The organism is Catenulispora yoronensis (assembly GCF_039531695.1).
Classification (GTDB): Bacteria; Actinomycetota; Actinomycetes; order Streptomycetales; family Catenulisporaceae; genus Catenulispora; species Catenulispora yoronensis.
In genome coordinates this window covers 1-96470 of sequence record NZ_BAAAQN010000013.1, presented here as the reverse complement: position 1 = coordinate 96470, position 96470 = coordinate 1, and the positions used below count along the sequence as shown (strand labels likewise).

Genomic DNA, 96470 nt, shown 5'->3' with positions numbered 1-96470 from the left:
CAGAACGACATGGCTACGATCCGACTTGCCGCCGCCCTGGTCCCCGCACCCGCCACCCCCAGCGCCCCCACCACCGGCCCCACCCGCCCCGCCCCGGACCGCACAGCGGCCCGCGTCCTCCCGGACACCGACCTCACCCTCGGCATCGTCCACGCCCCCTACCGCCGCGTCCTGGACGCCATGTCCGCCGACGGCCTCCCCCTGATCATCGCCGGCCACACCCACGGCGGCCAGCTCCGCCTCCCCTTCTTCGGCGCCCTGGTGACCAACTGCGACCTCGACCGCCGCCGCGCCTCCGGCCTGTCCACCTACGGCGACTCCCACCTCCACGTCTCAGCCGGCTGCGGCACCAGCCGCTTCGCCCAAGTCCGCTTCTGCTGCCCCCCGGAGGCCTCCCTCCTGACCCTCACCCCCCGATCATGACCCTCTGACCTGCACGGATAACTCGTTTTCGTATCCGGGTCGGATTTGGGTAGACTGTGCGGGCAGCAAGCGGGGTGTGGCGCAGCTTGGTAGCGCGCTACGTTCGGGACGTAGAGGCCGCAGGTTCAAATCCTGTCACCCCGACGCTGGAAGTACAGGTCAGGGGCTCGGCTCTCGCGAGAGAGTCGGGCCCCTGACTCGTTGCCGGGGCCGCGTAAGCGGCCCGTCGGCAGTCTGAGGTGCAGGTTCAGCGGCGCAGGGTGGTCTGCTCGTCCAGGCGCGACAGCTTCTCGGGGTTGCGTACGAAGTACAGGCCGGTGATCAGGCCGTCCTCGGTGCGCACCGCCAGGACGCCCTCGACCTGCTCGCGGATCCGCATGATCAGTGCCGGGTGGCCGTTGACCTGCGCCGCCCGGACTGAGGCGGAGCCCGCGAGCCTGCCGAGCCCGGCCGTCAGCAGGGCGGCGACCGCCTTGGCGCCCACGATCGGTTCCAGTGCGGCCTGGACGACTCCGCCGCCGTCGCTCAGGAACACCACCTCTGGGGCGAGTTGGTCGAGCAGACTTTGCAGGTCGCCTGTTTCCACCGCGCGTTGGAAGGCCAGCAGTGCCGCGCGGTTCTGGGCCTGGGACACGGTCTCGCGCGGCCGGCGGGCTGCGACGTGGTTCCGGGCGCGGTGCGCGATCTGCCGAACTGTCACCGTGTTCTTGTCGACGGCTGCGGCGATCTCTTCGTAGTCCAGGCCGAACACCTCCCGCAGTACGAAGACCGCGCGCTCGGTCGGCGTCAGTGTCTCCATCACCAGGAGCATCGCCATCGACACGCCCTCGGCCAGCTCGATGTCCTCGGCCACGTCCGGCGCCGTCAGCAGCGGTTCGGGCAGCCAGGGGCCGACGTAGGCCTCTTTGCGGCGGCGCAGGGTGCGCAACCGCATCAGCGCCTGGCGGGTGGTGACCCGGACCAGATACGCGCGGCGGTCCTGCACGGTGTCGTGGTCGACCTTCACCCACTGCAGCCAGGTCTCCTGCAGCACGTCCTCGGCATCGGCGGCCGAGCCGAGCATCTCGTACGCGACGGTGAACAACAGGTTCCGGTGAGCGATGAACGACTCGGTGCCCGGGTCGGTGTGCCCACCTTCAGCCGGCGGCTCGGTCTCGGCGGTTCGGCTGCTGTGCTCGCTCATCCCGGCTCTGTCCTTTCTGGATCTTCCTATTGCCGCACATCAGGTGCCGGCCGGGCAGGCTGCGTGACAGCCGACGACAGTGGCATAGGTCACACGGCGGGGCTGTCACGCTGCTCGGTCGGTCGGCACCTCCTGGTCGATCCACAAAGCATCGACAACACGCAAGGAGCACACCCGATGACGGCTCGTTTGAACCTGTTCGGCAACCCGGACGGCACCGCGGCCAAGGCCGCCGGCCACTTCGGCACGGCGAGCAAGACGATCCTTCAGGAGTCGAGACTGCCCGCCGCGACGCAGAAGCTGGTGCTGCTACGGGCAAGCCAGATCAACGGCGACGCCTACGCCACCGATGTGTGGACCAAGAACGCCGCGGCCGCCGGGGAGCGGACCGACCGCATCAACCTGGTCTCCGCCTGGCGCGAGTCCACGGTCTTCACCGATGCCGAACGCGCCGCCCTGGACCTTGCCGAACAGGGCACCGACATCGCCTACGCCGCGGGCGGCGTCGGCGACGAGGCCTGGGCGGAGGCCGCTCGGCACTACGACCAGGACCAACTGGCCGATCTGGTGGTGCTCACGGCCCTGATCAACGCGACCAACCGGATGAGCGTCATCGTCCGGCTGCCCGGCGGCGACTACGTGCCGGCCCCCGACCTCGCCAACGACAAGTAAGGACATGATCATGGAATCCCGTTTCGACCTGCTGGACAACGCGCTCGGCGCCAAGATCGCCAAGCGGATCTACAACGTCGCCCTGGCGATCGTGGACTCGTCGTTGCCGGAGTCCACGCAGAACTTGGTGATGCTGCGTGCCAGCCAGATCAACGGCTGCGGCTTCTGCGTCGACTACCACACCAAGGACGCCACGGCGTCCGGCGAGACCGCGGTCCGCCTCAACCTGACCGCCGCCTGGCGCGAGTCCACGGTCTTCACGGATGCCGAGCGCGCGGCGCTGGCACTCACCGAAGAGGGCACCCGCATCGCCGATGCCAGCCCGGGCGTGTCCGACGCGACCTGGGCCGCGGTGCGCGAGCACTACGACGACGACCAGATCGCCGCGCTGGTGTCGCTGATCGCCATGATCAACGCCAACAACCGGCTCAACGTGATCGTGCGCAACCCCGGAGGGGCCTACCAGCCCGGGCAGTTCGCCGACATGGCCGGTTGAGGCCACGGACCGCCCATTGGCGGGGCCGGCCCGGGATCCCCTAACCGGGCCGGTCTGTCAGCACCACGAGGGCGCCGAACGGACCGGTCATGGTCTTGGTCTTGGTCTTGGTCATGGTCATGGTCTTGGTGACCGCTGTCTGCTGGATCGCGTTGTCCGCTATTCGCCCTTGCTCCCGCTGTCCTCCTGGCGAGCCTGCTTGATCTCGCGTGTCAGGGCCCACGGGTCCGCCAGGGGGCCCAGGTGGCTGAGCTTGTCGGGGTTGACCACCGAACGGATCATCTGGATCCGGCCGCCGAGCACGTCGAGGACCATGGTGCCGGCGACGTTGCCGTCCCGGTCGCGCAGGATCGCGCCGGGCTGGCCGTTCACAAGGTGCGGCTCCATGTGCGCAATGCGCGTGACCGTGGGGAAGACGGCGGCGAGCAGCCGGGCCACGTTCTCGGCGCCGATCACGCTGCGGGCGAGTGCGGGGGCCTTGCCGCCGGCGTCGCCGACCATCTGGACGTCCGCGGCCAGCAGTTCCCGCAGGCTTTCGACGTCGCCGTCGCGCAAGGCGTCGAAGAACCGCGCCGCCAGTTCCTCGCGCTCCTTCTGGTCTGCTTCGAAGCGGGGGCGGGCCAGGTCCATGTGCCGGCGGGCCCGCACCGCGAGCTGGCGGCAGGCCGCCTCCGAGCGTCCGACGGAGTTCGCGATCTCGGGGAAGCCGAACCCGAACACCTCCCGCAGGACGAACACAGCCCGCTCCAGCGGGGACAGCCGCTCCAGGAGGAGCAGGGCCGCCATGGACACCGAGTCGGCCAGCTCCGCCGAACGTTCTGGGTCCTGATACGGATCGGACAGCAGCGGCTCGGGGAACCAGGGCCCGATGTACTCCTCCCGCCGCACCCGGGCCGAACGCAGCACGTCGATCGAGGCCCGCGTGACCAGGGCGGACAGGAACGCCTTCGTCGAGGTGGGCACCGTTGCCGATGCCATATAGCGCAGCCAGGTGTCCTGGACCGTGTCCTCGGCCTCGGTCACGCTGCCCAGGATCCGGTAGGCGATGGAGAACAGCAGCGGTCGAAGCTCCTGGAACTCCTCGGCCCGCGCCGAGGTGGAGATGCTCACGCCAGCTCCTCCTGGAATCCCTGCCGCCACGACGGATACCGCAACCGCCAGCCCAGTTCCCGCTTCGCCTTCGCGTTGGAGAATCCGCGGCCCTCGACCATCATCCCCACCGCCATCTCCCCGGCCAACAGCCGGGCCAGCCACGCCGGCAGCCGCCGCGGCGGCTTGGCCCCCGCGCACTGCGCGAGGTACGGCAGCCATTCGCTCACGGGGGCCGGCTCGTCGTCGACGATGTTGAACACGCCGGTCGCGTGCTGCTCCACCGCCAGCACGGTCGCGGCGGCGGCGTCGTCCAGATGCACCCATGACGAGTAGCCGGTCCCGCCCCCGATGATCGGGAGCAGCCGCTTGCGGACCAGCGCGACCTGCTCGTCGTTGGCGCCCGGCCCGTAGAACCCGCCGTAGCGCAGGACGGCGCCGCCGGCCGCGACGACCACTGCCTCCATGTGGACCAACGCCTTCGTGCCCTCGGTGACGTCCAGCGGATCCTCCTCGGTCTTGACCCATCCACCCTGCCGGAGACCGTTGAAGCTGCCGTGGCTCTGCGCCACCACGTGACCCACGCCCACCGCCTCGGCCGCCGCCAGCAGATGATCCATCCCCTCGGTCCGCAGCCGATTGGTGGCCGCGAAGAACCGCTCGGCCTTGCGCGGATTGAGCTTGCCAGCGTGCGCCTGGGACAACCCGGTCATCTGGTTGACAATCACGTCCGGCCGCGCCGTGGCCACCGCCTCGCCCACGGACGCCGCGTCCAACCCGTCCATCACGACCCCTTCCACGCCCAGCCGCGTCAGCAACTCCAGCTTCGCCGCACTGGTCGTGGTCGCCGTCACCTGATGGCCACCGGCCACCAACAGCGGCAGCAGCCGCTGACCCAGCACCCCGGTACCGCCCGCCACGAACACTCGCATGATGTCACCCTCCTGGTCTGGACCCTCTCTCACCACCGGAGTCGAGACAGCTGGGCCACCAGTGACATTGGGGGCTGAGGACATGGAGCGATCTGGGTCACATGGGAGCTCGCCAGCAGACAACGATGGGGGCGTCGGCCTTGTGGCGTCCCTGGCTGTGTCGAGCCGAGATCGTGCCGTGGCGATACTAGGAACCGCTGGCCCGGGGTTGAAGTTCACTACCACCACCACCCGCGCGACCGTGACTATCGCGGTGTCGGAGTCGAGGTCCTTGAGGCGTCGCTCGGTGAGCTCACCCCAGCGCATCCCCGTTTCGATGTCAGTCTGCACGAGCAACTGCATGTGCTCGCCATGGTGGTCGTACTTCCTGATCTCGGCGTGGAAGTGGGTCGTATTGCTCGGAGGTGATGATCCGCTTGGTCTTCTTCGCCACAGTAGGCCGCTTCACGCTCTTGCCGGTGTGGAGCAGCGTGACCTGGTCGTTGAAGGCAGCGGTGAGGATCGCGTCCAGTACGACCTTGGACTGGCGGCGGGTCTGGGCCGGTACCCCGGCGTCACCCATCCGGGTCATCCTTCGTGGACGTGCTCGGGCAGTATGTCGATCATGCGGATGCCGCCGAACTCGGGCATGACGTGCTTGTTCAGCACGTAGGAGTAGTTCTGTCGGGTCGAGGCCTTGATCTCGTGGTTCGGGAATCACGTCTCCGCCGCGTAGGCACTGAACTTCTGCCGGCCGCGCTTGGGGTCGCCGAGACAGCTGGCGGCCATGTCGGACTCAGCCTTCAGCCACGTCTTCTCGGCCTTCGCCTCACTCGGGTACGTCCCGGCCGAGCGGCAACTGGATACAGTCTGAGGCTGGTGTTGCCTCAAAAAGCCTCTGACCTGCACGTCAGCAGTGGGAAACCGGCTCCGACAAGCCATGTACACGACCCTACGAAAGTGTTCGGGACGTAGCGGCCGCAGGTTCAAATCCTGTCACCCCGACGCCGAACGAGAGGCTCGCTCCCCGAAAGGGAAGCGAGCCTCTCTTCTCATTGGCGGGGCCGCGTGAGTAGCCCTTAGACATCAGATTCCGGCGCATGATCCACGTCTTGCTGTTAGCAAACCCCATGGTGCCTGTCTCCCCGATCCGACGTGTGGATCGGACTTAGTGCGCCGAACCCGCCTGGGGATGGTTGTTCATGGATCATTGGTTGATCCTCGGGTCCATCAAATCGAGTCGTCGTCGGGAACATCGTCCGGCGACGTATCCCCCATCTCGTTATCGTCGTCCAGTGCGAAGGTGAGGGGTGCGGTTCGCCTCTTCGCGATCCGCGCCCAGGCGACGAAGTCGTCTCGGAGGTCTTCGAGAACTGATCTCATATCCCTGGTGGCCTGCTCCGGCCAGCCGGTCTGTTCGATCAGCGGGCCGCCGTGTCCGTTCTCGATGGATTTGAGCTTATTGACCTCGCCTGACAAGAATGTGATGGCATCGGAGACGCTCTTCTTCAACATCGATACTCGGACCTCTGGGCGCTCCTTGTCGTAGGCCGCGCGGGGTACCCCGGTAGGCCGTGATGGGAATGCCGTATAACGAAGCCAATGATCCGTGATGGGAACCGGCCGAAGTGGAGATCCTGGTTGGCCATCGTCGGAGGCGGTCATGACAACGCCGTTCTCGTCGACGATTATCGGGGGACGGCCGCCTCCATCTGCTCGGCCATCGACAATCGCGCGATGAAGCAGTCGAAGGCCTTGAGGGTCGGCCAGCATGGCAGCCAAGATATCCTGGGGTCCGCGCTTATCCGCCTCGGCGTCGCCGTATGCCTCTCGCCGAAGAACACCGAATCGGGTCAGGTGGTACTGAGCCAATGCCGCCAACTCGAGTCGACTGGCGAACACCTCCTCGGTATCGCCCGCGGCCTCGTGATCAATCTCCGCCAGCGCCGCGGCGAGGAGTGTGTCGGGACCGCGGCCCGTCACTGTCCATGAACGCTTGTGGTAGTGGGGCAGGCGGCTGGTCCGAAGATAGGGTGCACGCATGGCGGTGAGCTGCTGGCGGCTTGTGACGTCGCCGGTGCCGACAGCGGTGCTGCGGGTTGCGCGAAGCGCGAGCTCGCCGGCGACATCACTCCTCCTGCCAGGAGTCACGCTCTTCGCCGTCGTGACATCCGTGATGCCTTGGTCGACGAGTTCTCGAATCTCCGATGATGGCGACAAGAAGGTCGCCAAAACGTACGCGGCCTGCTCGTCGTTGCGCACCGGGAGGCCATGCGTGGTCGCGACCTCGGGTGTGACCATTCCCCCGAGATAGTCGATCACGTGTATCGGCAATGCTTCGTTGGTCCGAAGGATTGACAGAACGCTTTCGGCCATCGCTTCCAGCTTGCCTGTGGGCTGCCAAGGCCGCGGTGGATCGACATGGAGCATACCCACGTAGGCACTGAGGGCCCTGGCGAAGTCGTAGCGGGGGCCGGCCGCCTGCGACGGCGTAAACCGCAGGAAGACCCGCGCTGGGGTGATCAGCGCGTTCTTCTTCTCCCTTAGACGCCGCACTTCCGAGCTCGGCAGCCCAGCGGTACGCACCCCGGCGATTCCGCCCAGGAATCGCCGGTACGAATCCCGGTTCGTGGGGAAGTCGTAGTGGACCACTCTGGACTCGGTCAGGCGCAGTGCCTCGTGAGCGCCGGTGATCCGGCTGGATCCGTCGGCGGTCGCGAGCAGTGGCATGGTTGGCTGGCCGTCCGCGTGATCCAACTCCAGGTACACGACCGTCACCGGCATCGCGATACCGCGCGCGGCGACCGAGTCCCTCATGGGGTTCTCGTTCAGTACGTAGTCCCGCGCGTCGTCTATCCGTGCCAGTGCGTGTTCGACACTTTTGGCGCGGACCTTGATTCCGTTCGCCGTACCGGCCGCGGAGACCGGCCCGAGGAGAGGCCCAGTCCCCGAAGTCTGGTCGCCGAACGGGTAGACACGGTTCAGGATGGTTCGTGTATTGGTCGGAAGAGGAACCAACCCCGGAACGTAGAGGTCGATGTCGATGGCCTCGATGGTGCCGCCGGCGACGCTGATCCTCGTCGGGGTGGCCAACGCCGCACGCAACCGTTCGGGCTCGACAGCGGCGTACGCGAGGGCGGACGCGAATCCCTCTGGCAGGTCCAGGTCGCTGTCGAGCGCGGCGCGGTACGCCCGGTTGACGGCGACCATCTTCGGCAGCGGGGGCAGCTCCTCGCCGGCATACCGCGACCAGACGACCAGCGAGTCGTCGTCGTCCCAGAGCGCGGCCTGCCCCTTGGCGCCCGCCGTCGGCGCCTCGTCCATCGATGCCTCCTCGCGACTGAATCAATAGGCTGATCTAGTATTGCCCGCGGTCCGCGTCCAGGCGCGTACGCACCAAGTAGATCACGGCGATCTCACGGAGTCGGGAAGAACGGACTTCCGAATTCGCTCGCCGTTTGTCCCGCCCCTGTGGGTGGAGTGTGTCAGAGTGGTGACAGGCTTCCTCGCGGGGGCCACTCCAGCGCGGATAAGGGCGTCCCATCGGGCGCGAGACACGCGGCGACAGCGGAACTCAGAGTTCCGCGTCGACCGATCCGGATGGTGCCGAGAAGACCCGCGGGACAGCGGCCTACGCGGCGAGGACGTGGCCTCCTCGTCCACGATGACGCACGTTGTCCGACGTGCGCCGTGGACGAGTCGAAAGGACTTCCCCTTGCCCATCGAGACCACTGGCGATCCCAGCGCCGAGGACGATCTGCATTGGCAGCGCGTTCTCACGGAGATCGTCGTCGCCCTGACCCCGCCACTGCGCGATCGCGCCTGTGAGGTCTTCGCGCCGGATCTTTTCCTCAGCCGTCGACGCCAACAGGCGGCGTTCGACGGCGAGGCCGAGATCCCTGCCGACTACTTGGCCGCGCGCCGGGTGTGTGTGCGTTGCCCGGCCTCGGCCGCGTGCGAGCAGTACGCACGGGTGAGCGGTGACCGGCAGACCTTCCTGGCCGGCATGACCGCGTCGCAGCGCCGTGGGACCTGGGGAAAGAGCTGGGAGATCACTGCCCGGCGAACCCTTGTCTCCGAGCTCGCGCGGCGCGGGGCGACCACCAGCACCATCGCGTGGTTGCTCGAGCGTGACGTCAGCCTCATCCGGCGCGATCTGCGCATGATGCGGGCCGGGAGCGTCGCCGAGGACCCGGCCGCCTGAGGATCGAGAAGCGCTCGTACCCGGCACCTTCGGTAGCCTGATGACCGTCGTGCACGATCAGGTCATCACCACGGTGGCGGCCGGACATCGATGTCCGGCCGCCACCGTGGACCACTGGATCAATCCGTCCCGTACTCGCCGTATCGGAGGCCGTTCGTGACCGACAAGATCGACATCACGCCTCACCCCCGGATCCTCGCGGTCCTGGGAGACATCGAGTTCGCACCCTGGCAGTGCCTCGGCGAACTCATCGACAACTCATTCGATGACTTCATCGCGGCCACGGCGTCCGGCGTCGCCGCCGCGAAGCCCACGGTCTCCGTGTCCCTGCCCGATGCTCGGAGCTCGCGCGAGTCGGCGGAGGTCACTGTCTCCGACAACGGCCGGGGCATGGACTTGGAGATGATGACGAGCGCCATCAAGGCGGGATGGTCCGGAAACACCCGCCATGGCAGCCTCGGCCTGTTCGGTATGGGCTACAACATCGCCACGGCCCGCTTGGGGCGGCGTACCACGATCCGGACCACCCGGGCAGGTGACGCCGACTGGATCGAGACATCGCTCGATCTCCAGGAACTCTCGCGGTCCACGGACTACGCGACGCCCTATAAGCGCATTCCCAAGGACGATCCGAGCGAGCACGGCACGATCGTGACGATCGGCAACCTCAAGGCCGATCAATTCGAGGCGATCCGGCGGCCGGCAACCCAGAGGCGTGTGGCCGAGCGTCTCGGCGAGGTCTATAGCCACCTACTGGGCGAACGCAGATTCGTGCTCTCGATCAATGGAGTCAAGGTCAAACCCAGGATCCCGTGCATTTGGAACGAGAGCCGGACGGTGACCAGATCGGGCGCCGACATCTCCGCCTACATCGAGATCAAGAAGAAGCTCACGGACAAGAAGGCTTGCCTGGACTGCGGGTTCTGGAACCACCTGGAAGCAGAGACGTGCGTGGAGTGCGGCGCGGATAACGACCGTCTACGAACGCGCGAGCGTTGGATCTGGGGGTGGCTCGGTATCCAACGCTATCTGCACCGGACGGACTACGGCATCGACTTCCTGCGAAACGGACGCAAGATCCTCGTGAAGGACAAGCGCGTCTTCTTCTGGCAGGACGAGGACGAGATGTCGGAACCTGAACGCGAGTACCCGATCGACGCCAAGACGGAGATGGGCAGGATCGTCGGGGAGATCCATTGTGACCACGTCGCCCCGAACTACACCAAGACCGCCTTCGAGTTCGACACTCCGGAGTGGAAACAGGTCATTCGTGTCGTGCGAGGCGACAGCCCACTGCGCCCCCTCATCGCCAAGCGCCTCGGCCTTGCCGAGAACCGGAGCCATCTTGCCCGCCTGTACTCCGGCTTTCGTCGACAGGATCCCGGCTTGAGCTATCTGGTTCATCCGCAGCACGAGAAGGCTCGTGAATGGGCTGAACTCTTCCGTGAGGGAGCGGCCGAGTACCAGTCCGACGAGCTCTGGTACCAGGCTGCTTACCAGTACGACAACCCGCCGGGGGAGCCGCCGTCCACCGACGCCGACGAGATTCTGCCGGGCATCGGAGTCGATCTCTTCAGCGACGCCCCCGTGCCGACGGACACGGGAGTGGCCACGGCCGCCCCGGTTCCGCCGTCGCCGGTCGAGGAGACCCTCGAACGTCGACTCCAGCGTTACCGCGATCACGCGGAGAAGGTCTCCGAGCTGGGCGGACGCTATGAGCATCCGGATCTCGGAATGCTCGACCTCACAGCCTGGGCTGTGAAGAACCAGGTCCTGGTCGACGGCAAGTCGCGCCCGGCTCCAGTCATCGTTCAGATGGTGAAGGCCCCGCGCGCCGAGGTCTTCGTCGACACCGGACACGCCCTCTTCCGCGAATTCGGTGCCGACATGCGGGACCTCGCCGTTGTGGAGGTCGCGGAGTTCATGCGCGTGCGCGCTGGTCGAACCGACATGCCATTGACCGAGATCGTCGCCGATCTCAAGGCACGTACAGGAGCGGCACGGCTGACCGCGAGGGACCTCGCGGACGAGGCGGAGCGTCTTCTGGAACTCCTGCGCGGGACAATGCACGCTCCGGTCGCGGATGATCCGGCGAGCCACTGGGAATCGGTCACCTCTTCAGAACGCGTCGCGGCCGAACGTAGGTTCGCGGTGGAGTCTGGAACTGGGAAATGGGTAAATGCTATCGAGTCCGGCGAATTCGTCCTGTTCGCTCCCGCATCGTCCATCGTCAGGATCATCGAACGTTCTCCCAGCACCTTTCTCGACGGCCGGGTGTTCAAGCAGTCGTACTCGCCGCTTTCCGATCAGGGTGCACGCGACCTCGTGGTCGACCGTCTTGTCGGCCTGATCGGCGATCTCGCGCTGTTGGAACACCATCGTCCCAAGCTCGGACTGGACGAACTCGCCAGGCTCCGAGTCAGCTGTCGCTTGGTTGCTCGTTACCTCGCGGATTCAGAATGACCGAAACAGCCCCTTTGGGCGGAGGCTTCCTCGCGCCGGCAGCGCTCAGGGACACTGGTCCACTCCAATTCCCCCGGCGAATCGAGCGTCTACTCCTGCACCTTGGGTTCTCGGACGTGGCGGTCGTGGACGGCCCCGGTGATCAAGGGGGTGATCTCGTCGGCCGATTCAAGGGCGAGGAATGGGTCCTGCAGTGCAAGTGGAAGCGGAGAGGCACGGTCGGTGCCGAAGCGGTGGACGAAGTGAACCGCGCCCGTGACGCATATGGTGCACACCATGCCGTTGTCGTGACCAACGGCCGATTCAGCGTGGAGGCGACGCGTCGCGTCGACGATCTCGCTCGCCTTGGACCCAAGATCCTCACATGGACTGGATCGGATCTGGTCGCCGCGCACGAACGCGTACCTGACCGTTTTGGCGCGATCACCGCGCGTTCCTACCAGGCGGAGGCCATCGCCGCCGTCAACAAGAGCCTGGACGAAACGGGCCGGGCCCTTCTGGTCCTGGCAACTGGTCTCGGGAAGACCGTCGCCGGCGGCGAGATCATCGCACGACACCTGCGCCAGTCGCCCAATGACAAGATCTTGGTCGTGGCGCACGCGAAGGATCTGGTTCTGCAGCTTGAACGAGCGCTTTGGCGTCATCTGTCGAAGAGTGTCACGACGCGGCTCCTCACTGGCGACACGCGACCCGATGATCTCAGCGGCGTCACATGCGCGACGGTGGGGTCTGCGCTGAACGCCGTCAAGGCGGGCTATCGGCCAGACCTGGTCATGGTCGACGAGGCACACCATCTCGGCGAGGACGGGCAATACGACGAGCTCTTGGCCGAGCTCCGCGACTCTCGTGTCCTCGGCGTCACCGCCACTCCATGGCGGGGAGACTCATACGACATCACGAGTCGTCTCGGCGAGCCCTCGTACTCACTCGGAATCGAGGAGGGTATGCGGCGGGGCTACCTGGCGCAGGTCGACTACCGACTCTTCGTCGACAACATCGATTGGGACACGGTCAGGGCCGTGAGCCGCAACGAATACGGGCTGGCCGAACTCAACGCGAAGCTCTTTCTGCCGCAGCGTGACGAGGCCATCCGTGACGAACTCGCCGCGGCTTGGGCGCAGACCTCCAGACCTCGTGCGATCGTCTTCTGCCGCACTATCGAGCACGCCGAACGTCTCGCTGATCTTCTCCGCCGCAACCCGCTCTGGTCCGACGCGCTAGCCATCCACGCCGGACTCGGGAAGCGAGATCGGCAGAATCGGCTGCTGGCGTTCAGGTCGGGCGCCACTCCGATCTTGACATCGGTCGATATCCTCAACGAAGGGGTCGACGTCCCCGATGTCAACATTCTGTGTTTCGCTCGAGTCACTCATTCGCGGCGGATCTTCGTACAACAGCTCGGACGGGGACTGCGTCTTCGCGATGGCAAAGCCCGAGTGATCGTCCTCGATTTCGTCAGCGACCTGCGCCGAGTGGCGGCGGCGCTCAACCTCAAACGAGCGTTGGAGGCCGATGGAGACATCGAGACACTCAATCGCGTCGCGCAGTCGCGGATCGACTTCAGCGATCAGCGTGTCGGCGCCCTCATGGATGAGTGGATCAAGGACGCCGCGAGCCTGGAGACGGCGTACGACGAGCACCGCCTCCAGTTCCCCGCCGCCTTAGCCGCACAGGAGTAGACACGTGGCACCCCGGATTCCTGACAACGTCCGAGACGAGATCATCACGTCTCTCTACCGTCAAGCGGCGGATATCGACTGGCATCTTCTGTCCCAGGGAGACAAGGCCAGGTGGTACACCACGTGGGTGGACGCCCCGGAGATCGGTGGTCGTCTGAAGCAGTTCCTTGACCCGGCGAAAGTCAGGGTTTGGATAAAAGATGTGCCGATGAAGGAGTTCGCACGTGCGGAGGAAGGCGTCGGCCCGTACGCGCGCTATGTGACTCAGCGGTTCGATGGAGCCGAGGAGATCGTCAAGCGGACCCTTGGTAAGAGCTGGACCGTGGTTCCGGGAACCGCGGGGATCAAGCCCCAACATTGTCTGGTCATCGACACTGAGGCCGGGGCCGAGGATACAACCCGCTACATGTGCTGGGGCAACCAGAAGTCGTTCAGCACGCTTGTCTGGGCGGCCCTGCAGCGCGCGATCGCTATGCGGAACAAGCCGCTGACCGTCGTGGTGACTCGCGACAGCGAGACGGTCTCCTCCGTCGACCAGTTGGACTTCGAGAAGATCGGCACCCGGTGTGGCATCGAGGTCAGGTACCTCCGTCGTGAGGTCAAGGAGGTCTGAGCGGTCAGGATCGCATCGGTTATTCCAGACGACGCGGGTACGAAACAAGATGGCCATAGCGGGAGTCCGCCGCGGGCAAGACGTCGCTTGAAATGTGACGTGGTGTCGACCCGCACGCTCAGGTCGACACCACGTTCACCCTCGGTTCTGGCGAGACGACCCGCACGAGGTCCGCGATCCTTTGGGCGGCCTCGCTCGGGTCCTCGTGCTCCCAGACCCTGACGACGCGCCACCCGGCTTCGGCCATGATCCGATCGGTGTCGGCGTCCCTCTGCTGGTTGGCGTGGATCTTCTGGGACCAGAACTCGCCGTTCTGCCGTGCTGGCCGGTAGTGGTCCGGGCATCCGTGCCAGTAACAGCCATCGATGAAGATGGCGACCCGTGCTTTGGTGAACACGACGTCGGCGGTCCGCCTGACCGTCGGAACCGGCCGCTTCCCGACGTTGTAGCGCAGCCCTAGCGCGTGCAGCTGTGATCGCAGCCGCTTCTCGGGTTTGGTGTCCTTGCTCCTATTGCCGCGCATCGTGGCTCGTGTGTCCACGGTGCTGGCCCATGAGCCCCGAGCGTCTTCTCGATCATCGGGGAGGGCCACACCTCGTTCTCGTGCGCGAGTCCATGCGAATCGCAGGTTCTCAAGGCGCGTTGCTTCTCCGACCTCGCCGAGGTACTTCTCCTTGGTGTCGCCTCGATCGGACCACCTCAGGTACGCCCGGATGCGTCGTGTCTTGGGGAAAACACGCAGCGCCACGGACCCTAGCGCGATCCGCCCGTCGTCGAGCGGGACAACGCGTCTATCATGTCCGCCGGCGGCTTCATCCTGCTCACGGGCCGGCGAGACTCCGCGCCCGCGGCGCCATGCCTCCGGCGGTGGGTTCGAATTGTTCCAGTTCCCAGTCACGCCGCCCGGCTCGATTCGTCCTCGGACCCGGCTGATTCCGCGACCGAGCGCAGAACATCGGAAACCGCTTCGGCGAATCGCTGACCGAGCAGGACGGGAACGGCGTTGCCGAGCTGTCTCATCTGCTCGCCGCGCGGATCGACCGGCTTCCAGTCGTCGGGGAACGTCATGACGCGCGCTGTCTCCCGGACGGTCATGTAGCGGTGCGTGCCGTCGTCGAGCATCATCACCGACTCGCCACCAGGCACGCCGTGAACGCCGGCCTTTACGGTCTTCGCCGGGCGGTCAAGAAGGTTGGGCGTGTGACCGGTGTAGACGCGCGCGCCGGGCCAGCCGATGTGATTCGTGGCCGGTGACTCAGGGTGCTCCTCATAGTCGATCAGTCCGGTTTGTGGCAGTGGAGGAAGGGCTGGGAACGCGTCCGGATTGCCCATGACGGCGTCCCTCAGCGTGCGCCAGGGCTTGAAGCGGAGCTCATCGTCGTCCGGACTGACGACCGGCGTGCGAGCGATGACTTGCTTGCGCACGGCCGCGGGAACTTTCTTGTGACGCCTCCAATAGGCGCTTCTCGGATCGCGCAGCTCGTTGTTCAGCGAGGCTTCCGAATGCGTCTTGCGGGGACGGAACTTCTCCCACACCTCAGTGTCGACGCCGAGGTCCAGACGGAACCCGACGATGATCACACGATTGCGGACTTGTGGAACTCCGAAGTCGGCCGCGTTGACGGGTGTCACGAACACGACGTACCGCTGCGCGGCTTCGTCGGTGCCGTCAGGCTCCACCGCCTTCGCCGCGATGATCTGCTCGTTGTGATCTTCCCAGGACGTGTCACCTCGCTCCACGAACGGCATACTCAGCTCGTTGACGATGTACTGGAAGTACGGCGCGAAGGAGGGGCGTAGCAGGCCACGAACATTCTCGCAGATGAACGCTCTCGGCCTCGTCTCCCGGACGGCCCTGAAGAACTGCGGGAACATGTTGCGCTCGTCCTCGTGGCCCTTGTGGTCACCGCCAAGGCTGAACGGCTGGCATGGCGGACCACCGGCCAGGACGTCGACCTTGCCGTTGAGGTAGGTGAAGTCGACATCTTGAACCGGGCCCTCGATCAACGGCCAAGGGTCGTCGAAACCCTGGGGAACGTGACCGGTTCCCAACCACTTGGTGGCTTGGTTGGCCCGCAAGGTCTCGCATGCGCGCTTGGCGAACTCGTTCAGCAACAGGTGGCGGAATCCAGCCTCGTGAAGCGCCATCGCCAGGCCACCGCCACCCGCGAACAGTTCGACGCTGGTACCGACCTCGCGATGGTCTTCACGCTGCTCAATCATGCCGAAAGCATACCGCGGAGTTGATGATCAAGGAATCGTTTTGGCCAAATCGTGACAACATGTCGGTACGGTTTAGCGTGTCGGAACGCGTTGTACGCCACGAACGCCAATCCTGGATGCCGGTACTGACAGGTTCCGCTAGGGTGACCAGCAGTCGAACCGAGCCGATGACACGGGTGAAGCCAATGCCGGGGAGCCGCGACTCCACCTATCACAGTGCCGAGTTCCGCCTGAACATCATCAAGGCGATGGCCGATCAGCTCTATGACCTGATCACTCAGCTGACTCCAGCTCCGTTGACGATGGCGAACATCAACGTGCTCGATGAGAAGCCCGGTATTTACCAGCTGTACCGCGGAGAAGAGATCGTGTACGTCGGCAAGGCCGACAAGTCACTCCCCGAGCGTCTTGGCAAACATGTAGTGAAGCTCTCCGGCCGTACTGTCGGGCCAGACCACGCCAAGCTCGTCGACGAGATGCACTTCACGTGCCTGTACGTTCTCGAGGATCTGTCCGCCGTGGCCCCGGAACGCCTCATGATCAAGCGGTTCCAGGCCAAGGGCGAGGCGGCGTGGAACGCGAACGGTTTCGGGAGGAATGATCCCGGCAAAGAGCGAGACACGAGTGCCGTCAAGGCAGGGCACTTCGATGCTCTGTTCCCGATCAACCTCGACGTCGGTGTGAAGGTGGCGCCGGGGAGGACGCTGAGCGAGGGCTTCTTGGCAGAGCTCAAGCTGAGGCTGCCGTACAACCTCCGTTATGACGGGTCGTTCAAGAGCAAGGCCGGCGTGGCGCTGACCGAGATCGTCGCTGGTGACGCCTCGACGACTGCGCGTGAGGCGTTCATGCGGGTGATTCAAAGCCTTCCGGTCGGCTGGCAACTCACCGCGCTTCCGGGCTATGCGATCCTGTACCCGTCCGGCAAGACCTACCCAAGCGCACTCGCGTGGTGGACGAAGGTCGAGGGAGTGGTCCACGAGACGGTGGGGACGCCGGAATTCGACACGAAGGGCTCGGTCGAGGACGAGGCGACGGGCGATGACGAGGGCTTGTCGGAGTTCTCGGCGGACTAGACGTGTCGGCTGTCGGCATGTGCGCCATTCGCGTCGACTCTCGTCCAGCGTGGCTCCGTATCCTGATACTGGTCCCCCGACGGCATCTCGATGACCGCGGCGGTGATACGCACTTCGTGTTGATCGGCGACGGCGAAGGACGCCCAGTGGGCTGGCGAGGTGCGCCTATCGGCCAAGCGTTCCAACTCTTCGTGCTGGACCCCTTCAGAAGAACCACGGAGGGACTTGAACAGCGCCGAGCCGGCCCGCTCGCGGTGGCTAGCGGTTTTGTCGCCACAAGGCCACTGACCACCTCGAGTCGGTGAGATTGCCCTGTCCGGCCAGAGCTCAGAGTTCTACGAGGATCTCACCCTGCCCACGGCCCACCGTTTGGACATGAAAGACGACCACTGTGCTGCGCCGTACAGATGGTCACTATCGACGTATCCCGTGAGCCACCGCCGCCTCGGCGTCCCCGCCGGAAGCGGATCGGAAGCGGATCGGAAGCGCCGGGGGGTGTTGGGGGAAGTGGTCGGGGTGCTCTCGTAGACGCGGGGGGACGGCCGTGGCGTTTGGCGTGCCGGGGGCGGTCCGCGACCTTGCTGAAGGTGCGGGGTCGTGGGCCGTCGGGGGCGGCTGGGCGGGCTGGGCGAGCTCCCTCCCTGTTCTCGTTGGCGACGGCATCGGAGTGTGAAGTGGACGAGCGACCATTGGTTGCGGAGTTGGCTCGGCAGGGGGCTTCTGGTCCGCCGGCGGCGGCGTCGGGGCTGCCGCCTGGAACGTATCGGCCTACGGGGTTATGGCTTCGGCCCGGGGCTGCGCAGGTGATCGCGTTTGTGATCGTTGTGCTGCCTTTGGTGGCGATCGTGTTGATCGCCGGGGCTGTTCAGTCCGGGGATTCGAGCCCGGACAGTTCGCGGGGGTTCTCGGAGGCGGTGCTGTGGCTATGAGCGTGCAGCCTTGGCCGCCTGCTTCGGCTCCGGCGCCGGCTCCGCCGCCGGTTGTGGGGTGTGGGCCGATGTCCGCGGCTACGCGGTTGATGAGTGCGGGGGCGCATCTTGATCGGGAGTATCGGAAGTCGGTGATCCGGGAGTTGGTGCAGGCCCGCTTTCGGATGGTGCCGCCGGCCTATGGGTACGACACGGTCGCGGTGCTGGCGCATGCGTTGGCTGCGCGGCGGCTGCGGCGGCAGCAGGTGTGGGGCAGTCTTATCGGCGCCGGGGTCGGTTATGTCTTGATCGCTGATGGGGTGTTCACCAGGCCTGTCGGCATTCTGCTGATCTCGTGGTGTGCGTGGTCGCTGGCCTATCTGCGGCGGATTGCCACGTTGCAGACGCTGATCATGGAGCTCAAGCCGCGTAATGGCGGGGGCCGGGCTGTGAATGGTGCCTATCCGCACACGCCTGGGCTGAAGGCCGAGCTGGTGGACAAGATCGCGCGGCAGCAGGTGTCGCATACGGGTCTGGTCCGGTACGGGGGGTTCGATCCGTTCGTCGGGGCGGGACTGCTGACCGACAGTTGGTCGACGGCCGAGTTGGTGAAGCCGGCGGGTCCGGACGCGTTGGTGGACGTGGTCGCGGGGCGGACCTCGGAGCAGAACGGTGCGGGGCCCGATCAGCGGGAGGTCCGCGCGGTCGTCCCGTTCGATGTGCGGGAGCTCACCGGGTTCGTCGAGCACCGGATGCGCAGTGTGCTGCGGGATCACGCGGCGTCGGACCAGAGGATCAATACCCTGATTGTGGAGCGGCGCCGGTATCAGCGGGCGATCACGGTGGGGCGGGTCCGGCGGCGCCGGTTCCGCAAGGCTGTGCGCGTCGCGGAGGAGCTTCCGGACACCGGCAGGGGGATGTTCGGCGACACGCATTGGGAGGAGGACGCCGACGCCGCCCGGGAGTACCTGTGCGTCCGGGTCGGCTCCTGGGACCAGGAACTGGTCACGACCTGCTTCACCGGCTTCGACCTGCGGGGCGACACGCTGCACATCGAGTTCCACAGCTACGTGCTGCCGCCCATCCGCAAGAGCTTCCACCTGGTCGAGTACCTGCCCGACACGCTCGGGCCGCGGGTGCTCGTCAAGGTGGCGTGGGACATGATCGTGTACGCGCCGAGCGACGTTGTGCGGTTCAGCTACCGGCAGCTCAAGCGCGCGGTGCGCGCCGTGTTCCGGGGCAAGCAGGCCGAGGCCGAGGCCGTCGCCGAGGCCGACCTCGACCGCGTTCCCGACACCAGCGAGCTGCGCCTGGGCCGCTATGCGCTGCTGAGCGTCGACCAGGGCGCTCGCACCAGCATCCGGGAGCTGGCGAAAGAGGATCGCTATCACCTCTTCTTCCAGTACTCGGACAAGGTCAAGTACACGCAGATCATCCAGCAGCAGCTGTTGGAGAGCATCGAGCTGTTCCTGATGGAGCACAACGTCGACCTGTCGGACCACCGGGCCGCCCGGAGCAACGTCCTGCAAGGCGACGTCTACAACAACCACGGCAACGCCGGGAACATGGGGCCGGGCGGCCAGATCCGGGAGTTCCACAGCGGTGGCGGCGGGCAGCCGGCCGACAACCGCAGTCCGCAGCCGCAGGGAGGATGACGGTGAGCGGGGACAACTACACCAGCTCCGGGGTCGTCGGGAACATGGGGCCGGGCGGCAAGATCGGGACGATGAACGTCGGCGCGCCCGGTGCCACGACCGACCCGGCCCCGAGCGCGCCCGACCCGGCCCCGAGCGCCGCCGACCAAGCCCCGAGCGTCACCGACCAGGCGCCGGGCCCCACCGACCAAGTGCCCTCCGACGCCGAGCGGGATCTGGCCCGGAGCGTGTTCGTGGTCCACGGCCGCGACGAGCAGGTCCGGTCGCTCATGTTCGACTTCCTGCGGCGCCTGGATCTGCGGCCGCTGGAATGGGAGGAGCTCGTGGCCGCCACGCGGCAGGTCTCGCCCTACCTCGGAAACGTGGTCGGGCTGGCGCCGAGCCAGGCGCGGGCCGCGGTCGTGCTGCTCACGCCCGACGACGTCGTGACGCTGCATCCGGACCTGCACGAGGTCGAGGAGCCGCCGTTCGAGACCGAGCTGATCGGCCAGGCCCGCCCCAACGTGCTGATCGAGCTCGGGCTGGCGCTGGCGGCGTACCCGGACCGGACGCTGATCATCGAGGTGGGGCGGCTGCGTCCGATCGCCGATATCGAGGGGCGCAACGTGGTCCGCTTCGACGGCTCGGCCGAGGCGCTCGGGAAGATCGTGGAACGGCTCACGACGGCCGGCTGCGCGGTGAACGACCGCGGTGGCGACTGGCGGAAGCCGTGGCCCCGGCTCGCCGCGCAGGATCGCAAGCCCTGAGCGGATGGTCGCGACTCCGGATGCCCGGGCGGCTTGCGCACTCAAGCCCTCGGGCATCCGGGCATCCAGGCATCCGGATCCAGGTCCGGGCGTCCAGGTCCGAGCACCCAGGCGCCCAGGCATCAGCCAGCCGTGAACCCAGCCCCTCACCGCCCCAAGCTGACCAGAAAAGCCTCCACCGCGCCCATGTCGATCCGCCGGAAGGCCTCGGGCCGCATCACGACGCACAGCTCGCGGCAGACCCGCCGCCGGCGCGAGTGCGCCACGAACGACAGCAGGACCAGCCGCAGCAGGCTCTCGTCGTCGAGTCCGAGCCGGGCCAGGCCCGCGCCGACCAGCGGCATGGCCACCCGCTCCTGCTGGGCGTGCCGGAACACCGCGTCCCACAGCCGCGCCAGGCTGTACCAGAGCTCGTCCACGCCGCCGGCGGCCACGTAGTCGAGCGCCAGCCGGCTGTACGCCACCGCGAAGACCAGGCGCGGCCGGCTGCCGAGCACGGCGACCGTGCCGATCGGGTAGCGGCTCAGCTTCCCGCGCGGCTTCACGGCCCGGTTCAGCCGGACGACCGGAGCGGTCCCGTGCAGTGCCGTGCCCAGCTCCGCGTCCAGGTGACGCCGGTCGCCGGCGTAGCGCCGGTCCAGCAGCTGGCCCTGCGTGCTGTCGGCGTTCACCAGCACCCCGTCCTCGACGTCGGTGTCGAAGGTGTCGCAGAACCCGATGACGATGTGGCCCGGCTCGGCGAACAGGTCGCCGCCCTTGACGACGACCGCCGTCGGCGGGTTCCCGAACTCGTGCCGCACCAGCCGCTGCGGGCGGGCCCGGAACGCGCCCCAGGCCGCGCAACAGCCGAGCGCCGCCGTCGTGACCGCGCCCCGGTCGGCGATGGCCTCCGGGTAGAGCTGGCCGACGAACTGCACGAGCGCGGACACGACGCCGAACGCCAGGAGCGCGTTGCCGATGAACGCCCGCGCGGTCGGCGAGGTCCGGGCCCGGCGCCGCGCCGGAAAACGCCAGTGCCGAACCATCTCAGTTCCCTCCCATACCGAACCCCGGTTGGTACCCTTCGTGCCGGGGAGCAGACGGGGAACAGCCGGATCGGGACGAACCGCTGGGGGAATCCGCGTGCCGCACATCCGCGTCAACGTGCTCAAACCGCTGGCCCTGGAGGTCGACGGCGAGGAGAAGGCGTTGACCCCGCTCACCATCAGACTGCTGATCCGGCTGGTCGCCGCGGGCGGCGAGCCGGTGCCGGTGGTGCGCCTGCGCCGCGATGTCTGGGACATCCCGCCGGGCTACCGCCACGACTCGGTCCGCGACCGCAACGAGGTCCAGAAACGGGTCTGCGAGCTGCGCAAGGTCATCGATCCGGGCCGGCAGGGGGAGGGCGAGCGGATCCTGCGGACCGAGCGCATCCCCACCGCCCGCGGCAACGAGTCCGCCTACCGGCTGGTGCTGACCCCCGAGCAGCTGGACAGCGCCGAGTTCGCGGGCCTGGTCAACGAGGCCCTGCGGGCCGCGCCGGTGGCCGCCGTCCGGCTCCTGGAGCGGGCGCTCGGGATGTACCAGGGCCAGCCGATGTCCGAGGCCGCCGGCGAGGAGTACGCCGCCGTCCCGATCCGCCGCCTCACCCGGCTGCGCGACACCGCCCGCCAGGAACTCGTCCGGATCCACCTGGAGCTCGGCGCCTACCGGCGGGCCCTGCCGCTGCTCGAAGACCTCGCCGCGGAGCAGCCCGAGGACGCCGCGATCGCGGAGCTGCTCGCGACCGTGCGCGCCCGGCTGCGCCGGGGCCTGAGCGGCGTGATCGTCCACCGCGGGCTGCCGAGCCTGCACACCGCGGTCAGCGTCGTCGTCGGCGACCTGTTCGAGCAGGACGGCGCGAACCTGGTGGTCGGCTTCTCCGACACCTTCGACGTCGCGACCGACCGGGACGTGGTGATCAGCCGCGAGAGCGTGCAGGGCCAGCTCGTGGCCCGGGTCTTCGGCGGCGATGCCCGGACCCTGGACCGGGAGCTGAAGCGCGCCCTGCGCACCGTGGAGCCGCTGTCGGTGGAGAGCGTGCACGACAAACGGGTGGGCAAGCGGGTCCGCTACCCGATCGGCACGGTGGCCGTGGTGCCGGCCGAGGGCCGGCGGGTCTTCGCGACGGCGTACTCCGAGCTGGGCAACGACCTGGTCGCCCGCGCGACCGAGGACGGCCTGCGGCTGAGCCTGGACCGTCTGTGGGCCGCCGCCGCCCGCCACGGCCTGGACAAGCCGCTGGCGATGCCGCTGGTCGGATCCGGGCTGGCCCGGATCGTCGAGGCCGAGCGCGAGGACTTGATCCTGCTGATCGCGCGCTCGTACGTGCGGGCCGGCCGGGCGCACCGGCCCCGGGTGGCGCCGGAACTGCGCATCGTCCTGCGCGCCGGTGATCTGGAGCGGACCGATCTCGCCGCGCTGGAGGCGTACCTGTCGCAGGTCGGGGAGTGAACACACAGGTTCATGGCATCCCGGCCGGCGCTTCCGGCGACAGCTTCGCGGCGCTTCCGGAGCGCTTCCGATGCCTCGATCGGATGACGGCGGCCCGGTATCGGTTCGGCCGGGCGGTCCAGCCATCAAATAATTGATGTGAGCACGGATCCGGGGTGCGGCGGGGGAGCCGAGGGGCTGTGGTGGGAGGTGCTTTTCCACCAGGCCTGGCTGCCGATGGCCCGGGTGGATCCGGCGGGGCGGATCGTGGAGGGGAACGCCGCCCTGGGCCGGCTGGCCGGACGGGGGATCGCGGAGCTGCGGGGCCTGCGGGTGCGGGAGCTGGTGGCCCCGGGCGGCAGTGCCGGCTTCGGGAAGCAGTGGCGGGACGTGGTCGACGGCCGCCGGAGTCGTGGGCGCGGGCGGGTCCTGGTGGTGCGGGGCGACGGACGGCTGCTGCTGGCGGAGGCGGTGGCGTGGCCGGTACGCGGCGCGGCGGGTCGCGTGATCGAGGTCGTGTGTTCGCTCAATCCGGTGAACGCCTTGGACGGGATGAGCGCGGGGGCGCGGGAAACCGGGGATCCGCTGACGCTGCCGGTGGGACTGCGGCTCTCGCAGCCGGAAGCCCGGATGCTGGAGGGACTTGCTGAGGGATTGGGCAATGCCGCGTTGGGTGCTCGGCTGTATCTGAGCAAGGCAGGGGTCGACTACTACCTGGATCGCTTGCGGAAGAAGTTCCGAGTCCGAGGCCGGTGTGCGCTGGTCGCGCGGGCGTATGCGCTGGGCGTGTTGATGGTCGCGGTGTGGCCGCCCCGGGTGGATTCCGCTTATGTCGAAAGGCCTTAGGGCGGCTCCTGACGAGGGTCGTCGTGGCCCAGGCGGCGCCGCAGCGAACCCAGATGCGGCTTCAGGCGGCGCATCAAGTCACGGCTGAGATGGTCGCCCGAGTCGTCGTCGATCAGCGTTCTGATTTCAGTCGCGAGACGCGGGGGCAGATCGCGATCGAGCCAGTCGTGGACCGCCCGCCGAGCAGCCAGGCGCTGGAAGACCACAGCGGGATCGTCGTCGGCCGGGGTCGCGGTCTCGGGGAGGGCGTCGGGCGCGGTGGGTGCCACGACCATGCCGAAGAGGACGGCCGGGGTCGGGCCGTGGGGGCTCAGGGCGTCGGCCAGCCCGCGGCGCTCGCCGGGTGTGGGCGTGCGCCCGAGGCGGTGGCACAGATCCTCCTCGGCGGCGAGCAGCGCACGGCGGGCGACCCGCTGGCCCCGGCTGAGCGGATCCTCGGCGCGGGCCGCGCTGGACCAGGCGTTGTGCAGCCGGCTTTGCAGGTATGCCGGCCAGCTGCGGTAACGGTCCCAGTCGACGCGGCGCGTGGCTTGGAAAACCTCCAGCAGGACTTCGCCCCGCAACGCGTCGCGGTCGGCACCGGGCGGCAGCCGGCACGCCAGCTGCTCGGCCGTGTGAAGGGCCCACGGCCACAGCTGCGTGAACAACTCCTCGCCCAGGCGCGCGGCGGGTTCACCGGTCCGCGCGCGGTCGGCCAGGGGGCGCAGCCCGGTCTCCGGCCAGTCCGGGGCGAAGGGGTTCACCTGTGCAGGATCACATCGCGCGAGGCGGTCCTGGAGGGGCGATTAGTGAGTATTCGCCTGGTTTGAAGCGGACATCCCGCGATCTCGCACGGCCGCCGCCTACTGGACGGATGTAAGCGGACGAACACCAGCTGAGTCGTCCGACGGCAGAGCGATAACGTTGTAAAGGATTTTCCATCATGCCCGGTATTTGGGACGACGACCAGATCACCAACATCATCGTCTACGACATCACCGACCGCTCCGACCTCGTGCAGCTCGCCAGCGGCCCGAGCGGCTTCACCGACGGCCACGTCGTGGCCTGCCGGCTGCCCAACGGCTACTCCAATGTCCAGGTCGGCGGCGGCCAGCGCGGCGGCTACCTGCTGATGTTCCAGGCGACCCTGAACGGCCAGCGGGTCACCGAGGCCTGGCTGGCGAACTGCACCTGGCAGGCGGACTACCAGGAGGGCACCTTCGAGTTCGTCCTGGACAGCCCGTTCGTCACCGGCTACCTGGGCTAGCTGGACGCCGAGCGGCGCCCCCTCGGACGGGTCGCGGCCCCGTGTCCCGGCCCGTCCGCGGGGAGCGTCCTCACACCAGATCCCGCGGCACCGACGTCGTCCAGCTCTTGGTGAACACCTCTTCCCCGTTCTCGTAAGCCACGAGCCGGTCGACGACCAGGAACTCGGTCTTGGTGCACGTCATCCGGGAGAAGGTGCGGACCTCCGTCTGCCAGTCGCCGCGGCTGATGGCGTCGGTGCGCTCGCACTCCACCGCGGCCGCCTCCGGATCGCCCTCGGTCAGGTGGAAGCGGTTGAGCTCGGTCTCGGTGCGGGTCAGGCCGTCGGTGCGGTCGACGGTGGTCCCGTCGGAGAACGTCATCGTCACGACCTGGGTGCGGGTCACGGGGTCCCAGGTGACGACCCGGGTCGCCGGGACGTCGGTCACGTCGAACGGGCTCGGCGGGTCCGCGCGCGGCGGGTCGGTCGGCGCGCCGTCGCGAGCCGGGTCTGCGGGCCGCACTGGGAGCCGGAGCAGGCCGCCCTCGGGGTGGAGGGTGACCGCGACCGGCTCGGGGGAGGGCCACAGCCAGGGCCAGTAGGAGGCCGAGACGGTCAGCCGGACGCGGTTGCCGGCGCCGAAGGCGTGGCCGGTGGCGAACAGCGGGACGGTCACGCGGTACGCGGTGCCGGGCGCCAGCGGCTCCGGGTGCTCGTGGCCGTCCCGGTGGGCCAGGTTCAGCGCGCCGGTGGTGACCAGGCGGGAGGCGCCGTCGGGGGTCACCTCGCACAGCCGCAGCGCCAGCTGGGCGCACGGCCGGTCGGCGGAGACCAGCAGCTCGGCCGCGGCCGGCCCGAGGATCTCCAGCCGCTCCGGCAGCGGCCCGGAGGTGAAGGTGTGCGACCGGCCGTCGTCCGCGCCCTGGTCCCCCGGGCGGCCGGCCAGGTCCCCGAACTGCAGGACGTTGCCCGCCGCCGAGCCGATCGCCAGCGGCGAGCGCAGGACCGCCTCGCTCCCGGTCGCGGTCAGCGCGCCGGTGGTCGGTTCGTGGAGGTGCAGATGCCGGCCGATCAACCGAAAATCGTGCCGCTCCGCGTTCTCCGGCGGCCAGGTCGGTTCGACGACCCAGCGCCCGGGTCGCTCCTCGGCGTCCGAGCCGAACGGCACCGGATCGGGCATCCAGGCCCGGAGCGCGGGCAGTTCTTCATCCTGGTCCGCGTTTTTCCGGAGAAATCGGTCAAACCATTTCAAACATTCGCCGATGAAATCCATCGCGGGCCCGGGGGCCGCCTGGTGCGGATATGTATGTGCCCAGGGGCCGATCAGCCCGTGCACCGGGGTGCCCAGCGGGGTCAGTTCGTCCAGCAGCCGGAACACCGCCCCGCGGTAGGGGTCGGCCCAGCCGCCGACCGCCAGCACCGCGGCCTTGATGCCCGACGGATCCTCGATCACCGAGCCGTGCCGCCAGTAGGCGTCCCGCCGCTGATGGGCCAGCCACGTGGCGATATAGGTCGGGGTGAGCTCCATCCGGCGGAACCATTCCTCGCGCCATTTCGGCCCGACCACGTCCGGGTCCGGCGGCCGCGCGTTGTAGCAGAGCATGGTCGAGGCCCAGGGCAGCGCCTCGGAGGCGACCAGCGAGCCGCCGAGGTAGTGCACGTCGTCGGCGTACCGGTCGTCGGTGGAGCAGACGGTGACAATGCATTTCAGCTGCGGCGGGGACAGCGCCGCGACCTGGAGGCCGTTGAAGCCGCCCCAGGATTTCCCGATCATCGCCACGCTCCCGTCGCACCAGGGCTGCGCGGCCAGCCACTGGAGGATCTGCAGCGCGTCGTCCTGCTCGGTCGGGTGGTACTCGTCGAGCATGATGCCCTCGGAGTCGCCGCTGCCCCGGTTGTCGACCCGGATCGCCGCGTAGCCGGCCGCCGCGAACGCCGCGTGCAGGGTCAGGTCGCGGGCGGCCGTGCCGTCGTTCTTCCGGTACGGGATGTACTCCATCACGACCGGTTGCGGCTCGGCGGCGTCGGCCGGCAGCCATACCCGCGCCGACAGCCGCACGCCGTCGCGCATCGGGATCCAGACATTGCGCAGGACACGGACCGGGTGGCTCATGCGTTCCAAAGTTCCACTCGGAAAGCCCACCGGCCTGCGTGCCTCACCCATTCAGGGTCCTCTTTCTGTGACATTCGGTGTATGACGGACACCAAGGAAGAGGCACAGAAACCGCAGGGGGGCGGTGGGGACGGCGCGGACGGCCAGGACGCCGGCGGCGGCGGACACAAGCGGCAGTTCCCGAGCGCGATGACCGTGCTGGCGATCGTCACCGTCCTGGTGTGGATCGCCGCGTTCTTCATCCCCAGCGGGGAGTACGAGAAGAACGCCGACGGCAACCCGGTGCAGGGGACCTACCACCGCACGCCGTCCCCGCTCACGTTCTGGGGCCGGCTGTCGAACCTGCTGATGTCCCCGGTCAACGGGCTCTACGGGATCCAGGACGCCAAGACCGGCGAGGTGTCCACGCACAACGACGGCTCGCTCTACGGCAGCGTCGGCGTGTTCTTCTTCGTGCTGGCCATCGGCGCCTTCATCACCGTGGTGTTCGCCACCGGGGCCCTGGACACCGGCATCGGCCGGCTGGCGCACAACCTGCGCGAGCGCGGGGCGCTGCTGATCATCGCGATCATGGCGGTGTTCTCGCTGCTCGGCTCGGTCGAGGGCTGGTCGGAGGAGACGCTGGGCTTCTACGGCCTGATCGTGCCGCTGGCCCTGGCCCTGGGCTTCGACCGGATGGTCGCGGTGGCGGCGATCCTGCTCAGCTCCGGCATCGGGGTGCTGTGCTCCACCGTGAACCCGTTCGCGATCGGGGTGGCCTCCTCGGCGGCCGGCATCTCGATCGGCGACGGCATCGTGCTGCGCGCGGTGATGTTGGTGGTGCTGACCGCTTTCACCATCTTCTACGTGCTGCGTTACGCCGGCCGGGTGCGCACCGACCCGGCCCGCTCGGTGGTCGGCTTCCTGCCCGGGGACCGGGAGGTGGCCAAGCAGTCCGCCGACCAGGAGCCGCCGCCGCTCACCGGTGTGCAGAAGGCGGCCCTGATCGTCACCGGCCTGACCTTCGCCCTGATGATCTTCTCGGTCATCCCCTGGGCCTCGGTGATCACCGGCGACGCCGACGCCGCCGCGTACGGCTGGCAGCTGGACTGGTCCTTCCCCGAGCTGGCCGCGCTGTTCCTGCTGGCCAGCGTGGTGATCGGGGTCGTCGACCGGATGAGCGAGGCCAAGCTCACCGGGACCATCATCTCCGGGGCCGGGGACTTCATCTCCCCGGCGCTGGTGGTGGCGCTGGCCCGCGGGATCACGGTGATCATGAACAATGCGAAGGTCACCGACACCGTGCTGCACGCCCTGGAGGGCGCGGTGAACGGCACCACCTCGGCGGTGTTCTCGATCATGGTGTTCCTGGTGAACCTGCCGCTGGCGTTCCTGATCCCGTCCACCTCCGGGCACGCCACCCTGGTGATGCCGATCATGGCGCCGCTGGCGGCGTTCGCGAACGTGCCCAAGTCGCTGGTGGTCACCGCCTGGTGCGTCTCCAACGGCTTCATGAACCTGTTCGTCCCGACCAGCGCCGTCATCATGGGCGGTCTGACCCTGGCCAAGGTCGGCTACGACAAGTACTTCAAGTTCATCCTGCCGTACCTGGCGGTGGTGTTCGTGGCGATCTGCGGCTTCCTCGCGCTCGGCGCGGCCTTCGGCTAGCGGATCCGGCGGTATATCCACTCTGTCCTTATATATAGGGCCTTCGTTCTGGCGGCGAAGGCCCTATGAATTTCCGGGCCGGGATTCGCCGGAACTGCGAGTCCTCCCGCGATCACCGTAAATGTCCTCACCCCAATGGGGGAACCGGCGTTGCTCGGGTAGCGTACGGTCCATGCTCGATCTCTGGCATGGCACTGACGGGGCGGACCGCTTCGATCTGGCCGCGCTGCCCTGGTGGCGTGTCTGCCGGGTGGACGCCGTCGCTCCCGGTGAGGGGCCGGTCCAGGCCTTCCTCGACGACCTGTGCAAAGCGTTCGCCGACCAGGGCCACGAAGTGGGCCGGCCGGCGTCGGTGACCGGCGTGGGCCGGCGCGTCGAGCTGGACGTGCTGCTGGTCCACATCCCGGTGCCGCCCGGCCCCGGCACGCTCCTGGACCGGGTCGAGGAGCAGTACCCGCCGCTCATGGTCAGCCTGCGCCGCACCGGCGACGTGCGCGGCGGCGTGCGCAACCTGGTCGGGGTGTTCGAGGTCGACGAGCCGCTGGCCGGGGCCAAGCACCTGGAGGTGGTGCAGCTGGCCCGGGTGCTGATGGCTCGCGTCGGCGCCCCCAAGACCCTGTTCCTGTACTCCGATCCGGAGACCGGCCGGATCGCCGAGGCCACGCTGTGCACCATGGAGGGCGGTCATCCCTCGATCAGCACCGACGTGGTCCGTGACATACGGGACCGGCTGGTCGCCGTGGCCTGCGCCACCGAGGTCAACGACCGCCTGGACCAGGTGCCGGCCGCGGTCGAGCCGGCCGCCTTCGACGCCGCGCGCTCGCCGCGGGTGCTGGCCGACGCCGGCCGCCGCATGGGCCGGCTCGGCCTGCTGCCGCCGCCGCACCGGGTCACCGACTACGTCTCGGTCGGCATGGCCGCCGCCTACCAGCGCTACCTCGGCATCAAGGGGTTCAGCGAGGGCATGATGTTCGTCTACGACCCCGACCTGCAGGCGCTGGTGGTCACCGCGTCCGGCAGCTTCGAGGTCGACAAGCGGGACCTCAAGCCCGAGGACGTGGTCGTGGTCGACCACCGGCTCGACGCCGGGCGGCTGCGCGTGCTGTCGGTGGGCGGGGCCGGGATGAAGGGCCCGTCGGTGGAGGCATGGGAGGTCTGCTCCCTGATGGCGGCCGCGCCGAGGATCCGGGTCAGCAAGGACGCCAAGGGAATATGGCGCCCCGACCCGAACGGCACCGTGGAGGTCCCGGCCGTGCGCGGCGGACTGCACGCGCACGTCGGCGTCGACGAGGCCGACGAGACCCTCATCGAGAGCATCGCGCCGGACCGCGCCGCCTTTCCCTACGGCTTCGGCTGCGGTACCGACCTGATGGTGGACGTGGCCGCCGCGACCGTGCGGCGCTCGCAGGCGATCAACGACGCCGAGGACGGCCGGTCCTATGTCCGGTGGCCGATGCTGTACCACGGCGAGATGGCGCTGGAGCTGTGGACGCCGGAGGTTCCCGATGAGCCGCTGACCGGCCTGCTCGACCTCTTCGACCCGGCCGGGCGCGCGGCGATCGCGTTCCGGACCGACAACGTGGACCAGCCGGTGTGATGACGAAGCAGACCTACAGCAGAGCCCTGGTGACCGGCGCCTCGTCCGGTTTCGGTGAAGAGTTCGCGCGGCAGCTCTCCGCGCGCGGCACGGCGCTGGTACTGGTGGCCCGGCGCGGGGACCGGCTGGAGAAGCTGGCCGCCGAACTGGGCACCGAGGTCGAGGTGCTGCCCGCCGACCTGACCGATCCGGCCGGGCTGGCCGTGGTCGAGGCCCGGCTGACCGACCCGGCCAAGCCGATCGACCTGCTGGTGAACAACGCGGGCGTCGGCACCTCCGGCTCGTTCCTGAAGCTGTCCGCGCAGAGCGAGGTCGACAAGGTCGCGCTGAACGTCACGGCCTTGATGCGGCTGACGCACGCCGTGCTGCCGCGCATGGTCCAGGCCGGGCACGGCGGGATCCTCAACGTCTCCTCGATCGCCGCGACGACCCCGGTGCCGTGGGCCTCCACCTACGGCGCCACCAAGGCGTTCGTCATGGCGTTCAGCGAGAACCTGAACCGCGAGGTGCGCCGCACCGGCGTGCACGTCACGGGCCTGCTGCCGGGGCCGTCGGCGACGCCGCTCACCGACGAGGGCTTCGACAACCGGCTGCCGCGGATCTTCTGGCAGTCGCCGGAGGCGATCGTGGCGCGCGGGCTGGCGGCGGTCGCGGCGGGCAAGCCGGTGTGCATCACCAGCCGGATGCTGGCGTTCGCGACCGTGACCGGCGGCCGGATGCCGCGCTCGTTCCAGTACCTGATCGGGGACCGGCTGATCGGCCGGGGCCAGTGAGCCGCTCGGCCCGGGCCGGGAGGCCCTGGAACTGAGGAACCGCCGCGGCCGCTGACCCGGTCGCGGCGGCGGGTCCGGGGCACCGCGCGCTACGGCTGCCAGGTCACTCCGAACAGCGCGTAGACCTGGTCGACCAGGGCGCGGCTCTGGCGGCCGTCGAAGTCCTGCGGGTGCTGCCCGGCGGCGAAGGGCGTGAGGTGGATCCGGCCGCAGCCGGCCGGGTTCACGTCGAGCTTGCCGTAGCCGACCAGCAGGATGGTGACCCGCGTTCCGGTGTCCATCGGGCAGCTGTGCAGGCCGGTGGTCGGCACCGGCAGGGCGTTGATCAGGCCGACGACCTTCCCGACCAGCGTCGGATCGGTGCTGCGCAGGGTTCGGGTCTCGGCCTCGGGCAGCGGCCGGGCCGACCGGGCGGGTTGCGCGGGCAGTTTGGATTGGTCGGGCAGCTTGGACTGGTTGGGCAGCTTGGCTTGATCGGGCTGGTCGGACTGGTCGGACTGGTCGGACTGGTCGGACTGGTCGGACTGGTCCGACCGGGCCAGGTCGACCGTGCCGACCTCGACCGCGGTCACGGCCTTGGCCGGCACCAGCGAGTCCGGGCTGCGGACAGGGGTCCAGTCCACCGCGGCGTCCAGGCGGATCACGGTGCGCCCCTGGGCGTCGGACGCCGTGGTGACGGTCAGCGAACCCGGCGACGGCGCCGGACAGGTGAAGATCAGGAAGTCGGGCCCGACCGACGCGCTCCCCCGCCCGGTCAGCTCGGCGCCGCTCGGCGGATGGGCGGCGACCCAGCTCAGGGCCTCGGCCGGGGTCGTGGCGGCGGAGTACCAGCCGACGGCGCGGGCCTGGGTCCCGTCCATCTCCTGGACCGGTGGCCCGGCCAGGTCGGCGGGGACCGGATCGGGGCGTTCGGCTGTCCGCCGGGAGCCCGGCGGCGCCTGGAACGTGGTGAGGATGCGGTCCGCCGCGGCCTGCGCCGCAGCCTGGTTCGAGCTGCTGGTGCTGCCGTCGGCGCCGGGCTTGGTGCCGGCATCGTTGTGCGCCGTGGCGGCGTGCGCGCCGAACCCCGCCGCCACCACCATCACCATCGCGGCCAGCGCGATGCCGATCCAGCCGCGCGCCGCCCGTCGTGCCGTCCTGAGCGAGCTCATGAAAAGTTCGACGGGGCCCGGAACCTTTCGGTTCCGGGCCCCGTCGAGATCCTTCAGCCGTCCGTGGCCGACGGAGTTATTGCTGGCCGCCGATCAGGCCGCCCAGGAAGCCGCCGGGGCCGCCGTCCTGGCCGCCGGGGCCGGTGTTGGGCGGCGGGTTGTTCTGGATCGGCGCCGGGATGTCGCCGGACAGCTCGGGCACGGAGAACTGCTGCGGCGTGGTGCCGGCCAGCGCGCCGTTGACCGCCTGGCCCCAGATCGGCGCGGCCAGGCAGCCGCCGCAGACCTTGTCGTAGGTGGTGCCGTGGATCTTGACGTTGACCAGGCCCTTGTCGTTCGGCTTGGGCGAGACGATGCCGACCCAGACCGCGGCGGCCAGGTTCGGGGTGTAGCCGTCGAACCAGGTCATCAGGCGGCTGTCGTTGGTTCCGGTCTTGCCGGCCGCCGGGCCCTTGAAGTAGGTCCCCACCTTCGTCGCGGTGCCGTGCGTGACCACGCCCTGGAGCATCCCGGTGAGCTGGTCGGTGAGCGAGGGGTCGATGGTCTGGTGGCAGTCGGGGGTGGCCACCGGGTACTGCTTGCCGGAGGTGTCGGTGATCGCGCTGATCGCGGTCGGCTTGCAGTACATGCCGTGCGCGGCGATGGTGGCGTAGGCGTTGGCCATCGCGATCGGCGTCACCTGGTTGGTGCCCAGGGTGAACGAGCCGATCTGCTGCAGCCGCTTGCCGGCGCCGTTGTCGCTGTCGATGGTCAGGCCGGCCGCGGCGGCCAGCCGGGCCGGCTCGCACAGCCCGGTCTGCTCCTGGAGCTTGATGAAGTAGTTGTTCACCGAGTTCCACAGGGCGCTGGTCATGGTCTGCGGACCGGCCTCCTGCGAGGTCTCGTCGGTGGGCTGCCACTTCGGGTCCTGGGTGACGCCCGACGGGTCGTCGCAGACCGTGAACTTGGTCTGCCGCTCGTCGATCTTGTAGTCCAGGTTCTGCACGTACTCCGGGGTCAGGCCCTTCTCCAGGCCGGCCATCGCCACGAACGACTTGAAGGTGGACCCGGCCTGGTAGCCGTTGCCGCCGCCGTGGGTGGGGTCGGCGGCCAGGTTCAGGTAGGTCTGGCCCTCGCCGGTGCCCATGTCCCGGCTCTGCGCCATAGCCTTGATCCGGCCGGTGCCCGGCTCGATCATCGCGATCGCGGCGCCCGGGATGTCGGTGGCCCCCACGTTGTTCTTGATCGCGGTCTCGGCCGCCTTCTCCGTCTTCGGGTCCATGGTGGTCCGGATGGTCAGGCCGCCGCGGTTGAAGAAGGTGGCGCGGTCGGCCTTGGTCTTGCCGTAGATCGGGTTGTTCAGGATCTCCTGCTCGATGTACTCGCAGAAGAAGGCCGAGCTGCCGGGCGCGTAGATGCAGCCGGAGTGCTGCGCCTGGAGGTTCAGCGCCAGCGGCGTCTTCTTGAGCTCCTCGGCCTGCTGCGGGGTGATGTAGTGCACGGCCGGGTCGGCCATCCGGTCCAGCACCGTGTTGCGCCGGTCGGTGGCGGCCTGCGGGTGCTTGGCCGGGTCGTAGGCGACCGGGTTCTTCAGCATCCCGATCAGGGTCGCGGCCTGCGGCACGGTGAGCTGCGCGGCGTGCACGCCGAACCAGCGGTCGGCGGCGGCCTCGATGCCCGAGACGTTCTCGGCGAACGGCACCAGGTTCAGGTAGCGCTCCAGGATCTCGTCCTTGGAGAACTTCTTCTCCACCGCGATCGCGTACTTCAGCTCTCGGATCTTGCGGGCCAGCGAGTTGCCGGTGGCGTCGGCGTACTTGGCCTTGTCGGCCCCGGCCTGGAGCACCAGAACGTTCTTCACATACTGCTGGGAGATCGAGGAACCGCCCTGGTTGGCGCCGGACAGGTCGGCGAAGAAGGCGCGGAAGGTGCCCTTGAGGTCGATGCCGCCGTGCTCGAAGAACCGGGAGTCCTCGGTGGCCACCAGCGCCTGCCAGACGTTGGGGCTGATGGCGTTGAAGGGCACGATCACCCGGTTGCCGAAGTCGCCCCAGACGGTGGCCATCACCGAGCCGTCGGCGGCCAGGATCTGCGAGCGCTGGGGCAGGTCCGGGGTCTTCAGGTCGTCGGGGATGTCCTCGAAGTGGTCCGAGGCGCTCTTGGCGGCCAGGCCCGCGGTGCCCACGAAGGGCAGGGCCATCCCGGCCACCAGCACGCCGGCCAGGGCACTGATCATCAGCAGGCCGAACAGCGCGCGCAGGGGACCGCTGCCGCGGAAGGGCCGGGGCGGGTGCGAAGCCATGGGGGACAGACTACGACCTGTCGCTGTGGACGGGCGGTCGGGTGGCGAACCGGGGCGCGGCCGGGTGCGCCGCGGCGCGGTTCGCCGGGCGGTCGGGGCCTGGTTCGGCCTGGTTCGGCAGTGATTCGGCGGCGATTCGGCCGTGATCGGGGCGTGGCCGGAGTGCGGTCCGGGCGCGGTCCGGGACCAGTACGGGACCGGACTCGGGACAGGGGTCCGGGAGGGGGTCCTGGAGAGGGCTCGGGCGGGCGCCGGGCAGGGGCTCGTACTAGCGCCGCATGTCTGGGCGATCTAGTCACAAAGGACCATAGGAATTGAGTACATCGGGGACTGTTGCGTCCTCGGGATCTTCCGTATTGTGCTGATTGGCTGCCGAGATCGTTCCTTCCACCAGGGCAGACGTCCTCACGGGCGTCGCTCGCGAGACTCGCGAAAGCAGTGCACCGGGCGGTCCGGGTCCGCGGACAGACCGGTGGGGGAGGAAGGGCCGCTGTCGGCTCCGCCGTTGGGGGAGCTCGATCTTTGCGAGAGGACGGCACCGGCGATGAGCTGGGTTGAGGACTGGACCGTTGTGGCGGCGTGCCGCGGCATGGATCCGGATGAGCTGTTCGTGCAGGGAGCGGCTCAGAACCGGGCCAAGACCGTGTGCTCCGGATGCCCGGTGCGCACAGAGTGCCTCGCCGACGCCCTGGACAACCGCGTGGAGTACGGCGTGTGGGGCGGGATGACCGAGCGCGAGCGCCGGGCGCTGCTCCGCCGGCGTCCGGAAGTGCGCTCCTGGCGTCAGTTCCTGGAGTCCGCCAAGGAGAAGTACGAGCGCGGTGGCGAGGTGGTCTGCGAACCTCGGTTCGCCGCCGCCGCGGCGCCGGGCCAGGCCGCCATCCCGCGGCAGCGGGACGAGGCCGGCTCGTTCGGGCGGGCCTGATCCGCCGGGGCCGGTAGCCACCCGGGTCCGCAGGGGCCCGTACCGTCCCGGCCGGCGGTTCTGTCGGCCAGTTCGGTCGGCCAGCTCTGTCGGCCCGACCCGCGCATCGCCCTGGGCCTGATCCGCCCGGGGCCACGTCCCCATCGCCCCGCCCGTACGGCACCCTTAGGCCGGATCCCCGAACAGGCGTTGACGTGCCCGTTCTCCCGAGCGCGCACCGACCCGCACCAGCCCGCACCGACCCGCGCCGGCCCGGCTCAGGGCTGGGCCTGGAGATACTCCAGCTGGGCCCGCACCGACATCTCCGCGGCGAACCGCACCGCGGGGTCCACCTCCGCGTACACCCGGTCCACCACCTCGGCGGCCGTCCGGTCCCCGGCCGCCAGCGCCGCCCGGACCTGCGCCAGCCGCTGGTCGCGGTGCGCGAGGTAGAACTTGACGACGGCGTCCGCGTCGGCCGGCACCGGGCCGTGTCCGGGGAGCACGGTCACCACCTCGGCCGAGGCGGTCAGGGCCCGCAGCCGGTGCAGCGAGTCCAGGTAGTCGGCCAGCCGGCCGTCCGGGTGCGCCACCACGGTGGTCCCCCGGCCCAGCACGGTGTCGCCGGTGAGCACCGCGCGGTCGGCCGGCAGCACGAAGCACAGCGAGTCCCCGCTGTGGCCCGGTGTGGCGACGACGTCCAGCCGCAGGCCGTCCACCTCCAGCACGTCCCCGCCGGTCAGCCCCTCGGAGCCGAGCCGGAAGCGCGGGTCCAGGGCCCGCACCGGCGCGCCGGTGAGCTCGGCCAGCCGCGGCGCGCCCTCGGAGTGGTCGAAGTGCCCGTGGGTGATGAGGATCTGCGCGATCCGCAGCTCCCGCTCCTCGGCGGCCGCGAGCACCGTGCGCAGATGCCCCTCGTCCAGCGGGCCCGGGTCGACGACGATCGCCGCGGCGGCCCCGGGCTCGGCCAGCAGCCAGGTGTTGGTGCCGTCCAGGGTCATCGGGTTCGCGTTCGGGGCCAGCACCAGGGTGGCCCGCTCGGTGCCGGCCTCGGGCCGCAGCCCGGGTGTCATCGGCGGCGGGGTCGTCATCGGTCGGCTCAGAGCTCCCACTCCAGGTGCCACGCACCGTCGGCCCGCTGCCGCACGGTGGCCATGATCGGCTTCAGCGGGCGTCCGGCCGCGGCCCGCACGGCCTGCCCGGCCGTGCCGAACCCGCACAGGTCCCGCAGCGTGCTGCTGGTCGGGGGCAGCATCAGCGTGGTGCCGGCGGCATGGTCGTCGACCGCCTGCCGCGGGGTCAGCCAGACCGTGGTCTCGGACTCCCCCGACACGTCGCGGGTGCGCTGGCCGGCGGGCAGCGCGGCGACGAAGAACGCGGTGTCGTAGCGCCGGGGCTCGAACTCCGGGGTGATCCAGCGGGACCAGGCGCCGAGCAGGTCGGTGCGCAGCACCAGGGAGCGGGCGGCGAGGAACTCCGCCAGTGATGTTTCCCGTGAAACCAAGGCCCGCCGGTCGGCCTCCCAGGCGTCGCCGGTGGTGTCGGCGACCACCGAGTGCTCGTCGGGCCCGGCGAACAGCACCCCGGACTCCTCGAACGTCTCGCGCACCGCCGCGCACAGCAGGGCCCGGGCCTCGGCCTCGTCGCTGCCGAAGCGCGCGGCCCACTCGGCGGCGGACGGACCGGCCCAGGCGATCTCGGCGTCCGCGTCGCGCGGGTCGACCCGGCCGCCGGGGAAGGCGTAGAAGCCGCCGGCGAAGGACATGGACGCGGCGCGCTTGAGCAGGTAGACCTCGGGCGGCCGGTCGGCGCGGTCCCGCAGCAGCACCACCGTCGCCGCGTGCTTCGGCGGCACCGGGGTGAACTCGCCGCGCTCGTAGGCCGCGATCTGGTCGGCCCAGCCCTCGGGTACCGGTGCGCTGAGCCGGGTGCCGGCCGGGGCTATGTACTCGCCGCCCTGCTGCGACATGCCTCCCCTTCCTGCTTCCTGTGGTGCGGTCCGAGTCCGGGTCCGGGACGGCCGGTCGTCGGCCGTCCCGGACCCGGACCTCCTGGCTCGGGCCGGGATCAGACCTCGACGGTCAGCTCGACCTCGACCGGGGCGTCCAGCGGCAGCACCGCCACCCCGACCGCCGAGCGGGCGTGCCGCCCGGCCTCGCCGAAGACCGCGCCGAACAGCTCCGAGGCGCCGTTGACGACGGCTGGCTGCCCGGTGAAGTCCGGCGCGCTGGCGACGAACCCGACCACCTTGACCACCCGCTTCACCAGCGCCAGGTCGCCGATCTCGGACTTGACGGCGGCCAGCGCGTTGAGCGCGCAGCGCTGCGCCAGCGCCTTGGCGTCCTCCGGGCTGACCTCGGCGCCGACCTTGCCGATCATCGGCAGCGCGCCGTCCACCATCGGCAGCTGGCCGGAGGTGTAGACGAGGTTGCCGCTGCGCAGCACCGGGATGTAGGCCGCGACCGGGGCCGCGACCTCGGGCAGCTTCAGGCCGAGCTCGGCCAGTTTCTCTTCGGGGTGGCTCATGTCTTAGGACTCCGTCGTCTTAGGACGCTTCAGGTAGGCGACCAGCTGGTCCGGGTTCGGCCCGGGCACCACCTGGACCAGTTCCCAGCCGTCGTCGCCCCAGGTGTCCAGGATCTGCTTCGTCGCGTGGACTAGGAGCGGCACAGTCGCGTATTCCCACTTGGTCATGAGGCAAGCCTACGGGTGCCGGGTCTACTGGCTCGCGTCGCCGGGCAGCTGCTGGCCCGGCACGTTCCACATCAGACAGCGGATCTTGCGGTCGGCCTGCCAGCCCGAGGGCAGGTCCGAGGCGCCGTTCCACATGTCCTCGCTCGGTATCAGCGCCGCGTACGTGTAGTGGTTGCCCGCCGGGTTCGCCGAGGGCGCGATCAGCCGGTCGGCCCAGCACAGCTCCTGGGCCGCCCGCGAGAGCTCGGCGAGGCCGGGGTAGGGGACCGGGCCGGTGCCGTCCTTGCCGTACTTGCTGAAGGTGGTGTCGACCGTGTCGGTGATGTAGTACACCTCCAGGTCGTGCGGCTTGTCGCAGTCCGCGCCCTGGTAGACCGGCGTCCCGGGGACGAACGGGGGGCCGCTCAGGCAGTTGTTGTAGCTGAAGGACAGCTTGGGGAACTGCGAGCTCGGGCCGCCGAGGGTGAACACCCGCACCCCGTCGGACGCCCGCGCGTCCGCCACGGCCTGGGTCTTCTTGCCCGAGGTGTATCCCGAGGAGTGCCCGGAGAAGTAGCCGCCCCCGCCGGCCGCGCCCAGCGCCACCACGACGGCCGCGGCGACCGGCCACAGCCCGCGGCGCCCGCGGCCCGGGAGCTCGGAGCCCTGGCTGGGCCGGGTCGGGTGCGCCCCGGCCGACATCAGCATCGTGTTCTGGAACTCGGCCTGCCGCGGCGGCAGCACCTGGGTCCCGTCCGAGCCGACCGCGCCGAGCAGGCTGCGGATCTGCGGCCCGGCCAGCCGGCCCTCCGGCGCCGCGGCCAGCATCCCGGACACCGCGGCGGCCAGCGGCCCCTGCACCCGGGTCAGGTACGGCACGTGGTTCAGCACCGCGCCCAGCGTCGCGGCCGTGGTGTCGCGCTCGAACGCGGCGCGGCCCTCTATCGCGTAGTACAGCACAGCGCCGAGCGACCAGATGTCCGACGCGGGCGAGGCCTCGTGCCCGGCCAGGCGCTCCGGCGCCAGGTAGGCCGGGGAGCCGATGACCGCGCCGGTCTTGGTCAGCGTCGGGTCGTCGGCGGCCTGGGCGATCCCGAAGTCGGTGAGCTTGGCCCGGCCGGTGGCGGCGACCATGATGTTCGAGGGCTTCACGTCGCGGTGCACGATCCCGGCGGCGTGCGCGGCCTCCAGCGCCGCCAGCACCTGCCGCCCGAGGTCGGCGACCATCGCCGGGGCCAGCGGCCCGGAGCGGCGCACGATGTCGGCCAGGGTCGGCGCCTCCACCAGCTCCATCACGATGTAGATGGAGCCCTGGTCGTGCACCACGTCGTAGACGGTGACCACGGCCGGGTCGTTCAGCCGTCCGGCGGTGCGGGCCTCGCGCAGGATCCGCTGCTCGAACTCGGCCCGCTCGGCGTCGGTGACACCCTCGCCGAGGCGCATCTCCTTGACCGCCACCGCCCGGCCGATCACCCGGTCCTCGCCGCGCCAGACGATGCCCATGCCGCCGCGCCCGAGCTCGGCCCGCAGCACGTACCGTTCGGCGATCACCCGCTCGCGCGGCGCCAGACGCTCGGTGTCGAGCTCGCCACTCATGCCCCGCCCCCACTCGCCAGGTTCCTGATAACGCCGAGCCTTGCGGTTCCCTACAGTAGCGCCAGGGGCGGTCCGTTCCAGGGCCGAGTTACCGGCGGTTAGTCTGGAGCCATGAGCCAACCCTGGCCGTCCCGCTTCTGGCCGACCCAGTGCCGCCTGCACATCGTGACCGGAAAGGGCGGAACCGGGAAGACCACCGTCGCGGCCGCGCTCGCCCTGGCGCTGGCCGAGGGCGGGGGCCGGGTGCTGCTGGTCGAGGTCGAGGGCCGGCAGGGCATCGCCCAGCTGTTCGACACCGCGCCGCTGCCCTACGAGGAGCGCAGCATCGCCATCGCCCCCGGCGGCGGCGAGGTCTTCGCGCTGGCCATCGACCCGGAGCAGGCGCTGCTGGAATACCTCGACATGTTCTACAAGCTGGGCCGCGCGGGCAAGGCGCTGAAGCGGTTCGGCGCCATCGACTTCGCCACCACCGTCGCCCCCGGCATGCGCGACGTGCTGCTCACCGGCAAGGCCTGCGAGGCGGTGCGCCGCACCGCGAGCGACCGCCCGGGCCGCGCGTTCGCCTACGACGCCGTGGTGATGGACGCGCCGCCGACCGGCCGGATCACCCGGTTCCTCAACGTCAACACCGAGGTCGCCGGGCTGGCCCGGGTCGGTCCGGTGAAGAACCAGGCCGAGGCGGTGATGCGGGTGCTGACCTCGCCGCAGACCGCCGTGCACCTGACCACCGTGCTGGAGGAGATGCCGGTCCAGGAGACCCTGGACGGCATCGAGGACCTGCGCTCGGCCGGGCTGCCGGTGGGCGCGGTGCTGGTGAACATGGTCCGCACCGCGTACCTGGCCACCGGCAAGCGGGCCGCGGTCAGCGCGGCCGCCGAGAAGCGGGTCGCGGCCCTGCTCAAGCCGTACGGGGTGGACACGGCGGAGGCCGGCGCGCTGGCGGTGCTGGGCCGCGAGCACGCGGAGCGGCTGACTCTGGAAGACAATGAGAGGCGCGTGCTGGAGGAGGCCGGGCAACCGGTGGTGGAGCTGCCGCTGATCAGCGACGGCGTGGACCTCGGGGGACTGTACGAGCTGGCCGCGGTGCTGACCGCGGCCGCGGGAGGCCCCGAGGAATGACCGTCACCCCGAAGCACCTGGACGTGGACGGTCTGCTGACCGATCCGGCCACCTCGATCATCGTCTGCTGCGGTTCCGGCGGGGTGGGGAAAACCACTACCGCCGCCGCGCTCGCGCTGCGCGCCGCCGAGCAGGGCCGCGACGTGGTGGTCCTGACTATCGACCCGGCCCGCCGGCTGGCCCAGTCCCTCGGGCTGACCGAGCTCGACAACAACCCGCGCGAGGTCACGGGCATCGAGGGCCCCGGCCACCTGTTCGCCATGATGCTCGACATGCAGCGGACGTTCGACGAGATCGTCGAGAAGCACGCGGACCCCGAGCGCGTCGAGCAGATCCTGACCAACCCCTTCTACCAGTCCCTGTCGGCCGGCTTCTCCGGCACGCAGGAGTACATGGCGATGGAGAAGCTCGGCCAGCTGCGCCGGACCGGCGAGGAGACCGGGAGCTGGGACCTGATCGTCGTCGACACCCCGCCGAGCCGTTCGGCGCTGGACTTCCTCGACGCCCCGAACCGCCTCGGCAGTTTCCTGGACGGCCGCCTGATCAAGGTCCTCATGGCCCCTGCCAAGGCCGGCGGCGGTTTCGCCCTCAAGGTCCTGGCCTCCGGCTTCTCCATCGCCACCATGGCGCTGAACAAGCTGCTGGGCTCGGGCCTGCTGCAGGACGTGCAGACCTTCGTCGGATCGCTGGAGTCCATGTTCGGCGGCTTCCGCCAGCGCGCCGAGGAGACCTACCAGCTGCTCCAGGCCGACGGCACGGCCTTCCTGGTGGTGGCCGCTCCCGAGCCGGACGCGCTGCGCGAGGCCGCGTACTTCACCGAGCGGCTGGCCGCCGAGAGCATGCCGCTGGCCGGGCTGATCCTGAACCGCGTGCACCCGGTCTCGGTGCCCGAGCTGTCCGCCGCGAAGGCGCTGGCCGCGGCCGAGGAGCTGGACGGCGACTCCGCCGACGAGCGGCTGGCCGCGGGGCTGCTGCGGCTGCACGCCGAGCGGGTGCGGCTCGCGGCGCGGGAGCGGCGGCTGGCCGACCGGTTCACGGCGTCGCATCCGGGGGTCGCGGTCGCCGAGATCCCGGCGCAGCCCGGGGACATCCACGATCTGGCGGGGCTGAGGTTGGCCGGCGGGCTGTTGGCGGGGTAGCGGGCGGGGTGGGGCCGGGCTGACTCAGCGGGACCTCAGTGCGACCTCAGCGGGACCGCTGGCTCAGCCGCTCGACGTTGGTCAGCACCACGGCCCGGGCCTCCAGCCGCAGCCAGCCGCGGCCCGCGAAGTCCGCCAGCGCCTTGTTGACGGTCTCCCGCGACGCCCCGACCAGCTGGGCCAGTTCTTCCTGGGTCATGTCGTGCGCGACGTGGATCCCGTCCTCGGCCGGCGTCCCGAACCGGGCGGACAGGTCCAGCAGGGCCTTGGCCACGCGGCCGGGCACATCGGAGAACACCAGGTCGGACATCGAGTCGTTGGTCCGCCGCAGGCGCCGGGCGATGGCCCGCAGCAGGGCCCGGGCCACGTCCGGCCGGCTCGCCAGCCACGGTGTGAGCTCGTCGGAGCTCAGGCCCAGCAGAGTGGAGTCGACAAGGGCGGTGGCACCGGCCGAACGCGGTCCCGGGTCGAACAGCGACAGCTCGCCGAACATCTCGCCGGGGCCGAGCACCGCGACCAGGTTCTCGCGCCCGTCGCCGCTGGTGCGGCCCAGCTTGATCTTCCCCCGAAGCACCACGTACAGCGAGTCGCCGGGGTCGCCCTCGTGGAACAGGAGCTCACCTCGGGCCAGCTCGATCTCGTTCATGGAGGCGCGCAGGGAGGCCGCGGCGTCCTGGTCGAGCGTGGCGAAGAGGGGCGTACGGCGCAGTACGTCGTCCACGGGTTTCTCCTCTTAATGGCAGTGCTGTTCCGAAACCAGTGTGACGCAGGGAGCGCCTGCGCAGCACGCCGGGTCCGGCTATCGTGCGATGTCCATTAGACCGTATGAGTAGTCAACTCCACGAAAGCGTCCGCACCAGAGCATCGAGCGCGCGGGGGTAGGCCGCCTCGCTCGGGGAGCCGAAGCCGACCACGATGCCTTGTGGCTGGTCAGCGGCCCTTGCGAAGCGGTCCCTCGCACTGGTGTCCCACAGTCCGCCGAGCCCTTCCAGCTCGAGTCCGAAGCCGGCGGCCCGCGTGACGACCTCCTCTTCACCCATCCCGGCCGGCTCCAAACGGATCAGGGCGTGCAACCCGGCCGCGATCCCGCCGAGCCGGAACCCGGCCGCCGGGCGTCCGGCCTTGGTGCGCAGCCGCTCGGCCAGCAGATCGCGCCGGCGGCGGTAGCGCAGGCGGGAGGCGCGGATGTGGCGGTCGTAGTCGTGGGAGGCGATGAACTCGGCGAGCGTCACCTGGCCCAGCGCCTCGGACTGGTGGTCGGCGTGCCGCTTGGCCCGGACCACCGGGCCGAGCAGCGGCTCGGGCAGCACCATCCAGGCCAGGCGCACGCCGGGGCCCAGGGTCTTGGAGGCCGTGCCCAGGTAGACGGTGCGATCGGGCAGCCGGCCCTGCAACGCGCCGACCGGCTGCCGGTCGTAGCGGAACTCGCCGTCGTAGTCGTCCTCGACGACGTAGCGCCGTCCTTCGCGGGCCCACTCCACCAGGGCCTGGCGGCGGGCCGGGTGCAGCGTCGACCCGATCGGGTACTGGTGGCTCGGGGTGACCACCACGGTCTCGACCGCGCGATAGCCGCGGCCGGCGAGCAGGGCGACGCAGGCGCCGTCGTCGTCCACCGGCAGCGGGACCACTTCCGCGCCGGCGTTCCGGACCACCGCGTGGAACAGCGGTATATAGGGGTCCTCCATCGCGACGGCGCCGCCGAGCACCTGGCCCAGCAGCGCCAGGCCCTGCACCGCGCCGGAGACGATCACGATGTGCTCGGGGTCGGCGAGGACGCCCCGGGTGCGGCCGAGGTATTCGGCCAGCGCCCGGCGGAGCTCGACGCGTCCGCGCGGGTCGCCGTAGCCGAACACGTCGGACGGGGCGGCGTTCAGGGCCCGGCGGGCCGCGCGCAGCCAGGCCTCGCGGGGGAAGCGGGACAGGTCCGGGGTGCCGGGGCGCAGGTCGTGGGGGAGGCGCCGGGGTCCGTCCGGCGTGGTCGGCCGGGTGGAGGTGGCCGGCCTGGCCGGCGCGGTCGGTCCGGTCGCTCCGGCCGGCGCCCTGTCCGCGTCCGCCTCGCCCTGCCCGGCCAGCGCCGCGACGCGGGTCCCGGACCCGCGCACCGCCACCAGGTGTCCTTCGGCGACCAGCTGGTCATAGGCCGCCGACACGGTGCCGCGCGCGACCCCGAGCTCGACCGCGAGCGTCCGCGTCGACGGCAGCCGGGCCCCGGCGGCCAGCCGGCCGTCGCGGATCGCCTCGCGCAGCGCGTGTTCCAGGCCGACCCGGCGCCCGGAGGCCGGGTCGACCGCCAGGTGCAGGTCGACATCCAAAGTGGACCAATATTCAGTCATCGGATTGGATCCTAACAGCGGTCCACATCCGGCCTATCGTCATAGGCATGACAACGAACACGGAGACCACGAAGACCGCCGAATACGTGAAGCCCGCCGTCCGCCTCGCCGTCGACGACCTGGCGCCGAAGATCGCCAAGGCGATGAACGGCCTGGAGCGGGCCGCCACCGAGGGCATTCTGGAGAAGCCGCTGCGCGAGCTCGTGAAGCTGCGGGCCTCGCAGATCAACGGCTGCGTGTACTGCGTCGACATGCACTCCCGCGACGCGGTGGCCGGCGGCGACGCCTGGCGCCGGATGAACCTGGTCGCGGTCTGGCGCGAGGCGCCCTACTTCACCGCCCGCGAGCGCGCCGCCCTGGCGCTGACCGAGGCCATCACCCGGCTGGCCGACGGCGAGGTGGCCGACGCGGTGTGGGACGAGGCCGCGTCCCACTTCAGCCCCGAGGAGCTGGCCGAGCTGATCTGGCAGATCGGCATCATCAACCTGTGGAACCGGCTCGGCGCGACCGCCCGGCCGTGGGAGCTCTCCGGCGGCGCCGAGGACTAGCCGGTCGGTCGGCGAACCGGCCGGCCGACCAGTCGGCCCGCCAGTCAGCAGACCGGCCGACCGACCGACCAACCAGCCACCTAGTCAGCCGGCAGCCGACCGGCCGGGCTCAGCGGCCGCCAGCCGTGACCAGCCCCGACTCGTAGGCCAGCACCACCGCCTGCGCCCGGTCGCGCAGCCCGGTCTTGGTGAGGATCCGCGACACGTGGGTCTTCACCGTCTGCTCGGCCACCACGAGTTCGGCCGCGATCTCCTGGTTCGACAGCCCGGCCGCGACGTGGCGCAGCACCTCCACCTCGCGCGGGGTCAGGGCCCGCACAGCCTGCGGCGCGGCGCGCCCGGCGGGGCGCCGCGCCGCGAAGTCGGCGATCAGCCGGCGGGTCACCGAGGGCGCGAGCAGCGCGTCGCCGGCCGCCACCACCCGCACGCCGTGGACCAGGTCCGCGGCCGGGGCGTCCTTGAGCAGGAAGCCGCTGGCACCGGCGCGCAGCGCCTCGTAGACGTAGTCGTCGAGGTCGAAGGTGGTCAGCATCAGCACCCGCGGCCGCTCCGGCCCGTCGGCCAGGATCCGCCGCGTCGCCTCCAGGCCGTCCAGGACCGGCATCCGCACGTCCATCAGGACCACGTCCGGGTCGTGCTCCGCCACCGCGGCGACCGCCCGCTCGCCGTCGGCGGCGTCCCCGACCACATCGATGTCGGGCTGGGCGTCGAGCAGCGCGCCGAAGCCGGCCCGCACCATCGCCTGGTCGTCGGCGATCAGCACCCGGATGCTCATGCTCCCCGCTCCAGCGGCAGGGTGGCGACGACGGCGAAGCCGCCGTCGGGGGTCGGCCCGGCCTCGAACTCGCCGTGGACCAGCGTCACACGCTCCCGCATGCCCGCGATTCCATGACCGCCACCCTCCAGGGCGCCGCCGTCACCCGATCCGGTCCCCGCGACCGACCGGTCCGCTCCGGCGGTCGCGGGCCCGTTGCGCACTTCTAGCCATACGGCACCCTTCACTCGAGCCACCCGCACCAGTACCTCGGCGCCGTGCGCATGGCGCCGCGCGTTCGACAACGACTCCTGCACGACCCGATAGGCCGCGACGCCGGCCAGTGGCGGCACATCCATCAGCTCTCCCGAGGTCTCCAGCCGCGCCCCGGCCTCCTCGGCCAGCGCGGGTACATCGGCCAACCCCGGCTGCGGAGCCGTGTCGGCCTTCGCCGAGTCCGAGCGCAGCAGTCCCAGGATCTTTCGCATGTCGTTCAGCGCTTCCCGGGAAGCGGCACTGATGGAGCGGAACTCCGCGGCGGTCTCCGGGCTCTGTCCCGGTATCCGGTAGGGCGCGGTCTCGGCCTGCACGGCGATCAGCGACATGTGGTGCGCCACCACGTCGTGCAGCTCCCGGCCGATGCGTGCCCGCTCCTCCAGCATCATGCGGTGGGTCTGCTCGGTCTCGGTGCGCTCCTCCTGCACCACCAGGGCCTTGCGCGTGGCGTGCAGGTAGCGGAGCAGTTCCAGGCAGCCGATGGTCAGGACGCACTCGCCGACCACGGCGGCCAGCGCGGTCATGCGGTCGGGGTTCAGCACCGCCAGGACCAGCGTGACCATGGCGTACACGGTCGCCATCTCGACGGTGCGGCGCCGTCCGGCCTCGTGCCCCGCCGCCGCCAGCACCGCCAGGACGCTGACCTGTGCCGAGAACGTCAACGGCTCGCTCATCGGTGACGTGATCAGCAGCACCGAGCCCAGGACCCCGATGAGCACGCCGCCGAAAGCGGCGCGCGGGTTCCGGCGGAACCACAGCATCGGGATCGGCCGGACCACGACGATCGCGATCTGGAGAACCTGCAGCTGGCGGGAGTCGAAGCTCCGGCCGTATTCCGGAGGCAGGTCGGTACAGCCGAACAGCGCCAAGGCCAGCACCGTCGCGACGACGATCTTGGCTTCAGTGCCGCTGCGGAAGGCGAAGTAGCGCAGGAATCGCTGCGCTGTCCGCGCTCCCCCGGTCACAGTGCTCATTGTTCTGCCTCCCCGGCCAGACGTGAATATCCGATGCCGAAGACGCTAGGGTCCACGACCGTCGTCGCACGTCACACCGGGGAGCCAAACCGCATGTGCTACCGGGGTAGGGGGTGTTCGAGCAGAGTGTGTCAGGGCAGGGGGTGCGGGTCCGAGGTCAGCTCCGCTCGACGACGTCCATCTTCGTCACCGCCAGCACCGCCACCAGGAGCACGATGATCCCGAACAGCACCAGGCTCACCGGCCCGGTGCCCCAGGCCAGGCCGCCGCGCTGGGTCGAGACCCCCATCCAGTCCGCGAACGAGGCGCCGAACGGCCGCGTCGCCACGTAGGCGAACCAGAACGCGAGCACGCTGTTCAGCCCCAGCTTGGAGCCCACTGCCGGCACCGCGAACAACACCGCGAACAGCACGCCCGAGGAGAAATACCCGAGCTTGAGCGAGGTCGCCGTCAGGTCGCCGACCGCGGTGCCCAGGGCGAACGTCGTGACCACGGTCAGCCAGTAGAACAGCTCGCGGCGCGGGGTGGTGATGCTGTGGATCGACAGCGTCCCCTCCACCCGGAACCACAGAACGAAGACCGCCGCGAGCGCGACCGCGAAGAACGCCGTCGAGACCGCGTAGGGGATGCCCAGGGCGACGTGCAGCACGTCGGCGCACATCGTGCCGAAGACGCTGACCATCACCACCGCGGACCAGTAGATCCAGGCCGAGTACCGCGGCGCCTTGAACTGCACCCACAGCGTCCCGGCGAGGATCAGCCCGGCCAGCACCACCATGATCTTCGGATCGTAGGTCTTGTTGAAGAAGTCCGAGGTGGTCTCCCCCATCCCGGTGGTCAGGACCTTCGTGACCCAGAAGATCAGCGTGACCTGCGGTACCTTGCCCGCCGCGGCGGAACCGGCGGCCGCTGTCCGACTCCCGGGGCCGGCCAGTTGCTCAGTCGTCATATCGGCCGAGCATGGCAGAGCTCCGGAGCCCGTGTCCGGGGTTGTCGGAAAACTGTTACAGGATGTAGCAGAAACCCTCAGCCGCGCGGGATCCAGCGCGCCCCCAACTCCTCGTCGCTCGGCGGCGGACCCGGCATCTCCCCGCGCGCCGCCTCCGGGTGCAGCGCGTCGAAGTGCATGGCCAGATAGCGGTGGCGCAGCTCCCTGGTCCGCTCCGGGCTCGGCCCGGTGACCGCCGTCAGCTGCTCCAGCAGCATCGCGATGTCGGTGAACGCGAAGTCCGGGCGGACGGCCTCGGCGGCCCGCGCCCGGTCCAGGATCTGCCCGGCCAGGTCCACGGCCCGCGTCGTCTGCTCGAACATCGCCGGGGTCGGCGTGAAGGTGCCCGCCAGGTTCACGGTCAGCGCGTGCACGTCGGCGTCGACCACGGCCGTCACGAAGTCCGTGAACGTCTCCCAGGGCCCGGCGCCGGAGTCCAGGGCCGCTTCGGCGCAGGCGATGTACCTGGCCAGGCCGTCCGCGCACAGCGTCTGGAGCAGCACTTCTTTGCTCTCGTAGCGCCGGTACAGGGCGCTGATGCCCACGCCGGCCTCCTTGGCGACGGCGGAGATCGGGGCCGAGGGATCGGCGACGAAGACCTCGCGCGCGGCGCGCAGGATCGCCTCGTCGTTGCGGTTGGCCTGGGCCTTGCGGCCGGACAGCGGTCCGGTGCGGGCGACGCCGGCGTGCGGGGGGTTCGGCACTTTCGACGGATTCGGCATGGCTCCAGGGTAGCAGTTGAACGGAATGGTTCGTTCCGCTATTCTGGAACCAGAACGGAACAAGGGATTCCGTTCCACAAAGGAGACCTCCATGAGCGCCGTGCCCACGACCACGCAGCAGCCCGCCTCCCAGGAGCCGCGGATCCGCCCCTTCCGCGTCGAGATCCCGCAGTCGGCGCTCGACGACCTGGCCGAGCGCCTGGACCGGGCCCGCTTCACCGACGCGCTCGACGGCGCCGACGGCGAGTACGGCACCGCGGTGTCCCGGGTCCAGCGGCTCGCCGCCTACTGGCGCGACGGCTTCGACTGGCGCGCCTTCGAGGCGCGGCTGAACGCCTACCCGCAGTTCCTCACCGAGATCGACGGCCAGGACATCCACTTCCTGCACGTGCGGGCCGAGGCGCCCAACGGCACGGCTCTGCTGCTCACCCACGGCTGGCCCGGCTCCCAGGCCGAGTATCTGGACGTGATCGCCCCGCTGACCGCGGCCGGCTACGACCTGGTGATCCCGGCGATCCCCGGATACGGCTTCGCCGGACCGACCACGGCCCGCGGCTGGAACCTGCACCGCACGGCCCGCGCGTGGGTCGAGCTGATGGCCCGCCTCGGCTACGAGCGGTACGGCGCGGTGGGCAACGACGGCGGCTCGATGATCTCCCCGGAGGTCGGGCGGCTGGACCCGGAGCACGTGGTCGGCGTGCACGTCACGCAGCTGTTCTCGTTCCCGTCGGGCGATCCGGCGGAGCTGGCGGACCTGAGCCCGGAGGAGCAGAAGGCCATCGAGACCCTCCAGTGGTTCTGGGAGAACATGGGTGCCTTCAACCAGCTCCAGTCCCAGCAGCCGCAGACCCTCGCGCACGCGCTGGCCGACTCGCCGGTGGGCCTGCTCGGCTGGAACGTCCAGCTGCTGCCGGAGAACCTCGACGACGACTTCGTCCTGGCCAACGTCGCGACCTACTGGCTGACCGGGACCGCCGGCTCCGCGCTCCGCTTCTACCGGGAGATGGCCCTGGACCAGGAGAAGGCCGACGGCCCGACCACGGTGCCGACCGCGCTGGCCGGCTCGGCGAACGACTTCTACGGCATCCGCCGCTTCGCCGAGCGCGACCACGCGAACATCGTGCGGTGGAACGTGTACGAGACCCCCGGCCACTACACCGCGCACCAGGCCCCCGAGATGCTAGCCGACGACGTCGTGGAGTTCTTCGACGGCCTGCGCTGACGCCGGCTCGGCGCCGGACAGCGAGACCGACCGGGTCTCTCGCGCGAAGTACAGGGCCACGACGGTCACCACGGCCGCCAGCCCCAGGTACAGCGAGAGCCATCCGGCGGTCTTGCCGCCGTTGTGCTCCAGGATCGCCACCGCGATCAGCGGGGCCGGGGCGCCGGCCGCGACCGAGGCCACCTGGTACCCGATCGAGGCGCCGGAGTAGCGCACGCCGGTCGGGAACAGCTCGGCGAAGAAGGCGGCCTGCGGTCCGTACATCAGACCGTGGAAGGCCAGCGCCACGGTGACGGCCAGCACCGCCAGCGGATACGACTTCTGATCCACCAGCGCGAAGAAGATCGGCGTCCACACCCCGATCCCGATCGCCCCGGCCAGGTACACCGGCCGCCGGCCGACCCGGTCCGACAGCGCCCCGGCCAGCGGGATCAGCACCGTCTCGATGGCCGCGCCGATCAGCACCGCGTCCAGGCCGAAGGACTTCGGCAGCTTCAGGTGCTGGGTGATCCAGGTGACCGAGAAGGTGGCGACTATATAGAAGGAGATGTTCTCGGCCATGCGGGTCCCGAAGGCGATCAGGATCTCGCGCCAGGAGGTGCGGAAGACCTCCACCACCGGCAGCTTGGGCGGCGCGGTCTCCTTCTTCGCCTGGGCCGCGCGGAACGCCTCGGTCTCGTTCAGGGTCCGCCGCACCCAGACGCCGACCAGCAGCAGGACCGCCGACAGGCCGAAGGCGACGCGCCATCCCCAGTCCAGGAACGACTTCTCGCTCATGTTCTCGGACAGCAGGATGATGACGCCGGTGCCCAGCACCAGGCCGAGCGGCGCTCCGGCCTGCGGCCAGGAGGCCCAGAACCCGCGCCGCGCCTGGTCCCGTTCGGCGACGATCAGGACCGCGCCGCCCCACTCGCCGCCGAGGGCGAAGCCCTGCACCATGCGCAGCGTCGTGAGCAGGATCGGCGCCCACACCTGGATGGAGTTGTAGGAGGGGACGAACGCCATACCGGTGGTGGCCACCCCCATGATGACCAGGCTCACCAGCAGCGTCTTCTTGCGCCCGATCCGGTCGCCGACGTGCCCGAAGACGATGCCGCCGATCGGCCGCGCGGCGAACCCGAGCGCGTAGGTGAGGAACGAGAGCAGGGTCGCGGTCAGCGGGTCGCTCTTGACGAAGAAGACCTTCGGGAACACCACGGCGGCCGCGGTGCCGTAGAGGAAGAAGTCGTACCACTCCAAGGTGGTTCCGACCATCGAAGCGCCGACGACCTTCCAGGTGCTGTCGTCGGCGCTTCTGGCTGGGGGTGTGGGAACAGTCTCGGAAGGCGTCATGCAGGGTACGATGCGGCCGAAAAGCCCGCTGTGATATGGGTCACTGGGCCACAGTCGCCTGCGGTGTCGTGTCGGTGGCCGACACCGGCGGCACTATTGCGGCGTCGCGCCGTGGCACGCGTCAGCCCCGGTCCTCCTGGTGGAGGACCGGGGCTTCGGCTTCGTGCGGGGTCGGGATCGGTCAGGCCTCGGCCGGCACCAGCGAACCGTCGGCGGATCCGGCCTCCGTGCCGGGCTCGGTACCGGCCTCGGTGCCGGGCTCGCCGTCGGCCGGCGCGACCGGGGTCTTGGAGTCCCGGAGCACCACGAACGACACGACCGCGGCGGCGATCACCCCGACGGCGCCGGCGACGTAGGCCACGGACGCGGCGTGGGTGAAGGCGTTCCGGGCTGATTCGAGCAGCACGCTGTTATTGGTGCTGTGCGCGACCCCGACCGCCTCTCCCAGGGAGTGCCGTGCGATCCCGGTGACGTCGGCCGGCATGCCGGCGGTGAACCGGCTGGTCACCACGGTGCCCATGACGGCCACGCCCAGGGCGGCGCCGGTCTGCTGCACGGTGTCGTTCAGCGCCGAGCTGACCCCGGCGTGCTCCGGCGGCACCGCGCCCATGATCGCGGTGATCGCGGCCGGCATCGCCAGCCCGGAGCCCGCGCCCAGCAGGAACAGGCCCACGAACAGCTTGGTCAGCCCGTCGTCGACGCCCAGGTCCGCCAGGATCCCGAAGGCCACCGCGCAGATCAGCAGGCCGGACACCATCAGCGGGCGGTTGCCGAGCTTCATGCCCAGGCCGGCGCCCAGGGTGTTGAAGATCAGCGCCGCGATCGCCAGCGGGATGAAGCACAGCGAGGCCTTCAGCGCCGAGTATCCGAGCACGAACTGCAGGTACTGCGTCATCACCAGCAGCAGGCCGCCGTTGCCGATCTGCACCAGGGCCAGGGAGAACGAGCCGCCGGAGAAGTTCCGCTGCTTGAACAGCTGCAACGGGACCATCGGGTGGGCGATCCGGGTCTCCCAGATCCCGAAGGAGACCAGGGCCACCACCGCGACCGCCAGCGCGCCCAGGGTGCCCGGCCGGACGAAGCCCTTGGGGAACTCGATGATCACCCACACCGCCGAGGTCAGGCCGACGATCGACAGGATCGCGCCCAGCGGGTCGGGCTTGCGCCACGGGCCCTTGGACTCCGGCATCAGGATCACCGCCGAGACGATGGCCAGCGCCGCGATCGGGATGTTGATCAGGAACACCGAACCCCACCAGAAGTGGCTGATCAGGACGCCCCCCAGCACCGGCCCGCCGACCAGGCCGACCATCGCGACCACGGTCCACGCGGCCATCGCCTTGCGGCGCTCGGCCTCGTCGGTGAACACGGTGATCAGGATCGACAGGGTGCTCGGCATCAGCAGCGCGCCGCCGAGGCCCATCGCCACCCGGGCGGCGATCAGCTCGCCGGGGTTGCTGGCCAGCGTGGCCACCGCCGAGGCGACGCCGAACACTGCCAGGCCGATGATCAGCACCCGGCGCCGCCCGAACCGGTCGGACAGGCTGCCGGTGGTCAGCAGCAGTCCGGCGAACACCAGGATGTAGGAGTCCAGGACCCACTGGATGTTCTGCGCGCTGGCGTGCAGCGACTCGGTCAGCGACGGCACCGCGACCGTCAGCACCATGTTGTCCACGACCAGGACCAGCGTCGCCAGGCACAACACGATCAAGATGAGCCAGCGCCGGGCGCCGGTCATGTTCTCGGACATGTCCCCTCCTCCTGTGCCGGCCCGCGCAGGCCGCGCACACCGTTCGCATCTGCGCACAGTGTGCGCTGTCGATGGGAACACCGTACGCCGAAGCGAACGGTGTGCGCAAGTGCGAACGGCGTGCGCATTCTTCGGCTACAGTGGAGGTATGGAGCAGCACCCCCTCTGGACCTGAGGAAAGCTCATGAACATCGACGCCGACGCTGCGGACGAGGCCCCGCCCAAGGCGCCTCCCGCCTCGGTCTGGACCCGCCCCCAGCGGCGCCAGAAGGAACAGCTGACCCGCGAGCGGATCGTCGCCGAGGCGATCCGGCTACTGGACGCGGACGGCTTGGAAGCCCTGAGCATGCGCACCCTGGGGCAGCGGCTCGGAGCCGGGGCGACCTCCCTGTACCGGCACGTGGCCAGCAAGGACGAGCTGATCGAGCTGGTGGCCGACGAGATCTACGCCGAGATGGAGGTCCCGGAGATCTCCGATCCGGCGTCCTGGCGCCTGGCCGTGCACGCCGTCGCGCACACGCTGCGGGCCGCCGGGCTGCGGCACATGTGGCTGGGGCAGGTACTCGGCCAGGTCGGCATGACCTATGTGGGCCCGCATGTGGTGGACGTGACCTCCCGCAGCCTGGCGATCCTCACGACCGCCGGCTTCTCCATGGAGGAGGCGACCAAGGCGATGGGCACCGTGTCGTCCTATGTCCTGGGCGCCACGACCGCCGAGGCCGGCTGGCTGATGGCGTTGCGCCGCAACGGATACGAGGAACGGGACTGGCTGACGATCATCGGTCCGACGGTCATGGAGTCCGCCGCGGACAGCGGCCTGACGGACTTCTACCTGGAACAGCTGAAGCGGGATCCGGAGCAGGTACGCGTCGAGAACTTCGACTACGGGCTCGTCCTCATCCTGGACAGCCTCCAGGCCCGCCTGACCGCCCGGCTCGCCGACCAGGCGAACCAGGAGTCTGAGACGCTGCCGGGCCGGTGACCAGCAGGCTTCCGGAATGGACGATGAGTTGCCGCAGTTGCCCCACAACCGTACGAGAACGGCCTGCCCGAACGGCTCGGGCTGAGCCAGGGGTCTGATGCTCTACTCTCAAAGCCCTGGTTCGGTCGGGGCTTCCTCGCCGACTACAGCACCACGCGCCCAGGCGATTTCGCCTTGCTGGACAACGAGAAGGCGTGGTCGGTCCCGCTGATCGTGAAGCACTTCCCGTCCGAGCTGCGCGCCGCGCTGGTGCGGATGCACCAGAACCGGGACCGGTTGTTGGAGCTGATGCTGCGGCTGCCGCGCGCGGTGTGCCATCTGGACGTGTGGCCGAACAACGTGATCCGCCGGGCCGACGAGGCTATGGAACTGGCTGATCTGGTGGGGCTGTGATGCCGAAGGTGTCGGCGAGCACCTTGCGGACCTCGTTCTCGTCGGCGAGTTCGTGGCGGGTCGTGGTGCCATCGGCGTGGGTCTCGGTCAGAGTGCGGCCGTCGAGGCTGAGCACCCGGTCCGGCAGGGTGCGCGTGGCGAAGCGCCGGGTGCTGAACGGAGACTTGGGGTTCGTGGCGATGTGCCAGTTGACGACCTCGAAGTCCGGAGCCAGGAACGGTTCGACGGTGAACTCGTACTGGTCCCGCCATTCCCCGTTCTGGAAGGCCTGAAGAGTCCAGGACTCCAGCGGGCCGTCAGGGGTCGTCGCCACTGTCAGCCGGTGGTGGCGCGGGTGGTCCAGGACGTCGGCCGGCGCCAGCGGAATCGGGTCGAGCAGTGCGCCGGCGTTGCCGAAGCCGACATCGGCGAGGTAGCGGTTCGGATCCCCCGGAGCGTGGACGAGCATCAGCATGTGGGTGCGCGGCCGGACGTCGCCCGGGCTGGCGCCGACGCGGACCCGGGCGGCGAGCAGCGTCACCCGGAAACCGAGTGCGCGCAAGGCGGCGGCGAACAACGAGTTGTGTTCGTAGCAGTAGCCGCCACGGGTCGGGCTGTGGACCAACTTCGCCAGCAGATCGTCGATCGCCAGGGACGGCACCTTGCCGCGCAAGGGATCGAGGTTCTCGAACGGGATCGCGTAGATGTGTGCGCGTTGCAGAGCCCTGAGTGTCGCGGCTGTCGGGGAACGGTCGCCGCCGTAGCCGATGCGGGCGAGGTAGGCGTCGAGATCGAAATCCACCCGATCAACGCTACCGGAGCGGGTCGCTGTCGCCATGGGCGCCGCTCAGCGCCGCGACGGCCGCCGCGCAGAATCGTTCTGACAGAAATAGTGGAACGGAGTATTCCGTCCGGCGAGTGCCGAATGATCGGCCATTCGCCCACCCGATTGCTACGCCGAGCATAAAAATGCCCCGAGGGTAGGATTCTGTCGTGATCGAACCGTCGCTCGGCTTGCGCGAATCCAAGAAGCGCCAGACTCGGCGGGCGATCTCCGAACACGCCACCCGGCTGTTCGTCGCCCGCGGGTTCGAGGCGACGACGATCGCCGAGATCGCCGCCGCGGCCCGAGTCGCGAAGAAGACCGTCACGAACTACTTCCCGCGCAAAGAGGATCTGGCGCTGGATTTCCACGAGGAGTTCATCGGCAGCCTGGCCGAGGTGGCCCGCGCACGTCCGGCGGGCACTTCGGTCCTGGCGGCGCTTCGCGCCCGCCATCGTGAGGACGTCTTCGCCCGGGCTGCCTTCGCCGGGTTCCTCGACCGTGCCGTCTCGACCATGATCGCCGAAAGTCCGACCCTCATCGCTTGCCTGCGGGACTTGCACGAGCAGCGGGAAGCGGCGCTCGCCGAAGCGCTGGCGGCTGATCGAGGCGAGAGCAGTCTCCCGGCTCGGGCTGTGGCGGCCTACTTCGCGGCGGCGCACCGGGTTCTCTTTCAGCGCGTCCAAGAGCTGACGCTTGGCAGCACACCGCCCGATACGATCGCGATCCTCGTCACCGAGGAGGCCCGGCAAGTCTTCGACTTGCTGGAGCCTTCCTTCGGGGACTACGGAGCCTGATCGTCTCCGGCGCGGATGCAGGATGCAGGATGCGGATCGGCGGACCGCGAGCCGCGAGATACGAGACGTGTGATCAGACTCCGACTCCGCGCTGCACCCGCATCAGATACTCCTTCCGATCCAAGGGATTCGCGTCCCAGCGCGCCCGCTCCGGAAATTCGGCGCCGCTGACCGGGGCGAAGTGGTCGAACGCCGACTCCAGCACGCCCTCACCGCCGGTGAGCCCGGGGATCCGTTGGCCGAGCGCGTGCACCCGCGCCGCCGGGACGCTGCCCTCCAGCACCGCCGACCCGGCGGCCACGGTGGTCGAGTCCGGGACCGCGCGGAACGCCGCCAGCGCCGGCAGCACCGTGCCGAGCAGCTCGGCCGGCAGTTCCAGGCGGAACCGGTGCACCGGTTCGCAGACCCGCGTCCCGGCCTGGGCCACCGCCGCCATCAGCACCAGCGGAGTCAGGGCGCGGAAGTCCCCGGCGGTGCTCGACATGCTCTTGTCGAAGGTGGCGTGGGCATGGCTCTGCCGGGCCCAGTAGCCGGTGCGGGTCACGGTGACCGCCGCGTCGGGGATCTCCCATCCGTGCCGGCCCGAGGTGAGCGTGGCGCGCACCGTCTCCTCGATCGCGGTCAGGAAGGCCGGTGGCAAGGATCCGAGTTCGATCTCCAGCGAGAAGCTCACTCCCGTGCCGAGCGGCGCCGGGGCGACGCGGAGGCCGAGCGTGGCCAGGAAGGGATTGTCGCCGGTCTTGATCACATCGAGGGCTTCGCCGGTGCCGACGATCCGTTCCACGCAGATCGGCGTCGTCTCGTGGAACTGCACGGCGACGCCGAACTCCTCGGCGAGCGTCGTTTGGATGACCTCCTTCTGGACCTCGCCGTACAGGGACAGCGAGGTCTCCGCGCGGGCCTTGTCGTAGCGCAGCCCGATCAGGGGGTCCTGTTCCGACAGCTGGGTCAGCGCCGAGAACATCGGGCCCCGGTCGGCGGGATCGAGGGGTTCGACGACCGTTTCCAGGGTCGGTGGTGCGAAGTGCGGTGTGGTCTCCTCGGTGGTTGGCAGGTCGCCGATCCGGTCGCCGATCCGCACCTTCGTCAGTCCTCGGACGATCCCGATCTGGCCCGCCGTGACGACGTCCGTCGCCACCGGCGCGCCTTCCTCGGCCGACAGCACCGAGATCCCGGTGACGCGTCCGCTCGGCAGACGGTCGCGGGTCCGCAGTGCGCCGGCGAACATTCGCACGTAGGCGATCCGCTCCCCGGTCGTGTCACGCTCCACCTTGAAGACGCGTCCCGCGGTCTCCGCCGAGGACGAGGCCTCGTCGGCGGAGCGCGGGAGCAGCTTGCGCAGACCCGCCATCAGCTCGGGAACGCCCGCACCGGTGATCGCCGATCCGAAGTACACCGGATGGGCCGAACCCCGGCGGCTGTCCTTCGCCAGCTGCGACCACAAGCGCAGACGCCGCAGCTCGGACACCTCGGAGACGAACCGCGCGTCCTTCGTCCCGGCCCCGACGACCGTTCCCATCGGGAACGCCGCCGGCGTCAGCTTCGCCGAGACCTCGCGCAGGACGCGGGCGGGATCCGCCCCGCGCCGGTCGATCTTGTTGACGAACAGCACCGTCGGCAGCCCGAGGCGGCGGATCGCCCGCATCAGCACCCTGGTCTGGGCCTGGACGCCCTCGACCGCCGACACCACGAGCACCACGCCGTCCAGCACCCCGAGCGTGCGCTCCACCTCGGCGACGAAGTCCGGGTGCCCGGGCGTGTCGATGAGGTTCACCGCGACGTCGGCCAGCGGGAAGGCGGTTACCGCCGCCTTGATCGTGATCCCGCGCCGGCGTTCCAGCTCCAGGCTGTCGGTCCGCGTGGTGCCGTCGTCCACGCTGCCGACTTCGTCGATGATCCCGGCGGCGTGCAGCAGCCGCTCGGTCAGGGAGGTCTTACCGGCGTCGACGTGCGCCAGGATCCCCAGGTTCAGATACCGCACCGAAAACCGCGTCCTTCGCGTTGGCTGACATGACCAGGAGAGTGGGCATGGGAGCCAAGCGGCGCATTCGCGGTTCCTTCCAATGGCGGACGTGGACCGCACCAGTGCAGCACCCGCCGGGTGCGGGCGGCAACCGATTAACGGCGCCGGACCCGCCCCGGGGAGGTCACCCGAGGGTGCGGAAGTGCGTCGTCACCCGCCAGTCGTCGTCGATGACGTGGAACGCGAAGGATGGCGGCTGGTCCAGGTCCACCACCGCGCCGTCGCCCTCCCACGGCAGCCGCGTCGTCGACACCACACCCGGCGCCACCAGCAGCGGCAGCCCGGCGAAGCGGGTCGCGGCGGCGGTGTGGGCGTGCCCGGCCAGCAGCGCGACGACGTTCGCCCGCCCGGCGAGCGCGGCGGCCAGCCGCTGTTCCTCGAACTGCCGGATCGGGTCGACGAGCGGTACGTGCAGCTCGACGGGCGGATGGTGGAACGCGACCAGCACCGGTACGTCCGCCGGCGTCGCGTCCAGCTCGGCGGCCAGCCACTCCAGCGTCGTGCCGGCCAGGAGCCCGTCGTGCCGGCCGGGGATCGAGGAATCGCAGAGGGCGAGGACGAAGCGGTCCGTGCGCAGCACCTGGTCGATCGGCTCGGCCGAGGCCGGGACGCCCAGCAGCGACCGGCGGAACGCCTCCCGGTCGTCGTGGTTCCCGGGCCCGATCAGCACCGGATGCCGGAGCGCGGTGAGGCCGCGGACGGTCTCGTACTCCGCGTCCAGGCCGTGGTCGGCGATGTCGCCGGTGACCACGACCGCGTCCAGGTCGGCGGGCAGGGCGTCGAGGTGGGCGAAGACCCGGCGGGCGCGCTCGGCGGCGCGGGCTCCGGCGTCGACATGGATGTCGCTGACATGCGCGATGACTATGGGCATGGCTTTGAGCGTAGGAGCCGACTGGCCCACGGACGTACTCCGTTTCCTCGGAACGCGCGTACCCGGCGACGCTGGGAGCGCTCGCCGGGACGCTCCGGGAAGCCGGAGCAGGCTGTCGGAAAGGGGCGCGGCGCCCGGCCTGATCAGGACACGGTCGTCCGGGTCCGCTTCACGCACCACCAGGCGACAGCCAGTCCCACGACGAACAGCGCGAGGTTCAGGCCGTTCTCGATGAGGTGGAACGTGCCCATCCGGTGCGCGGGCTGGTACTTCGAGATCGTCCCGACGATGCCGTGGCTCCGCAGGCAGTCCCCGATGTCGGTCCTGGTGTCCGAACACCAGCCCTCCATCACCTGCCGGGCGGTGTGGACGGCGCCGTGGGAGTCGATGAACGGCGGGCTGCCGCCGTCCAGGCTCATGTCGTTCGGGAAGGTGGCGGCGGCTCCGGCCGCCACCGTTGTCGGATCGCCGAAATCGCTGGTGAACGCGTGCGTCGTCGTGACCGGCGTCGCGAACTTCCCGCGCGCCTGCACCATCACCACCATGCGCGCGATCCACAGCGCGCCGACCACGGCGATCCCCGCGAGGGTCCGGCGGGTCGCCGCCCCGGCCCCGATGCCGACCGCCAGCCAGGCCAGGGCCAGCGTCAGCGGCATCCAGCCGCCGGCCTGGAACTGCGTGCCCTCGAACAGGCTCTCGCCGGTGTAGGCGTGGTACTGGTGCGCCAGGTGTTCGGCCAGCCCGGCCAGCAGGGCCGCCATCGAGCCGACCAGCGCGATCATCACCCCGGTCTTGCCGAACAGCCACTTCTGCCGGCTCACGTCCTGCGACCAGGCCAGCGGCAGCGTCCGCTGCTCGAACTCGCGGGCCAGCAGCGGCACGCCCCAGAACACCGCGATCAGCAGCGGGAGGAACACCAGCGAGTTCATCAGGTAGGTGGCCCGGGACGGCACGGCCTCGGTCTTGGCCCGGGTGCACCGGACGTCGGGCGAAGCGCAGTGCGCGGCCATCGAGCCGAGCTTGGACGCGGTCAGCACCATCAGGACCGCCAGGACCACGGTCAGCGCGGCGGTGACCACGATGGTCCAGCGGTGCTGGCGCCAGGTCAGCCAGATCAGGCCGTTCACAGTTCCTCCCCGGGGGCGGTCTTGAGATGGGCCAGCACCAGGTCCTCCAGCGTCACCGGCTGGGCCTGCCAGGGCGCGGCCACCGGGGTCTCCGGGCCCAGCAGCGTGCGGACCACGAAGGCGGACTGCCGCTCGGTGTGCGTGCTCTGCACGACCTGGCCCTCCACCGGCGGCGCGTCGGCGCGCGGACCGACCAGCCGGACGTGCTGGGACAGCAGCTCCTCGACGTCGCCCTCGAGCGCGCAGCGGCCCTGGCGCAGCAGGAGCAGGTGGTCCCCGACGCCGGCCAGCTCGGCCACGACGTGCGTGGACAGCACCACGGTCATGTCGCTGTCGGCGACCTCGGCCAGCAGCTCGCCGGTGACCTCGCGCCGGGCCACCGGGTCCAGGTTGGCCAGCGGCTCGTCGAGCAGCAGCAGCGAGGGCCGGGCGCCGAGCGCGACCGCCATCGCCACCTGGGTCTGCTGGCCGCCGGAGAGCTTGCCGCACGGCCGGTCCAGCGGGATCTCGAACCGGCCCAGCCAGCTCAGGGCCCGCTGCTGGTCCCACACGGTGTTCAGGTGCCGGCCGAAGTTCAGCATGTCGGCGACGCTGAAGGAGCGGTACAGCGGCTTCTCCTGGGCCAGCAGCACCACGCGGCCGCCCACGGTGATCGAGCCCTCGGTGGCCGGGAGTATCCCGGCGGCGATCGACATCAGCGTGGACTTGCCGGCGCCGTTCGCGCCGACCAGCGCGATGACCTTGTTGGCCGGGAGGGCGACGTTGAAGTCCTTCAGGGCCCAGAGGTTCTTGTAGCGCTTGCCCAGGTCGTGGGTTTCGAAGGCGACCTCGGTCATCTCGGCCCCGCGGTCTGCGAGTCGTGGGCGTGCCGCGTGGCCGCCGTGCTCGGGGCGCTCGGGGCGCTCGGCGCGTGTTCGGAGTCCCGCCGGCTCGCCGAGGCGCGCTCCTCAGCCGTCAACTCCCCCGGCGGCTCCGCGAGCACCGAGGAGACCAGGGCGCGCATGTCGTCGTCCTCCAGGCCGGCTTCGCGGGCGTCGCCGACCCAGGTGCGCAGGCGGCCGCGCAGCTCGTCCATCGCCTCCGGCCCGGCGCTGCCGCCGAGCGTGCCGGAGATGTACGTGCCCGCGCCCTGCCGGGCCTCGACCAGGCCGGAGAGTTCGAGTTCGCGGTAGGCCTTCAGGACCGTGGCGGCGTTGACCGCGCAGGAGGTGACGACCTCGCGGACCGTCGGCAGTTTGTCGCCGGGGTGCAGCAGGCCCAGGCGGAGGGCCTCGCGGACCTGTTGGACCAGCTGGGCATAGGCCGGGATGCTCCCGGCCCGGTCGACATGGAAAGCAATCATGGATGAGCTCCCGTCGCAGGATCTGTCCCGGCAATTGTTACGGTTAACTAGAACACTAGTCAACCGTGACGATGAGCCGGGGGTGATCCGGGACGGCGCCGCCGGTCATTTCCGGCGGCGGAGCCAGCTGGCGGCCAGGACGGCGGCCATCAGGGCCAGGAATATGACCGAGCCGGTGACCGCCGCACCCGATCCGTAGTGCGGGACGCCCGGGTTATCCGTGTTCGCGCCGAGAATCGTCACGGAATCCACCGTGTCAGAGAACTGCGGAGCGCGGGCGGACATCGGGCAGCAGCGATTAGCATCGCGGTGTCGTCGTTAAGGGGTGGCCAATGCCTGTGTCCGGTGTGTGCGGTGCCCGCTGGGTGCTCGGGACGGTCACGGCCGCCGTGGTCCTGGCGACCGCCGGCTGTTCCAGCGGCGGGTCGGCGAGTCCGGTGTCATCAGGGCTCGCATCGTCGAAGCCGGCATCGGCATCGGCATCAGCATCCGCGACGGCATCGGCAACGCCTTCAGCGACAGGTTCGGCGACAGCTTCGGTGTCGGCAACAGGTTCGGCGTCGGCGTCGGCAACAGCGTCGGCTTCGGCTTCGGCAACGGCTTCTGCGCATCCTTCTACGCCTTCTGCCGTGCATGGCAAGGTGCAGCCCTTGCCGGCCGGAGCGAAGTGGGACTACCAGATCGGCGGAGCCTATCCGCCGCCCGCCGGCGTGCGCGTCGTCTCGCGCGACCGGTCCGCCGCACCGGCGCCCGGGCTCTACAACATCTGCTACCTCAACGCTTTCCAGGCCCAGCCGGACGCCACCGGGTGGTGGCGGGCCAACCATCCGGATCTGCTGCTGAAGACCGCCTCCGGGGCGCCGGTGATCGACCAGAACTGGAACGAGCAGCTGCTCGACGTCTCCACCGACGCCAAACGCGCCGCGCTCGCCGCCATCATCGGCGGTTGGATGGACGGCTGCGCGGCCAAGGGTTTCCAGGCGATCGAGCCCGACAATCTCGACTCCTACTCGCGCTCGCAGGGGCTGCTCACCGCGGACCAGGACGCCGCGCTGGCGACCGAGCTTGCCCGGCTGGCGCACGCCAAGGGCCTGGCGATCGCGCAGAAGAACACGACGGAGTTCCTGCCGCGTGCGCACCAGATCGGCTTCGACTTCGCCGTCGCCGAACAGTGCGGCGACTACGACGAATGCGGCGACTACGCCGACACCTTCGGCGGCCGCGTCGTCGACGTCGAGTACGACGACAAGGGATTCACCGCCGCCTGCCACGCCTACGCCAACCGGATCGCGATCGTTCGGCGCGATGTCGACGTCAGCGCGGCAGGCGGTTCCTCCTACGTCTACAAGACCTGCTGAGACTCGCGGTCGGACCGGCCAACCGTCACCACTGGCCCGGCTTGTAGTCCCCGGCCGGGACGCGGGAGATGAGGTTCAGGCGGTTGTAGGCGTTGATCAGGGCGATCGTCGAGATGAGCGCCGCCAGCTGCTCCTCGTCGTAGTGCTCGGCCGCGCGGGCCCACGCCTCGTCGCTCACGCCGCCGGCGCCATCGGCGACCCGCGTGCCCTGCTCGGTCAGCTCCAGCGCGGCGCGTTCGGCGTCGGTGAACTTGGTGGCCTCCCGCCAGGCCGCCACCAGGTTCAGACGCTCCGGCTCGTCGCCGGCGTGCACGGCGTCCTTGTAGTGCATGTCGGTGCACATGGCGCAGCCGTTGATCTGGCTGGCGCGCAGCAGCACCAACTGCGTGGTGGTGTTCGGCAGGCCGGTGGCGGCCATCGCGTGACCTGCCGAGTTGATGTGCTTCACGAACTTCTGGCCGGCCGCGGTGCCGTAGTAGTTGAAGCGGGCTTCCATGTCGGTCTCCTTCGGGTCTGCCATGCGGTTTTGCTAGGTAGACCACCGGGAGGAGAGCGATGTGACAGCAGCGGATGTGACCTGCGTCACAGGCCCGCTTCGACCCGGAACCGCTCCAAATGCCGCACCAGCTCCTCCGGGTGCGCCAACGCCGGCAGGTGGCCGCCGATCATCTCGTCCGCGGTGATGCCGAGCCGCTCCTTCGCCATCCGCCGCTGGAAATCGGCCGGGAACATCCGGTCGTCACGGCAGAGCAGGAACCGCGTCGGCACCTCCGGCAGCTCCGGCATCGGCGGCGAGTGGAACGGCCCGTCGCTCTGCTGCACCGGCCGGCCGAGGGCCTCGCCCGCCAGGTCCTCGGGAACGTCGTGGAAGAACGTCACCAGGGTGTCCGGGTTCTCGCCGATCCCCAGGCGCGCGTCGTTCTCCTGCTTGGCCTCGGAGTAGCCCGTGGCCTCCCACCATTCGCCCGGTGTCTCACCGGCCTTCGGCGCCATGGCCGCCAGGTAGACCAGCAGCTTGGTCGGAACGCGGGTGGCGAGCATGGCGGCGGTGAAGCCGCCGAGCGACTGCGCCACCACGATCAGACCGTCGGCGACGTGCTCGCCGATGGTCTCGATCGCGGACTGCGTGTACTCCGGGATGCCGCACGCCGGGTCGGAGACCGGAAGGTCCGGCGTGACGACGTCGTGCCCGGCGGCGCGCAGCAGCGGGATGACTCGGTGCCAGTACCAGGAGTCGGAGGCCGCGCCGTGGATGAGGACGTAGGTAGCCATGGTTCGACGCTAGTCCGCCGGACTGACGATCGTGGCCACGTTCTGGCCGACGTGGTGGCCGATGTTCCGGCCGACTTCAGCGCTTGGCGTCGACCAGCGCCGCCGACTCGGGGCATGTCGCCGTACAGGCACAGGGTAGAACTCGGCGCGACAGCTGAGCGTGCCGGTGGCTCAGCGTTTGAATCCCACGCCGCCGTGTATCAGGACCCGCAAATTCGGGTCGACGCTCGCGTCCGGATGCCACAGCTGAAGCTGCACCACCCCCGGGTCCACCACGTCCACCCCACTGAAAAGCGCAGTGACCTCCTCCTCCGTGCGCTGGACGAGCTGCGACTTCGCCGTGGCCCACGCCTTGCGCGCCTCGGCGTTGCGCGCTTCGTCGCCGCCCGGGGTGATGTGCGAGATGACCAGCGCGCTGCCCGGCGGGACGGCGTCCGTGTACTGGTTCACCAGGCTCCGCAGGTCCTCGTCGGGGGTGAGGAAGTGCAGCACCGCCACCAGCAGCACCGCGATGGGGCGGTCGAAGTCCAGCGTGGTGCGGATCTCGGGGTGCTCCAGGATGGTCTTCGGCTCGCGGACGTCGGCGACGGCCACCGCGGTCAGTGCGGGGTCGGCGGTCAGGGCCCGGGTGTGGGTGACCACGATCGGGTCGTAGTCGATGTACGCGACGCGGGCCCGGGGGTGGACGGTGCGGGCCACCTCGCCGGTGTTGCCGGGGCCCGGGATCCCGGCGCCGATGTCGAGGAACTGGTCGAGGCCTTGTTCGGCGAGGTAGCGGACGGCGCGGCCGAGGAAGGCGCGGTTGGCCTTGGCCATGGCGGGCGCCTGGGGAAGGGCTTTGGTGGCGGCCGCGGCGGCCGCCCGGTCCACCGCGAAGTTGTCCTTGCCGCCGATCAGGTGGTTGTAGATGCGGGCAGGGTGGGGGATCGACTGGTCGATCTCCGGCGGTGCCCAGTCCGGCAAGGGCGTGAAGTCCCCGCCGAGATCGTGCTCGATCATTCCCGGCCCCTTACGACGTAACAGAACCTTCAACTACTGTTGAGTTCAGAGTAGCCGAAGGGTGTCGAGTACTGATACGGCAAGTGGCGCAGTGGCGGATACCCGAAAGGAAGGACCGGTCGCGGTGGCCGGAAGCGGGTCAGACAGCTGATGAGCCGATAGCGGCGCCGACCGCTTCGCGCACGCCGGGCGCGATCTCCTCGGCCCAGACGACGGCTGCGCGCTCCGCGCCCACGCCGCCCCCTACGGGGAAATACGTGACGCCGCCGGCTCCGTGCTCCAGCACCGCGCCGGCCAGTTCCTCCACCCACTGCCGCACCGAGCCGCCGACCCAGCGTCCGTCGGCGTCCCGGGTCGCCGCCAGCGGGGCCTCGCTGACCAGCCCCGGGAGGTTGTAGATCGTCGCGATCTCGCGCGGATCGCGCCCGACCGCCGCGGCGGCCTCGTCGATGATCGGGCGCGACTCCAGGTACCGGCGGCTGAGCCAGTCCGCGGCGTGGCCCGGGATCCAGCCGTCGGCCTGGCGCCCGGTCACGGCCAGCGACTTCGGGCCGTTCGACCCGGTCCAGATCGGGGGCGCCGCCACCGGGGCCGGGTCGATGTCGTGCACGCTGTAGAACTCGCCCTCGAAGGTGACGGAGGCGCCGCCGCCGGTCAGGGCCCTGATCAGGGTGAAGGACTCCTCGAAGGCCCGGACCGCCTCGCCGCCGGTCAGGCGCGGCACGCCCAGCCGTGCGATGTCGTCCCAGGAGCCGCCGGCCCCCAGCCCGAGCACGATCCGGCCGCCCGACAGCGCCGACAGCGACGTCACCGCCCGGGCCAGCATCGGCGCGGGCCGCACCGGCAGATTGCTGACGTTGACCATGCCGCTGATCCGCGCTGTGCGGCCGAGGGCGAAGCCGACCAGGGAGTACGCGTCCAGCAGCCGGCCGTGGTACGGGTGGTCCGAGACCGAGAAGTGGTCCAGGCCGGCGCGGTCGACCCGGGCCACCAGGTCCAGGGCCTGCGGGATGTCGCGGACGGCGTTGGACACGCCGAGTCCGAAGCGGGGTGCGGTGCCGGACATGAAGGCCTCCCTCAGTGGTTCGTTCCACGAACTATAGTAGTTCGTGATGCGTACTTCAACCGTGGCAGGCTTCGTCGCGGGCCGCATCTCGGCCTTGTGAGGAGAAAGAGAAAAGAAGGACGCGCCGCGCCGTTCGGGGGGTGCGGCGCGACGCGTCCTAGGAGGATGCGGCGATGGCCGAAACGCGGGCGCCGCTGTCCTCGCTAATACAGGCGTTTGTAGCGCCGATTGCGTTACACCCGTGATCACCAGGCGAAGCGGCTGATCTGCACTGATCTGCACTGGCGGACCCGGGGTGCTGTCGAACCCGAGGCAGTGTCGTCCCCAAGGCGCTGTCGATCGAGCGGTTCGCTGTTCGTCTCCTCCAGTGAGAGGGTCGATTCCGACCCGAGACGAAGGGACTGCGCCATGGCGAAGTACATGGTCCTCATCTACGGAGACGAGCAGCGCTGGGACGCGATCAGTCCCGAGGAGATGGCCGAGATCGACGCCGGCCACCGCGCGTTCGCGCAGCAGGCCGGTCCGGCGGTGCTGGCGTCCGGGCAGTTGGAGTCGTCCGCCACCGCCACCACCTTGCGGCGGGGCGACGGCGACGGCGATACGCCCTCGGTCACCGACGGTCCGTTCCTGGAGACGAAGGAAGTGGTCGGCGGCTTCTACGTCTTGGACGCCCCCGACCTCGACGCGGTCGTGAAACTGACCGGCCTGCTCGCCGAGACCCGCCACGACCACTCCGGCGTCGAGATCACGCCGCTGGTCCACCACGGCTGACCGTCCTGCCATGCCCGAGGCGACAGCCGACGCAGAAGACGGCCCCGCGTTCCGCGCGACACGAGGCGCCGCGCACCAGGCCGTCGTCGAAGCAGTCGCCCGGGCGCACCGCGACCACTGGGGCGCGGTCCTGGCCGCCACCGTGCGCCTGGTGCGCGATCTCGACACCGCCGAGGAGTGCGTCCAGGACGCCTACGCCCAGGCTCTGCGCACCTGGCCCGCCACGGCCGTCCCGGACCACCCCGAAGCCTGGCTCAAGACCGTCGCCCGGAACCGCGCCCGCGACCTGCTCCGCCGCGAATCCGCTTGGCGTCGCGCCTTGCCGCTGCTGGTCGAGGAAGATCTGACCCCGGACCCCCAGGACGCCGACGAGCCGCCCTTCGTCCCCGACGACATGCTTCGCCTGGTGTTCACCTGCTGCCACCCGGCGCTGTCGCGGGACGCCCGCGTCGCCCTGACCCTGCGCCTGGTCTGCGGTCTGTCCACTGCCGAGGTGGCTCGTGCCTTCCTGGTCCAGGAGAGCACCATGGCGGCGCGCATCACCCGGGCCAAGAAGAAGATCGCCACGGCGCGGATCCCTTACCGGGTACCGGACGCGGCCGATCTGCCCGAGCGCCTGTCAGCGGTCTGCGAAGTAGTCCTCCTGGTCTTCACCACCGGTGAGAACGCCCCGGTCGGCCCGGTCCTCGTGCGCGACGATCTCGTCGCCTGCGCGCTCCACCTGGCCCGCACGCTGCACCGGCTGCTGCCGGAGGCGACCGAGCCGACGGGCCTGCTGGCCCTGCTGGTCCTCATCGACGCGCGCCGCCGCACCCGGGTCGACGCCGAGGGCCGTCCGGTCCTGCTGGCCGACCAGGACCGTTCGCGGTGGGACCGGGACCGGATCGCCGAGGGCGTCGAGCTGCTCGACCAGGCCCTGCGGGCCGGCCCGCCGACCCGGTACGCGGTCCAGGCCGCCGTCGCCGCCGTCCACGCCGAGGCGCCGACCTTCGAGGCGACCGACTGGTCCGAGATCGTCGGGCTCTACGACCTGCTGCTGCGCCTGTGGCCGACCCCGGTCGTCGAGCTGAACCGCGCGGTGGCCCTGGGCATGCGCGACGGGCCGCAGGCCGGCCTGGACGCGCTCGAATCCTTGGCGACCGAGCCCGCGCTGGCGACCTATCGCTACCTCAGCGCTACGCGCGCCGACTTCCTCAGGAGACTGACTCGCTGGCCGGAGGCCGCGACCGCCTATGAGGAGGCCCTCCTGCTCTCGGACAACGACGCCGAACGCGGCTTCCTGGAAGGCAGGCTGCGGGAGGCCCGAGGCCATATCGCAGAACAATGAGTCATGGTGGGGCCAGATCACGAAGACCTGACCCCACAAGGGTTTCGCGAGCCGGTGATGTCCTAGTCGGTGGCGGTGGCGGTGGGGGTGCCGCCATCGAAAAGGATGGTGTCGATGCCGACGAAGGACTCGTCGTCCTTGCTCGCGACTTGCCGGCCCGATGCGTCGTAGAACTTCAGGCTCCCCGACTTGCAGGTCGAGTTCTCCGGGAACGCGAACGCGAAGTAGGAGGCCCCGTTTGTGGCGACCCGAGGTGTGGTGGTGAATTGCTGGTCGCCGCACTGCGCCACGACTTTTGCCGTTCCCTGATTCACCTCGCCGACGACCGCGCTGCCGTACCGGTGCCGCTGGGTGTCGAGGATCGGGACCGGGTAGATCATGGGATGGTCCAGCGACGTGGCCAGGTGGTGGCCCGAGGGGTCCCTAACCGTGCAGGGAGCGCGGTTGTCGGAGTTGGTCCACGCGCCGTCGACGTACATCGCCACGTCGGCGCACCACTCCGGGTAGGTAGGGCTCTGCTCGTTCGACGGGTCGCTGCTCAGCTGCACCTGCCTGAACTTCCAGACCAGCTGCCAAGCGTGTCCGTCCAGGTCTCCCGCGGTCAGGACCACAGGGGCCGGAGTGCCGCCTTCCGGATCCGTGGGACTCGACGCGGCCGCCAACGCCGCCGGCCTGGCCGCCGTTCCGCCGTGTGCGGCGATCGACGTCACCGCCACAGCCGCCGCCGCGGTCACGGCGAAGGTCGTCCCGTACGCCGCCCGGCGCATCCGCAGCCGGCCGCCGCCCGCTCGCAGCACCGCGTCCAGCGAGGGGCCGCCCAGCCCGGGCCGGTCCACCTCCTCGGCGAACGCCTCGCGCAAGCGGTCGGTGTCCGCTGACGTGTCGTCGTGCATGGTCATCGTTCCATCCTCTCTGTCACGGGTTCGCGGTCGAAGAGGCGGGACAGCTCCGGGTTCTGCCGCAGTTTCGCCAAGCCCCGCCAGGCCTGGCTGCGTACGGAGCCGACCGAGCAGCCCAGCAGGTCGGCGACGGCGGTCTCGCTGCGGTCCTCCCAGAACCGCAGCACGACGACCGCCCGCTGCCCGGGCGGCAGCCCGGCCAGCGCCGCCAGCAGGACGCTGCGATCCGCGACGGCGTCGGTCCGGTCGGCGGCGGCCTGGTCGGGCAGCGTGCCCGGGAACCACTCCCGTACCCGGCGCCGGCGGCGTTCCGAGATGTGCGCGTTGATCAGCGCGCGTGCCACGTAGGCGTCCGGATTCTCCCTGGTGCGCACCCGCCGCCAGGCCGCGTAAGCCTTGGCCAGCGTGGTCTGCACCAGGTCCTCGGCCTGCCCCGGATCCCCGGTGAGCAGGTATGCCGTCCGCATCAGCGCACCGCGCCGGGCCAGGACGTAGTCCCTGAACTCCGCTTCCTGCCCGCGGTTGTGATCGGCGCTCATTCCGTCCCCCTTCTTCCATCCCCTTCAACGCGGGGAACCGGGGGGACCTATGGCTGCCGCCGCGCGATCAATATACGTACGGGATCAGGCGCGCCGTCCGCCGCTGGTAGTCGCGGTAGCCGTCGCCGAAGTTCGCGACCAGCATCTGCTCCTCGGCGTTGATCCGCCACGAGTAGGCCAGCAGCATCAGGGCCGCGACGACCGCCAGCGCGATCCAGTTCCCGACACCGAGGCAGTAGCCGGTCCATACCAGCAGGCTTCCGGCGTAGCCCGGGTGCCGGATCACACGGTACGGCCCCTCCTGCACGATCCGCTGGTCGTCGGCGACCCGCAGCGTCCGGGTGTAGAACCGGCCGAGGACCGCCATGCCCCAGGCGCGCAGCGCGAGGCCGACGGCGATCATCCCGACGCCGATCCACCGCACGCCGACCGGCACCGAGCCGACCCCGGCGTTCTGCAGCACGACCACCAGCCCCACGGCCAGCAGATAGCTCACGATCAGCAGCGTCGTACTCCGGCGGTCTTCCTCGCCTCCCGCCCAGGACGCGGTGTCCTGGTCCTTGCGGCGCAGTGTGACCTCGTACAGGACCCACACCACGACACCGGCGATCGACAGCCAACCTGGCAGCGCCATGTCCCGAGGATATCGGTGGCGCCCGGAATGTGATGTGCGTCACCGTCCGATCGGGTCACAATCCGGCGTCCTCCGGAGTCTCGTGACCAAGGGGCCAAAGAGAGACGGGTAGGTGCCGCCATGGGCGAGCCGGACGTGGACCAGCAGTCGGAGAGCGCGACCGACACCTTCGTGACCCATCGGAACCTGCTGTTCACCGTCGCCTACGAGATGCTCGGCTCCGCCGCCGACGCCGAGGACGTGCTCCAGGAGACGTGGCTGCGCTGGACCGGCGTCGATCTGGAGACCGTGCGCGACCGCCGTGCCTATCTGGTGCGCATCACGACCCGCCAGGCGCTCACGCACATGCGCACGCTCGGCCGCCGCAAGGAGTCCTACTTCGGCCCGTGGCTGCCCGAGCCGCTGCTCACCACGCCGGACGTCGCCGAGGACGTGGAGCTGGCCGACTCGGTCTCCATGGCGATGCTGCTGGTGCTGGAGACCCTGACGCCGACCGAGCGGGCGGTGTTCGTGCTGCGCGAGGTGTTCGACCTGGACTACGACGAGATCGCCGAGGCCGTGGACAAGACCGCGGCGGCGGTCCGGCAGATCGCGCATCGGGCCCGGACGCACGTGGCCTCGCGCCGTCCGCGCGGCACGACGTCGGCGGCACAGACCCGCGGCGCGCTGGAGGCGTTCCAGCGGGCCATCGACACCGGCGACCTCCAGAGCCTGTTCGACCTGCTGGCGCCGGACGTGGTGATGCTCGGCGACGGCGGCGGGATCCGGCAGGCGTTCCCGGAGCCGGTGCTCGGCGCGGACGCGGTGCGCGAGGTGCTGGCGGCGGGCCTGGGCCAGCTCCGGGGCACGGCGGTGTTCGAGCCGGTGCAGATCAACGGCGCCCCGGCGCTGCTGGTCCATGCCCGGGGCGAGGTCAGCGTGGTCACCATGCACGTCCAGGACGGCCGCGTCGCCGGGCTGTACGTGGTCCGCAACCCCGAGAAGCTGTCGCGGGTGGAGCAGGAGACGCCGATCAGCCGCTGAGGCGGGTGCCCGATGTCCCAGAACCGAGGCGCTGTCTCGTCCCGATAGGGAACGAGACAGCGCGCCGGGCCCGGCGACCGCCGGGGCCGGAACGGAAGGGATGATCATGAAGGTATTCGTGGCGGGCGGTTCCGGAGTCCTGGGCCGGTGGCTGGTGCCGCAGCTCGCGTCCCGGGGCCACGAGGTCACGGCGACCACGACGGACCCCGGCAAGCTGGCCGTGCTGCGCCAGCTCGGGGCGACCGGCGTGGTGATGGACGGACTGGACGCGGCCTCCGTCGGCGAGGCCGTGGCGCACGCCCGGCCGGACGTCATCGTGCACCAGATGACCGGCATCTCGCTGACCCACGCCGGCAAGCCGGACTTCAAGCACTTCGACCGCTGGGCGGTGCCGACCATCCGGCTGCGCACCGAGGGCACCGACCACTTGTTGGCCGCCGCCGAGGCGACCGGGGTGCCGCATTTCGTCGCGCAGGGCTACGCCAACTGGAACGGGCAGCGCAGCGGCGGCTGGGTCAAGACCGAGGAGGACCCGCTGGACCTGGAGGAGGGCACCGCGGCGCACACCTCGATGCTGGCGCTCAAACACGTCGAGGACGTCGTCCTCGCGGCCGGCGGCGCCGTCATGCGCTATGGCGGCCTCTACGGCCCCGGCGCCATCGACGACCAGGTCGAGCTGATCCGGATGCGACAGTTCCCGTTGGTCGGGCGGGGCACCGGGTACGCGTCCTGGATCCACCTGGAGGACGCGGCGACCGCCACCGTGCTGGCCGTGGAGCAGAAAGCCCGAGGCGTGTTCAACATCGTCGACGACGAGCCGGCGCCGGCCCGCGAATGGCTGCCGTACCTCGCCGAGTGCGCGGGCGCGAAGAAGCCGTACCGGGTGCCGAAGTGGGTGGCGCGCATGATGGCCGGGCAGGTGGCGGTGGTCATGATGACCGAGGCGCGCGGGTTCTCCAACGCGAAGGCCAAGCGCGAGCTCGGCTGGGAGCTGAAATACCCGTCGTGGCGCCAGGGGTTCGCCGAGGAGTTGGCGTGATGCACAGTGTCAGGGTTCGGAGGCGGCCATGAGGGGCGTCGAGGAGTTCGAGGAACTACGGCCTCTGCTGTTCTCGATCGCCTACCGGATCCTGGGCAGCGTCGCCGAGGCGGAGGACGCGGTGCAGGAGTCGTGGCTGCGCTGGGAGGCGTCGCGGACGGAGGTGGCCTCGGCGAAGTCCTACCTGTCGGCGGTGGTCACCCGGGTGTCGATCGACGTGCTGCGCTCCGCCAGAGTGCGGCGGGAAGCCTATGTCGGGCCGTGGTTCCCGGAGCCGCTCCTCGACGACCCGTACCAGGACCCCGAGCGAGCGGCGGAACTGGCCGATTCGCTCTCGATGGCGGCTTTGCTGCTTCTGGAGCGGCTGACACCGCTGGAGCGCGCGGTGTTCGTGCTGCGCGAGGTGTTCGGGTTCGACATCCCGGCGGTCGCCGCGGCGGTCGGGCGCTCGGAGGCCGCGTGCCGCAAGCTCGCGACGCGCGCCCGGCACCACATGGACGCCGGGCGCCCCCGCTTCGAGGCCGACCGCCGCGAGCGCGACGAACTCGCCGAGCGGTTCTTCGACGCGTTCCGCGAAGGGGACGTCGACGCCCTGACCGAGGTGCTGGCCGGCGACATCCGGCTGGTCTGCGACAGCGGGGGCAAGGGCCCGCGGTGGCGTGAGGGCTCGGTGGTCGGCGCGGACACCGTGGCCCGGCTGCTCGTCACGCTGGTCGCGCCGTTCCTGCGGATCGGCGGCGAGGTGGAGCGCCACGAGGTCAACGGCCAGCCCGGCGCGATCTTCCGGGACCGGGCCGGCCGTGTGGTCAACACCTGGACGCTGGACGTCGCCGACGGCCGGATCCAGACCATCCGCACCGTGGTGAACCCGGACAAGCTCGGGCACGTGGGCCCGGTCGCGGACGCGTGGGAGACGGTGCGGGAGACGTTCCAGGCATGCCGGGCGGAGGTGGAATGAGGTTCGGGACGCGCGCCTCCCTCCGCGGCGCCTCCTACTGCGGTGCGGAGGGCTCCAGCTGACCCGACCGGGCGGCGATCACCCCGGCCTGGAAGCGGCTGCGCGCCCCGAACCCCTCCATCAAGTCCGCGATGTGGCCCCGGCAGGCCCGGACCGACAGTCCGATGCGCTTGGCGATCACGTCGTCCTTCAGGCCGTTGGCCAGCAGCATCAGGATCGAGGACTTGATCTCCGCGACCGCCATGTGCGCGGCCGACGGGCCGGTCTGGTACGGCGAGCCGAGGTTCCAGGACTGCTCGAACGCCCGGCACAGATAGGCCAGCACCGACGGTTCGCGCACGATGATCGCCCCGGTCTCGTGCTCGGCGTGCGGCAGGAACGCCACCCGCCGGTCGATGACGATCATCTGTCCGGGGATCTCGGCCACCGTCCGGATCTGGGATCCCTCGGCGAGCACCGCCTCGGCGTAGGCCTGGGTCGGCAGATGGAAGCGCGCAGTGTGCTGATAAAGACTGCGCAGCACGATCCCGCGCCGTAACAGCGCCAGGTCCCTGGGCAGCGCGTCGGCCAGCGCCGCCGGCGGCCGTCCGCCCCCGGGCTGGCACGCCATGATCTCGGTCTCGCAGGTCGCCGTCAGATCGGCTATCAGGGCCCGTACCGCGTGCATGTCAGTGATGGTGTCGACGCCGTTCGTCGCGCCCTCGCGGACGTGGTCGGAGTAGACCGGGGCCAGGGCCGCGAGCCGGGCGCGCAGCTGCGCCGTCCGTCCCCGTTCGGCCATCAGCTCCTGCTCCACCTCCCGGTGCGCGCTCTCGCGCGGGCCGACCAGGGCCGCGATCGCCACGTCCGGGCTCGCCGCGACCACGCCCGCCGGTCCGGCGATCAGGACGTGGCGGGCCAGGAGCACGTCGACGGCGTCCTGGCACTCCTTCTCAGCACACCCCAGTTCCTCGGCCATCGCCGCCGTGCTGCCCTCGACCAGTCGGCGCTCGGCGACCGTCCAGGCGTACACCGACGCTAGGAGGTCGTCTCCATGTCCGCTTCCACCCCGTTCGGACATCCTTGTCTTCCTTCCAGTTCTCGGTAGCCACTTGGTGAACCATCGCACGTCTGTCGCCCCGGCCGTGCCAGAAGGCACCTTGGTGACAGCACAGTGACACAGACACCTGACAACCGCGTGAAAGGAAGCAGACATGCGCAGAATCCTCGTCTCCGGCGTGGCGGCCCTCGCGGCGATCACCGCCACCGCCGGTGCGGCGACCGGGATCGCGGCCGCTCGCGGTGCGGACCGCGGTGCCGGCCGTGCCGGCCACGTCGTCGCGATGGACACCGGCTGGGGCAACCCGAGCTGCCCGTACCTCGCGCCGAACTGCCCGCCGCCCGGCCCGCCGCACGTCTGACCCTCCAGGCCACCCGGCTCGTGCCGGGTGCGACGAGACGGTGGCAGCCGGCCACCGCCGGGTGGGAGGTGGGACGTCGCACCGGGACGGGCAGCGAAGCCGAGCACGGCACAGCACAGCACGGGACAGCACAGCACCGAGAAAACACCACGAAGAAGGGGAACCATCATGTCCGTCAAGACCCGCATCGCCACCGTTGTCGCCGCTGTCGGCGCGGCCGTCGCGCTCACCGCCGTCTCCAGCGGTGCCGCCGACGCCGCGGTCACGCCGAACTCCTCGGCCGGCGGCACGATAAGCCGCTCGGAGGAGCTCTCCCGCGCGGCGTCCTGGAATGGCACTCCGTACAGCACATCGAGCTACAAGGCCGGGCCGGGCGGCGACATCTCCTACCGCACCGACTGCTCCGGCTACGTGTCGATGGCGCTGCACCTGGGCGGCAGCTACACCACTGTGTCGCTGCCGCAGGTGGTGACCCAGATCAGCAAGGACTCGCTGCAGCCCGGCGACCTGCTCGGCGTGCTCGGCAGCAACACCGGCGGCAACGCCGGGCACGTCCTGATCTTCGACGGCTGGGCCAACAGCGCGCACTCGTCCTACAACGCGTGGGAGGACTCCGGGGACGCCGGGGTCCACCACCTGACCATCCCCTACCCGTACTGGCCGAACACCAGCGGCCCGGCCGCGTCGCTGTACAAGCCGTACCGCTACAACCACATCAGCGACAGCGGCGGCGTGACCATGCCGGCCTGGCCGAACGTGGTGGTCAACCAGAGCGGTGCCAACGTGCAGGCGTTGCAGTACCTGCTGCGGGCCCACGGCTCCACCGTCGCCGCCGACGGCCAGTTCGGCAACGACACGCTGAACGCGGTCAAGGCGTTCCAGTCCGCGAACGGCCTCGGGGTCGACGGCCAGGTCGGCCCGCAGACCTGGACGGCGCTGGTGGTCCAGGTCCAGAGCAACGCCACGGGCGAGGCGGTGAAGGCCGCGCAGACCGAGCTCAACAAGTTCGGCTACGGCCTCGGGGTGGACGGCCAGTTCGGCGCGGCCACGGACAGCGCCGCGCGCGCCTTCCAGTCCGCGCACGGTCTGGGTGTCGACGGGCAGATCGGGCCGCAGACCTGGCAGATGCTGGTCGGGAGCTGAAGCTCCCATCAGTGAACTGATCAGCAAGTAATAGCCCTGAGTATGGCGATCGCCGTGGATCGGCGGTCGCCATACTCGTCGGGTCATGGCCTGGCGCGAGTGCTGCGAGCGGCGCAGACCGCGCCGAGGGCGAGTAGGCCGACGACGCACCACGCGACACGCGCCAGCCCCTCGGCGGAGGTGGTGAATGCGGGTCCTGCGAAGGTCAGATACACGCCGCCGAGGCCCGCCACTGCCAACACACTCGCCAGCAGCGAACCGGTATTGGCCAGCGCCGACACCGCCGAAGCCGGTCCGGGTCCGGCCGACTCGGTCACGCGGGCCAGCAGCGGGCTGAACCCGGCGGCGTGGCCCGCGCCCGCGACCGCCAGCAGGGGCGGCGCGAGCACGGTCGGCCAGTGATGGTGGGACGCCGCTGACGCGGCGGAGGCGGCCAGGGCGCTGAACGCGACCGCGAAGGCGACAGGCCCGCCGACCGGGAGCAGGGCCCGGACGTGAGTCGGCATTCTCGACCAGGTGAGGCCCACCGCGGCGAATCCGAACGTGTAGGGCAGGAACGTCACGCCCGCGCGCAGTGGCGAGAATCCCAAGCCCGATTGCAGATGCAGGGTGAGGACGAAAGCCACCGCGGAGTAGCAACCCATCACCAGCCAGCAGGCGGCCAGACCCGGCCGCACCGCCGGGCGACTCAGGACTCGGAGATCCAGCAGCGGCGTTCCGCCGCGCGCCGTGACTCGGCGTTCCCACCCGGTGAACGCGATCACCAGGACGCCGCCCGCGCTAAGCGAGCACCAGGTCCATAGCGGCCAGCCGTGCTCCCGCCCGACCGCCAACGGCACCACCAGACCGGTCATCGCGACCGCCAGCAACAGCGCCCCGATCGGATCCATGCCGCCGGTCCGGTTCCCCGGCCGGGCCGGCAGCACCCGCCCGGCGACCGCGGACACCGCCGAGCCGACTACGACGTTCACCCAGAAGATCGGCCGCCACCCGGTCCCGAACAGGTCGGCCGCCACCAGCACCCCGCCGGCCACCTGCCCGGCGGCCACCCCGAGCGCCAGCACCATCGAGTACCAGCCGATCGCCCGCGCCAGGGCCCGTCCCCGGAAGCCGAGCTGGATCACGGACAGCACCTGCGGCACCATCAAAGCCGCCGAGACGCCTTGTACTACTCGGAAAACAGCCAACGCGGCCGCCGAGGGCGCGGCTCCGCACGCGGCCGAGGTCAGCATGAACGCGACCAGGCCCCGGCGGAACATGACGCCGTGGCCGTACCGGTCGCCCAGGCGCGCGCAGATCACGAGGGTGACCGCGAAGGCGAGCACGTAGCCGGTGACGATCAGCTGCAACGCGCCGCCCGAGGCATGCAGGTCGGTGCGGATGTCGGGCGCGGCGACGGTGACGATGGACGTGTCCATCGAGGCCATGGCCTGCCCGGCGAGGAGCACCGGCACGAGGCCGCGCTTCGGGGATGGTTCTGCGTCGGTCGGTTCGGCGACTCTCAGCGCCTGCGGTTTGGTCTCCACCGGGCCAGAGTCGCGCTGCGGGCCCTGCTCCGTATTGACGATTCTTGCCGGCGGCACCTCTTTGTCGTGGTCCTTGTCGTGACAGCGAAAAGCGCGCCCGGCCGGACCTGGACAGGTCCCCGGGCGCGCTGCAAGCATCCTGCCGAGCCGAACAGTGGCGAGACGGCGACCTCGCCTCGGTCTCGAAACGGTCTACGCGTCGGCCGGCGGTGTGACTCCGGTCCAGAAGGGGAACGCTCCCCGGACTGCCTTCACCGCCTGCCCGTCGACCATGAAGACCCTGTCGGGCTGGTACGGGTGCACGAATGGTTTTGGGCTACCGCAGACGAGACAGGCTGATCCCCCTCTTAATGGACGTCAGGAGAATTTTGCGGTCCAAGGTCCTTCGTGCGGCTCCCGCAACGGTCGTATTCACCACTGCGCACAAGGTCCAGACGTGCGCCGCGCCGCATCAGCAGGCTGTCATAACCTGAGGTCAGAGCCCTGCGGCCGGGGACCGGCCCAGGTGCCCGGCCAGATCGGCGACGATGTCGTCGAACCGCTCCAGGACCAGCGAAAGGTGCCCCTCGGCCGGCGGCAGCCGCACGGAGGCGCCGGCCACATGGGCCGCCAGCCAGCGGCCGTGCGCGAAGGGCACCATGCGGTCCTCGGCGCCCTGCCAGATCGCGACCGGGGTGCGGATGGCGGCCAGGTCGAAGCCCCAGTCGGCGATGAAGGCCAGGTCGTCGTCCCGCCAGCCGGCGATCCCGGTGGACACCGCCTTGCGGAAGGCCGCCGCCGAGTACTCGGCGAAGTCGTCGGTCAGGGCCGCGCGGTCCACGTCGGAGACCAGGTCGCCCAGGGCGGCGGCGATCTGCTCGCCCTGCACGTCCGCCAGACTCGCCACCTGCGCGTCCAGGAAGGCGGTCAGCGGCTCGACCCCGGCCGTCGCGGCCCCGAACTCCTCGACGTTCTCCGCGCCCATGCCGTCCAGCCAGTCGAGCCCGTCGGCGTCGTACGGAGCCACACCGGCGATGGTCGCGGCGGCCAGACACCGCTCCGGCAGCAACGCGGCGCACGCCAGGGCATGCGGCCCCCCGCCGGACCAGCCGACGGTCAGGAACCGATCGGCGCCCAGCTCGGCCAGCAGCTCGCCGACGTCCGCCACCACGGAGGCGACCGTCCGCCCGGGCTGCGCCGACGACGCGGCATAGCCGGGCCGGCTGTGAACCACCATCCGCAGCCCGTGCCGCGCGGCGGCCTCGACCATCGGCTCGAACAGCACCGCGGCGAACGGCGTCCCGTGATGGAACACCAGCGGCGTCCCGTCCGCGGGGCCCGCCACCAGGTATTCGAGATCGCGGCCGTCGGCAAGGCGAAGACTGGTCATGGGGAGGAAGCTACCCGAGATCCGATGGCGGAAGGGTGGTCAATCGTCCTCGAACGGGGCCACCCCGGTCCGTGACGCGGCTATCGTCATTCCGACGATAATCGGTCGCCATCGGTGTTCTGGGTGACGCCTGGACGTTCGCGCCACCCCCGGCCCCCCGTCCGTCTTACAGTTGGGTCCATGACCCGAGCCGCGGCGGACGTCACCGAGCCGAAGAAGACGAAGCCGGAGACCCACACCGCGCTGGTCCGCCGCGCGCGGAAGATCTACCGCGAGCTGGGCGACGTCTATCCCCACGCCAAGTGCGAACTGGACTTCGAGACGCCCTTCCAGCTGCTCACCGCCGTCATCCTCTCGGCGCAGTCCACCGACGTCGGCGTCAACAAGGTCACTCCGGCGCTGTTCGCCAAGTACCCCACCGCCGCCGACCTGGCCGCCGCGGATCCGGAGGAGCTGGAGGCGCTGATCAAGCCCACCGGCTTCTACCACAACAAGGCCAAGTCGCTGCTGGGCATGTCGAAGACCGTGGTCGCGGACTTCGGCGGGGAGGTGCCGGGCAGGCTGGAGAAGCTGGTCAAGCTGCCGGGGGTGGGGCGCAAGACGGCGAACGTCGTGCTGGGGGACGCCTTCGGGGTTCCCGGCATCACCGTCGACACCCATTTCGGGCGCCTGGTCCGGCGGTTCGGGTGGACCCACCTCGAAGACCCGGTCAAGGTCGAGCACGCCATCGGCGAGTTGTTCCCGCGCAAGGACTGGACGCGGCTGTCGCACCGGATCATCTACCACGGACGGCGGGTGTGCTTCGCGCAGCGGCCAGCGTGCGCCGCCTGCCCCATCGCCGGTTTGTGCCCCAGCCGGGGTGTCGGGGAGCAGAACCCGGTCAAGGCGGCGGCCTTGCTGAAGTACAAGCCGGGGGAAGGCGGCCTGCCCCTGTGAACGTTGCGGATGGCATGGGACTTCAGATAGCCGACTCCTCGCCCGCGCTGCCCGACTGGCTGCTGCCGCTGGCCCAGGCCGCGGACGCGGCCGCCGCCGACAGCGGGAACGGGCTCGGACCTCGATTCACGCGGCCGGAGGGGATGGACGGGGTCCCGCGGCGCAGCGCCGTGCTGATCCTGTTCGGGGAGGACCCGGCGAGCGGGCCGGACCTGCTGTTCGTGGAGCGGGCCAAGACGCTGCGCAACCATCCCGGGCAGCCGGCGTTCCCCGGCGGGAAGGTCGATCCCGGCGAGGGGCCGGTGACGACCGCGCTGCGGGAGGCCAACGAGGAGACCGATCTGGACCCGGCCGGGGTGCAGGTGTTCGGGATCCTGCCGGACCAGTACGTCTGGCCCTCGGACTTCTTGGTCACACCGGTGCTGGGCTGGTGGCGTACGCCGAGCCCGGTGCGGGTACGGGACACCCGTGAGGTCGCTTCCGTCGCGCGGATCCCGGTGAGCGACTTGGCCGACCCCGCGAACCGGGTGAGCATCGGCCACCCCTCCGGCCGTTCCGGTCCCGCCTTCGAGGCGGGCTCGCTGCTGATCTGGGGCTTCACCGCCGCGCTGCTCGACGGGGTGCTCAAGGCCGGCGGCTGGGAGCGGCCGTGGGACGCCGGGCGGATCGTGCCGCTGCCGCAGGAGGTGCTGGCGCTGGCGGTGCGCAACCTCGCGGCGCCGGGGGGAGAAGATAGCTAGATGGACATCCTCGACATCCTGCTGCTGCTCGTCGTGGCGGCGTTCGCGGTCTCCGGGTACCGGCAGGGTTTCGTCGTCGGGGTGGTGTCCTTCGCGGGCTTCCTCGGCGGCCTGGCGCTGGGCTTCGTGATCATCCCGATCTTCCTGGACCGCATGTCCACCGGGCTGCTGCCCAGCGTGATCGCGCTGTGCGCGGTGCTGGCGCTGGCGGTGGTGGGCCAGGTCCTGGGCTCGATGCTGGGCTCCAAGCTGCGCGAGGCGATCACCTGGCAGCCGGCGCAGCTGGTGGACGCGGTCAGCGGCGCGGTGGTGTCGGTGGTCGCGGTGCTGATGGTGGCCTGGTTCCTGGGGCTGGCGCTGTTCACCTCCTCGGTGCCGACGGTCAGCGACCAGGTGCGCTCCTCCAGCATCCTCAAGGGCATGACCCGGGTGCTGCCGCAGAGCGCGTCGCAGTGGTTCAACTCCTTCTCCCGGATCCTGGACCGCAACGGCTTCCCGCAGGTCTTCGCGCCGTTCCAGGCCGAGAACCCGGCCGACGTGCCGGCCCCGGACCAGGCGCTGATGACCAGCCCGGTGATCAACGAGACCAAGGCCTCGATCGTGAAGATCCGCGGCCAGGCCCCGTCCTGCGGCAAGGACATCGAGGGGTCCGGCTTCGTCTACTCGCGCGGCCGCGTGATGACCAACGCGCACGTCGTCGGCGGCACCCGCTCGCTGGTGGTGCGGCAGTCCAACGGCCGCCAGTACGCGGCCACGGTCGTGCTGTTCGACCCCAAGCGGGACATCGCGGTGCTGGACGTGCCCGGCCTGACCGCCACCCCGCTGTCGTTCCTGGACGACGGCAAGTCCGGCGACTCGGCCCTGGTGGTCGGCTACCCGCAGGACGGCCCGTTCCACGTCGACCCGGCGCGTATCCGCGAGCAGATCACCGCCACCGGCGCGGACATCTACTCCAGCGGCAACGTCCGGCGCGAGGTGTTCTCCCTGTACGCGCAGGTGCAGCAGGGCAACTCCGGCGGGCCGCTGCTGTCCACCGACGGCCGGGTGCTCGGCGTGGTGTTCGCGAAGTCGCTGGAGGACAAGAACACCGGCTACGCGCTGACCGCGCAGGAGGTCGCCTCCGACGCGCAGACCGGCATCGCCTCCACCACGCCGGTCAACACACAGGCCTGCGCGATCTGACCGGTCGGCCCGCAGGTGATCGACGGTTCGGCCAGTTGCTGTTCGACCGATCGGCTGGCTGCTGTCCGACCGTTCGGCCCGCAGGTGATCGACGCCCCCGGAGTCCGTCGTGCCTTCCTGATACGTTCATGCCAGTACTCGCACAGGATGACGGCTTTTCTCAGGGGGCGGATCGGCCATGCTCGGGCACTCACACGCGACCAGCGGCGGACTCGCCTGGGCGGCGGCCGCCAGCGCCCTGCCGTTGAGCCTCGTGGCCTATCCGGCCATGCACGGCTCCACCGCGCACGTCGAAGCCAAGGACCTGATCTTCGGGACCTTCATCACCGCCGGCGCCGCGCTGCTGCCCGACATCGATCACCCGAACGGCACCATCGCGCACTCCATGGGCCCGATCACCCACACCCTGACCAAGGGCGTGTCGGCGATCAGCGGGGGGCACCGGCACGCCACGCACTCGTTCGCGTTCGTGGCCGCCGTCACCTACGGCACCTGGGCCGGTGAGCACTATCTCGGCCGCTACTTCACGCTGTCGCTGGTGTTCTTCATGCTGGTGCTGGCCGTGCGCGCGCTGAACCTGTGCCCGCCGGGGGAGAAGCTGGAGGCCTACGGACCCTGCGTCCTGCTGGCCGGCGGCGGCACGGTGCTGATGGACCGCTGGATAGCCAGCGCGCCGTCGTGGCTGCCGTTCGCCATCGGCCTCGGGGCCCTGACCCACCTCGCCGGCGACTGCCTCACCGACCACGGCTGCCGGCTGTTCTGGCCGTTCACGCTGCGCACCGGGATACCGATCATCCAGCGGACCGGGAACCGGGTCGAGACCTGGTTCCTGGCCCCGGCGATGGCGGTCGGGTGCGCGGTGCTGCTCTACATCAAGACGGCTTCGAAGCCTTAGCGGCCGGGGTCACGAAGAACTCTTCAACCAGTCGATGAGCTCGTTGTTGAACCGCATCGGCGCTTCCTCGTGGGCGAAGTGCCCGATGCCCTCCAACAGCCGCCAGCGGTAGGCCGCGGTGACGTAGCGGCCCGAGCCGCGTGCCACATGGGGAAGCAGCGCGCTGTCGAGCTCCCCCTGCAAGTGCAGCACCGGGACCCGGATCTCGGTGCGCATCCGCTGCGCGTACCGCATCCCGTCCGGCCGCACGAGCGACCTGATGAGCCACCGGTAGTACTCCAGCGACGAGTGCGCGGCGCCGGGCACCAGCATCGCGTCGCGGTAACGCTGCGCGACGTCCAGCTCCGGCCATCCGGTGGCGCCCCACTCCGCGAGCAGCTGTTCGACCAGCATCGCCGCGTCCCGGGTCAGCGCCTTCTCCGGGGCCCACGGCCGCTGCGCCGACCACATGAACCGGGCCGCCGAGATCTGCTTGGGGTCGGTCAGCAGCCCTTGGCGCAGCCGGCGCGGGTGGGCCGAACCGGTGACGGCCAGGCGGTTCACCGCGGCCGGGCGGAAGACCGCCGCGGTCCAGCCCAGGAAGGCGCCCCAGCCGTGGCCCACCAGGGTGGCGTTGGACTGCCCGAGGGCGCGGATCACGCCGGTGACGTCCATCGTCAGCGTCAGCGGGTCGTAGCCGCGCGGCGTCTTGTCGCTGCCGCCGTAGCCGCGCAGGTCCACGGCCACGGCGCGGTACCCGGCCTCCGCCACCGCCGGGAGCTGGTGGCGCCAGGACCACCAGAATTCCGGGAAGCCGTGCAGGAACAGCACCAGCGGGCCCTCGCCCAGCTCCGCGACGTGGAAGCGGGCGCCGTTGGCGGTGATGTCCCGGTGCGTCCACGGGCCGGGGAGGCGGATCGGATCGGAATCCTGCATGGCATCAGCCTCCCACGGCGGGGGCTTGTGGGGGCTCGCGTCCAGGGCGCGGGGGGCGTGCGCGGGCGGCCCGGACGCAATATTGGCTGGCCTGGGCGGCGCGGCGATGTTAGCCATGGACTATGAGCCTCGATCCCGCCGCCTATCCGGTCCGTCCCATCACTGTCAGCGAACGGCCGGCCTACGCCGCCCAGTTGAACCTCGGGTTCCACGAGAACCCCTCGCCGGAGGCCCACGACCTGTGGGAGCGGCTGCTGCCGGTCGAGCAGACGGTGGCCGCCTTCGACGGCGACGAGCTGGTCAGCACCGGCGGCCACTTCGACTTCCGGATGACCGTGCCGGGCGGAGCGAGCGTCGCCGCGGCCGGTGTGACGGCCATCACGGTGAAGGCCACGCACCGCCGGCGCGGCATTCTGACCTCGATGATGCGCCACCAGCTGCACGGCTGGCACGAGCGCGGCGAGGCGCCGGTCGGCATCCTGCTGGCCTCCGAGCCGGCCATCTACGGCCGGTTCGGCTACGCCCTCGGCGTGCACCACGTGAACCTCACGATCCCGCGCGGCGACAACGGCCTGTCGAAGGTGGCCGGCAGCGACAAGTTCCGGATGCGGCTGGTCGACCCGGCCGAGGGCTACGAGCGCTGCCAGGAGGTCTACGCGGCCACCCTGCCGACCCGGCCGGGCCTGATGCCGCGGGTCGGCGACCCCGAGGTGGTGCGCGAGGCCACGATCAGCGACCTCGACTACTTCCGGCACGGGGCCGGGCCGCTGCGCTGCGTCCTGGCCATCGACACCGACGGCCAGGTGGCCGCGTTCGCGCGGTACCGGGTCAAGGAGGACTACAGCAATCCGGCGCGCCCGCAGTGCCAGGTGCGGCCGAGGGATGTCTTCGCCCGCGACGTCGCCTCCTACGCCGCGGTCTGGCGCTTCCTGTGCGACCTCGACCTGACCAGCGAGATCGATGCCAATGTCCCCGCCGACGACCCGCTGCTGTTCCTGCTCGACGACGTCCGGGCCGCGGCGCCGCGGATCCAGGACATGCTGTACGTGCGGATCGTGGACGTGGACCGGGCCCTGGCCGCCCGTCGTTATGCGGTCCCGGTCGACGCGGTGTTCGAGGTCTCCGACCCGTTCTGCCCGTGGAACAGCGGCCGGTGGCGGCTGCGCGGCGACGCCGACGGCGCGGTGTGCGAGCGCACCACCGACCCCGCCGACCTGCTGCTGGGCCCGCGCGAACTCGGCGCGGCCTACCTCGGCGGCTACTCGCTGGCGGCGCTGGGCCGGGCCGGCCGGATCGAGGAGCTGACGCCGGGAGCGCTGGCGGCGGCTTCGCGGGCGTTCCTGAGCGACAGTGCGCCGTTCGTCGCGTTCGGATTCTGATCGGTACAACGGCTTTACCGGGGCCGCACCGCGGGCTGTACCGCGGTGGCCTGGCCCCTGCTTCTGATCCATGTCGCCGTCTCATACTGTGGGCGGTATGACAGAGGCATCCGAAACGGACTACAACGGCGTACTCCTGCGGCGGCACCCGGCCGAGGGCAACGGCGTGGTCGCGGAGATCGTGCTGGACCGCGCCGACGCGATGAACGCCATCTCGACCGGGATGGCCGCCGCCATCCGGGACGTCGCGCCGGAACTGGCCGACGACCCGGCGGTGCGCGCGGTGGTGGTGTCGTCCGCGCCGCCCGCCGCGGAGGGCAAGAACCACGCCTTCTGCGTCGGCGTCGACCTGAAGGAGCGCAACCGGATGAGCGACGCCGAACTGGTCGCGACCCGGCCCGCGTTCCGGCGCACCTGGTCGGCGTTCGGCTCGCTGCCGATGCCGGTGATCGCCGCGGTGTCCGGATACGCGCTTGGCGGAGGCTGCGAACTGGCGCTCGGCTGCGATCTGATCGTGGCCGACGACGGCGCGGTGTTCGGGCTGCCGGAGGTCTCGGTCGGCGTGATCCCCGGGGGCGGCGGGACGCAGACGCTGGTCCGGCGGGTCGGGATGAACCGCGCAGCCGACCTGATCTTCACCGCACGGCGCATCGACGCCGACGAGGCTGACCGGTTCGGGATGATCGACCGGCGGGTCGCCGGGACGTCGACGGCGCGCGGGGCGGCTTTGGAGTTGGCGCAGCAGATCGCGAAGAACTCGCCGATCGGGGTGCGGAACGCCAAGCACGCGCTGAAGGTCGGGGCGGATCTGCCGCTGGCCGCCGGGCTCGATGTGGAGGACGGGGCGTGGCGGGCCACGGCGTTCTCGGCGGATCGGGCTGAGGGTGTGCGGGCGTTCGTGGAGAAGCGGAAGCCGGTGTGGCCGTAGGGGAGTTGAGGGGGTCGGGTCGGGCTGGGCCGGTCTGACCTGACCTGATCCGGCCCGACTTGACCTGACCCGGCCCGGCCCGGCCGATGGCTGTGTTCGTCGGGCCGCGTCGGGTTGGATCGGGTCGGATCGGGTTGCATCGGGTTGCATTGCGTTCCGTCGAGTTCCGTCGAGTTGCGCAGATCACCAGTCCGCAGAGCGTTCGGGGTTAGTCGTGGGGCGCTGCGCTTGCTAGCGTCTTCGGTGACGGCGGTGTGCCGTCCACAACGTGTGCAGCGAAGCCGGTGCGAGTCCGGCGCTGTCCCGCAACTGTGAGTTCTCCTTTGGGGAGCGAGCCAGGTCGCCTCATACGGTGTGTCAACGTTCGGCCCTCGCGGTTCGGGGCGGTCCGGCTGTGCACATCACGGTCACCTGGGCCGGCGTGCGCTGTGCGGGTCGCGGATCAGCCGGAGGAGCTGACCTCGTGCATTCTCGTCTGCACAACGCGGCGCGGCATGTCGCCGTCGGTGTCATAGCGGGCTCGGCGCTGCTGGCGGCCGGGTGTTCGTCCTCGAAGTCGACGCCGGCCGCGGGGTCCGGGGCGACCGGGGCCTCGACGTCCGCGTCGAGTGCGGCGTCGAGTGGTTCGTCGAGCGCTTCGTCGAGTGCCTCGGCCGACGCCGCGGTGTTCCCGGCGACCGTCACCGCCAAGAACGGCGCGGTGAAGCTCAGCGCGCAGCCGAAGAAGATCGTGTCCCTCTCGCCGTCGGCGACCGAGGACCTGTTCGCGATCGGCGCCGGCGCGCAGGTGGTGGCGGCCGACGACCAGTCCGACTTCCCCGCGAACGCGCCGAAGACCGCGCTGTCCGGCTTCAAGCCCGACGCCGAGGCGATCGCGAAGTACAACCCGGACCTGGTGGTGGTCGCCGCCGATACCTCGAACATCGTCGAGGCCCTGGGCAAGCTCAACATCCCGGTGCTCTGGTTCGACGCGCCCAACAGCCTGGACGACGCCTACTCCCAGATCACCGCGCTCGGCACCGCGACCGGCCACGCCGGCGCGGCGACCTCCGAGGTCGCGGGCATGAAGGACAAGATCACCGCCGCCCTCGCCGCGACCAAGAAGCCGGCCACCCCGCTGAAGTACTACTACGAGGTCGGCACCCCGGGGAACTACAGCGCCACCTCCAAGACCTTCATCGGCTCCATCCTGACCGGGTTCGGCCTGGCCAACGTCGCCGACGCGGCCGACAAGACCGGCGGCGGCTACCCCCAGCTCAGCGACGAGTACCTGGTGACCGCGGCCCCCGACCTGGTCTTCCTGGCCGACACCAAGTGCTGCCAGCAGACCACCGCCACCGTCACCGCCCGCCCCGGCTGGTCCGCCGTCCCGGCCGTGAAGAACGCCGCCAAGGGCACCATCGTCGGCCTCGACGACGACATCGCCTCCCGCTGGGGCCCCCGCCTGGTCGACCTGGTCCAACAAATCTCCGACGCGGTCAACAAGGCCCAGGGCTGAGCCGCGACGATGGGGCGCGCAGCAACGCCCGGCCCGCTCCCGGCCGACACGACGGCGACGCCGAAGGTGACGCTGTCGGCCGGGAGCGGAGCTGGTGCTGGTCAGGGTGCTGACGCGGCGGTTCCGGGCGGCTTGGCGGCGGCGGAACTGGCTGAGTCGGGCGAGGCTGCTGATGTAGCGGTTCCTGGCAGCTTGGGTGAGGTGCCCGAGCTGGTTGGAGCAGCGGAACCGGGCGGCTTGGCCGCGGTTTCCGAGCTGGCTGGCGGGGCGCAACCGGCTGAGTCGGTCCGGTCGGCGGAGCGGGGTGGATCGGCAGGTTCGGACTCCCCAGCCTCTCGCCGCCGCCTGGCGCGTCCGACCATCGCGGTGCTCGTTGCCGGGGTCGTGCTTCTTGGCTCTGTTCTCGTTGCGAGTCTTGGTGGTGCCGCCGGGCTTCCGGTTGCCGGTACCGTCGCCGCGTTGTTGGACAAGGTGCCGTTTGTGCGGCTTGGGACCGGGCTCACGCCGGTGCAGCAGGGGGTGCTGGATCAGATTCGGTTGCCGCGCGTTGTTCTGGCGACGGTTGTCGGGGCGTTGTTGGCGCAGGCGGGGGCTGCTTATCAGGGGGTGTTCCGTAATCCGTTGTCGGACTCCGGGACTATTGGGGCTTCGGCGGGGGCCGGGATGGCGGCGACGCTGGTCATCGTTTATGGCGGTGGGCCTGAGCACACTGTGGTCGGGATCGGGGCGGTGCCGTTGGCGGCGTTCGTCGGGGGGTTGGCGGGGGTGCTGGCCAGCTATGTGCTCGGGACGTTGGTCGGGCGTGGGGGGACCGCGTCGTTGATCCTGGCCGGGGTGGCGGTCAGTTCGTTCGTCGGGTCGGTGCAGGCGTTCGTCATGCAGAGCAGCAGTGCGGATGTGAAGCAGGTCTATTCGTGGTTGTTCGGCAGCTTCTCGGCTGCCGACTGGGGGTTGGTGCGGTTGGCGCTGCCGTATGCCGCCATCAGTGTCCTGATTGTCACGCTGCATGCCCGGCATCTGGACGTGCTCGCGCTCGGGGACGACGAGGCGGCCACGCTCGGGCTCAATCCGGTGCGGACGCGGCTGATCGTGCTCGCCGCCGCGTCGTTGGCGACGGCCACGGCGGTCGCGGTCAGCGGCATCATCGGGTTCGTCGGGTTGGTGGTTCCGCATGTGGTGCGGCGGGTGGCCGGGCCCGGGCACCGGTTGCTGCTGCCGCTGAGTCTGCTGGTCGGCGGGGCGTTCCTGGTGCTGGCCGACCTGCTGGCGCGCACCGCGCTGGCGCCGGCCGAGCTGCCGATCGGGGTGGTGACGTCGTTCGTCGGCGCGCCGTTCTTCGTGCTGATCCTGCGCGCGACCCGGGGGCGGGACCGGTGAGCGCGGTCAAGGCGGTCGGGGTGCGGGTGGCGTTGGACCGCAAGCCGATCCTGCACGGCGTCGACCTCGTCGTGGCCGCCGGTTCGTGGCACGCCGTCCTCGGTCCCAACGGCGCGGGCAAGTCCACGCTGTTGCGGGCGCTCGCCGGCCTGCTCCCCCACGACGGCGAGATCCACGTCGGCGGCCAGCCGGTCGCCCGGCTCGGCGCCAAGCACCGGGCGCGGCTGATCGCGTACGTCCCGCAGCAGCCGCGGTTGCCCGGCGACATGACGGTGGGCGAGTACGTCCGCCTCGGCCGCACGCCGCATCTCGGCTATCTCGGCGTCGAGTCGAAGGACGATCGCGCGGTCGCCGCGCGTGCCCTGGAACGGCTGGACCTGACCGGGTTCGCGGCCCGGCGGCTCGGCGCGATGTCCGGCGGCGAGCGGCAGCGCGTGGTCCTGGCCCGGGCCCTGGCCCAGCAGGCCGGCGTCCTGCTGCTCGACGAGCCCACCACCGCCCTGGACCTCGGCCACCAGCAGCAGGTGCTGGACCTGGTCGACGAACTGCGCGCGACCGAGGGCCTCACCGTCGTCAGCACCCTGCACGACCTCAGCCTCGCCGCGCAGTACGCCGACGAGCTCACGCTCCTCGTCGCAGGCGAGGCGGTCGCCCGCGGCACCGCGCGCGAAGTGCTCACCGAACAGCGGATCGCCGAACACTACGGCGCGCGGGTCAGGGTTTTCGACGACGGGGAAGGTCGTCCGGTCGTCCACCTGGTGCGCTGAACCATAGGCACTCCAGCCAGTGCAAGGGCCACAAGGGCCACAAGCGCCACAAGCGCCACAAGCGCCTACGGCGAATAAGCCACCTGCGGCACGTCATAACAGTTCGCGTCCATGTCCGGCACCCGCGTCACCCAACCCCCGCGGCCGCCGTTTGCCGCGTCCTGCCACTGCGCCACGTTGAAGCACGCGTGCGTGGTCCCGGTCGGCGCCTTCACGTCGAACACCGTCGGCGTGATCATCCCGTGCGCGTCGTACGGCTGCCCGGAGTTCATGAACTTCTCCACGCACGCCCGCGTGACCGCCGTCCCGCACGACGCCACCGCGTCCGTCAGCCACTGCGCCGACACCCAGCCGTCGACCTCCCACTCCGACAGCTTCCCCTCGCGCTCCGGGAAGTACTTCGCCATCGCGTCCCGGAACGCCTTCACGGCCGGGACCGACGTGTCCTCGTAGTTCCGGTTGGAGGAGTTGGCGTAGAGCAGGTTCCGGCACTTCGGCGCGTCCTTGTACGTCGCCGCGATCGTCGCGTCCCAGCTCTGCACCGTCGTCATCTTCGCCACGATGGGCACCCCGACGGCGTCGATCGCCTTGCACAGCCTGGCGTTCCCGGCGGTGTCGATCGTGTCGAAGACGACGTCCACACCCTTGTTCTTCATGTCCAGCGCGGCCGAGTTGAAGTCCGACAGGATGATATCCAGCTGCTCCGGCACGACCGTGAATCCCTCGGCGCGCAAAGCTTGTGCTTCATACGCAGCGTAACGCGCCGAATCCGCTTGGTTGTATGAGACGAGTCCGGCGATGTGTGCCTTGAGTGTGGACTTCGCATAGTGCTCCGCCTCAGTGGAGGAGTAGAGCTTGCCCAGCCACCCAATGCTTTTACCGTCTCGCGGATAGTCACTGCCATAGATGGAGTACAGGTGCGGATAGCGGTCATACGCGTTGCTAATCGGCTCGCCGCCGATATCCGGCACACCCTTGGCGGAGATGTACGAAGCGCCGTCATAGGCGAACGCTGAGTTACCGGAGAACGCGAAGACTTTGTCCTGGTCTATCAGCTTGTGCGCACACGACACGTCCGTGCCGCCCAGGCCCTGGTCGTCGCAGGCCACGACCGTGATCTGCCGGCCGTTGACACCCCCGGCCGCGTCGAGTGCTTTGAAGAACGCCTGCGCGCCGTACCTGGGGCCGGAAAAGGTGTCCGGGCCGAGCAGCGAATCGACGGAGTCGATCATCCCGATCTTGATCGATGTCGCGGTGACGCCGATCTCGGCGATGGCGCCCGGAGCACCCGAAGCACCCGAAGAACCTGGAACACCCGAAGAACCTGGCGAACCCGAGGAGCCCGCGGAACCCACGACCGCCGTACTCCCCGCCGACCCCGCAGCCCCCGCCGCCCCGAACGCCGAATCCGGCAGCCTGGTCCCGCAGGCCGCGCACGACACCCCCGCGATCAGAACCAGTCCCGCCCCGAGCGCGCCCAGCCGTCGCATCGGAGCGTCACGGCCCGGGGGTGATCGCCCGGCCGCCCCCGTCGCCCGGGGCCGGCGGCGGCACCGGCCCGCCGCTGCCGCCGGGCATGATGACGGTCGACCCGCCGGAGTGGGTCGAATGCGCCACCGCCGCGATGCCGGCGACCATGCCGAAACCCGCCACGCACAGCACCCCGGCCGCGATCCTGGTGCGGACCCGCTGCCGGTGCCGGATGCCGTCGCCCAGCGCCTGCACCGTCGCCATCACCTCGTCGACGTCCGGCAATCCGGGCTCGCCGACGGCGAAGGCGGTGCCGATCAAGCCGCGCATGGCGTTCTCGCCGGCGGCGGCGTCCACCGCGCTCATCCCTGTCCTCCCTCGGCCGGCCCAGCACCCATTGCTCAGACCGCCTGGTGTAGAGACGAGTCGAGCAGCCCTTTGAGTTTCGCCAAAGCCCGAGCCGTGTCCGACTTCACGGTGTTGGCCTTCATCCCGAGCGCCTCCGCGGTCGCCTCGACGCTCAAATCGTCCCAGAACCGCAGTGCCACCACGGCCCGCTGCCGCGGCGAGAGCTGTTTGAGCGCCTCCATCAGCGCCAGCCGGGTCTCGATCTCCGGGCCCTCGGTGCCGGAGTCCGGGAGTTCGGCCGTCGCCACTTCGTGGTTGCGCCGCTTGCGGGACTCGTCGATGTAGGTGCGGACCAGCACCTGGCGCGCGTAGGAATCGACGGCCTCCACCGCGCGCACCCGCGACCAGGCGACGAACAGCTTCGCGAGCGTCTGCTGCGTCAGGTCCTGGGCCTGGTGCCAGTCCCCGCACAGCAAGTACGCGGTACGTCGGAGCGCGCCCTGCCGCGCGCTGACGAACTCGCGGAAATCCTCGTTCCCCGACCGCATCCGTTATCAGTGGCCTTCGACTGTCGGCGATGGTGCCCGGCTGTTCTGGTGGCTCCGCTCCTGGTCCGCACCGCGAGGCGCGGCCCGCCGCGACCGGTCGGCCGCGCTTCCCCGCTCCCCCCGCCGCCGGTCAGCCGCGGTTCACGACCGCGTCGGTCAGTTGGCCCAGCACCCCGGTGGCCGCGTCGGCCGCCTTGGCGGTGTCCGGGACGGTGGCTTCCAAGTCGTAGTACCCCGGTTGCGGCTGTGCGTACCCCCGCGTGTAAGTGAGCACGACATACCGGCCGCGGCGCTGCGCGACCACGGCCACCGCCTGGTTGGTCTTGCTGTCGGCGTAGACGAACACGCCCTGCGAGTCGTCCCAGGAGGGGCCGACCTCGCCGATGCCGCTGCCGACGATCGCGGTGCGGTCCGTGGGGCCGCCGCAGCCCACGGTGTTCGGGTCGACCTTGCCCATGTGCGACACCGCGGCGTGCGCGGCCTCCGCGCTGGAGAACACGATGGCGGTGCTGACCACCCAGTGCGCCGGATTGCCGTCGCCGGCCGGCGCGGGGCTGGAGGCCGGCGCGGACGGCGTGCCCTTCTTGCCCGAGCTCGACTTGTTCGTCGAGGCCGGGGCCGAGGGCGCGGTGGTGACCGGGTCGCCGGGCAGCTTGTCGGCCTTGAACGCGGTGGTGATCGGCACCAGGGTCTGGGCCTTGGTGTCGATCATCCCCGCGGTGCAGTCCTGGGCCTGGCGGATCAGCAGCTTGCCCGAGTCGTAGGTGGTCCAGGGCTGCCACTGGTTGTCGGTGGCGAACGCGGTGTCCAGCTCGGCCGCGGTGAGCTGGAGCGAGTTCAGGATCTGGATGTCGTTCTCGTTGGCGTTGGCGTCGGCCGGGCCCGAGGACGAGGAGCTCGGGCCGGATCCGCTGCCGGACTTCGAGCTGGAGCAGGCGGTGGCCGTCAGCACGGCCAAGGTCAGCGCCGCGCCCGCGGCCGTGGTCCGCCGCAGCGCCGACGCGCCCGCCTGCGGGACGGCGGTGGTGCGAGAAGTCCGCCGAGATATCCGCATTGTCCGCGGTCCTCCCCTGCCGAAGTGCTGCCGATCGCTCAAGTCTTCGGCACTCTACACTGCGGACTTTTTGCTGGAAGCCACGAACCGGCGTCTATACGCCGAGCCGCTACAACACTGTGACCTCAAGCTCTCCGTCGGCATACGCTCGGCGCACTTCTTTCTTGTCGAACTTGCCCACCGAGGTCTTAGGGACTTCCTTGAGGTAGGTCCAGCGCTCAGGAAGCTGCCATTTCGGGATCAGGCCGGACAGGTACTCGGACAGCTCGGCCGCCGCGGCGGTGTGGCCCTCGCGCAGCACCACCGCGGCCAGCGGCCGCTCCTGCCAGCGCGGGTCCGGGACCGCGACCACGGTCGCCTCGGCCACCGCCGGGTGCGCCATCAGGTGGTTCTCCAGCTCCACCGAGGAGATCCACTCGCCGCCGGACTTGATGACGTCCTTCGCGCGGTCCGTCAGCGTCAGATAGCCGTCGCCGGTGATGGTGCCGACGTCGCCGGTGCGCAGCCAGCCGTCGTGGAAGCGCTCAGGGTCCTCGTCGCGGTAGTAGGCGCCGGTGATCCAGGGGCCGCGCACCTCCAGCTCGCCCACCGCCTCGCCGTCGTTGGGGACGATCGTGCCGTCCGGCCCGGCCAGCCGGGCCTGCACGCCGGCCGGGAACCGGCCCTGCGTGACCCGGTAGGCGAAGGCCTCCTCGCCCTCGGTCCCGGCCGGCGGGTGCGAGACGCAGCCCAGCGGCGAGGTCTCGGTCATGCCCCAGGCGTGGATGATGCGCATGCCGTAGCGCTCCTCGAACGCTGACATCAGCGCCGGCGGCACCGCCGAGCCGCCGACCACCGCGCGCTTGAGCGTGGAGATGTCGCCGCCGTGCGCGTCGAGGTGGTGCAGCACGTCGTTCCAGATGGTCGGCACCGCGCCGGCGAAGTCCGCGCCGGACTCCTCGATGGCCCGTACCAGGGCCGGGGCCTGCAGGAAGCGGTCCGGCATCACCAGAGTGGCGCCGGTGAGCAGCGCCGCGTAGGGGATGCCCCAGGCCATCGCGTGGAACATCGGGACGATGGTCAGGATCCGGTTGGCCTCGGTCAGGCCGAACGACTGCGGCATCGCCACCTGCATCGAGTGCAGGTAGATGGAGCGGTGGCTGTAGACGACGCCCTTGGGGTTGCCGGTGGTGCCGGAGGTGTAGCACATCGCGGCGGCGTCGGTCTCCGGGACGGCCGGCCAGTCGTAGCTCGTCGGCTTGCCGGCCAGCAGGTCCTCGTACCGGTGCACGGCCTTGCCGGCGGCGGCCAGCGGCGCGGGGTCGCCGTCGCCGACGACGACCACGTGCTCCACGGTGCCGAACCCGGGCAGCACCCGGGCCAGCAGCGGGATCAGCGAGCCGTCGACCAGCACCACCTTGTCCTCGGCGTGGTCGGCGATGTAGGTCAGCTGGTCCGGGTAGAGCCGGATGTTCAGGGTGTGCAGCACCGCGCCCATCGAGGGGACCGCGACGTAGGCCTCCAGGTGCTCGACGTTGTTCCACATGAAGGTCGCGACCCGGTCGTCGCCGCGGACCCCGAGGTCGTCCCGCAGCGCGTGCGCCAGCTGCGCGGCCCGGGCGCCGAGGTCGGCGAACGTCGCGGTGCGCAGGCCGTCGGCGGTGACGGTGTGGATGCGCGATCTGCTGTAGACGGACGAGCCGAACGCCAGGAGGGTGGAGATGTTGAGCGGAGTCTCCTGCATGGTCGAGCGCATCGCGGACCTCCTGACCCGGCGGCCGGGTGGGTTACCGGCCGGTATGCAGGTCAGTCTGCATCGACTCCGGCGGATTCCGGAAGGGCTTGTGGTGCAGGCGGGCGAAGCGGGGCCGGGATGACCAGCCGGGCGTCGCGCAGCGCGCCGTCGGTGCGCAGCTTGGCCAGGGCGCGGGAGGCGGTGGACTTCACGGTGCCGGCCGAGATGCCCATGACCGCGGCGGTCTCGGCCTCGGAGAGGTCCTCGTAGTAGCGCAGGACCACGACCGCACGCTGCCGGCGGGGCAGCTTGGACAGCGACTCCCACACCGTGGAGCGCAGCTCGAACTCGCCCGGGCCGCTGTCCTCCCAGGCCTGCTCGGGCAGCTGGTCGGTGGCGTACTCCTCGACCCGGCGCTTGCGCCACCAGGAGGTCTGGGTGTTCACCAGGACCCGGCGGACGTAGCCGTCCAGCGCGCCTTTGTCCTGGATCCGGTGCCACGACAGGTATGTCTTGGCCAAGGCGGTCTGGAGGAGGTCTTCGGCATCGGCGCGATTTCCGGTCAACAGGTATGCCACGCGGAGTAACGCACCGGAACGTTCAGTGACATAGCGCGAGAACTCCTCGTCTCTGTCCGCCGTCACGACACAACGTTATGCCGAGGGGGCGCCGCGATGACAATCGAGGGCGGTGCTGTTCGGCGCCGCGAGCGGTTGTTGTGGGCTGCGTACAGAAATCCCTTGCGGTTCTTGGTGGATGCCCTACCGCTGGGCTCCAGTATTGAGTACCGTTTGCGCAACGATCCCACCACTTCAGTGGACATTGATCACCACCAGCACAGCGGACACAGCGGCAACGGGGGCCGCCTCATTCCGAGCTTTTGAGCCGAGGCGGGCGACACATGGCGAGAACTACGAGCAGGGTTCCGGACTCGCACTCCGGAGAACGGTCAGGCAGCCGATGAGCGTCGCGTACGAGCAGCAAAGAACAGGCTCGGCCCTCAGCGGGTCCGGGTCGCGGTCGCAGAGTGAGCTCGAGCGCCAGTACCACGTCGTGCTCCAGGACTCGTTGGGGCACCCCGCGCTCGGGTTCCGCGACGGCACGTGGTTCCGCCTGACCGTGTCCGGTCCGCAGCCGCTCCAGCTGCGCGGCGCGATCCGGACCTGCCCGCACGCCGCGGGGTCGATCGTGCAGATCGCGTGCTGGTGGATGCGGGAGAACCCGTTGCAGCCGCGGTCCCTGGACCTGGCCACGGAGCTGGCGCTGACGGTCGGCGAGCTGGTCCGGGTGTGCCCGGCCGACGGGCTCGGGTCGACGTCGATGGACCTGCTGCCGATGGCGATGGCGGCGGTGGCGCAGAGCGTGCCGCCGGCTCCGGCCGCGCCCGCGCTGCCCCCGGCGGCCGCGTCGCCGGCGGCCGGTGCCTACGGTGCGTACGGCGCCGATCCGCTCGGCTCGTCCTCGCCGCTGAGCAGCGGCGGCGGCTTCGCGACCACGAACAGCACCAGCGGCGGCTACACGGCGGACCCCCTCTACGGCGCGGCCAACGCCTACAGCGCGGCGAACGGCTCCGCAAACGGTTACAGCTCCGCCGCCGGGTACGGCACCGCGACCGGCTCCAGCAGCGACTACTCGTCGGCCAACGGCTCCAGCGGCGGCTACGCCACGACCAACGGCTACGACAGTGCCGGCGCCTACAGCTCGGCGAGCGGTTCCGCGAGCGGCTACGGGTCGGCCAGCGGGTACGGCTCGTCCAGCGCGTACGACGCGAACGGTTCCACCGGTGCCTACGACGCCAACGGTTCCACCGGCGGCTACGACACGACGGCCGCCGGATACGGCTCGACCAGCACGGCCGCGAACGGCTACAGCTCCGCGAACGGCTCCGCCGGCGGGTACGGCACCGGTTCGTACGCGACGCCGGACACCTCGCAGAGCACTTACTCGTCGGCGTCGGCCTCGGGGTCGGGGTACGCCAACGGCTCGGCCTACGACGCCGCGCACACCTCTTATATGCCGGCCGCGGCGCCCGCCGCCCCGGCGCCCCCGGCTGCCTCCGCGCCGGCGTCGAGCGGCTGGTTCGAGCCCGCCGACGGGCTGACCGGGACCGGCGGCTTCCCGAAGGTGCCGCCGGCGCCGGTGGTGGGCCGCCAGGGTGCGCACAGCGCCGGTGCGGCGCCCGCGCCGAAGCCGTATCCGCCGTCGCCCCGGGGCTACGGAGCCTCCTCGCAGCCGCAGGCCGCGCTGCCCGCCGCGGACGGCGCGGACTGGGAGCCGCGCTCGGCCGCGCCGCGCCGGCCGTCGCAC

General features: G+C 70.3%; 90 protein-coding genes, 1 tRNA gene, 2 pseudogenes and 1 riboswitch. Of the genes and pseudogenes, 42 read left to right on the top strand and 51 right to left on the bottom strand.

The features are described from left to right. The first annotated feature begins 493 nt into the window (after positions 1-493). Positions 494-567 (top strand) — tRNA-Pro (locus ABD481_RS13655). 103 nt (positions 568-670) lie between these two features. Here ABD481_RS13655 and ABD481_RS13650 read toward each other — a convergent pair. Further along, entirely contained in the window at positions 671-1606 is a 936-nt protein-coding gene (locus tag ABD481_RS13650) for an RNA polymerase sigma-70 factor (protein WP_344665992.1), read from the bottom strand. Positions 1607-1783: 177 nt separating this feature from the next. Here ABD481_RS13650 and ABD481_RS13645 point away from each other — a divergent pair, with 177 nt between their 5' ends. Both ABD481_RS13645 and ABD481_RS13640 read left to right on the top strand, forming a co-directional pair. Continuing rightward, the gene (locus ABD481_RS13645; RefSeq protein WP_344665991.1) at positions 1784-2278 is read left to right on the top strand and encodes a carboxymuconolactone decarboxylase family protein; all 495 of its coding nucleotides are present in this window, start codon (positions 1784-1786) and stop codon (positions 2276-2278) included. Positions 2279-2288: 10 nt separating this feature from the next. Then, positions 2289-2774, top strand: coding sequence for a carboxymuconolactone decarboxylase family protein (locus ABD481_RS13640; protein WP_344665990.1), 486 nt, complete (start codon positions 2289-2291; stop codon positions 2772-2774). 159 nt (positions 2775-2933) lie between these two features. On the opposite strand, the gene ABD481_RS13635 is transcribed toward ABD481_RS13640, so the two are convergent. The 5 genes from ABD481_RS13635 to ABD481_RS13620 all read right to left on the bottom strand — a co-directional run bounded on the left by ABD481_RS13635 (position 2934) and on the right by ABD481_RS13620 (position 8098). Next, positions 2934-3884 carry an RNA polymerase sigma-70 factor gene (locus ABD481_RS13635; RefSeq protein ID WP_344665989.1) on the bottom strand — a complete coding sequence of 317 codons (951 nt, stop codon included), beginning with the start codon at positions 3882-3884 and terminating at the stop codon, positions 2934-2936. After that, the gene (locus tag ABD481_RS13630) at positions 3881-4795 is read right to left on the bottom strand and encodes an NAD-dependent epimerase/dehydratase family protein (protein ID WP_344665988.1); all 915 of its coding nucleotides are present in this window, start codon (positions 4793-4795) and stop codon (positions 3881-3883) included. The genes ABD481_RS13635 and ABD481_RS13630 overlap by 4 nt, the downstream gene beginning before the upstream one ends. Positions 4796-5114: 319 nt before the next feature. After that, entirely contained in the window at positions 5115-5357 is a 243-nt protein-coding gene (locus ABD481_RS13625) for a hypothetical protein (RefSeq protein ID WP_344665987.1), read from the bottom strand. Positions 5358-5362: 5 nt separating this feature from the next. Then, positions 5363-5443, bottom strand: coding sequence for a hypothetical protein (locus ABD481_RS47355; RefSeq protein WP_425559172.1), 81 nt, complete (start codon positions 5441-5443; stop codon positions 5363-5365). Between the two features lie 561 nt (positions 5444-6004). Then, positions 6005-8098: a hypothetical protein gene (locus tag ABD481_RS13620; protein ID WP_344665986.1), complete on the bottom strand. Its 2094-nt coding sequence runs from the start codon at positions 8096-8098 to the stop codon at positions 6005-6007. Between the two features lie 391 nt (positions 8099-8489). Here ABD481_RS13620 and ABD481_RS13615 point away from each other — a divergent pair, with 391 nt between their 5' ends. From ABD481_RS13615 to ABD481_RS13600, 4 genes are all read left to right on the top strand, one after another. Then, positions 8490-8978 carry a WhiB family transcriptional regulator gene (locus ABD481_RS13615; RefSeq protein ID WP_344665985.1) on the top strand — a complete coding sequence of 163 codons (489 nt, stop codon included), beginning with the start codon at positions 8490-8492 and terminating at the stop codon, positions 8976-8978. A gap of 156 nt (positions 8979-9134) precedes the next feature. Then, a complete protein-coding gene (locus ABD481_RS13610) occupies positions 9135-11441 on the top strand; it encodes an ATP-binding protein (protein WP_344665984.1) in 2307 nt (768 codons plus the stop codon). After that, entirely contained in the window at positions 11438-13120 is a 1683-nt protein-coding gene (locus ABD481_RS13605; RefSeq protein WP_344665983.1) for a DEAD/DEAH box helicase family protein, read from the top strand. Before ABD481_RS13610 ends, ABD481_RS13605 begins: the two co-directional genes overlap by 4 nt. Before the next feature lie 4 nt (positions 13121-13124). Beyond that, positions 13125-13733 carry a hypothetical protein gene (locus tag ABD481_RS13600; protein WP_344665982.1) on the top strand — a complete coding sequence of 203 codons (609 nt, stop codon included), beginning with the start codon at positions 13125-13127 and terminating at the stop codon, positions 13731-13733. Positions 13734-13851: 118 nt separating this feature from the next. On the opposite strand, the gene ABD481_RS13595 is transcribed toward ABD481_RS13600, so the two are convergent. Beyond that, on the bottom strand, positions 13852-14274 hold the full coding sequence (locus ABD481_RS13595) for a very short patch repair endonuclease (protein WP_344665981.1): 423 nt from the start codon (positions 14272-14274) through the stop codon (positions 13852-13854). Positions 14275-14627: 353 nt separating this feature from the next. Further along, a complete protein-coding gene (locus ABD481_RS13590) occupies positions 14628-15956 on the bottom strand; it encodes a DNA cytosine methyltransferase (RefSeq protein WP_344665980.1) in 1329 nt (442 codons plus the stop codon). A 23-nt stretch (positions 15957-15979) separates the two neighbouring features. Here ABD481_RS13590 and ABD481_RS13585 point away from each other — a divergent pair, with 23 nt between their 5' ends. The 3 genes from ABD481_RS13585 to ABD481_RS13575 all read left to right on the top strand — a co-directional run bounded on the left by ABD481_RS13585 (position 15980) and on the right by ABD481_RS13575 (position 20338). After that, on the top strand, positions 15980-17029 hold the full coding sequence (locus tag ABD481_RS13585) for a GIY-YIG nuclease family protein (protein WP_344665979.1): 1050 nt from the start codon (positions 15980-15982) through the stop codon (positions 17027-17029). Positions 17030-18026: 997 nt separating this feature from the next. Continuing rightward, on the top strand, positions 18027-19592 hold the full coding sequence (locus ABD481_RS13580; protein ID WP_344665978.1) for a hypothetical protein: 1566 nt from the start codon (positions 18027-18029) through the stop codon (positions 19590-19592). A gap of 2 nt (positions 19593-19594) precedes the next feature. Continuing rightward, positions 19595-20338 (top strand): TIR domain-containing protein, encoded by a 744-nt coding sequence (locus tag ABD481_RS13575; protein WP_344665977.1) that lies wholly within the window; start codon positions 19595-19597, stop codon positions 20336-20338. Positions 20339-20484: 146 nt separating this feature from the next. Here ABD481_RS13575 and ABD481_RS13570 read toward each other — a convergent pair whose 3' ends face one another. Continuing rightward, a complete protein-coding gene (locus ABD481_RS13570; protein ID WP_344665976.1) occupies positions 20485-21363 on the bottom strand; it encodes a macro domain-containing protein in 879 nt (292 codons plus the stop codon). 97 nt (positions 21364-21460) lie between these two features. Between ABD481_RS13570 and ABD481_RS13565 the strand changes: the two genes are divergently transcribed. Continuing rightward, positions 21461-22810 carry an AfsR/SARP family transcriptional regulator gene (locus ABD481_RS13565; protein ID WP_344665975.1) on the top strand — a complete coding sequence of 450 codons (1350 nt, stop codon included), beginning with the start codon at positions 21461-21463 and terminating at the stop codon, positions 22808-22810. A 138-nt stretch (positions 22811-22948) separates the two neighbouring features. After that, the gene (locus tag ABD481_RS13560; RefSeq protein WP_344665974.1) at positions 22949-23635 is read left to right on the top strand and encodes a PAS domain-containing protein; all 687 of its coding nucleotides are present in this window, start codon (positions 22949-22951) and stop codon (positions 23633-23635) included. Here ABD481_RS13560 and ABD481_RS13555 read toward each other — a convergent pair. Then, the gene (locus ABD481_RS13555; protein ID WP_344665973.1) at positions 23632-24378 is read right to left on the bottom strand and encodes a hypothetical protein; all 747 of its coding nucleotides are present in this window, start codon (positions 24376-24378) and stop codon (positions 23632-23634) included. The genes ABD481_RS13560 and ABD481_RS13555 overlap by 4 nt on opposite strands. 179 nt (positions 24379-24557) lie before the next feature. Here ABD481_RS13555 and ABD481_RS13550 point away from each other — a divergent pair, with 179 nt between their 5' ends. After that, complete coding sequence (locus ABD481_RS13550) at positions 24558-24881, top strand: hypothetical protein (protein ID WP_344665972.1); 324 nt, start codon at positions 24558-24560, stop codon at positions 24879-24881. A gap of 70 nt (positions 24882-24951) precedes the next feature. Here the strand turns inward: ABD481_RS13550 and ABD481_RS13545 are convergent, their stop codons facing one another. Then, entirely contained in the window at positions 24952-26973 is a 2022-nt protein-coding gene (locus ABD481_RS13545) for a CocE/NonD family hydrolase (RefSeq protein ID WP_344665971.1), read from the bottom strand. 189 nt (positions 26974-27162) lie between these two features. Between ABD481_RS13545 and ABD481_RS13540 the strand changes: the two genes are divergently transcribed. The 3 genes from ABD481_RS13540 to ABD481_RS13530 all read left to right on the top strand — a co-directional run bounded on the left by ABD481_RS13540 (position 27163) and on the right by ABD481_RS13530 (position 30990). Further along, a complete protein-coding gene (locus ABD481_RS13540) occupies positions 27163-28620 on the top strand; it encodes a YfcC family protein (RefSeq protein ID WP_344666064.1) in 1458 nt (485 codons plus the stop codon). 172 nt (positions 28621-28792) lie between these two features. Continuing rightward, positions 28793-30217: a hypothetical protein gene (locus ABD481_RS13535; protein WP_344665970.1), complete on the top strand. Its 1425-nt coding sequence runs from the start codon at positions 28793-28795 to the stop codon at positions 30215-30217. Beyond that, entirely contained in the window at positions 30217-30990 is a 774-nt protein-coding gene (locus tag ABD481_RS13530; RefSeq protein WP_344665969.1) for an SDR family NAD(P)-dependent oxidoreductase, read from the top strand. Before ABD481_RS13535 ends, ABD481_RS13530 begins: the two co-directional genes overlap by 1 nt. Before the next feature lie 89 nt (positions 30991-31079). Here ABD481_RS13530 and ABD481_RS13525 read toward each other — a convergent pair whose 3' ends face one another. Further along, positions 31080-32141 carry a hypothetical protein gene (locus tag ABD481_RS13525; RefSeq protein WP_344665968.1) on the bottom strand — a complete coding sequence of 354 codons (1062 nt, stop codon included), beginning with the start codon at positions 32139-32141 and terminating at the stop codon, positions 31080-31082. Between the two features lie 76 nt (positions 32142-32217). Next, positions 32218-34422, bottom strand: a complete 2205-nt coding sequence (locus tag ABD481_RS13520; protein ID WP_344665967.1) for a transglycosylase domain-containing protein — start codon at positions 34420-34422, stop codon at positions 32218-32220. A 544-nt stretch (positions 34423-34966) separates the two neighbouring features. On the opposite strand from ABD481_RS13520, the gene ABD481_RS13515 reads away from it, so the two are divergent. After that, positions 34967-35347, top strand: a complete 381-nt coding sequence (locus ABD481_RS13515; RefSeq protein ID WP_344665966.1) for a WhiB family transcriptional regulator — start codon at positions 34967-34969, stop codon at positions 35345-35347. Positions 35348-35604: 257 nt separating this feature from the next. Here ABD481_RS13515 and ABD481_RS13510 read toward each other — a convergent pair whose 3' ends face one another. From ABD481_RS13510 to ABD481_RS13490, 5 genes are all read right to left on the bottom strand, one after another. After that, positions 35605-36429, bottom strand: coding sequence for an MBL fold metallo-hydrolase (locus ABD481_RS13510; protein WP_425559171.1), 825 nt, complete (start codon positions 36427-36429; stop codon positions 35605-35607). Continuing rightward, a complete protein-coding gene (locus tag ABD481_RS13505; RefSeq protein ID WP_344665964.1) occupies positions 36426-37295 on the bottom strand; it encodes an NUDIX hydrolase in 870 nt (289 codons plus the stop codon). Before ABD481_RS13505 ends, ABD481_RS13510 begins: the two co-directional genes overlap by 4 nt. A gap of 98 nt (positions 37296-37393) precedes the next feature. After that, positions 37394-37852 (bottom strand): RidA family protein, encoded by a 459-nt coding sequence (locus ABD481_RS13500; RefSeq protein ID WP_344665963.1) that lies wholly within the window; start codon positions 37850-37852, stop codon positions 37394-37396. A 3-nt stretch (positions 37853-37855) separates the two neighbouring features. Beyond that, positions 37856-38020, bottom strand: coding sequence for a Sp36 family protein (sp36, locus tag ABD481_RS13495; protein WP_344665962.1), 165 nt, complete (start codon positions 38018-38020; stop codon positions 37856-37858). A 24-nt stretch (positions 38021-38044) separates the two neighbouring features. After that, on the bottom strand, positions 38045-39595 hold the full coding sequence (locus ABD481_RS13490; protein ID WP_344665961.1) for a serine/threonine-protein kinase: 1551 nt from the start codon (positions 39593-39595) through the stop codon (positions 38045-38047). A gap of 111 nt (positions 39596-39706) precedes the next feature. On the opposite strand from ABD481_RS13490, the gene bagA reads away from it, so the two are divergent. Together bagA and bagB are read left to right on the top strand one after the other, a co-directional pair. Continuing rightward, positions 39707-40714, top strand: a complete 1008-nt coding sequence (bagA, locus tag ABD481_RS13485) for an ATPase BagA (RefSeq protein ID WP_344665960.1) — start codon at positions 39707-39709, stop codon at positions 40712-40714. Continuing rightward, complete coding sequence (bagB, locus tag ABD481_RS13480) at positions 40711-41853, top strand: ArsA family ATPase (protein ID WP_344665959.1); 1143 nt, start codon at positions 40711-40713, stop codon at positions 41851-41853. Before bagA ends, bagB begins: the two co-directional genes overlap by 4 nt. Before the next feature lie 46 nt (positions 41854-41899). Here bagB and ABD481_RS13475 read toward each other — a convergent pair whose 3' ends face one another. Together ABD481_RS13475 and pdxR are read right to left on the bottom strand one after the other, a co-directional pair. Beyond that, positions 41900-42574 (bottom strand): Crp/Fnr family transcriptional regulator, encoded by a 675-nt coding sequence (locus tag ABD481_RS13475; protein ID WP_344665958.1) that lies wholly within the window; start codon positions 42572-42574, stop codon positions 41900-41902. Positions 42575-42686: 112 nt separating this feature from the next. Continuing rightward, positions 42687-44186, bottom strand: a complete 1500-nt coding sequence (pdxR, locus tag ABD481_RS13470) for a MocR-like pyridoxine biosynthesis transcription factor PdxR (protein WP_344665957.1) — start codon at positions 44184-44186, stop codon at positions 42687-42689. A gap of 47 nt (positions 44187-44233) precedes the next feature. Here pdxR and ABD481_RS13465 point away from each other — a divergent pair, with 47 nt between their 5' ends. Further along, positions 44234-44734, top strand: a complete 501-nt coding sequence (locus ABD481_RS13465; protein ID WP_344665956.1) for a carboxymuconolactone decarboxylase family protein — start codon at positions 44234-44236, stop codon at positions 44732-44734. 109 nt (positions 44735-44843) lie between these two features. Here the strand turns inward: ABD481_RS13465 and ABD481_RS13460 are convergent, their stop codons facing one another. The 4 genes from ABD481_RS13460 to ABD481_RS13445 all read right to left on the bottom strand — a co-directional run bounded on the left by ABD481_RS13460 (position 44844) and on the right by ABD481_RS13445 (position 48448). Beyond that, positions 44844-45509 (bottom strand): response regulator, encoded by a 666-nt coding sequence (locus ABD481_RS13460; RefSeq protein WP_344665955.1) that lies wholly within the window; start codon positions 45507-45509, stop codon positions 44844-44846. Further along, positions 45506-46738, bottom strand: a complete 1233-nt coding sequence (locus ABD481_RS13455) for a sensor histidine kinase (protein ID WP_344665954.1) — start codon at positions 46736-46738, stop codon at positions 45506-45508. Before ABD481_RS13455 ends, ABD481_RS13460 begins: the two co-directional genes overlap by 4 nt. Before the next feature lie 157 nt (positions 46739-46895). Then, a complete protein-coding gene (locus ABD481_RS13450; RefSeq protein ID WP_344665953.1) occupies positions 46896-47687 on the bottom strand; it encodes a COG4705 family protein in 792 nt (263 codons plus the stop codon). A gap of 77 nt (positions 47688-47764) precedes the next feature. Further along, entirely contained in the window at positions 47765-48448 is a 684-nt protein-coding gene (locus ABD481_RS13445; protein WP_344665952.1) for a TetR/AcrR family transcriptional regulator, read from the bottom strand. Positions 48449-48539: 91 nt separating this feature from the next. Here ABD481_RS13445 and ABD481_RS13440 point away from each other — a divergent pair, with 91 nt between their 5' ends. Further along, entirely contained in the window at positions 48540-49670 is a 1131-nt protein-coding gene (locus ABD481_RS13440; protein WP_344665951.1) for an epoxide hydrolase family protein, read from the top strand. On the opposite strand, the gene ABD481_RS13435 is transcribed toward ABD481_RS13440, so the two are convergent. Together ABD481_RS13435 and ABD481_RS13430 are read right to left on the bottom strand one after the other, a co-directional pair. After that, positions 49629-51002, bottom strand: coding sequence for an MFS transporter (locus ABD481_RS13435; protein ID WP_344665950.1), 1374 nt, complete (start codon positions 51000-51002; stop codon positions 49629-49631). The genes ABD481_RS13440 and ABD481_RS13435 overlap by 42 nt on opposite strands. Positions 51003-51183: 181 nt before the next feature. Then, the gene (locus tag ABD481_RS13430; RefSeq protein WP_344665949.1) at positions 51184-52752 is read right to left on the bottom strand and encodes an MFS transporter; all 1569 of its coding nucleotides are present in this window, start codon (positions 52750-52752) and stop codon (positions 51184-51186) included. Positions 52753-52936: 184 nt separating this feature from the next. Here ABD481_RS13430 and ABD481_RS13425 point away from each other — a divergent pair, with 184 nt between their 5' ends. Continuing rightward, a complete protein-coding gene (locus tag ABD481_RS13425) occupies positions 52937-53734 on the top strand; it encodes a TetR/AcrR family transcriptional regulator (RefSeq protein WP_344665948.1) in 798 nt (265 codons plus the stop codon). A 174-nt stretch (positions 53735-53908) separates the two neighbouring features. Then, on the top strand, positions 53909-54127 hold the full coding sequence (locus ABD481_RS13420) for a hypothetical protein (RefSeq protein WP_344665947.1): 219 nt from the start codon (positions 53909-53911) through the stop codon (positions 54125-54127). On the opposite strand, the gene ABD481_RS13415 is transcribed toward ABD481_RS13420, so the two are convergent. Then, a complete protein-coding gene (locus ABD481_RS13415; protein ID WP_344665946.1) occupies positions 54096-54908 on the bottom strand; it encodes an arylamine N-acetyltransferase family protein in 813 nt (270 codons plus the stop codon). The two genes, ABD481_RS13420 and ABD481_RS13415, sit on opposite strands and share 32 nt — an antisense overlap. A gap of 191 nt (positions 54909-55099) precedes the next feature. Here ABD481_RS13415 and ABD481_RS13410 point away from each other — a divergent pair, with 191 nt between their 5' ends. Next, positions 55100-55726, top strand: a complete 627-nt coding sequence (locus ABD481_RS13410) for a TetR/AcrR family transcriptional regulator (protein WP_344665945.1) — start codon at positions 55100-55102, stop codon at positions 55724-55726. Positions 55727-55799: 73 nt separating this feature from the next. Here ABD481_RS13410 and ABD481_RS13405 read toward each other — a convergent pair whose 3' ends face one another. From ABD481_RS13405 to ABD481_RS13375, 7 genes and pseudogenes are all read right to left on the bottom strand, one after another. Continuing rightward, complete coding sequence (locus ABD481_RS13405; protein ID WP_344665944.1) at positions 55800-57707, bottom strand: GTP-binding protein; 1908 nt, start codon at positions 57705-57707, stop codon at positions 55800-55802. 166 nt (positions 57708-57873) lie between these two features. Then, on the bottom strand, positions 57874-58620 hold the full coding sequence (locus ABD481_RS13400; RefSeq protein WP_344665943.1) for a metallophosphoesterase: 747 nt from the start codon (positions 58618-58620) through the stop codon (positions 57874-57876). A 143-nt stretch (positions 58621-58763) separates the two neighbouring features. Next, the gene (locus ABD481_RS13395) at positions 58764-59747 is read right to left on the bottom strand and encodes an ABC transporter permease (protein WP_344665942.1); all 984 of its coding nucleotides are present in this window, start codon (positions 59745-59747) and stop codon (positions 58764-58766) included. After that, positions 59744-60583, bottom strand: a complete 840-nt coding sequence (locus ABD481_RS13390; protein ID WP_344665941.1) for an ABC transporter ATP-binding protein — start codon at positions 60581-60583, stop codon at positions 59744-59746. Before ABD481_RS13390 ends, ABD481_RS13395 begins: the two co-directional genes overlap by 4 nt. A 125-nt stretch (positions 60584-60708) precedes the next feature. Beyond that, positions 60709-61089, bottom strand: a pseudogene (locus ABD481_RS13385) (GntR family transcriptional regulator); the annotation flags it as partial. A gap of 105 nt (positions 61090-61194) precedes the next feature. Then, a complete protein-coding gene (locus tag ABD481_RS13380; RefSeq protein ID WP_344665940.1) occupies positions 61195-61332 on the bottom strand; it encodes a hypothetical protein in 138 nt (45 codons plus the stop codon). A gap of 135 nt (positions 61333-61467) precedes the next feature. Continuing rightward, positions 61468-61686, bottom strand: a complete 219-nt coding sequence (locus ABD481_RS13375) for a hypothetical protein (protein WP_344665939.1) — start codon at positions 61684-61686, stop codon at positions 61468-61470. Between ABD481_RS13375 and ABD481_RS13370 the strand changes: the two genes are divergently transcribed. Next, positions 61629-62447 (top strand): endo alpha-1,4 polygalactosaminidase, encoded by an 819-nt coding sequence (locus ABD481_RS13370; RefSeq protein ID WP_425559161.1) that lies wholly within the window; start codon positions 61629-61631, stop codon positions 62445-62447. The genes ABD481_RS13375 and ABD481_RS13370 overlap by 58 nt on opposite strands. A gap of 25 nt (positions 62448-62472) precedes the next feature. Here the strand turns inward: ABD481_RS13370 and ABD481_RS13365 are convergent, their stop codons facing one another. From ABD481_RS13365 to ABD481_RS13350, 4 genes are all read right to left on the bottom strand, one after another. Continuing rightward, positions 62473-62943 (bottom strand): carboxymuconolactone decarboxylase family protein, encoded by a 471-nt coding sequence (locus tag ABD481_RS13365; RefSeq protein WP_344666062.1) that lies wholly within the window; start codon positions 62941-62943, stop codon positions 62473-62475. A gap of 86 nt (positions 62944-63029) precedes the next feature. After that, entirely contained in the window at positions 63030-63719 is a 690-nt protein-coding gene (locus ABD481_RS13360) for an alpha/beta fold hydrolase (protein WP_344665938.1), read from the bottom strand. Positions 63720-63890: 171 nt separating this feature from the next. Further along, complete coding sequence (locus tag ABD481_RS13355) at positions 63891-64718, bottom strand: SAM-dependent methyltransferase (RefSeq protein ID WP_344665937.1); 828 nt, start codon at positions 64716-64718, stop codon at positions 63891-63893. 139 nt (positions 64719-64857) lie between these two features. After that, positions 64858-65784, bottom strand: a complete 927-nt coding sequence (locus ABD481_RS13350) for an LLM class flavin-dependent oxidoreductase (RefSeq protein WP_344665936.1) — start codon at positions 65782-65784, stop codon at positions 64858-64860. Positions 65785-66192: 408 nt separating this feature from the next. Here ABD481_RS13350 and ABD481_RS13345 point away from each other — a divergent pair, with 408 nt between their 5' ends. Both ABD481_RS13345 and ABD481_RS13340 read left to right on the top strand, forming a co-directional pair. Then, a complete protein-coding gene (locus ABD481_RS13345) occupies positions 66193-66555 on the top strand; it encodes a YciI family protein (RefSeq protein WP_344665935.1) in 363 nt (120 codons plus the stop codon). 10 nt (positions 66556-66565) lie between these two features. After that, positions 66566-67882: an RNA polymerase sigma factor gene (locus ABD481_RS13340; protein WP_344665934.1), complete on the top strand. Its 1317-nt coding sequence runs from the start codon at positions 66566-66568 to the stop codon at positions 67880-67882. 62 nt (positions 67883-67944) lie between these two features. Here ABD481_RS13340 and ABD481_RS13335 read toward each other — a convergent pair whose 3' ends face one another. The 3 genes from ABD481_RS13335 to ABD481_RS13325 all read right to left on the bottom strand — a co-directional run bounded on the left by ABD481_RS13335 (position 67945) and on the right by ABD481_RS13325 (position 69954). Further along, a complete protein-coding gene (locus tag ABD481_RS13335; protein WP_344665933.1) occupies positions 67945-68781 on the bottom strand; it encodes a hypothetical protein in 837 nt (278 codons plus the stop codon). Next, complete coding sequence (locus ABD481_RS13330) at positions 68778-69320, bottom strand: SigE family RNA polymerase sigma factor (RefSeq protein WP_344665932.1); 543 nt, start codon at positions 69318-69320, stop codon at positions 68778-68780. Before ABD481_RS13330 ends, ABD481_RS13335 begins: the two co-directional genes overlap by 4 nt. Positions 69321-69387: 67 nt before the next feature. Further along, complete coding sequence (locus tag ABD481_RS13325) at positions 69388-69954, bottom strand: methyltransferase family protein (RefSeq protein ID WP_344665931.1); 567 nt, start codon at positions 69952-69954, stop codon at positions 69388-69390. Between the two features lie 120 nt (positions 69955-70074). Here ABD481_RS13325 and ABD481_RS13320 point away from each other — a divergent pair, with 120 nt between their 5' ends. The 3 genes from ABD481_RS13320 to ABD481_RS13310 all read left to right on the top strand — a co-directional run bounded on the left by ABD481_RS13320 (position 70075) and on the right by ABD481_RS13310 (position 72974). Next, positions 70075-70977, top strand: coding sequence for an RNA polymerase sigma-70 factor (locus ABD481_RS13320; protein WP_344665930.1), 903 nt, complete (start codon positions 70075-70077; stop codon positions 70975-70977). 106 nt (positions 70978-71083) lie between these two features. Beyond that, a complete protein-coding gene (locus ABD481_RS13315; protein WP_344665929.1) occupies positions 71084-72016 on the top strand; it encodes an NAD-dependent epimerase/dehydratase family protein in 933 nt (310 codons plus the stop codon). 28 nt (positions 72017-72044) lie between these two features. Next, a complete protein-coding gene (locus ABD481_RS13310) occupies positions 72045-72974 on the top strand; it encodes an RNA polymerase sigma-70 factor (protein WP_344665928.1) in 930 nt (309 codons plus the stop codon). 34 nt (positions 72975-73008) lie between these two features. Here the strand turns inward: ABD481_RS13310 and ABD481_RS13305 are convergent, their stop codons facing one another. Beyond that, positions 73009-74034 (bottom strand): helix-turn-helix transcriptional regulator, encoded by a 1026-nt coding sequence (locus ABD481_RS13305; RefSeq protein WP_344665927.1) that lies wholly within the window; start codon positions 74032-74034, stop codon positions 73009-73011. A gap of 133 nt (positions 74035-74167) precedes the next feature. Here ABD481_RS13305 and ABD481_RS13300 point away from each other — a divergent pair, with 133 nt between their 5' ends. Further along, positions 74168-74374, top strand: a complete 207-nt coding sequence (locus ABD481_RS13300) for a hypothetical protein (RefSeq protein ID WP_344665926.1) — start codon at positions 74168-74170, stop codon at positions 74372-74374. A 168-nt stretch (positions 74375-74542) separates the two neighbouring features. After that, complete coding sequence (locus ABD481_RS13295; protein WP_344665925.1) at positions 74543-75517, top strand: C40 family peptidase; 975 nt, start codon at positions 74543-74545, stop codon at positions 75515-75517. 83 nt (positions 75518-75600) lie between these two features. On the opposite strand, the gene ABD481_RS13290 is transcribed toward ABD481_RS13295, so the two are convergent. Together ABD481_RS13290 and ABD481_RS13285 are read right to left on the bottom strand one after the other, a co-directional pair. Next, on the bottom strand, positions 75601-77043 hold the full coding sequence (locus tag ABD481_RS13290; protein ID WP_344665924.1) for an MFS transporter: 1443 nt from the start codon (positions 77041-77043) through the stop codon (positions 75601-75603). Positions 77044-77518: 475 nt separating this feature from the next. Further along, on the bottom strand, positions 77519-78412 hold the full coding sequence (locus ABD481_RS13285; RefSeq protein ID WP_344665923.1) for an alpha/beta fold hydrolase: 894 nt from the start codon (positions 78410-78412) through the stop codon (positions 77519-77521). A gap of 180 nt (positions 78413-78592) precedes the next feature. Here ABD481_RS13285 and nth point away from each other — a divergent pair, with 180 nt between their 5' ends. The 4 genes from nth to ABD481_RS13265 all read left to right on the top strand — a co-directional run bounded on the left by nth (position 78593) and on the right by ABD481_RS13265 (position 82165). Continuing rightward, positions 78593-79348: an endonuclease III gene (gene nth, locus ABD481_RS13280; protein WP_344665922.1), complete on the top strand. Its 756-nt coding sequence runs from the start codon at positions 78593-78595 to the stop codon at positions 79346-79348. Between the two features lie 14 nt (positions 79349-79362). Continuing rightward, on the top strand, positions 79363-80088 hold the full coding sequence (locus tag ABD481_RS13275) for an NUDIX hydrolase (protein ID WP_344665921.1): 726 nt from the start codon (positions 79363-79365) through the stop codon (positions 80086-80088). Next, positions 80089-81270 (top strand): MarP family serine protease, encoded by a 1182-nt coding sequence (locus ABD481_RS13270; protein WP_344665920.1) that lies wholly within the window; start codon positions 80089-80091, stop codon positions 81268-81270. Between the two features lie 178 nt (positions 81271-81448). Continuing rightward, positions 81449-82165: a metal-dependent hydrolase gene (locus ABD481_RS13265; RefSeq protein ID WP_344665919.1), complete on the top strand. Its 717-nt coding sequence runs from the start codon at positions 81449-81451 to the stop codon at positions 82163-82165. Between the two features lie 9 nt (positions 82166-82174). Here the strand turns inward: ABD481_RS13265 and ABD481_RS13260 are convergent, their stop codons facing one another. Next, complete coding sequence (locus tag ABD481_RS13260; protein WP_344665918.1) at positions 82175-83080, bottom strand: alpha/beta fold hydrolase; 906 nt, start codon at positions 83078-83080, stop codon at positions 82175-82177. Between the two features lie 122 nt (positions 83081-83202). On the opposite strand from ABD481_RS13260, the gene ABD481_RS13255 reads away from it, so the two are divergent. The 5 genes from ABD481_RS13255 (at position 83203) to ABD481_RS13235 (ending at position 89029) form a co-directional block, all read left to right on the top strand. Next, positions 83203-84459, top strand: a complete 1257-nt coding sequence (locus tag ABD481_RS13255; protein ID WP_344665917.1) for a GNAT family N-acetyltransferase — start codon at positions 83203-83205, stop codon at positions 84457-84459. A 97-nt stretch (positions 84460-84556) separates the two neighbouring features. Further along, a complete protein-coding gene (locus ABD481_RS13250; protein WP_344665916.1) occupies positions 84557-85387 on the top strand; it encodes an enoyl-CoA hydratase/isomerase family protein in 831 nt (276 codons plus the stop codon). A gap of 224 nt (positions 85388-85611) precedes the next feature. Further along, positions 85612-85749, top strand: a riboswitch (cobalamin riboswitch). A 113-nt stretch (positions 85750-85862) separates the two neighbouring features. After that, entirely contained in the window at positions 85863-86885 is a 1023-nt protein-coding gene (locus tag ABD481_RS13245) for an ABC transporter substrate-binding protein (RefSeq protein ID WP_425559169.1), read from the top strand. A 366-nt stretch (positions 86886-87251) separates the two neighbouring features. Next, the gene (locus ABD481_RS13240) at positions 87252-88262 is read left to right on the top strand and encodes a FecCD family ABC transporter permease (protein WP_344665914.1); all 1011 of its coding nucleotides are present in this window, start codon (positions 87252-87254) and stop codon (positions 88260-88262) included. After that, entirely contained in the window at positions 88259-89029 is a 771-nt protein-coding gene (locus tag ABD481_RS13235) for an ABC transporter ATP-binding protein (RefSeq protein WP_344665913.1), read from the top strand. Before ABD481_RS13240 ends, ABD481_RS13235 begins: the two co-directional genes overlap by 4 nt. A 65-nt stretch (positions 89030-89094) precedes the next feature. Here the strand turns inward: ABD481_RS13235 and ABD481_RS13230 are convergent, their stop codons facing one another. The 6 genes from ABD481_RS13230 to ABD481_RS13205 form a co-directional block, all read right to left on the bottom strand. Further along, positions 89095-90519, bottom strand: coding sequence for an ABC transporter substrate-binding protein (locus ABD481_RS13230; RefSeq protein ID WP_344665912.1), 1425 nt, complete (start codon positions 90517-90519; stop codon positions 89095-89097). A 7-nt stretch (positions 90520-90526) separates the two neighbouring features. Then, entirely contained in the window at positions 90527-90865 is a 339-nt protein-coding gene (locus ABD481_RS13225) for a hypothetical protein (protein WP_344665911.1), read from the bottom strand. 35 nt (positions 90866-90900) lie between these two features. Next, a complete protein-coding gene (locus ABD481_RS13220; RefSeq protein WP_344665910.1) occupies positions 90901-91395 on the bottom strand; it encodes a SigE family RNA polymerase sigma factor in 495 nt (164 codons plus the stop codon). 130 nt (positions 91396-91525) lie between these two features. After that, positions 91526-92449, bottom strand: coding sequence for a hypothetical protein (locus ABD481_RS13215; protein ID WP_344665909.1), 924 nt, complete (start codon positions 92447-92449; stop codon positions 91526-91528). A 109-nt stretch (positions 92450-92558) separates the two neighbouring features. Next, positions 92559-94184, bottom strand: a complete 1626-nt coding sequence (locus tag ABD481_RS13210; protein ID WP_344665908.1) for a long-chain fatty acid--CoA ligase — start codon at positions 94182-94184, stop codon at positions 92559-92561. Between the two features lie 50 nt (positions 94185-94234). Next, on the bottom strand, positions 94235-94807 hold the full coding sequence (locus ABD481_RS13205) for a SigE family RNA polymerase sigma factor (RefSeq protein WP_344665907.1): 573 nt from the start codon (positions 94805-94807) through the stop codon (positions 94235-94237). A 316-nt stretch (positions 94808-95123) separates the two neighbouring features. On the opposite strand from ABD481_RS13205, the pseudogene ABD481_RS13200 reads away from it, so the two are divergent. Further along, a pseudogene (locus tag ABD481_RS13200) lies at positions 95124-96470 on the top strand (hypothetical protein); the annotation flags it as partial.

Bases quoted from the DNA above. Each gene is read 5' to 3' on its own strand.
- ABD481_RS13650 (WP_344665992.1), bottom strand. From the start codon at position 1,606: ATGAGCGAGCACAGCAGCCGAACCGCCGAGACCGAGCCGCCGGCTGAA.
- ABD481_RS13645 (WP_344665991.1), top strand. From the start codon at position 1,784: ATGACGGCTCGTTTGAACCTGTTCGGCAACCCGGACGGCACCGCGGCC.
- ABD481_RS13640 (WP_344665990.1), top strand. From the start codon at position 2,289: ATGGAATCCCGTTTCGACCTGCTGGACAACGCGCTCGGCGCCAAGATC.
- ABD481_RS13630 (WP_344665988.1), bottom strand. From the start codon at position 4,795: ATGCGAGTGTTCGTGGCGGGCGGTACCGGGGTGCTGGGTCAGCGGCTG.
- ABD481_RS13625 (WP_344665987.1), bottom strand. From the start codon at position 5,357: ATGGGTGACGCCGGGGTACCGGCCCAGACCCGCCGCCAGTCCAAGGTC.
- ABD481_RS13620 (WP_344665986.1), bottom strand. From the start codon at position 8,098: ATGGACGAGGCGCCGACGGCGGGCGCCAAGGGGCAGGCCGCGCTCTGG.
- ABD481_RS13605 (WP_344665983.1), top strand. From the start codon at position 11,438: ATGACCGAAACAGCCCCTTTGGGCGGAGGCTTCCTCGCGCCGGCAGCG.
- ABD481_RS13590 (WP_344665980.1), bottom strand. From the start codon at position 15,956: ATGATTGAGCAGCGTGAAGACCATCGCGAGGTCGGTACCAGCGTCGAA.
- ABD481_RS13585 (WP_344665979.1), top strand. From the start codon at position 15,980: ATGATCAAGGAATCGTTTTGGCCAAATCGTGACAACATGTCGGTACGG.
- ABD481_RS13580 (WP_344665978.1), top strand. From the start codon at position 18,027: ATGTCCGCGGCTACGCGGTTGATGAGTGCGGGGGCGCATCTTGATCGG.
- ABD481_RS13570 (WP_344665976.1), bottom strand. From the start codon at position 21,363: ATGGTTCGGCACTGGCGTTTTCCGGCGCGGCGCCGGGCCCGGACCTCG.
- ABD481_RS13550 (WP_344665972.1), top strand. From the start codon at position 24,558: ATGCCCGGTATTTGGGACGACGACCAGATCACCAACATCATCGTCTAC.
- ABD481_RS13545 (WP_344665971.1), bottom strand. From the start codon at position 26,973: ATGAGCCACCCGGTCCGTGTCCTGCGCAATGTCTGGATCCCGATGCGC.
- ABD481_RS13540 (WP_344666064.1), top strand. From the start codon at position 27,163: ATGACCGTGCTGGCGATCGTCACCGTCCTGGTGTGGATCGCCGCGTTC.
- ABD481_RS13535 (WP_344665970.1), top strand. From the start codon at position 28,793: ATGCTCGATCTCTGGCATGGCACTGACGGGGCGGACCGCTTCGATCTG.
- ABD481_RS13530 (WP_344665969.1), top strand. From the start codon at position 30,217: ATGACGAAGCAGACCTACAGCAGAGCCCTGGTGACCGGCGCCTCGTCC.
- ABD481_RS13525 (WP_344665968.1), bottom strand. From the start codon at position 32,141: ATGAGCTCGCTCAGGACGGCACGACGGGCGGCGCGCGGCTGGATCGGC.
- ABD481_RS13520 (WP_344665967.1), bottom strand. From the start codon at position 34,422: ATGGCTTCGCACCCGCCCCGGCCCTTCCGCGGCAGCGGTCCCCTGCGC.
- ABD481_RS13515 (WP_344665966.1), top strand. From the start codon at position 34,967: ATGAGCTGGGTTGAGGACTGGACCGTTGTGGCGGCGTGCCGCGGCATG.
- ABD481_RS13505 (WP_344665964.1), bottom strand. From the start codon at position 37,295: ATGTCGCAGCAGGGCGGCGAGTACATAGCCCCGGCCGGCACCCGGCTC.
- ABD481_RS13500 (WP_344665963.1), bottom strand. From the start codon at position 37,852: ATGAGCCACCCCGAAGAGAAACTGGCCGAGCTCGGCCTGAAGCTGCCC.
- sp36 (WP_344665962.1), bottom strand. From the start codon at position 38,020: ATGACCAAGTGGGAATACGCGACTGTGCCGCTCCTAGTCCACGCGACG.
- ABD481_RS13490 (WP_344665961.1), bottom strand. From the start codon at position 39,595: ATGAGTGGCGAGCTCGACACCGAGCGTCTGGCGCCGCGCGAGCGGGTG.
- bagA (WP_344665960.1), top strand. From the start codon at position 39,707: ATGAGCCAACCCTGGCCGTCCCGCTTCTGGCCGACCCAGTGCCGCCTG.
- bagB (WP_344665959.1), top strand. From the start codon at position 40,711: ATGACCGTCACCCCGAAGCACCTGGACGTGGACGGTCTGCTGACCGAT.
- pdxR (WP_344665957.1), bottom strand. From the start codon at position 44,186: ATGACTGAATATTGGTCCACTTTGGATGTCGACCTGCACCTGGCGGTC.
- ABD481_RS13465 (WP_344665956.1), top strand. From the start codon at position 44,234: ATGACAACGAACACGGAGACCACGAAGACCGCCGAATACGTGAAGCCC.
- ABD481_RS13460 (WP_344665955.1), bottom strand. From the start codon at position 45,509: ATGAGCATCCGGGTGCTGATCGCCGACGACCAGGCGATGGTGCGGGCC.
- ABD481_RS13455 (WP_344665954.1), bottom strand. From the start codon at position 46,738: ATGAGCACTGTGACCGGGGGAGCGCGGACAGCGCAGCGATTCCTGCGC.
- ABD481_RS13450 (WP_344665953.1), bottom strand. From the start codon at position 47,687: ATGACGACTGAGCAACTGGCCGGCCCCGGGAGTCGGACAGCGGCCGCC.
- ABD481_RS13445 (WP_344665952.1), bottom strand. From the start codon at position 48,448: ATGCCGAATCCGTCGAAAGTGCCGAACCCCCCGCACGCCGGCGTCGCC.
- ABD481_RS13440 (WP_344665951.1), top strand. From the start codon at position 48,540: ATGAGCGCCGTGCCCACGACCACGCAGCAGCCCGCCTCCCAGGAGCCG.
- ABD481_RS13435 (WP_344665950.1), bottom strand. From the start codon at position 51,002: ATGACGCCTTCCGAGACTGTTCCCACACCCCCAGCCAGAAGCGCCGAC.
- ABD481_RS13430 (WP_344665949.1), bottom strand. From the start codon at position 52,752: ATGTCCGAGAACATGACCGGCGCCCGGCGCTGGCTCATCTTGATCGTG.
- ABD481_RS13425 (WP_344665948.1), top strand. From the start codon at position 52,937: ATGAACATCGACGCCGACGCTGCGGACGAGGCCCCGCCCAAGGCGCCT.
- ABD481_RS13400 (WP_344665943.1), bottom strand. From the start codon at position 58,620: ATGCCCATAGTCATCGCGCATGTCAGCGACATCCATGTCGACGCCGGA.
- ABD481_RS13390 (WP_344665941.1), bottom strand. From the start codon at position 60,583: ATGACCGAGGTCGCCTTCGAAACCCACGACCTGGGCAAGCGCTACAAG.
- ABD481_RS13365 (WP_344666062.1), bottom strand. From the start codon at position 62,943: ATGGAAGCCCGCTTCAACTACTACGGCACCGCGGCCGGCCAGAAGTTC.
- ABD481_RS13360 (WP_344665938.1), bottom strand. From the start codon at position 63,719: ATGGCTACCTACGTCCTCATCCACGGCGCGGCCTCCGACTCCTGGTAC.
- ABD481_RS13355 (WP_344665937.1), bottom strand. From the start codon at position 64,718: ATGATCGAGCACGATCTCGGCGGGGACTTCACGCCCTTGCCGGACTGG.
- ABD481_RS13350 (WP_344665936.1), bottom strand. From the start codon at position 65,784: ATGTCCGGCACCGCACCCCGCTTCGGACTCGGCGTGTCCAACGCCGTC.
- ABD481_RS13345 (WP_344665935.1), top strand. From the start codon at position 66,193: ATGGCGAAGTACATGGTCCTCATCTACGGAGACGAGCAGCGCTGGGAC.
- ABD481_RS13340 (WP_344665934.1), top strand. From the start codon at position 66,566: ATGCCCGAGGCGACAGCCGACGCAGAAGACGGCCCCGCGTTCCGCGCG.
- ABD481_RS13335 (WP_344665933.1), bottom strand. From the start codon at position 68,781: ATGACCATGCACGACGACACGTCAGCGGACACCGACCGCTTGCGCGAG.
- ABD481_RS13330 (WP_344665932.1), bottom strand. From the start codon at position 69,320: ATGAGCGCCGATCACAACCGCGGGCAGGAAGCGGAGTTCAGGGACTAC.
- ABD481_RS13325 (WP_344665931.1), bottom strand. From the start codon at position 69,954: ATGGCGCTGCCAGGTTGGCTGTCGATCGCCGGTGTCGTGGTGTGGGTC.
- ABD481_RS13320 (WP_344665930.1), top strand. From the start codon at position 70,075: ATGGGCGAGCCGGACGTGGACCAGCAGTCGGAGAGCGCGACCGACACC.
- ABD481_RS13315 (WP_344665929.1), top strand. From the start codon at position 71,084: ATGAAGGTATTCGTGGCGGGCGGTTCCGGAGTCCTGGGCCGGTGGCTG.
- ABD481_RS13310 (WP_344665928.1), top strand. From the start codon at position 72,045: ATGAGGGGCGTCGAGGAGTTCGAGGAACTACGGCCTCTGCTGTTCTCG.
- ABD481_RS13305 (WP_344665927.1), bottom strand. From the start codon at position 74,034: ATGTCCGAACGGGGTGGAAGCGGACATGGAGACGACCTCCTAGCGTCG.
- ABD481_RS13300 (WP_344665926.1), top strand. From the start codon at position 74,168: ATGCGCAGAATCCTCGTCTCCGGCGTGGCGGCCCTCGCGGCGATCACC.
- ABD481_RS13295 (WP_344665925.1), top strand. From the start codon at position 74,543: ATGTCCGTCAAGACCCGCATCGCCACCGTTGTCGCCGCTGTCGGCGCG.
- ABD481_RS13285 (WP_344665923.1), bottom strand. From the start codon at position 78,412: ATGACCAGTCTTCGCCTTGCCGACGGCCGCGATCTCGAATACCTGGTG.
- nth (WP_344665922.1), top strand. From the start codon at position 78,593: ATGACCCGAGCCGCGGCGGACGTCACCGAGCCGAAGAAGACGAAGCCG.
- ABD481_RS13275 (WP_344665921.1), top strand. From the start codon at position 79,363: ATGGGACTTCAGATAGCCGACTCCTCGCCCGCGCTGCCCGACTGGCTG.
- ABD481_RS13270 (WP_344665920.1), top strand. From the start codon at position 80,089: ATGGACATCCTCGACATCCTGCTGCTGCTCGTCGTGGCGGCGTTCGCG.
- ABD481_RS13265 (WP_344665919.1), top strand. From the start codon at position 81,449: ATGCTCGGGCACTCACACGCGACCAGCGGCGGACTCGCCTGGGCGGCG.
- ABD481_RS13260 (WP_344665918.1), bottom strand. From the start codon at position 83,080: ATGCAGGATTCCGATCCGATCCGCCTCCCCGGCCCGTGGACGCACCGG.
- ABD481_RS13255 (WP_344665917.1), top strand. From the start codon at position 83,203: ATGAGCCTCGATCCCGCCGCCTATCCGGTCCGTCCCATCACTGTCAGC.
- ABD481_RS13250 (WP_344665916.1), top strand. From the start codon at position 84,557: ATGACAGAGGCATCCGAAACGGACTACAACGGCGTACTCCTGCGGCGG.
- ABD481_RS13230 (WP_344665912.1), bottom strand. From the start codon at position 90,519: ATGCGACGGCTGGGCGCGCTCGGGGCGGGACTGGTTCTGATCGCGGGG.
- ABD481_RS13225 (WP_344665911.1), bottom strand. From the start codon at position 90,865: ATGAGCGCGGTGGACGCCGCCGCCGGCGAGAACGCCATGCGCGGCTTG.
- ABD481_RS13220 (WP_344665910.1), bottom strand. From the start codon at position 91,395: ATGCGGTCGGGGAACGAGGATTTCCGCGAGTTCGTCAGCGCGCGGCAG.
- ABD481_RS13215 (WP_344665909.1), bottom strand. From the start codon at position 92,449: ATGCGGATATCTCGGCGGACTTCTCGCACCACCGCCGTCCCGCAGGCG.
- ABD481_RS13210 (WP_344665908.1), bottom strand. From the start codon at position 94,184: ATGCGCTCGACCATGCAGGAGACTCCGCTCAACATCTCCACCCTCCTG.